Source organism: Marihabitans asiaticum, assembly GCF_007828725.1.
Lineage (GTDB): Bacteria > Actinomycetota > Actinomycetes > Actinomycetales > Dermatophilaceae > Marihabitans > Marihabitans asiaticum.
The window spans coordinates 114776-229755 of the sequence record NZ_VIUW01000002.1 but is presented as its reverse complement, the minus strand read 5'-3'; the positions used below and the strand labels follow the sequence as shown (position 1 = coordinate 229755).

Genomic DNA, 114980 nt, shown 5'->3' with positions numbered 1-114980 from the left:
GTCCGCGCTGCCGGCCGACCTCACCGGCACGGTCGTGGTCACCATGGGTGACGTCCCGCTGCTCACCGCCGAGACGGTGAGCGAGCTGACCGCACGCCACGAGCACGCCGGCGCGGCGGTCACCGTCATCACCTCGGTCCTGGAGAACCCGAAGTCCTACGGCCGGGTCATCCGCGATGCCGACGGTGACGTCGAGCGCATCGTCGAGGTCAAGGACGCGACCGAGAGCGAGCGCGCGGTCCGCGAGATCAACTCCGGCATCTACGCCTTCGATGCCGCCGTGCTGCGCCGCGAGCTGGCCAACGTCGGCACCGACAACGCCCAGGGCGAGAAGTACCTCACCGACGTGCTCGCCCTCGCCCGCGCCGCCGGCGGCCGGGTGTCCGCGCACGTCCTCGACGACCTCTGGCAGACCGAGGGGGTCAACGACCGCGCGCAGCTCGCCGACCTCGGCCGCGAGCTCAACGCCCGGACCTGCCGCCGCCACATGCAGGCCGGGGTGACCATCGTCGACCCCGCCACCACCTGGATCGACGTCGACGTGAGCATCGGCGCCGACACGACGATCCTGCCCGGCACCCAGCTGCTCGGCGCGACGAGCATCGGCGAGGACGCGGTCATCGGCCCCGAGGTCACCCTCACCGACTGCGAGGTCGGCGACGGGGCGAGTATCAAGCGGGCCGAGGCCCACCTCGCCGTCATCGGCGCGGGCGCGACCGTGGGCCCCTACTCCTACCTGCGCCCGGGCACCGAGCTGGGGGCGAAGGGGAAGATCGGCGGCTTCGTCGAGACCAAGAACGCCCGGATCGGCGAGGGCGCCAAGGTCCCGCACCTCACCTACTGCGGGGACGCGGTGATCGGTGAGGGCGCGAACATCGGCGCCGGGACGATCTTCGCCAACTACGACGGGGTGACCAAGGGCCGCACGAACGTCGGCAGGCACTCCTTCGTCGGCTCCAACTCCGTCCTCGTCGCCCCGGTCGACATCGCCGACGGCGCCTACGTCGCCGCCGGATCGGCCATCACCTCGGCGGTCGATCCGGGACAGATCGCCATCGCCCGCGGGCAGCAGCGCAATGTCGACGGCTGGGTCGACCGGCGCCGCGCGGGTACCGCGACCGCCGACGCGGCTCACGCCGCAGCGCAGACCGCCCGGGCCGACCGGTCCGCCGACCAGACCGGGCCCGCCTCCACCCCTTCGCCGAACACTCCCAGCTGACCCAGACCGGACCCGAGCAGAAGGACACCATGGCCGACAAGGGCGCCCGCACGAGCATCTCGAAGAAGACGAAGAAGAACCTCATGGTCTTCTCCGGGCGAGCGCACCCCGCACTCGCTGAGGAGGTCGCCGAGCAGCTCGGCACCCAGCTCGTCCCCACGAGCGCGTACGACTTCGCCAACGGTGAGATCTACGTGCGCTACGAGGAGTCGGTGCGTGGCTCGGACGCCTTCGTCATGCAGAGCCACACCGCGCCGATCAACGAGGCGATCGTCGAGCACCTCATCATGATCGACGCGCTCAAGCGGGCCTCGGCCAAGCGGATCACCGTGGTCATGCCGTTCTACGGCTACGCCCGGCAGGACAAGAAGCACCGCGGCCGCGAGCCGATCTCGGCCCGGCTCATCGCCGACCTCTTCCGCACCGCGGGCGCCGACCGGCTCATCACCGTCGACCTGCACACCGACCAGATCCAGGGCTTCTTCGACGGCCCGGTCGACCACCTCATGGCCCGCCCCCTGCTTGCCGACTACGTCCGGGAGAAGTACGGCGACCGCGAGCTCGCGGTGGTCTCGCCCGACGCCGGGCGGATCAAGGTCGCCGAGCAGTGGTCGGCGCACCTCGGCGGTGTGCCGCTGGCCTTCATCCACAAGACCCGCGACATCAACCGGCCCAACGAGACTGCGGCCAACCGGGTCGTCGGCGAGGTCGAGGGCCGGATGTGCGTGCTCGTCGACGACATGATCGACACCGCGGGCACGATCACCAAGGCCGCCGACGCGATCATGGCCGAGGGCGCGGCCGGGGTGATCATCGCCGCGACGCACGCGATCTTCTCCGGTCCCGCGATCGAGCGGATGGAGGCCTGCGCGGCCGAGGAGATCATCGTGACCAACACCCTCCCGCTCGGGCCGGAGCACGACTTCGAGGGCCTGACCGTGCTCTCGATCGCACCGCTGGTCTCCGCGGCGATCAAGGAGGTCTTCGAGGACGGCTCGGTCACCTCCCTCTTCGGCGGCCGCGCCTGAGCGCAGGCCACCCGGAGAGACGGAGTGGGGCGAAGGGGGAGTCAGTCGCCCTGCCGGGCGCGGTACGCCGCAGCCGCCAGACGGTTGCCGCAACCGGAGTCGCAGTAGCGGCGGGACCGGTTGCGGGAGAGGTCGACGACCACCCCTTCGCAGTCATCCGCAGCGCAGATCCGGATGCGGTCGAGCTCGTCGCTGCGCACCACGTCGACGAAGGCCATCGCCGCCTCGACCTGCATCCGCTGGGCGATCGGGGCGTCGCGCTCGGTGGCGTGGATGTGCCAGCCGTAGTCGCCGTGAGTGACGAGCTGGGGTGCGGCGTCCCCCGAGCGCAGCAGCTCGTTGACCAGGGCCGCGACCCTCGCGGCGTCGGGAGCGGCGAGCCAGAGCTCGCGCAGCCGCGGGCGCAGTGCGCGGACCTCGGTCAGCTCGGCCTCGTCGCTGTCGACCCGTCCCGTCCACATCCAGGAGGCGACGTAGTCGGCGAGGGCAGGCACGGAGGTCAGGTCGTCCTCCCCGCCGGGGGAGCACTGCGGCAGGGTGTTGACCAGCGCCGCCGCGCCCTGGAGGGCATCGTTGGTGTCATGGGCAAAGGTCATGTTGACTCCTGACGCCGGGTCGCTCTATCGTCATCGGTGTCATTGTAGTTCACTGATGACGACCCTTTCCCGAACGCATCTGTGAGGAGGCGCCATGACTCAGCGCAGCTCGACCCCCTTCGCCCTCGGCCTGCTCGTGGCCCTGCTCTCCGCGGCATCCTTCGGGTCCTCGGGCACCTTCGGCGCCGCCCTCCTCGCGACCGGCTGGAGCCCAGGCGCGATCGTCACCGCCCGGATCACCGGCGGCGCCCTGCTCATGCTGCTCCCGGCCCTGTATGCCCTGCGCGGGCGGTGGTACCTCCTGCGGCGCAATGCCCGGACGGTCGTGTTCTACGGGCTGCTGGCCGTGGCCGGCTGCCAGCTCGCCTACTTCTCCGCGGTGCAGCACCTCTCCGTCGGCGTCGCGCTGCTGCTGGAGTACCTCGCCCCGGTGCTGCTCGTCGGCTGGATGTGGGCCCGCCACGGTCGGCGCCCGACCGCGCTGACGCTCGGCGGTGTGCTCGCGGCACTCGTCGGTCTCGGCCTCGTGCTCGACGTCACCTCCGGTGCCCGGATCGCCCCGGCCGGGCTGTTCTTCGGCCTGCTCAGCGCCATCGGGCTGATGTCCTACTTCCTGCTCTCCGCCGACGGTGAGGACGCCCTGCCCCCGATCGCCTACGCCGGGTTCGGGCTGGCGGTCGGTGCCGTGACGCTCGTCGTGTCCGGGCTCGTCGGGGTGCTGCCGATGACCGCGAACGCCGCCGACGTCGTCCTGGCCGGCTGGCAGGCGCCCTGGTGGGTGGCGATCGTCGAGCTGGCCGTGGTCGCTGCCGCCGCCGCGTACGCGCTGGGCGTCGCCTCGGTGCGGATGCTCGGCGTGACCCTGTCCTCCTTCGTCGGGCTGAGCGAGGTCCTCTTCGCGGTGATCTTCGCCTGGGTGCTCGTCGGCCAGGCGCTCGCCCCGGTCCAGGTCCTCGGCGGCCTGGCGATCCTGCTCGGCGTGATCCTCGTCAAGGTGGGTGAGTCCCGGCTGGTCACCGCTGCCGCAGGCGCTCAGCCGGCTGAGCTGGTGCCGGACGCCCCCGCAGCCCCGGCGGGCGCCCCCCTCGAGGACGGTTTGGGCAAGGCGACGACGGTCCACTAGCATCGTCGGGTTGCCTCGGCGAGGGGCGGCCGCCACGGCCGTCCGTGATCGACGCGGTGGACCTCACGTCAGCTGATGCGTTGTGGCCCATGCGTCCGCACGCCCACGCCCGAGGCCACCGCACACGAAGCCCCTGATATCGCCGGCCCGGATCGGGTCGCGCAGACCGAGGAGAGAGTCATGGCTGACGCCATCCGCATCGAGGCCGAGCGCCGCACCGAGTTCGGCAAGGGCGCCGCGCGCCGCATCCGTCGCGCCGACAAGATCCCCGCCGTGATGTACGGCCACGGCGGCGACCCGCAGCACATCACCCTGCCGGGCCACGACACGATGATGGCGCTCAAGCACGTCAACGCCTTCCTCGCGATCGTCATCGACGGCAAGGAGGAGTTCGCCCTCGCCAAGGACGTCCAGCGCGCGATCCTCAAGCCGTGGATCGAGCACGTCGACCTCGTCGTCGTGAAGAAGGGCGAGAAGGTCACGGTCGACGTCCCCGTCCACGTCGAGGGCGAGGCCGGTCCGGAGACGATCGTCACCGTCGACAACCAGACCCTCGAGGTCGAGGCCGACGTCATCAACATCCCCGAGTCGCTCGTCGTCTCCGTCGAGGGCATGGAGGCCGGCACCCAGATCCACGCCTCCGACGTCGAGATGCCCGAGGGATCGAGCCTGGTCAGCGACCCCGAGCTGCTCGTGGTCAACATCACCGAGCAGATCTCCGAGGAGGCCCTGGAGGCCGAGCTCGCCGAGGCCGAGGCCGAGGTCGGCATCGAGCAGGACGAGTCCGAGGACGCCGAGAGCGGCGAGGCCGAGGGCGACGCCGAGTCCGGCGAGGCTGCCGAGGGCGACTCGGAGGAGAAGTCCGAGGACGTGTGAGTCACGCGGCCGGCTGGCCGCGATGCACAGACGCTCTAGCGAAGGCGGGGTCGACCAGGCGGTCGGCCCCGCCTTCGTCGGGTGCGGTGGCGACGTGAGAATCTGTCCGGCGTGAGTGAGGACACCTGGCTGGTCGTCGGCCTGGGCAACCCGGGCCCGCGGTACGAGGGCAACCGGCACAACGTCGGCGCGATGGTCGCCCTGGAGCTGGCGCGCCGGGCCGGGGTGAGCCTGCGGGCGCACAAGGCGGGCGCGCGCGCCGAGTCGCTTCGTCTCGGCGGCGCTCAGGGGACGCCGGGGGCCCGAGCGGTCGTGGCGGTCCCGACGTCGTACATGAACGTCTCCGGGGGCCCGGTCAAGGCGCTCGCCTCGTTCTTCTCCGTCTCGACCGAGCAGCTCGTCGTCGTCCACGACGAGCTGGACATTCCCTTCGGTGAGGTCCGGCTCAAGCGCGGAGGTGGCGAAGGGGGCCACAACGGCCTGCGCTCGATCAGCAGCTCCTTCGGGACGAAGGACTACCTCCGGGTGCGGGTGGGGATCGGACGCCCGCCGGGGCGGATGGACCCGGCCGACTTCGTGCTGCGGGACTTCGCAAAGACCGAGCGGGAGGAGCTGCCTTTCCTGCTCGACACGGCGGCCGACGCGGTCGAGCTCGTCGTCGAGCGCGGCCTCACCGACGCCCAGCAGGTCGTGCACGCCCCCCGCGGCTGAAGGCGGTCAACGGTGAGCACTTCCTTATCCGTGCAGCACATGCACCTGCTGCACGGACAAGGAAGTGCTGCATGCAGCAGCTTGGTCAGGCGCCACCCTTGAGCTGCTGCAGGCGTGCCTCGATCTCGGCGTCGTGGCTGTGGTCCTCGAGCTCGGCGAACTGGTCCTCCAGCGTCGTCGCCTGTGCCTCCGCGCGGCCCTTGGCCATCGCCTCCTGGCGCTTGATCTTGTCCTCGAAACGGCCTAGCTCACTGGTCGGGTCCATGACGTCGATCGAGCTCATCGCGCCCTGCACGGTCTCCTGCGCCTCGGCGGCGCGGGCCCGGGCGACGAGCTGGTCGCGGCGGGACTTCAGGTCCTCGAGCTTGGTGCGCATCTGGGTCAGGCCGCTCTTGAGCGTCTCGACGGTCTCGTTCTGCGAGGCGATCCGCGGCTCCGCGGCCTGGACGTCCTGCTCGAACTGGATCTGACGCTGCAGCGCCACCCGGGCGAGGTTGTCGAACTTCTCCGCACCCGCGGTGTCTCCACCGGAGCGCATCTCGTCGGCCTTGCGGGAGGCGGCCTCGGCCTTGCGCCCCCACTCGGTCGCAGCCTGGCGGTCCTCCTGGAGGTCGGCCTCGGCGAGGCGGGTGTTGGCGATGGTCTGGGCCACCGCCTCCTCGGCCTCGGCGATCGAGTTGGTGTAGTCCCGGACGAGCTGGTCGAGCATCTTCTCGGGGTCCTCGGCACGGTCGAGGAGGGAGTTGATGTTGGCCTTGGCGAGCTGGGCCACGCGGCCGAGGAGGGTCTGCTTCTGGGTCATCGTCGTGCCTTTCGGTTCGATGGTGCGAAGGGAGGTGAGCTACCGGGTACCTGCCGTGGCAGGTGCGAAGGGAGCGGGGGTGCGGTTGGGTACCTGTCTTGGCAGGTGCGTAGCGGGCGGGAGCGGCGAGCGGGTCAGAAGCGACCACCCCCACCGAAGCCGCCGCCACCGAAACCGCCCCCGCCGAAGCCTCCACCGAAGCCACCGGAGCTGCCGCCCCAGCCGCCTCCGCGGCCGCCTCCGCCGAAGCCGCCGCTGAGGATGCCGCCGAGGATGATCGAGGCGGGGTCCAGGCCGTGGCTGGCGCTGCGCCTGCCGTAGCTGCGCCCGGTCCAGTCGTCGATGTCGTTCTGGCTGCGGCGCAGCGCCTGCTCGCCGAGCCGCTCGGCCTCGGCGAGCTCGGCCTCTGCCTGCTCGCTGGCGCCGCTCGCGGCGGCCTGCTCGGCGCGGGAGAAGTGCTCCCACGCCTGGGCCATGTCCATCCGCGCCTCACGGGTCACCGCGCCCCGGTGGCGGCTGATCGTGCTGTCGATCGACTGCAGCCGGGTCCGCACCATCGTCGTCCGCTGGCCGATCCGCTCCTGCACCCGCCGGCGCTGCTCATCGGCCTCTCGGTGCGGGTCCAGCGCGGTGTCGAGGTCGTGCTCGGCTCGCTGCAGAGCCGAGAGCGCCGCCAGCGGGTCGCCGCCCGAGCGTGCCGAGGTGCCCTGCTCGATCGCTGCACGCGCGGCGGTCAAGGCGCTCGTGGTGAGCTGGTCGGTGGCCCCGAGACGCTCGGCGTCGGCGATGTCGGAGCTGATCGAGGCCAGCGCACGGTCGAGCAGAGGCCCGGCCTGGGCCAAGGTGTCCTTGGCCGTCGTGACCTCGTCCAGAGCCCGACTGGCCTGGCCGATCGCGTCCTCGGCGGCACGGGCGGCGGCGACGGCGGCGGGGCGGTTGTCGCCGTCGGCGAGATGAGCCCGGCCGCGATCGATCAGCTCACGGGCAGAGGCGGTGAGGTTGCGAGCCTCGTCGACGTTGCGCGAGACCGTCGTGAGGGCCTCGGGGGAGTGCATGGCACTCAGCCCGGAGAGCTCCTGCTCGGCCACCGGGATGCGCTGCTCGACCTCGCCGGCGCGGGTCTGGAGCTCGGCGAGGAGCTGCGGGACCCGTGACTGCAGGTCCCGCATGCGGGCGAACTCGGCCTCCTGCGCGTCCAGCTCGTCGTCGGCCTGGGTGGCCAGCGCGAGGATCTGCTCGAGGTGGGCCCTCTGTGCGCTCTCGTCGAGCGAGCCGCCACGGACGCCGTCGTCCAGCTGGCGCTGGATGCCGAACGCCTGGGACGCCTTCGCGCGGGCCGCCGTCAGCGTCTCCTGGAACCGCAGCGTCGCCTGCGTGCCGAACTGCGCCTGGGCGAAGGTCAGTTCCTCCTCCGACGCCCGGATGGCGTTGTCCAGGTCGACCAGCGCGGTGCTCGCGCGGGTCCGCAGGGCCTCGAGCGGCTCCCGCTGCCCGGGACCGTCGCCACCGGCGTGCGCCTCGCGCGAGCCCTTCCGCGAGCGGCGGGCCAGGAGCATCCCCCCGCCGGCCAGGGCGCCGACCCCGACCAGGCCGGCGACCGGTAGCCAACCCGGGACCTCGGCCCCACCCACCTCGAGCCCGCTGCCGGTCAGCGCGTCGGAGTATCCCTGTGCCGCCCCGGATACCGCGCCGGCCCAGTCGTCATCGGCCAGCGCCGGCTCGATGTAGTCGCTGCGCACGCTGGCGTCGTCGTCGGCGCTCAGCCCCGACTCCTCCGTCGCCCAGGTGCCGTAGCGGCGGTCCTGCACAGCCACGGCGAGGAGGACGTCGTCGCCGCCCATGCCGGACCTCTCGAAGGTCTCCTGCGCCCACGTCTCACCGTCCGCGCCGTCGAAGCTGTCGACGTAGACGACGAAGAGCTGCACCCCGGCCTCGCGGGCCGCCGAGAGGTCGTCCCGGAGGCTTCCCGTGTCACCGAGCACACCGGCCTCGTCGGTGATCTGGTCGGCGACGTTCATCGGCTCGGCGGCCGGTGCTCCGCGCAACGATGGCGACGACGCCGACCATGCCGCTGCCGGCGAGGCAGCAGCCGCAGGCACGGACAGGCCGCTGACGGCCAGGACGGCTGCCACCGCCCCGCCACGGATCACCCGCTCAGCTCGACCAGGCACCGGTGTCGCCCCCTTCGCCGTCACGGCCGCAGGTCTGCAGCCTCCCCAGGTGACCTTGCCACACCCGCGCCGCGGCGGGGGCACAGGCAGCTGATCGACCTCGTCACGAGCTCGGTCAGCCGGCCGCAGCCGGGGCGTAGAGGTGGGGCGCCTGCTCGCGCAGCTCGGCGTCGAGAGCCGGGGCCAGGCTGCGCACGTAGGTCGCAGAGAGGTGGTCGTCGTCGCGATAGGTGACGATGTTGCCGATGACCGCCGGACAGACCTGGTCCGGGCAGTAGTAGCCGCTCAGGTCGATGTGCCCGACACCCTCGGGCGGTTCGGCCAGCTCGCCCCAGGGGTTGGTCTCGGCCAGGACCAGCCGGCCGGGCTCGTGCCGCGCGATGTCGCAGTCGGACGGGTGGCCCGCCGCGGCGAGGCAGTCGCCCATGTGCTCCGGGCGGCGGGGGTTGTCCCGCAGGGTCACCACCGGGATGTCTCGCTCGCGCAGCGCGGCGATCTGGTCGAGGAAGCCGAGCGGGGTGCTCTCCGGGCTCACCCGCGTCGTCGTCCCGATGGTGACCACCAGGTCGGGGTCGAGGCCGTCCAGGACGTCGATGATCTCGTCGTTCCAGGCCACGCAGGTTGCGCTCACGTTGGCCGGGTCACGCGGCGGCGGGTACTGACCATCGTTCGTCGTGAGCTGGCACCCGGCCTTCTCGACGACGAGGAGCCGCCAGCCGTGCTCGCCTGCCAGCGAGCGCAGGGCGGGTGCCCACTGGGCCCCGTGCGAGCCGCCGGTCGCGACGACCACGGGCAGGTCCGACGCTCCGGGCGAGCCGGCGGGGTGCTCCGGGTCGTCGCAGACCAGCACCTCCTCGGTGCCCGACCCTTTGGCGCGCTGCCGGCAGGGCATCGGGTCGTGCTCTGGCAGGTCCTCGGCGAGCAGCTCCACGCTCGGGAGCGGGTCGACGTCGGATGGTGCCTGGACCGGCTGCGCCGGGCCGAGCACACGGCCCCCTGGGTAGCGCGTGGGATCGAGGTGTCCCAGCTCCGCGAGCTCTGCGACGCGGCGCTCCTCGCGCTCTGCCACCAGGGCGTGGGCCGTGCCCGCGCCGACGGCGATCACGCTCACGCCGGCCACGACGGCGAGGGTGGGGCGGGGAGTGAGCCATGAGGTCACCGGGCGCTCGAGCAGCCGGTTGGTCAGCCACGCCAGCACGGTCGAGACGAGCAGCAGCGCGACGGCCGCCGGCAACGAGATCCGGTCGCGGCCGGTCCCGACCAGCCAGAGCACGAGGAGCGGCCAGTGCCAGAGGTAGAGGGAGTAGGAGACGTCCCCGATCCACTGCAGCGCGCGGGTCTGCAGCAGCTCCGTAACACCCCAGCGCGCCGGGTGCTCCGCAAGCATCACGAGGACGAAGCCGAGGACCGGCCACCATGCCCACGGTCCGGGGAAGAGTGCGCCGCCGTCCAGGACGAAGCCGCAGCTGACGATCAGACCGAGGCCGAGCCACCCGGCGACCGGCCGCACCGCTCGGGGCAGCAGGGCAGGTGAGACGAGGGCCAGGAGCGCGCCGGCCCCGAGCTCCCACAGGCGGGTGCCGGTGTGGAGGTAGGCGCGGGCCTGGTCGCTGCCGTGCATCTGGACCGCGAGGAGGGAGGACGCCGCGATGACCGCGGCGGTGACGAGGACCATCGCCGCGCGCGGCTGGACCCTGAGTGCGCGCGCCGCAGCGACGGTGAGCATCGTGAGCAGCGGCCACAGCAGGTAGAACTGGCCCTGGACCGACAGCGACCAGATGTGCTGGAACGGGCTGGTCGCCGGGCCCGCCGCGGCGTACTCGAGCTGGTTGGTGATGAGCTCCCAGTTCTCCTGGTAGAGCAGCGAGGCGGCCGCCTCGCGCAGCAGGGCGACGTGGCGACCTGGGGGAAGCAGCGCCAGGCCGGCGGCGGTGACGGTGGCCACGACGAGCGCCAGCGGCGGCAGCAACCGGCGGGCGAGCCGTCCGAGGTAGCGCACCGGGTCGATCAGCCCGTCGTTCTCTGCAGCCTCGCGCAGCAGCATGCCGGTGAAGAGGAATCCCGACACGGCGAGGAAGACATCGATCCCGCCGGACACCCGGCCGCCACCGAAGAGGTGGAACAGGACGACGAGGGCGATCGCCAACCCGCGCAGGCCGTGCAGCTCGGGGCGATAGCGGCGCTCGGGCACGCCCTTCGCCATACCTGCACCTTTCGCTCGCCTGCAGCCATCACCTCCGCACCGGGTGCAGAGCTCTGGGGGCAGCTCTCGGGCCTCCGTCGAGCGGGGCTGCGCACCGGGCGGCTGGGCCCGAGGTGAGAGACTGCACCTCGGCATGAACGAGACCCTGGAACCCTTGCGCACCGCTGTCGCCGAGATGGACGTCGTCCGTCGACTCGGTGAACACCTCGTGACGACGGACGAGCTGGACATCAGCCTGCCCCCGGGATTGCGCGCGCCGGTGATCTCGCTCCTGCGTCGCCCCGCCGACCCGGCGGCGAAGGGGGTGAGCCCCCTCCTTGTCGTGACCTCGACCGCGCGGGAGGCCGACGACGTCGCCACCGCCCTGCGCTGCCTCCTCTCGGAGAGCGAGGTCGTCACCTTCCCGAGCTGGGAGACCCTGCCGCACGAGCGGCTCAGCCCCCGCAGCGACACCGTCGGTCGGCGGCTCGCCGTGCTGCGCCGCCTGGCCCATCCCGACCCGACCGATCCCGAGCACGGCGAGATCGGGGTCGTCGTCGCCTCCGTGCGCGCCGTGCTGCAGCCGCTCGTCGCCGGCCTGGGTGACCTGGCTCCGGTCAGCCTCTCGGCGGGGGAGGAGCGCGAGCTCACCGAGGTGGCCGAGGCGCTCGCGGCCGCGGCGTACGTGCGCACCGACCTCGTGCAGCGGCGGGGGGAGTTCGCCGTGCGCGGTGGCATCCTCGACGTCTTCCCGCCGACGGAGGAGCACCCGCTGCGGGTGGACTTCTTCGGCGACACCGTCGAGTCGGTGCGCCACTTCGCCGTCGCCGACCAGCGCAGCCTCGGCGAGGCCCACTCCGTCTGGGCCCCACCCTGCCGCGAGGTGCTGCTCACCGACTCCGTGCGCCGCCGCGCCGCCGAGCTGGCCGAGCAGCTGCCCGGGGTCTCGGACATGCTGCACAAGGTCGCCGAGGGCATCGCTGTCGAGGGCATGGAGTCCCTCGCGCCGGCCCTCGTGGACGGGATGGAGTCGCTGCTCGACGTCCTGCCCGACGGGAGCCGGGTCACGGTCGTCGACCCCGAGCGGGTGCGCTCGCGGGCGCACGACCTCGTCTCGACGAGCGAGGAGTTCCTCCAGGCCAGCTGGGCCAATGCCGCTGCCGGCAACGCGGTGCCCGTCGACCTCGAGTCGGTGCTCGGCACCGCCTCGCACTGGACCCTCGCCCACGCACGGGACCACGCGCTCGAGCTCGGCCACGGCTGGTGGACGCTCACCCCCTTCGCCGTGGACCCGGACCTCGCCACCGAGGAGGGCCGGCTCGACGACGCCGCGGACCACGACCACGTCGCCCTGCACGTCCCCGCGGTCGAGCCGCCGCGCTTCCGCGGCAGCACCGAGCAGGCCGTCGCCCAGGTCAAGGAGTGGCACGAGGCCGGGTGGCGGGTGCTCATCGCGACCGACGGCGCCGGTCTCGCCGACCGGGTCAGCGAGGTGCTCGCCGACCACGACGTGCCGAGCCGTCACTCCGGCGAGCTGACCCCGGACGCGGTCTCGGTCGTCGTCGCCCCCCTCGGCACCGGCTTCGTCGCCGAGGAGGACCGTCTGGTCGCCCTCGCCGAGGCCGATCTGCTCGGCACGAGCAGCACCGTCGGCTCCACCCGGGACATGCGGCGGATGCCGTCGCGACGCCGCAACCAGGTCGACCCGCTCCAGCTCAGCCCTGGCGACTTCGTCGTGCACGAGCAGCATGGCGTTGGCGCCTTCGTCGAGATGATCCAGCGCACCGTCTCCGGCGCCACCCGTGAGTACCTCGTGCTCGAGTACGCCCCGAGCAAGCGAGGCCAGCCCGGCGACCGGCTCTTCGTGCCCACCGACCAGCTCGACCAGGTCACCCGCTACGTCGGCGGAGAGACCCCGACCCTGAGCCGGATGGGTGGGAGCGACTGGGCGAAGACGAAGTCGCGGGCGCGCAAGTTCGTCAAGCAGATCGCCGCCGAGCTGATCCGCCTCTACAGCGCCCGGATGGCGACCAAGGGCCACGCCTTCGCCCCCGACACCCCCTGGCAGCGCGAGCTCGAGGACGCCTTCGCCCACATCGAGACCCCCGACCAGCTGAGCAGCATCGACGAGGTCAAGGCCGACATGGAGCGAGCGGTGCCGATGGACCGGCTCGTCTGCGGTGACGTCGGCTACGGCAAGACCGAGATCGCGGTGCGGGCGGCCTTCAAGGCGATCCAGGACGGCAAGCAGGTCGCCGTGCTCGTCCCGACGACCCTCCTCGTCCAGCAGCACCTCAGCACCTTCTCCGAGCGCTACGCCGGCTTCCCGGTCACCGTCCGCGCGCTCAGCAGGTTCCAGACCGAGAAGGAGGCCAAGGAGGTCGTCGCCGGCCTCGCCGACGGCAGCATCGACCTCGTCATCGGCACCCACCGCCTGCTCGGGTCGGAGGTGAAGTTCAAGGACCTCGGGCTGGTCGTCATCGACGAGGAGCAGCGCTTCGGTGTCGAGCACAAGGAGCAGCTCAAGGCGATGCGCACCGCTGTCGACGTCCTCGCGATGTCGGCCACCCCGATCCCGCGCACCCTGGAGATGGCGGTCACCGGCATCCGCGAGATGTCCACGCTCGCGACCCCGCCGGAGGAGCGTCACCCGGTGCTCACCTTCGTCGGGCCGGCCGAGGACAAGCAGGTCGCCGCCGCCCTCCGGCGCGAGCTGATGCGCGAGGGGCAGGTCTTCTACATCCACAACAACGTCTCGACCATCGAGCGGACCGCCGCGCACCTGCGCGAGCTCGTGCCCGAGGCACGCATCGAGACCGCCCACGGCAAGATGGGCGAGCACCGCCTCGAGCAGGTCGTGCTCGACTTCTGGGAGCGCCGCGTCGACGTGCTCGTGTGCACCACCATCGTCGAGACGGGGCTGGACATCTCCAACGCCAACACCCTCATCCTCGACCGCGCCGACAAGCTCGGCCTCTCCCAGCTGCACCAGCTGCGCGGCCGGGTCGGGCGCGGTCGAGAGCGGGCCTACGCGTACTTCCTCTACCCGCCGGACAAGCCGCTCACCGAGACCGCGCACGACCGGCTGCAGACCATCGCGGCCAACACCGACCTTGGCTCCGGCATGCAGGTCGCGATGAAGGACCTCGAGATCCGCGGCGCGGGCAACCTCCTCGGCGGCGAGCAGTCCGGTCACATCGCGGGTGTCGGGTTCGACCTCTACGTCCGGATGGTCGGCGACGCCGTCGCCGACTTCAAGGGCGAAGGGGACTCGGCGCCGGCCGAGGTGAAGATCGAGCTGCCGGTCGACGCCCACCTGCCGCACGACTACATCCCCGGCGAGCGGCTCCGGCTCGAGGCCTACACCAAGCTGGCCGCAGCGGCGTCCGACACCGACGTCGACGAGGTCGTCGCCGAGCTCACCGACCGCTACGGGCCGCCCCCCGAGACAGTGCTGGGCCTGGTCTCGGTCGCTCGCCTGCGCATCGTCGTGCGGCGCGCCGGGCTGAGCGAGGTCGTCGCGCAGGGCCAGCAGGTGCGCTTCGCCCCGGTCACGCTGCGCGAGTCCCAGCAGCTGCGCCTCTCTCGCGTCTACCCGCGCTCGCTTTACAAGGAAGGCACCCAGACCGTGCTCGTCCCCAAGCCCACCACTGCTCGGATCGGCGGGGCCCCCCTTCGCGACCAGGCGGTCCTGGACTGGGCCGCCGAGCTGATCCGTTCGGTGATCCTGGACGAGGTGGGGGACACTGGGGGAGCGGCCCTCACCTCTGCTACCGGAAGGACACCCTCGTGACCGGACGCAACCGTCTCGCCACCATCTCCTTGGCGCTCGCCACCGGCCTCGGCCTCGCGGGGTGCGCCGGCGCCGGCGGCGATCGCCCCGAGTCCCTCGGGCAGACCTCACCGCGCGAGCCCGCGGCGACCGTCGACGACTTCACCGTGAGCGTGGGTGACGTGCAGTCGGCGACGAAGGCGTCGAACGAGTTCATCGCCAAGCAGGGCGGTCAGTCCACCCTGACCACCTCCGACGTGCTCGGCACCCTGATGTTCGCCCCGCAGATCCTCGAGACGGCCCAGGACGCCGGGCTCTCGGTGCCGTCGGCGAAGACGGTGCAGCAGGCCCTGGGCCAGCTCGAGATCGACAGCTCGGTCGGTGCCGTGGAGTTCATCCGCGCCCAGTCGGTGCGCGAGCAGATGTCGCCCGAGCAGCTGGCGAGCGTCTCGGAGGAGCTCGACGACGCCGACATCTCGGTCAACCCCCGGTACGGCTCCTTCGACCCGGCGAAGGGGTTGCAGGACTCCCAGCCCGACTGGCTCGCCCCCGTCGAGCAGGACGACGCCCCCGGGTCGTGACCGGCGAGGTCCACCTCCTCACCGCCAGCCCGCGGGTCGCAGCGGGACTGCTCAGCGCGACCGCCTGGCGGCGCCTCGCCACCGCCCGCACCCGCCTCGCCCGGCTCGCGGACGAGCCCCTCGCCGCGGCGGTGCAGGCCGCGGGTCACCCGGTTGTCGAGGTCGGTGACCTCAGCGACGCGGAGGTGGTCCAGCGCCTTCGCGCGGCCGCCGCCGAGGGCGACGTCGTCTGGCTCTGCGACGGCGATGCGACCCTGGTGAGCCAGGCCTGCCGCGATGCGCTGCTGCCCGTCGCCCCCCTCGCCGGCAGCTGGGACCTGCCCGGCGCCCACCTCCTCGACGCGGTCGCCGTGATGGACCGCCTGCGCAGCCCCGGCGGCTGCCCCTGGGACGCCGAGCAGACCCACGAGACCCTCGCCCCGTACGCGGTCGAGGAGGCGGGCGAGGTCGCCGAGGCGATCGCGGGCCTCGCGGACGGGTCGCATCGCTACGAGGACCTCAAGGAAGAGCTGGGAGACCTGCTGCTCCAGGTGCTCTTCAACGCTCGGGTCGCCGCCGAGGGCAGCCACCCGGCTGCCCACGGGCGGACCGAGGCCGACACCCCCTTCGCCATCGACGACGTCGCCGACACCCTCGTGGCCAAGCTGGTCCGCCGGCACCCGCACGTCTACAGCGGGTCGAGCGCCTCGACCCCGGAGGAGGTCGAGGCGCAGTGGGCGGCGATCAAGGCGGACGAACGCACTGACCGAGCCCATCGGCGGCGTGCTGCGAATAGCGGTCACGCGCGGTCGTCAACTAACGAGTGATCAAGGAGTTCAGTGTGCGAGTCGTAGTCATCGGTGACGTCAGCAAGTCCGGGAACTACCACCTCGGAGATGAGGCCATGACAGAGGTGGCGATCACCCAGCTGAAGCAACGCGGCGCAGATGTCACCCTCGTCTCCGGCGACCCTCAGCTGTCGGCGGAGCACTACGCAACCGCGACCGTGCCACGGCTGGGCCTGCGGGGTGTTCCCCGGCCGAAGAAGCTGAGGTTGATGAAGGCGCTCGAGAATGGACTGCGGGGAGAGGGCGAGGTCCCAGAGTCGATGCGATCGGCAGTAGACGCTGTAAGTAGCGCCGACGCCGTGGTTATCGCTGGGGGTGGCAACCTGAACTCGTCGGGTGAGCACCACCTTTTCGATCGCCTGGCGCTATCGCGCATCGCGGCCTTCCATGAGGTCCCGCTGTACGTCTCCAGCCAGTCGGTCGGGCCACACCTGTCGACGCAGGATCGAGAGATTGTCAAGGAGATCGCCGACCGAGCTGTGGTCTTCGGAGTTCGTGAACGCACATCCGCCCAGCTGATGAGAACACTTGTTGCGCGTCCCGAGGCGGTCGTGCTCACCTACGACGACGCGGTCCTCATCCCGCAAACCGATTCGACGGTACCGGAGGTGGATGTCTCCTTGCCGTCCAGGTTCGTCATAGGCAGTTTCACAGTCCACCCCGGTGCGACTCTGATGCGTCCGCAGGAGTACTACAGGACGATCGCCACGGCTCTGGACCACATCGTGGCCAGCTGTGATGTCGACATCGTCCTGGCGCCCCATACAGGGGCCCTTGGTGCCCGTGACCGCCAGGATCAGGACTGCCAAGGTCACGCGCACATTAGTAATCTCATGACGAGCTCCCGGGTTCACGAACTTCCGGTCCTCTCGGCAGCGCAGGTGGCGCGGGTGACCTCTGCGGCCGAGTTCACAGTGTCCACCCGATACCACCCGCTCGTCTTCGGCCCAGCGGTCGGCGTTCCCGCCATCGGTCTGGTGACCAGCCATTACTCGATGATCCGGATGCGCGGCGCTCTTGAGCACTTCGGCATGAGCACGTTCGCAGTCCCCTTCGAGGGCTGGAACGGAGTGTTCGGTCAGAAGCTCGTGGACGAGTTGATGGATGATCGCGCCCAGCTCAGCGCACATCTGAAGGAGGCTGGTCAGGCGGCGGGGCGTCACCAGGTGCAGTGGTGGGACGGCATCGTCGCCAGCATCCACGGCACCGGAGATGTCATGACCGAGGACGTTCCGATCACGACGCAGCCCTACCGGTGGGGGACGGCTCAAGATCAGGAGGCATTAGCGGTCTTCACCGGCGTCCACGACGCCTTGAACCGAACCCGGCAGAACTTGACGCTGGAGGTGAAGGAGCGGCGACGCGATCATAAGGCCATGGCGCAGACAGTTCTTCAGCTGAGCCGCAAGGGCGAACAGTTGGAGGACAGGTGCGACCGGCTCCAGCGGGAACTCGAGAAGAGCAAGAAGGACGCGTCAAGCGCGCAGCGTTCGTTGCAACGGCAGATCGAGGAGATCCGGAAGAAGCAGCGCCTCCCCGGAGCCGCGATGAGAGACCAGGCGCGGCTCAGGATTCGCAGCTGGCGCGACAAGAGAGCGTAGGACACGAGTGGCAGGCCGGGCGGTGGGCGCCGCCAGGTGCCGGATGCGATGGACTGCGCTACCCGCGAGTAAGGTCGTGCTCGGGACAGGAGGGCAGGCATGACCCAGCACGTGAGCGAGTGGGCAGGTACTCGGACCTCGGCGGCGGACCCCGCACCTGCCCTTCGGTGGGAGCGACCAGTCCGGGGTGGGGAGGTACAAGGGCGTCGCCGGTCTTCGGTCCTTCACCAACGCCACGTCGGTCGTCCTCGACAAGGACAGCGCCAGCATCGAGGCCAGCTGGTTTCCCTACACGCGCACGAAGTACGACCTCTTCATCAGGAAGATGGAGGCCTGGTTCTCCGACGGCCCTATCCGCCTACCCCGGTTCGGGGTCCTGGTGCCCTCCCCCTTCGCACCTGCCAAGGCTCGTACCCATTCCCTCCCGGGCGGTGACCCGATCAGGTCCTCGCCACCGCCGCGCGTCGGTCGGCGGAACCGGCCTGCACCCCGGATAGCCTCGGCTCTAGGCTCGAGGGGAGGCATCGACCTTCGCCTCCCCCTTCGTCCACCCGACAGGAGTGACACCACGTGGCCACCATCGAAGCCATCGGCGCCCGCGAGATCCTGGACTCGCGCGGCAACCCCACGATCGAGGTCGAGGTCGCGCTCGACGACGGCACGATCGCCCGCGCGGCGGTCCCCTCAGGAGCCTCCACCGGCGCCTTCGAGGCGGTAGAGCGCCGCGACGGCGACAAGAAGCGCTACCTCGGCAAGGGCGTGCAGGACGCGGTCCGGGCGGTCGAGGACGACCTTACGCCGCAGCTCGTCGGGTTCGAGGCGAGCGATCAGCGCCTCGTCGACGGCGAGATGTTGAGCATCGACGGCACCGACAACAAGGGCACGATCGGCGCCAACGCCATCCTCGGCGTCTCCCTCGCCGTCGCCAAGGCCGCCGCCGACTCCGCCGGTCTGCCCCTCTTCCGCTACGTCGGTGGCCCCAACGCGCACCTGCTGCCCGTGCCGATGATGAACATCCTCAACGGCGGCAGCCACGCCGACTCCAACGTCGACATCCAGGAGTTCATGATCGCCCCGATCGGCGCCGACTCCTTCCGGGAGGCGCTGCGCTGGGGCACCGAGGTCTACCACTCGCTCAAGGCGGTGCTCAAGGACAAGGGCCTGTCCACCGGCCTCGGCGACGAGGGCGGCTTCGCGCCCAACCTCGGCTCCAACCGCGAGGCGCTCGACCTCATCATCGAGGCGATCAAGAAGGCCGGCTACCAGCCCGGCTCCGAGATCGCCCTGGCCCTCGACGTCGCCGCCAGCGAGTTCTGCGACAAGGGCAAGTACACCTTCGAGGGCAAGAAGAAGTCGGCCAAGCAGATGGTCGACTACTACGCCGAGCTCGTCGCGGACTACCCGCTCGTCTCGATCGAGGACCCGCTCGACGAGGACGACTGGAAGGGCTGGGCGCAGATCACCGAGCAGCTCGGCGAGCAGGTCCAGCTCGTCGGCGACGACCTCTTCGTCACCAACCCGCAGCGACTGCAGCGCGGTATCGACGAGGGGTGCGGCAACGCCCTGCTCGTCAAGGTCAACCAGATCGGCTCGCTCACCGAGACCCTCGACGCCGTCGCGCTCGCCCAGACCAACGGCTTCCGCTGCATGATGAGCCACCGCTCCGGCGAGACCGAGGACGTGACGATCGCCGACCTGGCCGTCGCGACGAGCTGCGGTCAGATCAAGACCGGCGCGCCGGCCCGCTCCGAGCGCGTCGCGAAGTACAACCAGCTCCTGCGGATCGAGGAGGAGCTCGACGATGCCGCGACCTACGCGGGGGCGGGCGCCTTCCCGAGGTTCTCGGCGCGCTGATGACCCCTCCGACGCAGCGACGCCCCGCCACCCGGCGAGCCCCCGGCTCGCGACCGCCCGGCCGCAAGGCCACGGCGGGGCGGTCGCGTGCGTCGGGTCGCCCCCTTCGCCCGTCCACGACGAAGGGGGCCGCCACCCGGCCGCGGATGACCCCGCAGCGGTGGATCGGGCTGTGCTGCGTCGTCGTGCTGCTGGGGATGATGCTCGTGCCGGCGTCGATGAGCTATCTCGAGCAGCGCTCCCGGATCGCAGCGCTGCGCGAGGACGTCGCCACCCAGGAGCAGGCGGTCGCCGACCTCAAGCGCGAGAAGGAGCTGTGGGCCACCGACGAGTACGTCGAGGCCCAGGCCCGGGAGCGGCTGAAGTTCGTCAAGGTCGGTGACAAGGCGTACACGGTCATCGACGCCGATCCCGGTGAGGACGACGCGATCGACCCGCAGACCGGGGCCGCGACCGGTGAGCCCGCCGGGCCGTGGTACGAGCGCCTGAGTGCCTCGCTCGAGGCCGCCGACGCCCGTCCGGCCCAGCCCTGATGCCCCCGCTCGACGAGCACGGCAACGACCTGGCCCGGATCACGCCCGACGACGTCGCCTGGGTCAGTCGTCAGCTCGGCCGCCCTGCACGCGCCGCCGTCGAGGTGGCGGCGCGGTGTCCCTGCGGCTGCCCCGCCGTCGTGCGCACCATGCCCCGCCTGCCCGGAGGGACGCCCTTCCCGACGAGCTTCTACGCCACCTGCCCGCGGCTCACCGGTGCCATCTCGACCCTGGAGAGCGAAGGGGTGATGGCCCGGATGAGCGAGCGGCTCGCCACCGACGAGGAGTGGGCGGCCGCCTACCGCTCGGCGCACGAGGACTACCTGAGGCGGCGGGCCGAGCTGGGCGAGGTTCCCGAGATCGAGGGCATCTCCGCCGGGGGGATGCCGACCCGGGTCAAGTGCCTGCACGTCCTCGTCGCCCACTCCCTCGCCGTGGGCCCGGGGGTGAACCTGCCAGGTGACGAGGCTCTGGCCATGCTGCCGCGGTGGTGGCAGGACGGCTGCTGCGAGGCGACGGAGGAAGGACAACGATGAGGGTCGGAGCGATCGACTGCGGGACCAACTCGATCCGTCTGCTCGTCGCAGACGTGCCGGAAGACGCGGCCGAGGTCGGCTCGTTGGCCGACGTCGTGCGGCGCACCGAGGTGGTGCGGCTCGGGCAGGGGGTGGACCAGACCGGGCGGCTGGACCCCGAGGCGCTGGAGCGCACGCTGCGGGTGGCCGCCGAGTACGCGCAGACCTGCCAGGCCGAAGGGGTGAGCGCGGTCCGCTTCGTCGCGACGTCGGCGAGCCGTGACGCGTCGAACGCCGACGAGTTCTTCGACGGGGTGCGCTCGGCCTTCGCCGAGCACGGTCTCGAGGTGGCCCCCGAGGTGATCTCTGGCGACGAGGAGGCCGATCTGGCCTTCGCGGGAGCGACGAGCGGGCTGGGTGAGCTGGGCATCGACGGGCCGGTGCTCGTCGTCGACATCGGCGGGGGGTCCACCGAGCTGGTCCGCGGCACGGACGCGGTGGCCGAGCGGGTCTCGCTCGACATCGGGTCGGTCCGGCTCACCGAACGGCACCTGCGCTCGGACCCGCCGACCACCGAGGAGGTCGAGGGGGCGCGCTGGGACATCGCCACCGCGCTGGACCACGCCGAGACCCGGGTCGGGCTGGGCTCGGTCTCCGCGGTGGTCGGTCTCGCCGGCTCGGTCGCGACGGTGACCGCCCACGCCTTCGGGCTGCGCAGCTACGACCACGACCAGATCCATCTCGCCCGGATGACCCCCGCCGACGTGCTCCACTGGGCGGCGGACCTGCTCGTGACCGACCGGGACGCCCGGGCGGCGCTGCCGTACATGCACCCCGGGCGCGTCGACGTCATCGGCGCGGGGGCGCTCATCTGGCACGAAACCATTGCCCGGGTCGCCGAGGTCAACGGACCCGACCTGCCGGTCATCACCAGCGAGAAGGACATCCTCGACGGCATCGCCTTCTCCGCCGCCGCCCACGCCGTGGCCGGCGACTGACCCCCTTCGCCCGGCCGTTCCGCGCAAAGCGTCGCGGCTCCACAAGACCCAGCTGGCTGGGTTTCGTGGCCGGCCAGGGCTGTGAATAACCCAGGAGGGCGAAGGGGGGAGAGCCGCCACAGTGGTCCCATGGAGGAGTTCCGCGACGCCTTGGCGGCTCGAGCGATCAACAGCGTGCTCATGACCAGCGACGCCGAGGAGGTAGGTCTGAGCAGGTTCGACCTCGGTCCGCACGCCAACGAGCTGGGCATCCGGCGTGTGGTTCGTGGAGCGTGGACGACCACCACCGAGGCGAACCCCGAGACCTGGCACCTCATCCGTGCGATAGCGCTCATGCGCCGTCAGGTCGGTGAAATCGGTGCGCACGGGCACACTGCCCTCCTGGTCCACGGGCTTCCTGTGGTGCGGGCAGGGCTCGACCGGGTTCATCTCTACAGTCCCCGCGCCTCCGCGACTCGACGGCGGGCGGATTACTCGGTGTGGGCCGGTTCGCACCCGCTTGAGCAGGTCATGAGGCACGACCTGCTCACCACTGCCGAGTCGACCGTCGGGGTCGCCGCCGCCATCGTGTGGTCCGGGGTGACGGGTAACCCATCGACGGCTCTGGTCGCAGCCGACGCGGCGCTTCGCCGGCGACTGGTCACCGAGGCTGATCTCGCCGTCGCCGCCAAAGCCCTGCCGCGCGGCGTCCGCGGAGTATCCGCAGTACGCGCGGCCGTGGCGCAGGCGGACAGTCGGCGTGAGTCACCGGGTGAGTCCCTGACAGCCCTGGTGTGCCAGCAGCTGGGCTTCGCCCTTCGTCCTCAGGTGGAAATCGGACCGTACCGGGTCGACTTCCTCATCGAGGGGACCAATGTGATCGTCGAATTCGACGGAGCGCTCAAGTACGACGACCGCGCGGCGCTTGTCCGGGAGAAGCGGCGGGAGGACGACCTCCGAGCCCGGGGGTATGTGGTCGTCCGCCTGATGTGGGACGACCTGCGCCAGCCGGCGGTCGTGGCGGAAAAGCTCCGCCGGGCCCTCATGGTCGCTGCCTGACCCCCTTCGCCCTAGGTCTGGTTGCGGCCCTGTTGCTCCACAACGCCCAGCTGGCTGGGTCTTGTGGACCTGGCTGGGTCTCGAAGGCCAGCCAGGTCCACGAAACCCAGCCGGCTGGGTTTCGTGGGTCGAGGCCTACGCTGGTCGGGCCCCCGTAGCCCAACTGGAAGAGGCCGGCGACTTAAACTCGCCAACGGTGCGGGTTCGACTCCCGTCGGGGGCACCGCCGAGGTCGTGCCACGATGGGCGCTATGCAGATGGCCAACCACATCACCGAGCTCATCGGGGACACCCCGCTCGTGCGGCTCAGCCGAGTCGTCCCGGAGGGCGCTGGTCTCGTCGCCGCCAAGGTCGAGTACCTCAACCCCGGGGGGTCGGTGAAGGACCGGATCGCGGTGAAGATGATCGACGCCGCCGAGGCTTCTGGGGAGCTGCAGCCCGGCGGCACCATCGTCGAGCCGACGTCGGGCAACACCGGGGTGGGACTGGCCCTGGTGGCCCAGCAGCGTGGCTACCGCTGCGTCTTCGTCTGCCCCGACAAGGTCGGCCAGGACAAGATCGACGTGCTGCGCGCCTACGGGGCCGAGGTCGTCGTGACCCCCACGTCCGTCCCGCCGGACCACCCGGACAGCTACTACTCGGTCTCGGACCGCATCGCCGCGCAGACCCCGGGCGGCTGGAAGCCGAACCAGTACGAGAACCAGAACGGCCCGGCCAGCCACTACGAGAGCACCGGCCCGGAGATCTGGGAGCAGAGCGAAGGGGAGATCACTCACCTCGTCGCCGGCGTCGGTACCGGCGGGACGATCACCGGGACCGGTCGCTACCTCAAGGAGGTCTCGCAGGGTCGGGTCAGGGTGGTCGGAGTCGACCCGGAGGGCAGCGTGTACTCCGGTGGCACCGGCCGCCCGTACCTCGTCGAGGGCGTCGGTGAGGACATGTGGCCCGGCGCGTATGACCCGAGCGTGCCCGACGAGGTGATCGCGGTGAGCGACGCCGAAGCCTTCGCGATGACGCGTCGGCTCGCGCTCGAGGAGGGCCTGCTCGTCGGCGGCTCCTGCGGCATGGCGGTCGTCGGGGCGCTGCGGGTGGCCCAGCGCGAGCCCGACGCGAAGATCGTCGTCATCCTCCCCGACGGAGGCCGGGGCTACCTCGGCAAGATCTTCGACGACACCTGGATGGCGTCCTACGGCTTCACCACCGGCGACGGCGACTCGACCACCGTCGCGGATGTCCTCCGGGCGAAGGGGGGAGAGATGCCCACCCTGGTGCACACCCACCCGAGCGAGACCATCCGCGACGCCATCGAGATCCTGCGCGAGTACGGCGTCTCCCAGATGCCGGTCGTCGGTGCCGAGCCGCCGGTGATGCTCGGCGAGGTGGCGGGCGCGGTCACGGAGCGGGACCTGCTCGCGAAGGTCTTCTCGGGGCAGGCCTCCCTGGCCGACCCGGTGAGCAAGCACATGAGCGACCCGCTGCCGCAGATCGGCGTCGGGGAGGCGTCGGCCGACGCGGTGAGCGCGCTGGAGGAGCACGACGCCCTGCTCGCCGTCGACGGCGGCAAGCCGGTCGGCGTGCTGACCCGGGCAGACCTGCTCGGGCACGTCTTCGACCGTGCCCAGACCACCGGAGCGAAGGGCTGAGACATGGGTGAGCGCAAGAACGCCGCCGACGCGCGCGCGAGCCAGGGCTTCTCCACCAGGGCGATCCACGCCGGCTACGAGCCGGACCCCCTGACCGGCGCGGTCAACGTGCCGATCTACGCCAGCTCCACCTTCGCCCAGGACGGCGTCGGCGGGCTGCGGGGCGGCTTCGAGTACGCCCGGACCGGCAACCCGACCCGGCAGGCCCTCGAGGGCAACGCCGCCTCCATCGAAGGGGGGACCTACGGCCGCGCCTTCGCCTCCGGCATGGCCGCGACCGACGCGCTGCTGCGGGCCTCCCTTCGCCCCGGGGACCACCTCGTCATCCCCGACGATGCCTATGGAGGCACCTTCCGGCTCATCGACAAGGTGTTCTCCCAGTGGGGGATCGAGCACACGCCGGCGCCGGTGGACGACCCCGAGGCGATCCGTGCGGCGATGCGGCCGCAGACCCGGCTGGTGTGGCTGGAGACCCCGACCAACCCGCTGCTGAACATCGGTGACATCGAGGCCGTGGCCGAGGTCGCCCACGCGGGAGGGGCGCGGCTGGTCGTCGACAACACCTTCGCCAGCCCGTACCTGCAGCAGCCGCTCAGCCTGGGCGCCGACGTCGTGCTGCACTCGGCGACGAAGTACCTCGGCGGGCACAGCGACGTCGTAGGCGGCCTGCTCGTCACCGACGACGAGGAGCTCGACGCCGACGTCGCCTTCTTGCAGAACGGGTCCGGCGGCGTGCCCGGGCCCTTCGACGCCTATCTCGTGATGCGCGGGATCAAGACCCTCGGCGTGCGGATGGAGCGGCACTGCGACAACGCCGAGGCCGTGGTAGACCTGCTCGCCGGGCGGCCCGAGGTGGCCACCGTGATCTACCCGGGCCTGCCCGAGCACCCGGGGCACGAGGTCGCGGCGCGCCAGATGCGCCGCTTCGGCGGGATGATCTCGATCCGGATGGCCGGTGGCCGGGCCGCAGCGGAGCGGCTGTGTGCCCGCACCGAGATCTTCACCCTGGCCGAGTCGCTGGGCGGCATCGAGGCGCTCATCGAGCACCCGGGCGCGATGACCCATGCCTCGACCGCCGGCTCGATGCTCGAGGTGCCCGACGACCTCGTGCGCCTCTCGGTGGGGATCGAGGACGCCGCCGACCTCATCGCCGACCTCGAGCAGGCGCTCGACGGCATCTAGGCGACCTCGGCCCCCGGCATACATCGGTATGGCGGGGCGTTGACGTGTGCGAACCCTAGAATGGGCTCGACCTACCCCGGACCCCAAGAAAGAGGCCCGAGATGACCAACCCGATCCTCAGCCGTGTCGAGGACGACGCCCGCAACGGCTACGTCGGCTTCCGTGACACCGCGTCCACCCCCCAGGGCGGGTTCCAGCAGACCCAGACCCAGGGCTACGGGCAGGCGCAGGGCTACGGCCAGACCGCCCCGCAGCCGGGCTACGGGCACCCCCAGCCCGGCTTCCCGCAGCAGGGCGGGCCGGTCGGCGGCTTCGGCGGTGACGGGGGTGGGGGCGGTCGCAGCGTCACCCTCGACGACGTCCTCATGAAGACGGGAGCGCTCTTCGCGCTGCTTCTCGCCGTCGCCGTGCCGAGCTGGCTGCTCACGCCGGCCATCGGCCCGGTGCTGTGGGGCGTCGGTCTCGTCGGGACCCTCGGCATCATGCTCTTCCTGATGTTCAAGAAGACGGTGAGCGTCCCGCTGATCATCGCCTTCACCGTCTTCGAGGGCATGTTCGTCGGCGCGATCAGCGCGACGTACTCCAACATCTTCGACAGCGCGGCGGGCGGCCAGACCGGCAGCATCTTCGAGGGCATCGTCGTCCAGGCGGTGCTGGCGACCGTGTGCGTCTTCGGCGCGATGCTCTTCCTCTACCGCAGCGGCCTGGTCAAGGTGACCCAGAAGTTCCGGGCCGTCGTCGGCATGATGACCCTCGGGTACTTCGTCTTCGCGCTGATCAACCTCGGCTACATGGTCTTCTTCGACGGCAGCCCCTTCGGCTTCGGCGGCACCGGCATCGTCGGCATCGGCATCTCGGTCTTCGCCACCGGCCTGGCCGCGGTCAACCTCATGCTCGACTTCGACTCGATCGACATGGCGATCCGCACCGGTGCGCCGGAGAAGTACTCCTGGCAGCTCGCCTTCGGCCTCATGGTCACCGTGGTGTGGCTCTACCTCGAGATCCTGCGACTGCTCGCCCGGCTGCGCAGCGAGTAACCCTCGACGTGCGCCCCTCGCCGGTCCCGCAGGACGTGGCGACCGAGCTCGACCGCGCGACCCGGCGGTGGCAGCAGCTGCCGCTGGATCGCGCGGTCGCTGCGTGTCCGGGGGTCCACGCCCTGCTGGCCGACCTCGTCGGCGAGCCGGTTCCCGACCTCGGCCCCGCGGTCGTCATCGACCAGCTGCGGGCGATCGTCTTCGAGATCTACGACGACCCAGGCGAAGGGAGGGTGCCGGACCTCGCCAACCGGCTCACCTCCCTTCGCCTCTCCTGGTCCCAATTATCGGGTTGAGGGGGTTCTTGCACCTTTACCCGACGACCAACCTCGGGTGAAGGTGATACAAGTCCCTGGACCCGATGACTGAGTCGTCAGGCGGAGGGTTCGGCGCTGCGGCGGCGCAGCATCGCCCAGCGGCCCCGCGGGCCGGTGTTGCGTCCCTCGACGGTCGCGCCGCTGACCTCGGTGCCGGGGGTGGCCACGGCGCGCCCGGCGGCGTCGGCGACCGATCCCACCCCTTCGCCGCGGGCCGCCTCCGGCTCGGTATCGGCCACCGCCCCGTCCGGCCAGGCGTCCAGCGCCGCCGCGACCGACGGCAGCAGGGCGCTGGCCACCCGGGCATACCCGGCCGCCGAGGGGTGGAAGCGGTCCTTGCTGAACATCTCGGCCGGGCTCGCCTCGAACTCCGGACCGAGCAGGTCACCCATCGACACGCTGCGTCCACCCGCCTCGACGACCGCGACGGTCTGCGCGGCGGCGAGCTCACGGCTCCACCGGCGCAGCAGCACGTTGAGGGGGAAGGGGATCGGCTCGACCGTCCCGAGGTCCGGGCAGGTCGCGACGACGACCGGGATGTCGAGGGTGCGCAGGTAGCGCACGGTGCGCTCGAGGTGCTTCACCGCGGTGGACCGGTCGATGCGGTGAGTCACGTCGTTGCCGCCGATGAGGATCACTGCGACATCGGCGTCGTCCACCCGGGCCAGCGCCCGCGAGAGCTGCGCGGGCAGGTCGCTGGACTCGGCGCCGATGACCGCCTCGTTGGTCAGCTGGACCGGGCGGCCCATGATCGCCGCCAGGCCGGTCGAGAGGATCGCCCCGATCGTCTGGTAGCGGGTCTCGGCCCCCAGGCCGGCAGCCGTGGAGTCCCCGAGGACCATGAGCTGGACCGGGGTACCGGGGGCTGCCCCGTACTGGCCGTCATCGTCCGGCGCCCCCTCGAAGGGATCTCCGACGAGCCACCGGGCGATCCGCCCTTCGGCCTGGATCAGGCCGTAGCCGAGCCCCGCGAGCGCACCGGCGGTGAGCCCGGCGGCTCCGGTCACCGTCGCCGTGCGCGCGGCAAGACGGGGGATGCGGCTCATCGTGCTCCTCGAGGTCGCGGTCGACGTAGGTCTGCTCCGATCGTGCCGCACGAGACCGGCTCCCGTGCGCACTACCTGGTCGGGCATGATCGTGATCATCATCTCGGCAGGACGACAGAAGGCATCATGACTGACTTCCCCCACCTCCTCGAGCCCCTCGACCTGGGCTTCACCACGCTGCGCAACCGCACGATCATGGGGTCGATGCACACCGGTCTGGAGGACCGGGCGCGCGACTTCGACCGGCTGGCAGCGTTCTTCGCGGAGCGGGCGAAGGGGGGAGCGGGCCTGATCGTCACCGGCGGCTTCTCGCCGAACATCGAGGGCAGCTTCTACCCGGGCGCCTCGAAGATGACGACCCGCCGGGAGGCCCGCCAGCACCGCCAGATCACCGAGGCGGTGCACGCCGAGGACGGCAAGATCGCCCTGCAGCTGCTGCACGCCGGGCGCTACTCCTACAGCCCGATCAAGGTGGCGCCGTCGAAGATCAAGAGCCCGATCACCCCCTTCGTCCCGCGGGCCCTCTCCGAGCGCGGGGTGCGTCGGCAGATCCGGGCCTACGGGCGCGGCGCCGAGCTGGCGCGCGAGGCCGGCTACGACGGCATCGAGATCATGGGCTCCGAGGGCTACTTCATCAACCAGTTCCTCGCGCCGCGCACCAACAAGCGCACCGACGGGTGGGGCGGCACGCCGGAGAACCGGCGCCGGATCGCCACCGAGATCGTGCGGACCGCGCGCGCGGCGGTCGGGGAGGACTTCATCATCCTCTACCGGCTCTCGATCCTCGACCTCGTCGAGGACGGGCAGACCTGGGAGGAGGTCGTCGCGCTGGCGAAGGAGATCGAGGCGGCCGGCGCCACGATCATCTCCACCGGCATCGGCTGGCACGAGGCGCGGGTGCCGACGATCGTCACCTCCGTGCCGCGCGGAGCCTTCGTCGACCAGGCGGCGCGGCTGCGCGAGCACGTGTCGGTGCCGGTGGTCACCTCGAACCGGATCAACATGCCGGCCCTGGCCGAGGAGATCCTGCGCGACGGCAAGGCCGACCTGATCCAGATGGCCCGCCCCTTCCTCGCCGACGCCGACTGGGTGGTCAAGGCCCAGGAGGGACGGGTCGAGGAGATCAACACCTGCATCGGCTGCAACCAGGCCTGCCTGGACCACACCTTCTCCCGCAAGACCGCCAGCTGCCTGGTCAACCCGCGCGCGGTGCACGAGACGAAGCTGACGATCGGCCCCACCCGCACGGTCAAGCATGTCGCGGTCGTCGGCGCCGGCCCGGCAGGCCTCGCGGCGGCGGTCACGGCGGCCGAGCGGGGCCACCGGGTCGAGCTCTTCGAGGCCGAGGCGGACATCGGCGGGCAGTTCTCGCTGGCGATGCGGATCCCGGGCAAGGAGGAGTTCGCCGAGACGATCCGCTACTTCCGCGGGCAGCTCGACCGGTGCGGGGTCAAGCTCCACCTCGGGGTGCGCGCCGATGTCGAGACGCTGGCCGACTTCGACGAGGTGGTGCTCGCCACCGGCGTCGAGCCACGGGTCCCGCAGATCGAGGGCATCGACCACCGAAGCGTGCTGACCTACCCGCAGGTGGTCCGGGGCGAGGTCGAGGTAGGCCGCCGGGTGGCGGTCATCGGTGCCGGCGGGATCGGGGTCGACGTCAGCGAGTTCCTCACGACGGGGGAGTCGCCGACCCTGGACCTCGAGCTGTGGGAGCGTGAGTGGGGCGTCGACGGTGAGGCCGACACCCGCGGCGGGCTGGTCCAGCGTGAGGTCGACCCGTCGCCGCGTCAGGTCACCCTGGTGCAGCGCAAGACGAGCAAGATCGGTGCCGGCCTGGGCAAGACGACCGGCTGGGTGCACCGCGCCGCGCTCAAGTCGAAGGGGGTCGAGCAGGTCACCGGAGCGACCTACGACCGGATCGACGACGCGGGTCTGCACGTGACCGTCGACGGGGAGTCCCGGGTGATCGAGGTCGACCACGTCGTCCTGTGCGCGGGTCAGGAGTCGGTGCGCGAGCTCGTCGAGCCGTTGGAGGCGAAGGGGGTGACCGTCACCGTGATCGGCGGTGCCGACGTCGCCGCCGAGCTCGACGCGAAGCGGGCGATCAAGCAGGGCACCGAGGTGGCTGCGGCGTTGTGAGCCCCGAGCGGCGCCAGCCGAGGTATGAGTCCTGGGTCGAGCGGCAGATCCGGGAGGCGGCCGAGCGCGGGGAGTTCGACGACCTGCCCGGTGCCGGCAAGCCATTGCGTGGCCTGGACGACCCGGATCCGGACTGGTGGGTGCGCCGCAAGATGGCTGCTGAGGGCATCGACGCCGCCGACGCCCTGCCCCCCGCGCTCGCGCTGCGACGGGAGCGTGCGGGCTACCCGGAGTCGTTGGTCGAGGTGACCCGCGAGGAGTCGGTCCGAGAGATCCTGCGCGACTACAACGCCCGGGTCCTCGAGGAGCGCCGCCGACCCACCTTCGGGCGTGCGTCGCCGATCCTTGCCCCGACGGTCGACGTGGCGGAGGTCGTCGAGCAGTGGCGGGCCCTGCGCGCAGCGCGGGCGGTGGAGGACCATCTTCCACCGGACCCGGCTGAGGGCTCGCCGGCACCCCGCTGCCGGTGGTGGCAGAGGTGGCGCTAGCCGACCTCGGTGGTGCCCTCGTAGAGACCGACGTGGTTGCCGTCGGGGTCGGCGAAGATCGCCCACCAGCTCGTGTCGGTGATCGGTGACTTCTCCATGATCACCGAGCCGCCGGACTCGGTGACCTTCGCCAGGATCTCCTCGATCGAGTCGACCTCGACGTAGCTGCGGGGCTGGGTGAATCCCTCACTGCGCGGCGCCAGGCCGCCACCGCTGACCTGGTTCGGTGCCTGCCACATCGGGTAGTCCTCGAAGCCGGGCGGGGCGGAGATCTGCCAGCCGAAGAGGCCGGAGTAGAAGCTCTTGGCGGCCTCGAGGTCGCTCACGGGGATGTCGATGTGGGTGATGTCGCCGTGCGGCATGCCGCGCTCCTGGGGTCCGATGGGTGTCGCACTCCCGACGTAGACCTGAACCGGCGGCCCTGACGTGGGAAAGCGTCGGCTAGCGGCTCAGCGCTGGCTGTCTGCGGGGAGGACCGGCCGCACCTGCAGCCGGTCGATGCCCGTGAAGTCCTTGGGATTCGCGGTGTAGAGGGGGAGGTCGTGGGCGAGCGCGACGGCCGCGATGAGGGCGTCGTAGGCACGGGCAGCGGGCTTGCGACCCGAGCCCCGTAGCGAGGCCGCCATGTGGCCGAACGCTCGAGCGGCGGCGGCGTCGAACGGGATGGGGTCGAAGTCTGCTTCGGCCTGCTGGAGGTGAGCCTGCCGGGCGGCGCGGGTCGGCTCGTCCCCCGCGACGAGCGGTCCGACCGACAGCTCGGCCAGGGTGATGGTGCAGATCGATGGATGGCTGGGAAGGGTGGCGGCGTCGAGGCGGGTCAGCTGGATGAGGGTAGAGGTGTCGAGCAGACCGGTCTGAGTCGGATGTGCGGTCACAGCGTCGAGTCGAGAACGTCGTCGAGGTCGGCGCGCAGTCGGACCGGGTCTACTTGCGGCAGGGAGCCGCGCCGCTCCACGAGCTCCTCGACCCGGGCAGGTGGTCTGCGGAGGGGGGTGATGGAGGCGACCGGCTCTCCATCACGGGTCACGGTCAGCGTCTCCCCCCGCGCCACGCGCTGCAGCACGGCCGCGCTGCGGTTGCGCAGGTCGCGCACCGGCACCTCGCTCATGGCCTAGGAGTGTATCACCGGTGATACAGGTCAGTCGGGGGCTCGACGTCGGTCTGAGCCGGCACCTCGTCCTGACGCACCAGGCCGACCTGGCAGGTGAGGCCGTTGGGCCCGTGGTTGCAGTAGCCGCCGGGGTTCGCGTCGAGGTACTGCTGGTGGTACGGCTCGGCGTAGTAGAAGCCGCCCACCGACGCCGCCGGCTTGAGCTCGGTCGTGATCGTGCCGTGCCCGTGCCGGGTCAGCTCGTCCTGGAAGGCGGCGGTGGTCGCCTCGACGGCCCGCTCCTGCTCCGGAGTGGTCCAGTAGACGGCCGAGCGGTACTGCGTGCCGACGTCGTTGCCTTGCCGGTTCGGGGTCGTCGGGTCGTGGTTCTCCCAGAACGCCTTGAGGATCTGCTCCGGCCCGGTCTGCGCCGGGTCGTAGGCGACGAGCACCGCCTCGGTGTGCCCGGTCTGGCCGGTGCAGGTCTCCTCGTACGTCGGGTGCGGGGTAAACCCACCCATGTAGCCCGCCGCCGTGCTCACCACGCCAGGCAGCTGCCACATGATCCGCTCGGCGCCCCAGAAGCAGCCCATCGCCACGTAGATCACCTCGGTGCCGTCGGGCCACGGGCCGTCCAGCGGAGTACCGAGGACGCGGTGGCGCTCAGGCAGGGCGAAGGGGGATTCAGCCCGGCCTGGGAGGGCCGAGTCGGCGTCGGGCATCGAGGGCATCGGTCGGAATCCGAACATGCTCGGGTCAACCCCGTGGGGCCCCCGAGGATTCCCCCGGCGCGGGCTGGCAGGCTCGAGCCCCTGGGGGGCTCTCGCACCTCAGCCGGAGTACGGCTTCGCCGAGACGATCTCGACCGTGATGTCCTTACCGTTCGGAGCCCCGTAGGTGGCGGTGTCGCCGGCCTTCTTGCCGTTGATGGCGCCGCCGAGGGGGGACTGCTCGGAGTACACGTCGAGGTCGGAGTCTCCGGCGATCTCACGGCTTCCGAGGAGGAAGGTCTCCTCCTCGCCGAACATCTTCACGGTGACGACCATGCCGGGCTCGACGACGCCGTCGTCCGGCGGCGCGTCGCCGACCGATGCCGTGTCGAGGATCTGGGTGAGCTGGCGGATCCGGGCCTCCATCTTGCCCTGCTCCTCCTTGGCCGCGTGGTAACCACCGTTCTCCTTGAGGTCTCCCTCTTCGCGGGCAGCCTCGATGCGCTTGGCGATCTCGACCCTGCCCGGACCGGAGAGCTGCTTCAGCTCGGCGGTGAGGCGGTCGTACGCCTCCTGGGTCAGGTACGAGGTCTGCGTGGCGGTCTCGCTCATCGGTGCTCCTCACGTGCGGCTGGGGTTGATCCTGCCGCGTCTTGTCGGTCCTCGCGTCGGTCGTCCTGGGGCATCGCTCGGCCCGGCCAAATGAAGAAGGCCCGGACCAAGTGGCCCAGACCAACGCGCTCGGTATTCACCCACCATAACGCGAAAGATGCGCGGCTGCCCAGCCTCGGCTGCTCCGGCCGCGCCTCCCCCTTCGCCCGCTCTACCCACCTATGGCGCGCGCTACCACGCAGTACTGGTCGTGATCACAGCCACTACTGCGTGGTAGCGGGCGAGTCCGGGGTTACTGCTCGCGGCAGCGTTCCACCGTGGCCGTCACGGCCTGCGTCGTGGTCCGGACCGTCACCCGCTGCCGGTCCGAGCGCTGCTCGCTCGCGGGGATCTCGACGTCACGCGAGCCGACGGTGGCGTACTGGCCGTCCAGCGCCTTGACATGGCAGGTGATCACGCTGCCGACCGGGCGATCGACGTCGAAGACCATCGTCACCTGCCGCTCCTCGAGCTCGAAGCCGATGTCGGTCGAGGAGACCGCGCCGCGGGTCATGGAGATGCCGAACCACACCGTCATCGCGACCGCGGCGAGCACTAGCACGCCCCCGACGACCCACCAGCGCGAGCGCGTGTCGCGCGGCGTGGTGCCGTCCTGCCCCTCGACGGCGGTGCTCATGGGCTGTCCTTCCTGGGTGAGACAATCAGAGTCCATCGTCCTACACCCGAGGAAGTGCCTGTGGAACCCCTTCGTCTGATGGCCGTGCACGCTCACCCCGACGACGAGTCGAGCAAGGGCGCGGCCACGACCGCGAAGTACGTCGCCGACGGCCACGAGGTCCTCGTCGTCTCGTGCACCGGCGGGGAGCGCGGCGACGTGCTCAACCCCGCGCTCAAGGACGACCCGCACATCCTGCGTGATCTCGCCCAGGTCCGCCGCGACGAGATGGCCGCGGCGCAGGCGATCCTCGGCGTCGAGCACACGTGGCTCGGTTTCGTCGACTCCGGCCTGCCCGAGGGTGACCCGCGCCCCCCGCTGCCGCCGGGCTGCTTCGCGCTCGAGGACGTCGACATCGCCGCCGAGGCGCTCGTCCGGGAGATCCGCCGCTTCCGCCCGCACGTGGTGACCACGTACGACGAGAACGGCGGCTACCCCCATCCGGACCACATCATGACCAACCGGGTCTCGGTCGCCGCCTTCGTGGCCGCCGGCGACCCGGAGCGCTACCCGCACGCAGGCGAGCCGTGGCAACCGCTCAAGCTCTACTACAACGCCGGCTTCCACCGGGAGCGGCTCGAGACGATGCACCGGGCGCTGACCGACCGGGGGCTGGACTCTCCCTTCGCCCAGTGGTTGGAGCGACGCAAGGACACCCCGGACCGACGCATCACCACCCGGGTCAGCTGCGCCGAGCACTTCGACAAGCGGGACGCCGCGCTGAAGGCGCACGCCACCCAGGTCGACCCGAACGGGCACTTCTTCGCGGTGCCCAACCAGGTGCAGGCCGAGGTGTGGCCGACCGAGGAGTACGAGCTGGCGATGTCCTACGTCCCCACGACCGACGACGAGGACGACCTCTTCGCCGGCATCGACCCGGCCACCGCCGACGAGCTCGCCACGAGCAGTCCCGAGCTGCTCAGGGACGACCGGATCGAGTCGACCCTGGGGGAGTGGCGATGACCGGCCCCAGCTCGGAGACCGGGCCCGGCTTCTGGGCCTTCGTCGCCTTCTTCTTCATGGCGATCATGCTCTGGATCATCCTGCGCAGCATGCTCGCCCGGCTGCGCCGGATCCGGCTCGCTGAGCAGGCCGAGCGGGATCGGACCCGCGCTGCCACGGTCGAGCAGGCTCGCCGCAGCGTCTCAGCTCCCCTGCGCGATCGGCCCGAAGAGCGCCAGCGCCGCCGCGACGAAGTGGGTCGCGAAGGCGAGGATGGTGAAGGCGTGGAAGATCTCGTGGAACCCGAACCACCGCGGTGACGGGTTGGGCCGCTTGAGGCCGTAGACGAGCGCCCCGATGGAGTAGAAGAGCCCGCCGAGGACGACGAGGCTCATGATGAGCAAGCCACCGTGGGTGAGCAACGGCCGGATGTAGAAGACGGCGACCCACCCGAGGGCGACATACACCGGCACGTACAGCCACCGCGGCGCGCCGATCCAGAACACGCGGAAGAGCACCCCGACGATCGCCCCGGACCAGACGATGGTCAGCAGGGTGATCGCCTGCTCGCGTGGGAGGAGGAGGGCGAAGGGGGTGTAGCTGCCGGCGATGATGAGGAAGATGTTCGCGTGGTCCCAGCGTCGTAGGACGGCGCTGAGCCGGTCGCCCCACCGCCCGCGGTGGTACACCGCCGAGGTGGTGAAGAGCAGACCGGCGGTGAGGGTGAAGACGAAGGCGGCGATCCGCCCTTCGCGCGTCGGCGCGGTGCTCATGAGGAGCATGCCTCCGACGAGGGCGAGGGGCGCCATGACAAGGTGCAGCCACCCGCGGAGGTGCGGCTTGACCGCGTCGACCAGCTCGTCGACCTGGTTCTGGACGTCGCTCGCGACGTCGTGCGCGCGTTCGCGCGCGTCGGTGGCGCGCTCGCGCACTGCGCGCGCGCGACCGCCACGTCGACGACCCTCGGCCTCCATGACCACGACGGTAGCCGACCGCAGGGGATCGAAGAAGCGCGGCGAAGCCCAGATCACAGCTCGTGCCCGCGGCCCGGCACCGCATGGCGTGCCGCGTGCGGCGCCGGCTCGGCGGTAGGTTTGACCCGGTCAATCCCTGGGCGAGGTGAGGAGACGTCGGTGCGCAACCCGCTGTATGCCGCCTACGAGTCGCTCCTGACCCGTGAGGTCGCCAAGGTCGGTGTCCCGCGGCACGTCGGGATGATCGTCGACGGCAACCGACGCTTCGCCAAGGCGCGAGGGGCGAAGGCGCATGACGGTCACCGCGCGGGTGCGGCCAACATCGGCAAGTTCCTCCGTTGGTGCGAGGAGGCGGGGGTCGAGGTGGTCACGCTGTGGCTGCTCTCGACGGACAACCTCCGGCGCTCGCAGGACGAGCTCCAACCGTTGCTGCGGATCATCGAGGGCGTGGTGAGCGACATCGCCGGCACCGGCCGATGGCGGGTGCACCCCACGGGCGCCCTCGAGCTGCTCCCGGTCGAGACCGCGGTCGCGCTGCGCCGCGCCGCCGAGGAGACCGCCGACGCCGAGGGGCTGCACGTCAACGTCGCCGTCGGCTACGGAGGGCGCCAGGAGATCGCCGACGCGGTCCGCTCCCTGCTTCGCCGGGCCGCAGAGGAGGGGGCCAGCCTCGAAGACGTGGCCCGGTCGGTGACGACCGAGAGCATCGCCGACCACCTCTACACCGCTGGTCAGCCCGACCCCGACCTCGTGATCCGCACGAGCGGTGAGCAGCGCCTCTCCGGCTTCCTCATGTGGCAGAGCGCGCACAGCGAGTTCTACTTCTGCGAGGCGTACTGGCCGGACTTTCGCAAGGTCGACCTGCTGCGGGCGCTTCGGGCCTACGGGGAGCGGCAGCGGCGCTACGGCGCCTGACTCTTGCGCCGACGTGAACATCGCACCGGCTGCCGGTGAACGTATCCGCGACACGCGCGCGGTGAGAGGTGGGCCACGGTCGGTCAGCACCTACTGTCCTGATCAGACGGGTCACCCGACGTGACTCGTCCGGGAGGCCCAAGGCATGGAGCTGATGCTTCGCACGACGGGCCGGTCCCGGCCCCGGTGGCAGCCGCCGGCCCGGTCCCGGCACCTCACCCGATACTGACGGCGCGTTCGCGCCGGGCGGCGCGGGCGCGCGGAGGAGACACCAGTGGCCACGATGACCCACCTCGCCCCGTCCGAGCGCCTCGCGACCGATCCGGTCCAGCTCCCCGAGCAGCACGAGGCCACCCGGACCTATGTGCTCGACACCTCCGTCCTCCTCTCCGACCCGCGCGCCCTCCTGCGCTTCAAGGAGAACGAGGTCGTCCTGCCGGTCGTCGTCATCACCGAGCTCGAGGCCAAGCGCCACCACCCCGAGCTGGGGTACTTCGCCCGCAGCGCGTTGCGGATGCTCGACGACCTGCGGGTCGAGGCCGGCCGGCTGGACGCGCCGATCGAGGTGGGAGACGACGGTGGCACGCTGCGCGTGGAGCTGAACAACACCGACCCGGACGTGCTGCCCGCCGGCTTCCGCCTCGGTGACAACGACACCCGGATCCTCGCCGTCGCCAAGCACCTCGCCGACGAGGGCAACCCCGTGACCATCGTCAGCAAGGACCTGCCGATGCGGGTCAAGGCCTCGGCGGTCGGTCTCGACGCGCAGGAGTATCGCGCCGAGCAGTCCAGCATCGACAGCGGGTGGACCGGGGTCACCGACCTGGACCTCTCGGCCGAGGAGGTCGACGAGCTCTACTCGCACGGGCGGATCACGCATGACGCCGCCCGCGACCTGCCCTGCCACACGGGGTGCAAGATCATCTCCTCCAGAGGTGGTGCCCTCGGGCGGGTGACGCCGGACCACCAGATCCGCCTCGTCCGCGGCGACCGCGACGCCTTCGGCCTGCACGGCCGCAGCGCGGAGCAGCGCATCGCCCTGGACCTGCTGCTCGACCCCGACGTCGGCATCGTCAGCCTGGGGGGCCGGGCCGGCACGGGCAAGAGCGCGCTGGCGCTGTGCGCCGGTCTGGAGGCGGTGATGGAGCGTCGTCAGCACCGCAAGGTCGTCGTCTTCCGCCCGCTCTACGCGGTGGGCGGTCAGGAGCTCGGCTACCTGCCGGGTACGGAGAACGAGAAGATGGGCCCGTGGGCGCAGGCGGTGCACGACACGCTCGGTGCGCTGGTCTCCTCCGAGGTGGTCGACGAGGTGATGGACCGCGACATGCTCGAGGTGCTCCCGCTGACCCACATCCGGGGCCGCTCGCTGCACGACGCCTTCGTCATCGTCGACGAGGCCCAGAGCCTGGAGCGCAACGTCCTGCTCACGGTGATGTCGCGGATCGGGCAGAACAGCAAGATCGTCCTCACCCATGACGTCGCGCAGCGAGACAACCTGCGCGTGGGTCGGCACGACGGGGTCGCCGCGGTGATCGACAAGCTCAAGGGTCACCCCCTCTTCGCTCACGTCACGCTCAACCGCAGCGAGCGCAGCCCGATCGCGGCCCTGGTGACCGATCTGCTCGAGGGTGCCGAGCTCTAGCCGGGACGTGACTCGCGGGTACGACGACACGAGTGGCCGCGCCGGCGCGAGGGCGACGGCGGGTCGGGCGGCGGGACGCCCCCCGGACAGTGACTTCTGTCGTTCGGCCAGCGGCGAAGGGGGGAGCGCGGCACCTCCCGCCAGCGGCGAAAGGGGCGGCAGCACCTCCGGTGAGCGGCGAAGGGGTGAGGGTGAGCTCGCAAAGGGGGGCCCGGCGCGAGTCGGTGAGGGGCAGCGCGGGTCGGTGAGGTCAGCGCGAGTTGGCGCGCCGGTCTCCCTTCGCTAAGATCTCGATTCGGTAACGGCGCCCGCTCTGCCGCGGCAGGGTGGGCGTCATCATGCCCGTGACCATCGCGCCCGGCGACCATCACCCCTTCGCGATCGGGCGGGCGCGACGAGGAGACCGAGTTGACCTACGTACCCCGGCACGGCGCCGCCCGCCGAGGCCGCGCCCGCGCGACCCTCTCCGCTGCCCGCAAGCCGCTCGTCGGCACCGGTGTGGCCGCCGCCCTCATCGCCTCCGTCGGAGCGGCGGTGACGACGAGCACCGAGCCCGCTACGGCCGCCCAGACGGCGACCGGCCGAGGCGTCCCTGCGGGCGATGCCCTCGCCGCGCTCGACCTGCGTGGCGCCGACGAGGAGACGAGCCGAGAGGCGAGCGCAGAGACCGACCGCCTCTCCGAGCAGCGCCGCGATGCCGCCGCCAGCCGGGCGGCCAGCCGTGAGCGGGAGCGGCGGGACGAGGCGGCCAGCGCGAAGGCGGCGCAGGAGCGCAAGGAGCGCGAGGCCAAGGAGCGCAAGGCCAAGGAGGCCCGCGAGAAGAAGGCGCGGGAGAAGAAGCAGGACCTGGCCGCCGCCCAGCGTGACCCGCAGGGTGTGGCCCGCTCGGTCATGGGCGAGTACGGCTTCGGCGCCGACCAGTGGCAGTGCCTGCAGACCCTGTGGATGGGCGAGAGCGACTGGCGCTGGGACGCGCGCAACCCGAGCTCGGGCGCCTACGGGATCCCGCAGTCGCTGCCCGCGTCCAAGATGGCCAGCGCCGGGTCGGACTGGGAGACCAACCCCGAGACCCAGATCCGCTGGGGTCTGAACTACATCAAGCTGTCCTACGGCTCACCGTGCTCGGCACTGAGCTTCTGGAACAGCAACAACCCGCACTGGTACTGACCGGCTCACAGCTTGCGCAGCCGGATCCGGCGCACCTCGTGGTCGCGGTCCTTGGAGAGCACGAGGCTGGCCCGCCCCCGGGTGGGCAGGACGTTGTCGACGAGGTTCGGCTCGTTGATCGAGGACCAGATGTCCAGGGCCGTCTCCCGCGCCTCGTCGTCGGAGAGCCCCGCGTAGCGGTGGAAGTAGCTGTCCGGGTCGGCGAACGAGGTCTGGCGCAGCCGGAGGAATCGCTCGACGTACCACCGTCGGATGTCCTCGAGGTGGGCGTCGACGTAGACCGAGAAGTCGAAGAAGTCCGCCACTGCGAGGCCGCTGCGACCGTCGCCGCGGGTCATCGACGGCTGCAGCACGTTGAGCCCCTCGACGATGAGCACGTCGGGCTGGCGCACGGCCACGTGCTCGCCGGGGACGATGTCGTAGGTGTGGTGGGAGTAGACCGGGGCGTGCACCTCCGGGTGCCCTGACTTCACCGCGGTCATGAAGCGCAGCAGCCCGCGCCGGTCGTAGGACTCGGGGAACCCCTTGCGCTGGAGCAGCCCCCGCTCGCGCAGCACCGCGTTGGGCAGGAGGAACCCGTCTGTGGTGACCAGGTCGACCCGCGGGGTGTCCGGCCAGCGGCACATCAGCTCGCGCAGGATGCGCGCGGTCGTGGACTTGCCGACGGCGACCGACCCGGCGACGCCGATGACGAAGGGGGACTTGGGCGGGTTCTCGCCGAGGAACTCCGAGGTGACCCGGTGCAGCGAGGTGGTCCCCGCGACGTAGAAGGTGAGCAGCCGGGAGAGGGGGAGATAGACCTCCTCGACCTCGTCGAGGTCGATCGGGTCACCCAGACCGCGCAGCCGCCCCAGGTCCTCCGCGTCGAGGCTCAGCGGATGGTTCTCGCGCAGGCGAGCCCAGTCCGAGCGGTCGAGCTCGACGTACGGCGACGGTGCAGACACGCCAGACATCCTGCCCCAGGGCGCGAAGGGGGGAGAGGCTCCCCCTTCGCGTCGGTCGGCTCAGGTCAACCGAGGTGCGCCGACCGGTGGCCGGCGCCGGATACTCTCTACGCCATGTGTGGAATCGTCGGATACGTCGGGTCGCAGCCCTCCTCGAGGGCGCTTGATGTCGTGATGGAGGGGCTCTCCCGCCTGGAGTATCGGGGCTATGACTCGGCCGGGGTTGCGCTGGTCGACGGCGACTCGGTCTTCACCGAGAAGCGCGCCGGCAAGCTGGCCAACCTCGTCAGCGCGCTCGGGTCCGGGAGCGCCCCCGAGGCCAAGACCGCGATCGGTCACACCCGGTGGGCGACCCACGGCGGCCCGACCGACGCCAACGCGCACCCGCACCGCGGCGGTGCCGACGGCAAGCTGGCCGTGGTCCACAACGGGATCATCGAGAACTTCCACGCGCTGAAGAACGAGCTCGTCCAGCAGGGGGTCTCCTTCACCTCCGAGACCGACACCGAGGTCTCCGCGCACCTGCTCTCCGAGGCCTTCGCCGAGGCGCGGAACCTCACCGAGGCGATGCGTCTCGTCGTCAACAGGCTCGAGGGGGCCTTCACCCTCCTCGCCGTGCACGCCGACGACCCGGACACCGTCGTCGCCGCTCGCCGCAACAGCCCGCTCGTCGTCGGCCTCGGCGAGGGCGAGAACTTCCTCGGCTCGGACGTCGCCGCCTTCATCGGGCACACCAAGCACGCCGTCGAGCTCGAGCAGGACCAGATCGTGACGATCACGCCCGAGCGCTACTCGATCATCGGCTTCGACGGGACGCCCGCCCAGGGCAAGGACTACGAGGTCACCTGGGACGCAGCCGCCGCGGAGAAGGGCGGCTACGAGACCTTCATGGAGAAGGAGATCCACGAGCAGCCGCACGCCGTGCGCGACACCCTCCTCGGGCGCACCGACGAGGATGGGCAGCTCATCCTCGACGACATGCGGATCAGCGAGGAGGAGCTGGCCGCGGTCGACCGCATCTACGTCGTCGCCTGCGGCACCGCCTCCTACGCCGGAATGACCGCGAAGTACGCGATCGAGCACTGGACCCGGATCCCGGTCGAGGTCTCCCTCGCCCACGAGTTCCGCTACTGCGACCCGATCGTCGACGAGCGCACCCTCGTCGTCTCGATCAGCCAGTCCGGCGAGACGATGGACACCCTCATGGCGGTCAAGCACGCCCGCGAGCTCGGCGCGCGGACCCTGTCGATCTGCAACACCCACGGCAGCACCATCCCGCGCGAGTCCGACGCCGTGCTCTACACCCACGCCGGCCCCGAGATCGCGGTCGCCTCGACCAAGGCCTTCGTCGCCCAGATCACGGCGTGCTTCGTCCTGGGTCTCTACCTCGCCCAGCTGCGGGGCGAGACCTACGCCGACGACGCCAAGCAGGTCATGGCCGAGCTGCACGGCGTCCCGGACAAGCTCGAGAGCCTGCTCGGCACCATGGACCGGGTCGAGGAGATCGCGCGCTTCATGGCCGACTCGCGCGCGGTGCTCTTCCTCGGCCGGCACGTCGGCTACCCGATCGCGATGGAGGGTGCGCTGAAGCTCAAGGAGCTCGCGTACATCCACGCCGAAGGCTTCGCCGCGGGCGAGCTCAAGCACGGCCCGATCGCGCTCATCGAGCCGGGCCAGCCGGTCTTCGTCGTCGTGCCCGGCCCGGACACCCCGCACGAGCTGCACAAGAAGGTCGTCTCGAACATCCAGGAGATCCGCGCTCGCGGTGCCCGCACCCTGGTCATCGCCGAGGAGGGAGACGAGGACGTCGTGCCCTTCGCCGACGAGGTGATCCGGGTGCCGCACACCTCGCCGCTGCTCCAGCCGCTGCTCACCGTCGTCCCGCTCCAGGTCTTCGCCCTGCACCTCTCGACGGCGAAGGGGTTGGACGTGGACCAGCCGCGCAACCTGGCCAAGTCGGTCACGGTCGAGTAGTCACCCTGGCGGGGCCGGTACCGTCGAGATGTGATCGCGGGATACAGCGCAGACCAGATCAGGGACGCCGAGGCCAGCGAGCCCGACCTCCTCGAGAGCGGCGAGCTGATGCAGCGGGCGGCGAAGGGGGTGGCGAAGGTCGCGCGGGCCCGGCTGTGGGAGCGGGGCGCGAGCAGGGTCGTCGCGCTCGTCGGCCCAGGCAACAACGGAGCCGACGCGCTGTGGGCGATCAGCCGGCTGGCCAAGAAGGGCTTCGTCGCGAGCGCCGTCGTCCACGACACGAGCGTCAACGAGGGCCAGCGCGCGGCCGAGGCCGCGGCGCTCGCGCGGGGAGCGCGGGTCATCGACGGTACGAGCCCTGACGCGCTCGACGCCATCGCCGGTGCCGAGGTCGTGCTCGACGGGATCACCGGCCTCGGCGGTCGCCCTGGCCTGCCCCCCTTCGCCGAGCACTGGGTGGACGCGATCTACGCCGGCGCCTACGTCATCGCCGTCGACACCCCCTCCGGCCAGCCGGTCGGAGGGGGTGAGGTGCGCGGCGACGCGGTCTTCGCCGACGAGACGGTCACCTTCATCGCGCCCAAGCCGGTGCACCTGCTCCCGCCGACCGCGGCCGCGGCTGGGTTGCTCACGGTCGTCGACATCGGGGTGGCGCCGACCGGCACGCCCGACCTGGCCTCGCTCACCCCCGACGACGTGCCCGATCTCTGGCCCGTGCCGGGTCCGGGCGACGACAAGTACCGCCGCGGGGTGCTGGGTGTGGTCGCCGGCGGTGAGCAGTACACCGGTGCCGCGCTGCTCTCGACGACCGCCGCGGTGAGCGCAGGCGCGGGGATGGTTCGCTACGTCGGCACCCCGACGCCGGAGTCGCTCGTGCGGTCGAGCGTGCCCGAGGTCGTGCACGGCCCCGGGCGGGTGCAGGCCTGGGTGATCGGGCCGGGCCTGGATCCGTCGAGCCGGGCGAAGGGGGCCAAGGCGCAGCTCGACGTCGCCCGGGACGCCCTCGCGTCGGACCTGCCGGTCCTGCTCGACGCCGGCGGGCTGGACCTGCTCCGGGACCGCCGGGAGGCCCCTACCCTCCTGACCCCCCACGCGGGAGAGGCCGCGCGGATGCTCGGGCGGCTGACCGGGCGGGAGGTGCCCCGCGAGGAGGTCGAGCGGGACCCGGCGGGTGCGGCCCGTGAGCTGGCGGGTGAGACCGGTGCGACGGTGCTGCTCAAGGGCGCGAGCACGGTGCTCGTCCCACCCGAGGGGCAGGTCCTCGTGCAGTCGACCGCGCCGAGCTGGCTGGCCACGGCGGGCACCGGCGACGTGCTCGCCGGTGTCGTCGGCGTCCTGCTGGCCTCCGGCCTCGAACCATCGCTTGCCGGTGCTCTCGGGACGCTCGTCCACGGCGAAGCCGCCCGCGACGCCAACCCCGGCGGCCCGGTCCGGGCGCTCGCCGTCGCCGAGGAAGTCGGTCCCGCCGTCGCCCGGCTGCTGGCAGCATCGCCCCGGTGACCGACACCCCTTCGCCCCACCCCGTCGCTCCCGCCCCGGCGACCGCCGATGAGCTGCTCGAGGTCTACGACACCCACCTGCGCGAAGGCGAGATGCTCTCCGCCGATAGCGTGGCGCAGGTCGGGCCGGTGCTCGTCGGTCGCTACGGCAGGTCCCGCGGCTTCATCAGCTACCGCGACCTCGGGGGGCTGGACGCCTCGGGCATCGCCGACCTCGTCGCAGAGGTCGTGGCTCCGCTGCAGGCCGACCCGGACATCCACGTGGTCGAGTGGAAGACGCGTGGCCACGACCACGCGCCGGGCCTGGAGGACGCGCTGCGTCGCCACGGGCTGGAACCGCAGCCGGTCGAGTCGGTGATGCTCGGCGAGGCGTCCGGTCTGATCGGTCCTCTCCCACCCGAGGGGGTCACGGTGCGTCGCGTCGAGGACGAAGGGGGCGTACGCGCCGCCGAGGCGTGCGCGCACTCGGTCTTCGGCGGGCCGGAGGAGGACGCCCGGCGGATCGCCGACGAGCTCGTCCGCCGGATCGTCTCCGGCCGGGGAGACATGCAGATGTGGGTCGCCGAGGCCGGTGGCGAGGTGATCTGCGCCGGTCGGCTCGAGGTCGTCGCCGACAGCGGCGTCGCGGGGATCTGGGGCGGGGCGACCAGGCCGGCGTGGCGGCGCCGTGGTGTCTACCGGGCGCTCACCGCGGCCCGGGCGGCCTCGGCGATCGACCAGGGTGTGCGCTACATCCACTCCGACTCCACCGAGGGCTCCCGGCCGATCCTCGAGCGGTCCGGGCTGGTCTGCGTGACGACCACCACGCCACATGAGTGGCGCCGCCCCTGAGCGGCATGAGCGATGTCGCGAGGCGCCCGTCCTAGGATGGAGGCACCATGACGAGCCCCCCTCACGACCCCCCTTCGCCCGGGGTCACTCCCTGGTACGGGACGAGCCGGGCGAGCATCGACCTCGACGCCATCAGCGACAACGTCCGCGAGCTCGACCGGCGGGCCGGCGACGCGTCGGTCATGGCCGTCATCAAGGCGGACGCCTACGGTCACGGGCTCGTCCCCTCCGCCCGTGCGGCGCTCGCCGGCGGTGCTCGCTACCTCGCCGTCGCCCAGCTCGCGGAGGCGGTCTCGCTCCGGCGGGCCGGGGTCGACGCCCCGTTGCTCACCTGGCTCTTCGCCCCCGGTGACGACCTCACCGAGGCGGTCGAGCGAGACATCACCCTCTCTGCTGGTGCGTCGTGGGCGATCGAGGCCATCGGCGCCGCCGCCTCGGCGACCGGGCGGACCGTGCGCGTCCACCTCAAGGTCGACACCGGGCTCGGGCGGGGTGGCTCCTGGGGCGACGGGCTCGACCAGGTGCTCCGCCGTGCCGCGGCTCTCCAGGCAGAGGGAGCGGTGGAGGTCGAGGGCATCTGGTCCCACTTCGCCTGGGCCGACGCGCCCGCGCACCCCACGGTACGGGCCCAGCAGGAGACCTTCGAGGAGATCTGCGAGCAGGCCCGCCGGATCGGGCTGGCTCCCCCCCTTCGCCACCTGGCCAACTCCGCGGCCACCCTGACCAACCCCTCGGCCGCCTACGACATGGTCCGCCCCGGCCTCTCGGTCTTCGGCCTGTCCCCGGTGCCCGACCTCGGCAGCCCGGAGGACTTCGGGCTGCGCGAGGCGATGCGGCTCACCGCGCGGCTGGTCAACGTCAAACCCGCGCCCGCCGGGCAGGGCGTCAGCTACGGGCACGAGTACGTCACCGAGACCGACACGACCCTCGGCCTGGTCCCGCTCGGGTACTCCGACGGCGTGCCCCGGCACGCCGGCAACGCCGGCCCGATCAGCGTCAACGGGACGTGGCACACCGTCGCAGGGAGGGTGTGCATGGACCAGCTCGTCCTCGATCTCGGGGCATCGAGCACCGCTGCTGCCGGTGACGAGGTGGTGCTCTTCGGCAGGGGGGTCGACGGTGAGCCCACCGCCCAGGACTGGGCCGAGGCGGCCGGGACGATCAGCTACGAGATCGTCACCCGGCTCGGGGCCCGGGTACCCCGCGAGTACGTCGGGGGTGAGGCGTGATGCCGTCGCGGCGCACGACCATCGCCACCGGGATCGCCGGTGCCGGCGCTGCGGCCGGTGCCGGGGCGCTCTTCGCCCAGGCCCGCAAGCGCGACGACGGCGAGGACCTCGCACATCCTGACGGGACGCACCCCTGGGGGTACAGCCCGGACCAGGTCTCCTCGGCCATCGCCGATGACGGCACCGTGCTTCACGTCGAGATCGACGAGCCGAAGGGGTCGACCCGCAAGGGCAGACCGACCGTCGTCCTCAGCCACGGCTTCACCCTCGACCTCACCGCCTGGACCGCGCTGCGGCGGGCCCTCGTGCTCGCCGGGTACCGAGTCGTCACCTACGACCAGCGCAACCACGGGCTCTCGAGCCACGGCGCGCTCGAGCACTGCACGATCGAGCAGCTGGGGCGTGACCTGCGCAGCGTCATCGACGCCCACGTCCCGGAGGGGCCGCTCGTGCTCGTCGGGCACTCGATGGGTGGGATGACGATCATGAGCTTCACCGGTCATTACCCCGAGCTCGTCGCCGACCGCGTCCGCGCCGTCGCCCTCGTCTCGACCAGCGCCGGGGGGATGGGGGTCGTGAGCGTCGGGCTGGGCAAGGTGGTCGACGCGCTCATCGTGCGGCTCGGGCCAGGTCTGCTGCGTCAGATCGGCAGCCGGCGCGGTGCGTGGGGGGCCCTGCGACGGGTGGGCCGGGACGCCGAGCGTGCCTCGGTCCAGCGCTACGGGTTCGGTCGTAAGGCCGACCCAGAGACCCTCGACTACTTCTCCGACGTCATCTTCTCCACCCCGCTGGAGACCATCGCCGCGCTCCTGCCGCATCTCGACGACCTCGACGTGCGGGACGCCCTGCCCGGGTTGGCTCAGACCGAGGTGCTCGTCCTCGGCGGCAGCAGAGACCAGCTCACCCCGCCCTCGCACAGCGACAAGATCGTCGAGCTCGTCCCGCACAGCGTCCACGTCGTCGTGCCTCGGGCGGGACACCTCCTGCCGATGGAGCGACCCGACGTCGTCGAGAGCGCGGTCCTCGCCCTGATCGAGCGGGGTGTCGCCGCCACCGGGTCTGCGGGCTCAGCGGGCCAGCGCCGGGCACGCGGTGACGCGGTGGACGAGGAGGCCAAGGCGTGAGACCGCTGCTCGCGACCGCAGAAGACACGCGCGCGCTCGGACACCGGATCGGGCGGCTGCTCGCGGCCGGGGACCTCGTCGTCCTCACCGGCGGACTGGGCGCCGGCAAGACGACGCTCACCCAGGGGATCGGTGAAGGACTGGGTGTCCGCGGTCCGGTGACCTCGCCCACCTTCGTCATCGCCCGCGTCCACCCCAGCCTCGTCGGCGGCCCCGCTCTGGTGCACGTCGACGCCTACCGTCTCGGCGGCAGCGCCGAGCTCGACGACCTCGACCTCGACACCGACCTCGCTGAGAGCGTGACCGTCGTCGAGTGGGGTGCGGGACTGGCCGAGGACCTCGCCGAGGACCGGCTGGAGATCACGCTCGAGGCAGACCCGGCCGACGAGACCCGTCGGCTGAGCGTGGTGGGGTACGGGTCGTTCACCGGCGCACGGATGGCTCAGCTGCACGCGGCGCTGGCGCTCACGGAACGGACCGACCAGGAGGCGACTCGCTGATGCTGCTCGCGCTGGACACCTCGACCTCGGCGATCACCGTGGCCGTCCTCGGGCTCGACGGGGGACTGCTTGCCGAGCAGACGGTGATCGACCCGCGCGCCACCACCGAGCAGCTCGCCCCGCTCATCGAGCGCGCGCTGCGCGAGGCCGATGCCACTCCTGGGGACATCACGCTCGTCGCCGTCGGCACCGGACCGGGTCCCTTCACCGGGCTGCGCGTCGGCATCGTCACCGGACGGTCCTTCGCCCATGCCCGGTCCATCCCGGTGCTCGGCGTCCCCTCGCACGACGCGATGGCGCAGCAGTGGTTCTTCGGCGGGGCAGAGGGCACGGTGCTGGTCGCCACCGACGCTCGCCGCAAGGAGGTCTACACCAGCGTCTACGACCGGGTGGCACCCGAGGACGAGGACCACCTCATCTGGGCGCGCACCGCCGGGCCGGAGGTGCGCCGACCCCAGGACCTGCCCGAGCACTGGCGCGGGCTCCCGACGCTCGGCCGCGGCCCCCACCTCTACCCCGACCACCTGCCGCAGTCCGTCGGCCCGCTCGACGTCTCCGCGGCCGCGCTCGGCGGCGTCGCCCTCGCCCGCTACCACGTCGGCGAGGACCAGCCGACCGAGCCGCTCTACCTGCGCCGCCCGGACGCCGCCGACCCGGGCCGCCCCGCGTCGACCCTGCGGGGCGAGGGTGGCCCTCCGGCGCCGAAGGGCCGGCCATGACCCCTTCGCCTCCGACCCTCCGCTGGCGGCCGGTGTCCTGGCGTGACGTCCCGCGCCTGGTCCGGCTCGAGCGGGAGATCTACCCCGACGACGCGTGGAGCGCGGCCTCGTGGTGGGGCGAGCTCGCCGCCCGCCCGCGGCGCGAGTACCTCCTCGTCGAGGACGAGCACGACGTCGTCGGCTATGCGGGGATGGATCACGCCGGCGAGGTGAGCGACGTCATGACGATCGCGGTGTCGCCGCAGCTTCGAGGGTGCGGCCTGGGCCGGCGGCTGCTCGACGAGCTCGTCCGGCGCAGCGCGGCGGCGGGCGCGCAGCGGATGCTGCTCGAGGTCCGCGCCGACAACGACGCGGCCCGCGCTCTGTATGCACGGGCAGGCTTCGAGCTGCTGCAGACACGACGCGGGTACTACCCGGGTGGGGTCGATGCGCTGGTGCTCGGGCTGGATCTGGGGGACCCTTCGAGGCTCGGGTCGCAGGCGGTGCTCGCACCTCAGGGGACGTCGGGCCGGTCGGGGAGCGGCGAGGAGGGGGCCGGGTGAGCGAGTCCACGCCCCTGGTCCTCGGCATCGAGACCTCCTGCGACGAGACCGGTGTCGGGATCGTCCACGGAACCGAGCTGCTCGTCGACGCCGTCGCCAGCTCGGTCGAGGAGCATGCCCGCTTCGGCGGGGTGGTGCCCGAGGTCGCGAGCCGCGCCCACCTCGAGGCGATGGTGCCGACGATCGAGCGAGCCTGTCGCGAGGCGGGGGTGGCGTTGGCCGACCTCGACGGCATCGCGGTCACGTCCGGACCCGGGCTCGCCGGCGCGCTCATGGTCGGTGTCGCCTCGGCCAAGGCGCTCTCCCTCGCGCTCGGCGTACCCCTCTACGGGGTCAACCACCTCGCCAGCCACGTCGCCGTCGACATCGTCGAGCACGGCCCGCTGCCCGAGCCGACCATGGCGCTGCTCGTCTCCGGCGGGCACTCCTCGCTGCTGCTCGTCCCCGACGTCACCCACGACATCCGCAGCCTCGGCGCGAGCATCGACGACGCCGCGGGCGAAGCCTTCGACAAGGTGGCGCGGGTGCTCGGCCTGCCCTTCCCCGGTGGGCCGCACATCGACCGGGCTGCCCAGGTCGGGCAGATCACCATCGACTTCCCCCGCGGCCTGACCAGCGGACGGGACATGGAGCGGCACCGCTTCGACTTCTCCTTCAGCGGCCTGAAGACCGCCGTCTCGCGGTGGGTGGAGCAGCAGCAGCGGGACGGCCGTGACCTGCCGGTCGCCGATGTCGCCGCGTCCTTCCAGGAGGCGGTGGTCGACGTGCTCACCCGCAAGGCCGTCCTCGCCTGCACCGAGCACGACGTCGCGGCGCTCCAGGTCGGCGGGGGAGTGGCGGCCAACTCGCGCTTGAGGGCCATGGCCCAGGAGCGCTGCGAGGCGGCCGGGATCGCCCTGCGGGTGCCCCGGCCAGGGTTGTGCACCGACAACGGCGCGATGGTCGCCAGCCTTGGCGCCCAGATGATGCTCAAGGCACGCCCGGTGAGCGCTCTCGACCTGCCGGCCGACTCCTCCATGCCGGTCACCGACGTCCAGTCGGGGCTGCCGGTCACGGTGGACCACGACCACCCGCACTGACCGCCGGCCCCACCCCCTTCGCCCGCCAGAGCCCGCCCACCGAGGTCTCGGCGAGGTCACGATCTTGACCAATTCTTGAAGGTCGCGGTGCCCGCATGGTGTGGTGGGGGGATCTGCCACCCGTCGCGCACGAGGACGTGCTGCGGGTCAGCTGCCTGATCGTTCGTCACCTCGCGCTGGCCAGGACCGCGGTGGCCCACCGTCCCGAGACATCCCAGGAGACCCGTGAGCGCGATCAGCGTCAGTCATCTCTACAAGGTCTTCGGCCGACGCCCCGAGCGAGGCGTCACCGCCCTGCAGCAGGGGCGCAGCCGAGCCGAGATCAAGGAAGAGCTTGGGCTGACCGCTGCCGTCGTCGACGTCGACTTCGAGATCGAGCCGGGCGAGATCTTCGTCGTGATGGGCCTGTCCGGGTCGGGCAAGTCGACCCTGATCCGGATGGTCAACGGCCTGCTCACCCCGACCGACGGAGACGTCACGCTCGGTGACGTCAACGTGACCCGCGCGAAGGGGGAGGAGCTGCGCCGGGTCCGGCGCGAGAAGGTCAGCATGGTCTTCCAGCACTTCGCGCTGCTGCCGCACCGCACCGTGGGGGAGAACGCCGCGTACGCCCTCGAGGTCCAGGGGGTGAACCGGGCGGACCGGCACCGCAAGGCCGAGGAGGCCCTCGAGATGGTCGACCTCGGCGGCTGGGGCGGGTACCGGCCCGACGAGCTGTCTGGCGGGATGCGCCAGCGCGTCGGCCTGGCACGGGCCCTCGCGGCGGGCAGCGACATCCTGCTCATGGACGAGGCGTTCAGCGCCCTCGACCCGCTCATCCGGCGGGGCATGCAGGACCAGCTCGTCGATCTGCAGAACCGGCTGGACAAGACGATCCTCTTCATCACCCACGACCTCAACGAGGCGATGCGCCTGGGCGACCGGATCGCGATGATGCGCGACGGTCGGATCGAGCAGATCGGGACCGCCCAGGAGATCCTCAACGACCCCGTCAACAACTACGTCGCGTCCTTCGTCCAGGACGTCGACCGCAGTCGGGTGCTCACCGCCGCGGACGTGCTCGAGTCACCGCCGGCCGTGATCGGGCGCGACTCCGGGCCGCTGGCCGCGCAGAAGCTGATGCGCGAGGGCCAGATGCGTTGGCTCGTCGTCCAGGGCCGGGACCGCCGACTCGTCGGGATGGTCGAGGAGGGCGCGGTGGCACAGGCGGTGAGCGAGCGCTCCGAGAGCCTGCCGATCATCGGCCCGGACCAGCTGGCCGTCGCCGCGCCGGACACCCTACTCGCTGACATGTACACCAGCGCCTCGCAGAACCAGGGGCCGGTCGTCGTCCTCGACGAGCAGGAGCGGGTGCTCGGGACGGTGCCGCTCGTCACCCTTCTCGCCGCCGGAGGCAACCCGGAGGTCGAGCCGCCCGCCGAGGACTCGCCCACGACCGACGGCGGGGGCGACACCGACCCGCACGAGATCTACCGACCAGCTCAGAGCGAGACCGAGGAGGCCCGATGAACGAGGAGAGCTTCCCCCGGATCGAGATCGGCGAGTGGGCCAGCCAGGTGCTGGACTGGCTCACCGACAACGCCGAGGCCGTCTTCGACGCGCTGAGCGCCGCGATGGGCTGGGTCATCCAGCTGCTCGTCGACATCTTGCTCGCCCCGCCGGTGCTGGTGATGATCCTCATCTTCGCCCTCATCGCCTGGTTCGTCCGGTCCTGGCAGCTGGCCCTGGGCACGCTGGTCTCCTTCGCCCTGATCGCCTCGATGCGCCAGTGGGAGAACGCCATGCTCACCCTGGCCCTCGTGCTCGTCGCGACCATCGTCGCGGTCGGGATCGCCGTCCCGATCGGCATCGCTGCCGCCCGTAACGACCGGGTCAGCGCCGTCGTCAAGCCGCTGCTGGACTTCATGCAGACGATGCCGGCCTTCGTCTACCTCATCCCGGCGATCATCTTCTTCAGCGTCGGCGTGGTGCCCGGGCTCTTCGCCACGGTGATCTTCGCCCTGCCACCGGGTGTGCGCTTCACCGAGCTCGGCATCCGCCAGGTCGACTCCGAGACGGTCGAGGCCGGTCAGGCCTTCGGCGCGACGCCCCGGCAGATCCTCCGCGGCATCCAGATCCCGCTGGCGACCCCGACGATCATGGCGGGCGTCAACCAGGTGATCATGCTCGCCCTGTCGATGGCGGTCATCGCCGGGTTCGTCGGCGCCGACGGCCTGGGCAAGGAGGTTGTCGCCTCGATCGCCAGCCTGAACATCCCGCAGGGTGTCGAGGCCGGTCTCGGCGTGGTGGTCCTCGCGATCTTCCTCGATCGGCTCACCGGCGCCCTCGGCGACCCCGGGCGCTACCCCCACTCCCTGTACCGGCTGGTGCGTGACCGCTTCGCCAGCTCCTAAGACCCCCGATGCACGACGGGCACCGACCGATAGGTGCCGACACCGAAAGGATGGAGAGCACATGACCTCTCGACGATTCCGCACGACGACCGCCGCGGCCAGCGCCGCGCTCCTCGGGCTCACCCTCGCTGCCTGCGGCAGCGACGACGGTGGCTCGGACTCCGGCTCCGGCGAGGGCGCCGGTGACAGCGGTGACAAGGGCACCATCACCATGGGCTTCATCCCGAGCTGGACCGACGGCCTGAGCACGGCCTACCTGCTCGAGGACCAGCTCGGCAAGCTCGGCTACGAGGTCGAGATGCAGACCCTCACCGAGGCCGCCCCGCTCTACACCGCGCTCTCGCAGGGCGATGTGGACATGTACCCCTCGGCCTGGCCCGAGGTCACCCACAAGTCCTACATGGACGAGTACGGCGACGACATCGAGGACGTCGGCACCTACTACGACAACGCCAAGCTGACCTTCGCGGTCCCGGAGTACAGCGAGATCACCTCGATCGAGGACCTCCCGGACTTCAAGGACGAGCTGGACGGCAAGATCATCGGCATCGAGCCGGGCGCCGGCCTGACCAAGGCGACCAAGGAGCAGGTCATCCCGCAGTACGGGCTGGACGGCGACTTCGAGCTGATCACCTCCTCGACCGCCGGGATGCTCGGTGAGCTGAAGAAGGCCACCGGCGACGAGGACGAGATCGTCGTGACCCTGTGGCGCCCCTTCTGGGCCAACAGCGAGTTCGGCATGCGCGACCTCGAGGACCCCAAGGGTGCGCTCGGCGACAGCGAGGGCCTGCACTTCCTCGGCACCAAGGGCTTCGCCGAGGAGTACCCCGAGGCCGCCGAGCTGATCAAGGGCATCCAGCTCGATGACGAGCAGTACGGCTCCCTCGAGGACAAGGTCGTCAACGAGTTCGACGAGGGCAAGGAAGCCGAGGCGATCGACTCCTGGATCGAGGAGAACGGCGACGCCTTCGACACCCTCCTGACCGAGGAGAAGAAGTAGGACTTCCCCTCAAGGACGCAGAAGAGCCCCGCACGTCGCGACGTGCGGGGCTCTTCGCTGCGACGCGAGGGGGTCAGCCGCAGCGCAGCAGGCCCATCGACTCCTTGAGGGTGAGCACCCTGGTGAGCGAGTCCTCGACCTTCCCCGCGAACTCCTCGTCCCCCTTCGCCCGGTCGACGATCGCCCCCTGCATCGTGGCGGTCTGCGTGGCGTCTGCGGTGAGCACGATGTCGCCCCCGGCCGCGAGGAACCGCGTGGCCCGCTCCGCCACCGGGACGTCCGCGACCGCCTTGGCGACGCCGACGTCGTCGGTGATCACCACGCCGTCGAAGCCCAGCTGCTCGCGGAGCAGGTCGGTGACGATGGCCTCGCTGAAGGGGGCCTGGTTCGCCTCGTCGATCTGGGGATAGCGGGCCGAGCCGACCATCACCAGGGTCGGCGCGGCCTTGATCACCGTGGCGAAGGGGGCGAGGTGGGGGTCGTCGGTGCTCGCCTCCTCGTCGGTGATCCCCTCGGCGGTCGCGTCGGTGTTGCCGGTGATCCGGCCGATGCCGGGGAAGTGCTTCGCGGTCGGCATGACGCCCGCGGCGTGCATCCCGGCCGCGAACGAGGCGGCGCCCTGGCCGGCTGCCGCCGGGGTCGAGCCGTACTGACGGCCGTACTGGCCGATCGGCGCGTTGCTCTTGCCGATCTCCTCGGGGACGGTGTCGGCCGTCGGGGCGAGGTTGACGTTGACGCCGGCGGCCCCCAGCTCATTGCCCCAGGTGAGGGCCGAGGCGATGAGCTCCTCGCTGCCCAGCCCGCCCTGCTCCACCCCGGAGGGGATGGTCGAGAAGCCCTCGCCGGTGAGCTGCTGGACCTCGCCGCCCTCCTGGTCGGCGGCGATGAGCATGCCGATGGTGGTGCCGTCGACGGTAGGAGCGCCCTCCTGGAGGTGTGCGCTGGCCTCGGCGACGCGTGAGCGGCCCTCCCACCCGCCGAGGTAGAGCATGTTGCCCAGCCCGTCTGCGAGCTGGGCATCGAGCCCGTCCTGACCCATCTGCGGGGTGAGGGCGACCATGAGCAGCTGGCCCGCCCGCTGCTCGGGGGTCATCGCCTCGCTCACCGACGAGACGCACTCGGACGGCCCCTGGGCCTGTGTGCTGGTGCTCGACTCCGCCGCGCTCGGGCTGGGCGCTGAGCTGCTGGACGGGGTCTCGGCGGCGGGGGTCGAGCCGGAGCAGGCGGCGAGTGCCAGGACGGCTCCGAGCGGCAGGGAGCGAAGGGGGGAGGTCACGGCGTCCACGGTACGGGAGCGGGGTGGCCGCCCGACCGACCGTGGCTCACCACGGGTCGCCGCCGCGGACCTCGTCGCCGTGCTCGTCCAGGTCAGGTGGCAGGGTCGGCCGGCGGGTGCTGCTGCGTGAGTAGCTGGCGGGGTGCCGGATCTGCTCGCCGGGCCCGACCTGCCAGGTCGGGTCCAGCCCGAGCGAGCGGGCCAGCTCGATCCCGGTGGCGATGTCGCCGACGGCTCCCGCAGGCACACCGGCGGCGCCGAGTACCTTCGCCCAGTGCTCGACCCCACCCGTGGCCAGCCGTGCCTCGAGCGCTGCGACGAGCTCGTCGCGGTGACCGACCCGGGCGGGGTTGCTCGCGAAGCGTTCGTCGTCGGCGAGGCCGGGCTGACCGATCGCCGCGGCCAGAGCGGCGAACTGCCGGTCGTTGCCGCACGCGACGGCGAGCTCGCCGTCGGCGCAGCGCAGCGTCTCGTACGGCGCGATCGAGGGATGGCGGTTGCCCAGGAGACCGGGGGAGGTACCGGTGGTCAGCGCAGCTGCGGACTGGTTGACCAGCGCCGCGAGGAGCGAGGAGAGCAGCGCGACCTCGACGCGCTGCCCGCGCCCGCTACAGGAGCGCTCGGCGAGCGCCGCGAGGATGGCGATCGTCGCGTCCTTGCTCGTGAGCACGTCGACGAGAGCGACGCCCGCCTTCGTCGGGCCCGACGACTCGTCGCCGGTGATGCTCATCAGCCCGCCGACCGCCTGCACGACGAAGTCGTAGCCGGGCATGCGCGCCCCACCCTCGCGGCCGAAGCCGGTGACGGAGCAGTAGATCAGGCCGGGGTTGTCCTCCGCGAGGTCGTCGTAGCCCAGCCCGAACCGCCCCAGGGTGCCGTCGAGGAAGTTCTCGACGAGCACGTCCGCGTCGAGCGCGATCCGTCGCGCCACCTCGCGGTCCACCGGGTCGGTGAGGTCGAGCGCGATGCTTCGCTTGGAGCGGTTGACGCAGTCGAAGTACGACGACGAGCGGTCGGTCCACGGCGGCCCCCAGGCGCGGGTGTCGTCGCCGAGGCCGGGCCGCTCGATCTTGATGACGTCCGCGCCGAGGTCGGCCAGCGTCATCGTGGTCAGCGGCCCGGCGAGGACCCGCGAGAAGTCGGCCACCCGCAGCCCGTCCAGCGGGGTCGCCGGCTGCGCCTGCTCTGCCGAGCTGACCCCCTTCGCCTCGTCGTCGCTCACCGGGACCGAACGCGGACCAGACGGTGGTTGCAGAACTCCTCGATGCCGTACTTGCCCAGCTCGCGGCCGAAGCCGGAGCGCTTCACCCCGCCGAAGGGGGTCTCGGCGCTGGTCCCGGACGGCTCGTTGATCGCGAGCATGCCGGACTCGAGGCGCGAGCCCACCTCGAGAGCTCGGTCGACGTCGCCGGAGTGCACCGACGCCCCGAGACCGTAGGCGCTGGAGTTGGCCAGCTCGACGGCCTCGTCGTCGGAGGACACCTTGTAGACGACGGCGACGGGCCCGAAGAGCTCCTCGGACCAGGCGCGAGCGCTTTGCGGCACGTCGACGAGCACCGTCGGATCGAAGTAGAAGCCGTCGCCCTCTCGGCGGGACCCGCCGACGAGGACCCGGGCGCCGTGCTCGACGGCGTCGTCGACCTGCTCCTGCAGGTCCGCCGCGGCCTGCTCGGAGGACATCGGCCCGACGAAGGTCCCCTCCGCGCTCGGGTCGCCGACGCTCAGCCCGTCGGTCGAGGTGGTCAGCGCCTCGACGAAGTCGTCGTAGAGGCTGTCGTGGACGATGAGCCGCTTGGCAGCGTTGCAGGCCTGTCCGGCGTTGCCGAACCGCCCGGACACGGCGTTCTTCACCGCGGCCGCGACGTCGGCGTCCTCGAGGACGATGAACGGGTCGGACCCGCCGAGCTCGAGGACGACCTTCTTGAGGTTGCGCCCGGCGATCTCGGCGACGGCGGCACCGGCTCGCTCGGAGCCGGTAAGTGAGACGCCCTGCACCCGAGGGTCGGCGATGATGTCGGCGGCCTGGTCGTTCGTCGCGTAGACGTTGACGTACGCGCCATCTGGCACGCCGGCCTCGTGGAAGATCTCGGCGATGATCCGGGCGGAAGACGGGCACTGCGGCGCGTGCTTGAGGATGATCGTGTTGCCGAGGACGAGGTTCGGCGCCGCGAAGCGGGCGACCTGGTAGTAGGGGTAGTTCCACGGCATGATCCCGAGCAGCGGACCGACGGGCTCCTTGCGCACGACGGCCGTGGAGCTGCCGCCGACGGTGCCGAGCTCCTCCTCCTCGAGCAGGTCGGCGGCGTTGTCGGCGTAGTAGGTGTAGATCGAGCTGCAGATCGCGACCTCGCCGAGGCCCTGGGCGACCGGCTTGCCCATCTCGGTGGCGATGATCGCGGCGAGCTCGTCCTTGCGCCGGTCGTAGCTGGCGGCGACCTCACGCAGGATCTCCTGGCGCCGCTCGAGCGGCACCTCGCGCCACTCCTCGTAGCCGCGCTGGGCAGCGTCTAGCGCGGCCTGGATCTGCTCGTCGGTCGCGGTGGGGAAGGTCTCGAGCACCTCACCGGTGGCGGGGTTGGTCACGGCGTACTGGGTCATCTGCGACTCCTGTCTCGTGGATCTCGACGGATCTCGATAGGTCTCGATAGATCTCGATGTGTCGGGCGCGGTGGTGGCCAGCTGCTCGCTCCCAGCGTCGCACGCCTCGCCCTGCGTCGTGGGGCTGGGGCCGGGCCCCTCATGAGAAGGCTTCGACGACCAGCACGCTCTGCTCGCCGGCCACCCGGGTGAGCACGATCACCGCCTGGTCGCCACGCCCCGCGCCGCGACCGATCTTCAGCTGCCGGCGCAGCTGGTCGTCGTCGACCCGGATCCCGCGCTTCTTGATGGTCAGCCCGGTGATCGAGCGCTCCCGCAGCCAGGCGCGCAGCGCCTTGACGTCGTACGGCATCGCCTCGAGCACCCGGTAGCGACGGGCGAAGGGGAGGTCCTCGGCCTGGTCGGAGGAGACCAGGCCGAGACCCGGCTCCACCTCGGCGCCGCCCGTGGCGGCGGTGACGGCGCCGACGAGCCCGGCCTGGACGACCGCGCGGTCGACCTCGTAGAGATACGGACCCAGCCCGCCGAGGGTGCGCAGCGACGGCGGCGACTCCTCGGACTGGTCCTGGTCCACCCGGGCCGCCGGAGCGCCGCGGCGCATCACGAGGGCCGAGCGCCCGGCCGTGCGTACGAGGGGTCCCCACCAGACTGCGCACTCGAGCACGGTGCCGTCGTAGGACGTCCACTGCGCCTCGGTGCCCAGCGGCGGCACGTCGTGGGGGAGCGACGGCGCCATCTTGACCCCGGTGGCTGGGACCGCGGTCGCCATGTCGAGGACGAGCTCCCACCGTGGCGAGATCTGGTCCAGCCGGAACACCCGTCGGGTCCGCCCGGTTGCGTCGGTGCGTCCGGGGGTGCGGCGGGCCGGGTCGAGCCAGACCCCGACCCGGGAGCGAAGGGGGTCCGCCGGCAGCTCGACGTGCTCGGCCTGGCCGGGGCGGGCGCGGCTGTCCGGCCAGGGGCGCAGGTTCGCATCGGCGACGGCGGCCGTGAGGGGGTCCTGGTCGACGCCGTGGACGGTCACCCCGAGCGAGCTGAGAGCCATGGCGTCCGAGCCGATGCCGCAGCCGAGGTCGTGCACCGTCGCCAGCGATGCGGCGGCGTAACGGGAGGCGTGCGCGGCGGCGACCTCGATCCGGGTTGCCTGCTCCAGGCCGTCGGGGGTGAAGAGCATCCCGGAGGCGAACTCGCCGAACTTAGCCTCGGCCCGGCGTCGGAGCCGGTGCTGGGTCAGCGCGGCCGCCACGAGGTCCGGGCTGTGGCCGCGGGCCCGCAGCTCGGCCTGAAGGGGGAGCACGGTGGCCTCGTCGTAGGGCGGGAGGCTGCTCAGCAGCTCGTGCCCTTCCGGGCTCGCCAGAGCCCGCACCGTCGAGACGTCCACGACGGCCACTGTCTCACCCCCTTCGCCCCGTCGCGCGGCGGCGCACCCGCCGCTGGCACTCAGGTTGACCGAGTGCTAACCGAGGCATAGATTCTGTGTTGGCACTCACCGCCGGTGAGTGCCAGGACGGGCACCGTTCGACCCCCGCGACGGCGACCGGTACCGGCCACCTGAAGACCCACTCCACCGAGACATCCCACGAAGGAGCCAACGTGTCGGTTTCGCTCAAGCCGCTCGAGGACCGCATCATCGTCAAGTCGGTCGAGGCCGAGCAGACCACGGCCTCGGGCCTGGTCATCCCGGACACCGCCAAGGAGAAGCCGCAGGAGGGCGAGGTCGTCGCCGTCGGCCCCGGCCGCTTCAACGAGGACGGCGACGAGCGCGTCCCGATGGACATCTCCGTCGGCGACCGCGTCATCTACTCCAAGTACGGCGGCACCGAGGTCAAGCACGGCGGCGAGGAGTACCTCATCCTCTCCGCCCGCGACGTCCTCGCGATCGTCGGCTGACCGATCTGCTGCAACTGCTCGACGCCCCGGGTGCGAGCCCGCCCGGGCTCCCCGGGGCGTCGTGCTGCCCACTCCGTGACACCTCACGCGTGACACTTTCGCCGCGTGACACCCAACTGCGAGAAGGACTGACATGGCCAAGGAACTGGAGTTCAACGACTCCGCCCGCGACGCCCTGCTGCGCGGCGTCGACGCGCTCGCCAACGCCGTCAAGGTGACGCTCGGCCCCAAGGGCCGCAACGTCGTCATCAGCAAGGCGTGGGGCGCTCCCACCATCACCAACGACGGCGTGACCATCGCCCGCGAGATCGAGCTCGAGGACCCCTACGAGAACCTCGGCGCCCAGCTCGCCAAGGAGGTCGCGACCAAGACCAACGACATCGCCGGTGACGGCACGACGACGGCGACCGTGCTCGCCCAGGCCATGGTCCGCGAGGGCCTGCGCAACGTCGCGGCCGGCGCGGCGCCGTCGGGTCTCAAGCGCGGCATCGACCAGGCCGTCGAGGCCGTCTCGAAGCGCCTGCTCGAGAACGCCCGCGAGGTCGAGGGCAAGGACGAGATCGCCCAGGTCGCGGCGCTCTCCGCCCAGGACACCGTGATCGGCGAGACCATCGCCGAGGCCTTCGACAAGGTCGGCAAGGACGGGGTCATCACCGTCGAGGAGTCCTCGACGGCCGAGACCGCCCTGGACTTCACCGAGGGCATGCAGTTCGACAAGGGCTACATCAGCCCGTACTTCATCAGCGACGCCGAGCGCATGGAGGCCGTTCTCGAGGACGCCTACGTGCTCATCCACCAGGGCAAGATCTCGGCCATCGCCGACGTGCTGCCGCTGCTGGAGAAGGTCGTCCAGGCGAGCAAGCCGCTGCTCATCATCGCCGAGGACATCGAGGGCGAGGCCCTCTCGACCCTCGTGGTCAACAAGATGCGCGGCACCTTCAACGTCGCCGCGGTCAAGGCCCCCGGGTTCGGCGACCGCCGCAAGGCGATGCTCCAGGACATGGCCGTCCTCACCGGTGGCCAGGTCATCGCCGAGGAGGTCGGCCTCAAGCTCGACCAGGTCGGCCTCGAGGACCTCGGGCAGGCCCGCCGGGTCGTCGTCACCAAGGACAGCACGACGATCATCGACGGGCAGGGCGAGCACAGCGAGGTCGAGGGCCGCGTGGCCCAGATCAAGGCCGAGATCGAGCGGACCGACTCCGACTGGGACCGCGAGAAGCTCCAGGAGCGCCTCGCCAAGCTGGCCGGTGGCGTCTGCGTCATCCAGGTCGGCGCCCACACCGAGGTCGAGCTCAAGGAGAAGAAGCACCGCATCGAGGACGCGATCTCGGCGACCCGCGCCGCGATCGAGGAGGGCATCGTCGCCGGCGGCGGCACGGCCCTCGTGCACGCCATGAGCGCGCTGGACGACCTCTCCCTCGAGGGGGACGAGGCGACCGGAGCCGCCATCGTGCGCAAGGCCGCGGTCGAGCCGCTGCGCTGGATCGCCGACAACGCCGGGATCCAGGGCTATGTCGCGGTCTCCAAGGTCCAGGAGATGGCCCCGGGCGAGGGGCTGAACGCCGCGACCGGCGAGTACGGCGACCTCGTCGGCGCCGGTGTCATCGACCCGGTCAAGGTGACCCGCTCCGCGCTGGTCAACGCCGCGTCGATCGCCTCCATGGTGCTCACCACCGACACCCTCGTCGTGGAGAAGCCCGAGGAGGAGGAGCCGGCCGCCGCTGGTGGTCACGGACACCACCACTGAGGCTGAGGAATCACCCCGTCCAAGGGGGCGTGCCGCGACCGTGCGGCGCGCCCCCTTCGGCGTTCCCGGACGGTGAGCTCCGCGGGCCTGGAAGCGCCCGGATGCGGTGCAGGACAGCCGATTTGGACGATGCGCCAAGGCCCTGCTAACTTTCTACTCGCAACGCCGACGAGGCAGCTACGAAGGCCACGAGCCGGACAGGTCACCGAGTTGGAGCAGGCGAAAGAGTCTGGTAACGTTGCACCTCGTCGCTGAGATCCAAGCGTGTGAGGCCGGTCGCTCCAAGAGCGGGTCACGGACTCATCACCCAAGCATGGCAGTGACTGATGATCAGACGCCCTGATGGTGTGGCCCGGTTGGGTTGTGCTTGTTGGTGTGTGTGTGATTCTTGAGAACTCAACAGCGTGTCATTTTTTTAGTGATCGATGCCAATTTTTTTGGGCTGTCACTGGCGTGTGCCTGCATCGTTGTGGTGTGGGTGTGTGTTGGTGGTGGTCTTTTCCTTTGGTTGGGATTGTGATGACTAGGTTTTGCTAGTTGTTGCGTCTCGGCTGGGATGTTTGACACTTCGGTGTTTTGGATTGGCTCTTGCCTCTTGCTTTTGTGGGGGGTGGGGGTTTTGTTCATCAACGGAGAGTTTGATCCTGGCTCAGGACGAACGCTGGCGGCGTGCTTAACACATGCAAGTCGAACGATGAAGCCCGTGCTTGCACGGGTGGATTAGTGGCGAACGGGTGAGTAACACGTGAGTAACCTGCCCCGGACTCTGGAATAAGCGCTGGAAACGGCGTCTAATACTGGATATGACATCGCCTCGCATGGGGTGGTGTGGAAAGTTTTTCGGTTTGGGATGGACTCGCGGCCTATCAGCTTGTTGGTGAGGTAGTGGCTTACCAAGGCGACGACGGGTAGCCGGCCTGAGAGGGCGACCGGCCACACTGGGACTGAGACACGGCCCAGACTCCTACGGGAGGCAGCAGTGGGGAATATTGCACAATGGGCGCAAGCCTGATGCAGCGACGCCGCGTGAGGGATGACGGCCTTCGGGTTGTAAACCTCTTTCAGCAGGGAAGAAGCCTTTGGGTGACGGTACCTGCAGAAGAAGCACCGGCTAACTACGTGCCAGCAGCCGCGGTAATACGTAGGGTGCGAGCGTTGTCCGGAATTATTGGGCGTAAAGAGCTTGTAGGCGGTTTGTCGCGTCTGCTGTGAAAATCCAAGGCTTAACTTTGGACGTGCAGTGGGTACGGGCAGGCTAGAGTGTGGTAGGGGAGACTGGAATTCCTGGTGTAGCGGTGAAATGCGCAGATATCAGGAGGAACACCGATGGCGAAGGCAGGTCTCTGGGCCACTACTGACGCTGAGAAGCGAAAGCATGGGGAGCGAACAGGATTAGATACCCTGGTAGTCCATGCCGTAAACGTTGGGCGCTAGGTGTGGGCCTCATTCCACGAGGTCTGTGCCGCAGCTAACGCATTAAGCGCCCCGCCTGGGGAGTACGGCCGCAAGGCTAAAACTCAAAGGAATTGACGGGGGCCCGCACAAGCGGCGGAGCATGCGGATTAATTCGATGCAACGCGAAGAACCTTACCAAGGCTTGACATATACCGGACGCACTCAGAGATGGGTGTTCCCTTTGTGGCTGGTATACAGGTGGTGCATGGTTGTCGTCAGCTCGTGTCGTGAGATGTTGGGTTAAGTCCCGCAACGAGCGCAACCCTCGTTCTATGTTGCCAGCACGTGATGGTGGGGACTCATAGGAGACTGCCGGGGTCAACTCGGAGGAAGGTGGGGATGACGTCAAATCATCATGCCCCTTATGTCTTGGGCTTCACGCATGCTACAATGGCCGGTACAAAGGGCTGCGAAACTGTAAGGTGGAGCGAATCCCAAAAAACCGGTCTCAGTTCGGATTGGGGTCTGCAACTCGACCCCATGAAGTCGGAGTCGCTAGTAATCGCAGATCAGCAACGCTGCGGTGAATACGTTCCCGGGCCTTGTACACACCGCCCGTCAAGTCACGAAAGTCGGTAACACCCGAAGCCGGTGGCCCAACCCTTGTGGGGGGAGCCGTCGAAGGTGGGACTGGTGATTGGGACTAAGTCGTAACAAGGTAGCCGTACCGGAAGGTGCGGCTGGATCACCTCCTTTCTAAGGAGCTCACTCAACCGGCCCCACGTGGTGGGGTTGGTGGTGGCCTGTTTCGTCCCCGTGTGTGGGGCGGCAGGTTGCTCTGGGTGGAACATCGGTTGCGAGGCGCTCACTGCTGTGGGCCCTGTTGGCGTGAGTACGACCACCACGCGTCCCCTTCTCTCTTTTTCGAGGGTGGGGGTGCTTGGTGGTGGGGAAAGCTGCCTGATGGGGTCTGGTGTGGTGGGTGTCGGCACAGAAGAAGATGGCACGTTGTTGGGTCCTGAGGGATCATGCGCCGCCCGTGGGGTGGTGTGTGGTGGTCTCTGTGGCTGGGGCTGGCCGTGGCCGGTATACCCGTCGCCTGCAGAAGGAGTTCGCGCTTCTTTTGTTGGTGGTGTGTGGTGCTGGTGGTTTCGGTTGGTGGCTGGTCGTGTGTTGAGAACTGAACAGTGGACGCGAGCATCTTATCTTTGTGTATCTTTTGTGGCTCAAGTTTTTAAGGGCGCACGGTGGATGCCTTGGTACCAGGAACCGAAGAAGGACGTAGGAATCTGCGATAAGCCTCGGGGAGTCGATAACCAGACTGTGATCCGAGGATTTCCGAATGGGGAAACCCGGCTGGAGGTTAAGTCCAGTCACTCCCTGCTGAATATATAGGCAGGGTTGAGGGAACGTGGGGAAGTGAAACATCTCAGTACCCACAGGAAGAGAAAGCAACCGCGATTCCGTGAGTAGTGGCGAGCGAAAGCGGATCAGGCTAAACCGTGCCTGTGTGATAGCTGTCAGGCGTTGCAGGTGCGGGGTTGTGGGAGCTTGCCGGCGGAGCTGATGATCCGTCAGGGAGTGAGAAATGCGTGGCATAGTCGAATAGTCTTGAATGGCTGGGCGTAGAGGGTGCGACCCCCGTAGACGAAATGTTGTGCACTCCCGTGAGTTATCCCAAGTAGCACGGGGCCCGAGAAATCTCGTGTGAATCTGGCGGGACCACCCGCTAAGCCTAAATATTCCCTGGTGACCGATAGCGGACAAGTACCGTGAGGGAAAGGTGAAAAGTACCCCGGGAGGGGAGTGAAATAGATCCTGAAACCGTGTGCTTACAATCCGTCGGAGCAAGCGTTAAGTCTTGTGACGGCGTGCCTTTTGAAGAATGAGCCTGCGAGTTAGTGCTCAGTGGCGAGGTTAACCCGTGTGGGGAAGCCGTAGCGAAAGCGAGTCTTAAATGAGGCGTTTTAGTCGCTGGGTCTAGACCCGAAGCGGAGTGATCTACCCATGGCCAGGTTGAAGCGACGGTAAGACGTCGTGGAGGACCGAACCCACTTAGGTTGAAAACTGAGGGGATGAGCTGTGGGTAGGGGTGAAAGGCCAATCAAACTCCGTGATAGCTGGTTCTCCCCGAAATGCATTTAGGTGCAGCGTCACGTGTTTCTTACCGGAGGTAGAGCTACTGGATAGCCGATGGGCCTCACCAGGTTACTGACGTTAGCCAAACTCCGAATGCCGGTAAGTTGTAAGCGTGGCAGTGAGACCGCGGGGGATAAGCTCCGTGGTCGAGAGGGAAACAGCCCAGATCACCAGCTAAGGTCCCTAAGCGTGTGCTAAGTGGGAAAGGATGTGGAGTTGCCGTGACAACCAGGAGGTTGGCTTAGAAGCAGCCACCCTTGAAAGAGTGCGTAATAGCTCACTGGTCAAGTGATTCCGCGCCGACAATGTAGCGGGGCTCAAGCACACCACCGAAGCTGTGGCATCGACATCTTTGCTTGACATGACTCCTTGTGGGTGGTGTCCAGGCGTGTCGTTGGGTAGGGGAGCGTCGTGCGGCGAGTGAAGCGGCGGAGTGATCCAGTCGTGGATGCCGCACGAGTGAGAATGCAGGCATGAGTAGCGAAAGACGGGTGAGAAACCCGTCCGCCGAATATCCAAGGGTTCCAGGGTCAAGCTAATCTGCCCTGGGTAAGTCGGGACCTAAGGCGAGGCCGACAGGCGTAGTCGATGGACATCCGGTTGATATTCCGGAACCGGCGTGCAACCGCCCCTGGCGAACCGAGTGATGCTAAGAGTCTGAAACCCGCGACAGCTGGCCTTCGGGTCAGCATCTGCGGGTGGAACGCTCGACCCGATCTCGTAGTAGCCAAGCGATGGGGAGACGCAGGAAGGTAGCCTCCGCGTGGCGATGGTAGTCCACGTCCAAGGGTGCAGGGAGTCAGGTAGGCAAATCCGCCTGACATTTATCCTCAGGCCTGATGGTGACCACACTTGTGGGAAGCAGGGTGATCCTATGCTGTCGAGAAAATCCTCTAGCGAGGGTGCATGCCGCCCGTACCCCAAACCGACTCAGGTGGATAGGTAGAGAATACTAAGGCGATCGAGTGAATCGTGGTTAAGGAATTCGGCAAAATGCCCCCGTAACTTCGGGAGAAGGGGGGCCCAAACCCTGAAGTGGCTTGCCCACTAGGGGTGAGGGCCGCAGAGACCAGGGAGAAGCGACTGTTTACTAAAAACACAGGTCCGTGCGAAGTCGCAAGACGATGTATACGGACTGACGCCTGCCCGGTGCTGGAAGGTTAAGAGGACCTGTTAGCCACTTTTGGTGGCGAAGCGGAGAATTTAAGCCCCAGTAAACGGCGGTGGTAACTATAACCATCCTAAGGTAGCGAAATTCCTTGTCGGGTAAGTTCCGACCTGCACGAATGGCGTAACGACTTCTCCACTGTCTCAACCGCGAGCTCGGCGAAATTGCACTACGAGTAAAGATGCTCGTTACGCGCAGAAGGACGGAAAGACCCCGGGACCTTCACTACAGCTTGGTATTGGTGATCGGGACGGCTTGTGTAGGATAGGTGGGAGACTGTGAAACACCCGCGCCAGCGGGTGTGGAGTCATCGTTGAAATACCACTCTGGTCGTTCTGGTTGTCTAACCTCGGTCCGTGATCCGGATCAGGGACAGTGCCTGGTGGGTAGTTTAACTGGGGCGGTTGCCTCCCAAAATGTAACGGAGGCGCTCAAAGGTTCCCTCAGCCTGGTTGGCAATCAGGTGGCGAGTGCAAGTGTACAAGGGAGCTTGACTGCGAGACAGACATGTCAAGCAGGGACGAAAGTCGGAACTAGTGACCCGACGGTGGCTTGTGGAAGCGCCGTCGCTCAACGGATAAAAGGTACCCCGGGGATAACAGGCTGATCTTCCCCAAGAGTCCATATCGACGGGATGGTTTGGCACCTCGATGTCGGCTCGTCGCATCCTGGGGGTGGAGTTGCTCCCAAGGGTTGGGCTGTTCGCCCATTAAAGCGGCACGCGAGCTGGGTTTAGAACGTCGTGAGACAGTTCGGTCCCTATCCTCTGCGCGCGTAGGAAACTTGAGAGAGGCTGACCCTAGTACGAGAGGACCGGGTTGGACGAACCACTGGTGTGTCAGTTGTCCCGCCAGGGGCACCGCTGATTAGCTACGTTCGGGAGTGATAACCGCTGAAAGCATCTAAGCGGGAAGCACGTCTCAAGATGAGGTTTCCACACACCCATGGTGTGAGAGGCTCCCAGCAGACTACTGGGTTGATAGGCCAGACGTGGAAGTGCAGCAATGCACGCAGCTGACTGGTACTAATAAGCCGACAACTTGACCAACAAACCATAAGAAACACCAACAGGTAAGAACTTACTGCTCGCGTCCACTGCTCGGTTCCCGAGACACGAACACCCACACCCCAACCGGGTAGTGGTTGAACACGTGAATATCTCGACAGAGTTACGGCTGTCACAGCGAAGGGGAAACGCCCGGCTCCATTCCGAACCCGGAAGCTAAGCCCTTCAGCGCCGATGGTACTGCACCGGAGACAGTGTGGGAGAGTAGGACGCAGCCGGACACCACTTCGAATACCCCCGATCGGGTGAGCACACGCTCCCTGGTCGGGGGTATTTGCATGTCTACGGAGGTGTCTCCCGCGGGCGCTGATCGGGGCGAGAACCGCGGATCAGGTGGTAATGACCCGCACCTCGACCGTCTCCTCGAGCTCGCGCAGCCGACGCTCGGTGTCCTGGGGGAGCGCGCCGGCGAGGTCGGTCACCGCGTAGCCGAGCTCGCCGCGGGTCGAGAGCTGCTGGCTGTCGATGTTGGCCCCACCCTCGGAGAGGATGGTGTTGACCCGGGCGAGGACCCCAGGGACGTTGCGGTGGAGGTGCAGGATCCTCGTGTCACCCGGGCTCTGGCTGAGCGCGACGGCGGGCACGTTGACCGACATGGTCGTCGCCCCGGTGTGCGCATACTCGCGCAGCTTCCCCGAGACGTAGCGGCCGATGTCCTGCTGCGCTTCCTCGGTGGACCCCCCGACGTGCGGGGTGAGGATGACGTTCGGCAGACCCTGCAGGCTGGAGGTGAACGGATCACCGGCCACCTTGGGCTCCTCCGGGAAGACGTCCACTGCCGCGCCGGCGAGATGCCCGCTCGCCAGGCTGTCCCGGAGCGCCTCGAGGTCGACGACGAAGCCGCGGGAGAGGTTGAGGAAGAGGGTGCGGGGGCGCATCAGCGCGAACTGCTCCGCCCCGAAGTGGCCCGCGTTACCGGCCCGTCCGTCGACGTGCAGCGTCACCGTCTCGCAGGTGGTGAGCAGCTCCTCGATCGTCTCGCAGCGGCGGGCGTTGCCGAGGGGCAGCTTGTCGTCGAGGTCGTAGTAGTAGACCTGCATGCCGAAGGCCTCGGCGATGACGGAGAGCTGGCTGCCGATGTTCCCGTAGCCGATGATGCCGAGGGTCCGCCCGCGGACCTCGTGCGATCCCTTCGCCGACTTGTCCCAGACCCCGGCGTGCAGCGCGGAGTTCTTGTCGGTCAGGTGACGGGCCATCGCGATGATCTCGGCCATCGCGAGCTCGACGACCGAGCGGGTGTTGGAGAAGGGAGCGTTGAAGACGACCGTGCCGGCTTGCGCCGCCGCGTCGAGGTCGATCTGGTTCGTCCCGATGCAGAAGGCGCCGATCGCCTTAAGCTCGGGCCGAGCGCGCAGGACCGCGGCGCTGACCTCTGTCTTGCTGCGGATGCCGAGCAGGGAGACCCCCTCGAGCGCCTCGACCAGCTCGGCCTCGTCGAGAGCGCCGGACCGGGTCTCGACCTCGAAGCCGGCCTCGGCCAGGGTCCGGACGGCGATCTCATGGACGTTCTCGAGCAGCAGCACCTTCACGGCACGCGAGCCTAGAGCGCGTTCGGGATCGGTGCAGCGTGTGCACACCAGGCGGACTAGGGTTGCCAGGCATGAGGCTTCTTGGGGTCATCGGCGGGATGGGCTGGTCGGCGAGCGCGGAGTACTACCGGCTGCTCAACGAGGGGGTCGAGGCGCGCCTGGGTGGGCTGCACAGCGCACGGGTCCTCATGCACAGCGTCGACTTCGCCCCCGTGACGGACCGGGAGAACGCCGGGGACTGGGACGGGATGGCCCAGATCCTCGTCGCCGCCGCGCACTCGCTGGAGCGAGGAGGGGCAGACGGCCTGCTGCTCGCGGCCAACACCATGCACGCCGTGGCCGACCAGATCGCCGGGGCGGTCGACATCCCGTTCATCCACATCGCGGGGTCCGCCGCCCGCAGGGTCGAGGCGGCGCGCCAGCGTCGTGTCGGCCTGCTCGCGACGGCCACGACGATGAGCGCAGACTTCTACACCGGCCCGCTGCAAGCCCGTGGCCTCGAGGTGATCCTCCCGACGGAGGAGGAGCGAGACGAGGTCGACTCGATGATCTACGAGGAGCTCGTCCACGGGGTCATCAACGACGACTCCCGCAAGCGATTCCGCCGGGTGATGGACGGCATGGTCGACCGAGGGGCCGAAGGGGTGGTCCTCGCCGGGACCGAGCTCGGGCTGCTGCTCGACCAGGAGGACTGTCAGGTGCCGCTGCACGACACGACGGCGATCCACGTCGCCGAGGCCCTGGACTGGATGCTCGAGGGCTGAGAGCCTGCCGGCTCACCAGGGGACGTCGATCTCCCCTTCGCCCTGGACCACCTCGACCAACGCCCCACCGAGGCCGACCACCTGACCGGGGCGGATCTGGGCGCCGCGCCGGGTCTCGACCGCCCCATCGACGGTGACCTCACCAGCAGCGATCACCTCGCGGGCGGTCGCGCCGTCCTCGACCAGCCCGGCGAGCTTGAGCAGCTGCCCGAGCCGGATCGTCTCGTCGCGGATGTGAGCGGTGTCCATCGCCCCAGCGTAGGGGGCAGGACGACGGGGGCCCGCCGCCCCTGAATCGGCAGGCCCCCGTCGCCTGGTCTGTGCTGGCCGCCTCAGCCGGCCAGCTGCGCGGCGCCCGAGCCCAGCTGCTCGGCGCGCTCCTCCTCGGAGAGCCCGCCCCACACGCCGTACGTCTCTCGGGTCGCGAGCGACTGCTCGCGACAGGTGAGCAGCACCGGGCAGGTCGCGCACACCGCCTTGGCGGCCGCGACCCGGGTGCGACGGGCGGCGCCGCGCTCACCCTCGGGGTGGAAGAACATCTCGGAGTCGGAGCCGCGGCACGCGCCCTGGAACTGCCACTCCCACAGCTGCGCCGTCGGACCGGGCAGGTGAGCAATGTCGGCCATGGGATCCCCCTTCGTCATCTCACGTCGACGCCCGACCGGGGCAGTCGGTCGGGCGGGCCTAAGACCGAGCGTATGGACGGGTCGATCAAGACAGGGACGGCGAATGGTCAGGATTGGGCAAAGGAGGTCTGGAGATGGTCAAGACGCCACCCGAGGGGGTTCGGGAGGAGTCGGCGGGTGACCCTACGATGGGCCAATGGCTCCCGCTCCCGACCGGCACGACGACCAGGGTGAGGGTGACCCCTTCGCCAAGGTCGGACTCACCTACGACGACGTCCTCCTCCTGCCCGGGTACAGCGAGCTCAACCCCGACGAGCTCGACACCTCGACCCGGCTGACCCGCGAGCTGCGCCTGCAGATCCCGCTGATCTCCGCCGCGATGGACACCGTCACCGAGTCGCGGATGGCCATCGCCATGGCCCGCCAGGGTGGGCTCGGGGTCCTGCACCGCAACCTCTCGATCGCCGACCAGGCCTACCAGGTCGACCTCGTCAAGCGGACCCAGACCGGGATGATCTCCAACCCGGTCACCATCGGACCCGACGCGACCCTGGAGGAGCTGGACCAGCGGTGCGGGGCGTACCGCGTCTCCGGGCTGCCGGTCATCGACGCCGACGAGCGGCTCATCGGGATCTGCACCAACCGTGACCTGCGCTTCACCCCGGTCGCCGAGTGGGGTACCACCCGGGTGCGCGACGTCATGACCCCGATGCCGCTCATCACCGCACCCGTCGGCATCTCCCACGAGGACGCCACCCTGCTGCTGCGCAAGCACAAGCGCGAGCGGCTGCCGATCGTCGACGACGAGGGGCGTCTCGCGGGGCTGATCACGGTCAAGGACTTCGTCAAGAGCGAGCAGTTCCCCAACGCGAGCAAGGATGCCGACGGGCGGCTGCTCGTCGGTGCCGCGATCGGGTACTTCGGTGACGCGTGGGAGCGGGCGACCACCCTCATCGAGGCCGGCGTCGACGTGCTCGTCGCCGACACCGCCCACGGGCACGTCAAGCTGCTGCTCGAGATGGTCGCCCGGCTCAAGAGCGACCCGGCCACCGCACACATCCAGGTCATCGGCGGCAACGTCGCCACCCGTGAGGGGGCGCAGGCCTTCGTCGACGCCGGCTGCGACGCGGTCAAGGTCGGGGTGGGTCCCGGCTCGATCTGCACCACCCGGATCGTCACCGGCGTCGGAGCGCCGCAGATCACCGCCGTGCACGACGCCGCCAAGGCGTGCCGGCCGGCTGGGGTACCGGTCATCGCCGACGGGGGGCTGCAGCACAGCGGCGAGATCGCCAAAGCGATCGTCGCCGGCGCCGAGTCGGTCATGGTCGGCTCGCTGCTCGCCGGCACCGAGGAGAGTCCGGGTGAGCTGATCTTCGTCAATGGCAAGCAGTACAAGGCCTACCGCGGCATGGGCAGCCTCGGCGCGATGAGCAGCCGCGGCAAGAAGTCCTACTCCAAGGACCGCTACTTCCAGGCCGAGGTCACCAGCGACGACCAGCTCATCCCCGAGGGTGTCGAGGGCCGGGTCACCTACCGCGGCGCCGTCTCTGCCGTGACCCACCAGATGGTCGGCGGCCTGCGCCAGTCGATGTTCTACGTCGGGGCCCATGACGTCCCCGACCTGCAGGCGAAGGGGAAGTTCGTCCGGATCACCTCGGCCTCGCTCAAGGAGAGCCACCCGCACAGCCTCCAGGCGATCGTCGAGGCTCCGAACTACTCCGTTGACTCCTGACCGTGCCCGGTCCTGAACCGGTGACGCCGCCGTTCTGGGGCGAGCAGGTCCGGGTCCTCGACGGGCACAACGACCTGCCCTGGCACCACCGCGAGCTCGCCGGCTACGACCTCGACGCCGTCGACATCGCTCGCCCGCAGCCGCGGCTGCACACCGACCTGCCGCGGATGCGCGCGGGCGGCCTGGCCGCCCAGCTGTGGTCGGTGTGGGTGCCGTGCGAGCACCAAGGCGAGGCGGCCGTCGCGGCCACTCACGAGCAGATCGACTTCGTCGAGGCGATGTGCGCGCGCTACGACGAGATGGCGCTCGCCCGCAGCGTCGCCGACGTCGAGGCGGCCTGGGCCCACGGCCGGCATGCGGCACTCCTGGGGATGGAGGGCGGGCACAGCATCGACTGCTCGCTGGAGCACCTGGCTGACTTCGCCGGCCGCGGCGTGCGGTACCTGACGCTCACCCACAACGACAACACCCCGTGGGCGGACTCCGCCACCGACGAGCCGGTCCACGGCGGCCTCACCGACTTCGGACGCGAGGTCGTCCAGGAGATGAACCGGCTCGGCCTGGTCGTCGACCTCTCCCACGTCGCCGCCACGACGATGCGCGACGCGCTGGACGTGAGCACGCGCCCGGTGATGTTCAGCCACTCCAACGCGCTCGACCTGTGCAGCCACCCCCGCAACGTGCCGGGTGACGTGCTCGAGCAGATCCCCGGCAACGGCGGAGTGGTGATGGCCAACTTCGTGCCGTACTTCCTGCGTGAGGACTGGGCGCAGTGGCGCCTGCGCGGCTACCGCGAGGAGGAGCGGCCGACGGTGCCGGCGGGCGTCGACGACGTCGTCGCCCACCTCGAGCACCTGCGTGAGGTCGTCGGCGTCGACCACGTCGGCATCGGAGCCGACTTCGACGGCGTCGACCTTCTCCCCGACGGCCTGGGCGACGTGAGCACCTACCCGCGGCTCTTCACGGCGCTGCGGGCGAAGGGGTGGTCGGCCGCCGACATCGACGCCCTGGCGCACCGCAACGGGCTGCGGGTCCTCGCCGACTCGCAAGTCTGAGCCGGCGAGGACTTTTCGGCCCAGCTCAGCCGGCCGCGTTGCCCTGGCCCGGCGGCGGGGGCGCCGGGGTGCTCGTCTGAGCGGGTGTCCCGGCAGTGTCGGCGGTGTTCGCGGTGCCGGCGGGGGCAGCCCCCTTCGTCACCGCGTCCTTGGCCTTGGCCGAGGCGCCGTCGACCTGCTTGGCGTACTTGCCCTTCGTCCGGTCGTTGACGACCCGGCTGGCCTTGTCGATGTAGCCCTTGGCCTTGTCCGGGTTGTTCTTCGCCCACTGCCGCGCCGCCTCTGCCGCGCTGGCCAGGACGGTGATCTTGCCGAGCTTGCCCATGTCTGCTCCCTCTCAAAGGTCGTGCACCGGTGCGGTGCGTCGTCACCGACCAGGATCGCAGGATCGGGAGGCGAAGGGGGAGTGAGCGGGGGGATGGACGGCTCGGGCTGGGGATCGGTGTCGGTCAGACTCGGCGCGGCTCAGGAAGAACCGGCTCACGTACGCTGGCCCGGTGAACGAGATCGAGATCGGCCGGGGCAAGCGAGGCCGACGGGCCTACTCCTTCGACGACATCGCGGTATCGCCCTCCCGGCGCACCCGCGACCCTCAGGAGGTCTCGCTGGACTGGCAGATCGACGCCTACCACTTCGAGATGCCGGTCATCGCCGCCCCGATGGACTCGGTCATGTCACCGGCGAGCGCGATCGCCTTCGGCCAGCTCGGCGGCCTGCCGGTGCTCGACCTCGAGGGGCTGTGGACCCGCTACGAGGACCCCGAGCCGCTGCTCGCCGAGATCGCCGCGCTCGACCCGGGCTCGGCCACCGCGCGGATGCAGGAGATCTACGCCCAGGACATCGTGCCCGAGCTGATCAGCGAGCGGCTGCGAGAGATCCGTGAGGCTGGCGTGACCGTGGCGGGCGCGCTCAGCCCGCAACGCACCCAGCGACACTGGAAGACCGTCGTCGACGCGGGGGTCGACCTCTTCGTCATCCGCGGCACGACCGTCTCGGCCGAGCACGTCAGCGGGCAGAGCGAGCCGCTGAACCTCAAGCGGTTCATCTACGAGCTCGACGTCCCGGTCGTCGTCGGCGGCGCCGCGAGCTACACCGCCGCCCTGCACCTCATGCGCACCGGCGCGGCCGGCGTGCTCGTCGGCTTCGGTGGCGGAGCCGCCCACACCACCCGCCAGACCCTGGGCATCCACGTGCCGATGGCGTCGGCGATCGCCGACGTCGCGGCGGCCCGGCGCGACTACCTCGACGAGTCCGGCGGCCGGTACGTGCACGTCATCGCCGACGGTGGTCTCGGCACGAGCGGTGACATCGTCAAGGCCATCGCGGTCGGTGCGGACGCGGTGATGCTCGGGGCGGCCCTCGCCCGCGCCACCGACGCGCCCGGCCGCGGATTCCACTGGGGGGCCGAGGCGCACCACGCCGAGCTGCCCCGCGGACGGCGGATGGAGGTCGGGTCGGTCGGCTCGCTCGAGGAGGTGCTCTTCGGCCCGAGCCGCCACAGCGCCGGCACGACCAACCTCCTCGGCGCGCTACGCCGCGCGATGGCGACGACGGGCTACACCGACGTCAAGGAGCTGCAACGCATCGACGTCGTCGTGGCGCCCCACCAACCCAGCTGACCTCCCTTCGCCCTGGTCCTCGGCCCCGTCGCTCGGTAGGTTGCGACGATGACGTCCGAGACGATCGCCGACCCCGAGCTCGACCCCGCCGCGACCTTCGCGGTCGATCCGGGCCGGGCCCGCCGGCTGGCGGCGCAGGTCGTCGCCTCGCCGAAGGCGCAGACCCACACCGCCACCTCGCCGCTGAACGGTGCACCGATCGCGACCCTGCCGACCTCCTCCGAGGCCGACGTCGAGCGCGCCTTCGCCAGCGCTCGTGCCGCCCAGCGTCGGTGGGCCGCTACCTCGCACGCCGAGCGCAGGCGGATCTTCCTGCGCTTCCACGACCTCGTGCTCAGCCACCAGGTCGAGCTGCTCGACCTGGTCCAGATCGAGGCCGGCAAGACCCGGCTGAACGCCTTCGAGGAGGTGCTGGACTGCGCGATCGCGGCCCGCCACTACGCCCAGAAGGCGCAGTCCTACCTGCGCACCTCGCGCCACCTCGGCGCGCTGCCGGTGCTCTCCCAGGCCCGGACCGACCACCACCCCAAGGGCGTCGTCGGCATCGTCTCGCCGTGGAACTACCCGCTCAGCCTCGCGATCACCGACGCGATCCCCGCCCTGCTCGCCGGCAACGCCGTCGTCCTGCGACCCGACCAGCAGGGAGCCCTCAGCGCACTCGCCGGGGTCGAGCTGCTCCGCCAGGCCGGGCTGCCCGACGGGGCGCTGCAGGTCGTCCTCGGGCCGGGTAGCGAGGCCGGGCAGGCGGTCGTCGACCGGGGTGACTACGTCTGCTTCACCGGGTCGACGGCGACCGGCCGGCGCGTCGCCGAGTCCGCCTCGACCCGCCTTGTCGGCTACAGCCTCGAGCTGGGCGGAAAGAACTCGGTCTACATCGCCGACGACGCCGACCTGGCCCGGGCCGTGCCCGGGGCGGTCCGCGCTTGCTTCAGCTCCGCTGGCCAGCTGTGCATCTCGACCGAACGGGTCCTCGTCCACGAGGCCGTGGCCGAGGAGTTCATCCCCGCCTTCGTCGATGCCGTCCGGGCGATGCGCGTCGGCACCTCGCTTGAGTACGGCTACGACATGGGCAGCCTGGTCTCGGCGGACCAGCTCGAGAGGGTCACCGAGCACGTGCAGGATGCGGTGGCGAAGGGGGCGCACCTCCTGACCGGCGGTCGGCCCCTGCCCGAGGTCGGCCCATACTGCTTCGAACCGACCGTGCTCGAGGGCGTGACGCCGCAGATGCGCTGCAGGGACGAGGAGACCTTCGGGCCCGTCGTCTCGATCTACCGGGTCGCAGGCGACGACGAGGCGGTCGAGCTGGCCAACGACACCGAGTACGGGCTGAACGCCTCGGTGTGGACCCGCGACATCTCCCGTGGCCGCAGGGTCGCCGCTCGGATCAGGACCGGCACGGTGAACATCAACGAGGCCTACGCCGCGACCTGGGCGTCGATGGGCGCCCCGATGGGTGGGATGAAGGCCTCCGGGGTCGGGCGACGGCACGGCGCGGAGGGGATCTTGAAGTACACCGAGGCCCAGAACGTCACTGCCCAGCACGTCCTGCCGATCGCTCCCTTCATGGGGCTCTCCCAGGAGAGGTTCGCGACGGTGATGTCGACCGGGCTGAGGGCGTTGAAGACCCTGGGGGTGTCGTGAGCGTCGCTCGCCGACCCGAGGTCGACGCCGACGTCGTCGTCATCGGGTCCGGCTTCGGCGGCTCGGTCGCCGCGCTGCGCCTCGCCGAGAAGGGCTACACCGTGGTCGTCCTCGAGGCCGGGCGACGCTTCGCCGACGAGGACTTCGCCCAGACCAGCTGGGACCTGAAGAACTTCCTCTGGGCCCCCTCGCTCGGGTGCTACGGGGTGCAGCGGATCCACCTGCTCAAGGACGTGATGATCCTCGCCGGGTCGGGCGTCGGCGGCGGCTCGCTCAACTACGCCAACACCCTCTACGTGCCCCCGCGGCCCTTCTTCGCCGACCGTCAGTGGGGTCACATCACCGACTGGGAGAGCGAGCTGAAGGCGCACTACGACACCGCACAGTCGATGCTCGGGGTCGTGACCAACCCCTGCGACGGCCCGGTCGAGCGCGCGATGCGCGACGCCGCCGAGGACATGGGGGTGGCGCACACCTACCGCAAGACCCCTGTCGGGGTCCTCTTCGCCGACCCCGACGGGCCGGTGGGGCAGGGGGAGCAGGTGCCCGACCCGTACTTCGGTGGGGCCGGCCCCGAGCGCACGACGTGCACCGAGTGCGGCAACTGCATGGTCGGCTGCCGGGTCGGCGCGAAGAACACCCTCGTGAAGAACTACCTGGCCCTGGCCGAGACGCTCGGCGCGCGGATCGAGCCGATGCGCATGGTGACCCGGCTCGGTCTCGTCCCTGGCAGCGAGGAGGACGGGCGGCCGCGCTACCGGGTACGCCATGAGGCGACCGACCGGATTGGGGAGGACAGCGCGCTGGTCACGACCGCGACGCACGTCGTCGTCGCCGCCGGCACGTGGGGCACCCAGCACCTGCTGCACGCGATGAAGGACGACGGCGAGCTGCCCGCCATCAGCGACCGGCTCGGCGAGCTGACCCGCACCAACTCCGAGGCCCTCCTCGGCGCGCTCGCGAGCACCCCACCGACCGGCGACGACGACCTCACCCGAGGCGTCGCGATCACCTCCTCCTTCCACCCCGACCACGACACCCACATCGAGAACTGTCGCTACGGCAAGGGCTCGGACGCGATGGGTCTGCTCACCACCCTGCTCGCGCCGCCGCGCACCGGCTCCACCCCACGCTGGCTCACCCTCCTCGCCGCGCTGCCCCGCAACCTGCCCGCACTGCGGGCGTGGTTCCCGCCGGGCACCCACTTCGCGGACAGCACCGTCATCGGGCTCGTGATGCAGTCCCTCGACAACTCGCTGACGACCTCCCTTCGCCGCACCTGGACCGGCCGGCGCCGACTCACCTCCCGGCAGGGGCACGGCGAGCCCAACCCGACGTACATCGCTGCCGGGCACGACGGCATCCGGGCCCTCGCCCGCCGCCTCACCGAGCGGATCGGGGTCACCTTCCACCCCGGCGGCACCTGGAGCGAAGCCTTCGACATCCCGCTCACTGCGCACTTCCTCGGCGGCTGCCCGATCGGTGACTCGCCGACGAGCGGGGTGATCGACCCCTACCAGCGGCTGTACGGCTACCCGGGTATCAGCGTGGTCGACGGGTCGGCGATCAGCGCCAACCTCGGGGTGAACCCGTCGCTGACGATCACCGCGCAGGCCGAGCGGGCGCTCTCCTTCTGGCCCGTCCTCGGGGAGGTCGACCCGCGGCCCGTCCAGGGCGAGCCGTACCGCCCCATCGACGCGGTGCCGGCCACCCGCCCTGCCGTCCGGGAGTTCACCCACCCGCAGTCCCGGCTGGTCGACCTGGGCATCCCGACGGCCGTGTGACCACCCCTTCGCCCTCGCTGATCCTGCTCTCAGGCGGGGTCCGTAACCTGGCCGGGTGCGTCGGACCGTGATCACCCCCCGCTGGCTGGGGCTGCTCGCGCTCGCCGTCGCCCTGGCGGTGGGCGCCGTCCTCCTCGGCCGCTGGCAGTGGTCGGTCGCCCACGACCGGGCTCGCGCCGAGGCGGTGCAGGAGATCCAGTCCCGCCCGGTCCAGCCGATCGCCGACGTGCTCGCGCCGCACCAGTCCTTCCCCGACGACGGGTCCGGCCAGCGGGTCACGGTGGCGGGGGAGTACGCGGCCGGTGACGGCTTCGTCGTCGTCGACCGCCTCCTCGACGGGCGGACGGGGGTGTGGCTCGTCGAGCGTCTCGTCGTCGCCGAGACCGGAGCCAACCTCGCGGTCGTGCGGGGGTGGCTGCCGGCGGGGAGCGAGGCGCCGCCGGCGCCGAAGGGGGAGGTGCGGCTCGTCGTCTCTCTCGCGCCGGGCGAGTCGCCCGGACAGCCCGACCTGCCGAAGGGGGAGGCCTCCTCGATCCACCTCGGCACCCTGGTCAACGAGTGGCCCGGCGACCTCTACACCGGGTTCGGTTTCGTCATGGAGGAGACCCGTGGCGTCGGTGACGCGGGGGAGCCGGTCACGGCAAGCGGTGGGCTGGAACGGGTACCGCCGCCGCTGCCGGACACCAGCCTGGACTGGCGCAACGCCAGCTACGCGGCGCAGTGGTTCGCCATCGCCGCCTTCGTGATCTGGATGTGGTGGCGGATGATGCGGCAGGAGTCGCGCGCCGTGACCGAAGACGAGTCGGAAGAGAAGGAAGCAGCACACTCATGAGCTCAGCGCCCACCGCGGACCCGCAGCAGATCCGGACCGCGCTCACGGCATTCCGTGTCACCGCGATCATCGCCGGTCTGGCGATGTTCGTCCTCATCGTCGAGATGGTGCTCAAGTACGCCCTCGACAACGACGCGCTCGCGTGGTGGAGCCCGGTGCACGGACTGATCTTCATGGCCTTCGCCGCGGCGACGGCCAACCTCGGCTTCAAGGTCGGCTGGTCGATCGGGCGAATGGCGACAATCCTGCTCATCGCCTGCGTGCCCTTCCTCGCCTTCGTCGAGGAGCGCAAGGTCGCCGCCGAGGTCGAGCCGCTCGCCCGCTGAGCACGCCGGTAGCCTGCTGTTCGTGACGGAATCGTTGAAGGAGCACCCGGTCCTCGTCGTGGACTTCGGGGCCCAGTACGCCCAGCTCATCGCCCGGCGCGTCCGCGAGGCGAACGTGTACAGCGAGGTCGTGCCGCACGACCTGAGCACCGAGGAGATCCTCGCCAAGGAGCCGGCCGCGCTCGTGCTCTCGGGCGGGCCGAGCTCGGTCTACGAGGACGGCGCGCCGCGGCTGGACCCGGCCCTGCTCGAGGCCGGGGTGCCGGTGCTCGGGCTGTGCTACGGGTTCCAGGCCATGGCCAGCGCGCTGGACGGGACCGTCGAGAAGACCGGGCTGCGCGAGTACGGCAGCACCCGGGCCCAGATCAGCGACCGTGACTCGACCCTCTTCAACGGCCAGCCCGAGGAGCAGTCGGTCTGGATGAGCCACGGCGACTCGGTGACCGAGGCCCCGTCAGGCATGCGGGTCAGCGCCTCGACCTCGGGCGCGCCGGTCGCCGCCTTCGAGGACGACGAGCGCCGCCTCTACGGCGTGCAGTGGCACCCCGAGGTCATGCACTCCACCTTCGGTCAGCGGGTCATCGAGAACTTCCTCCTCCGCGGCGCCGAGCTGCCCGGCGACTGGACCGCCGGCAACGTCGTCGAGGACCAGGTCGCCGCGATCCGCGAGGCGGTCGGCGAGGACCAGGTGCTCTGCGGGCTTTCCGGCGGGGTCGACTCCTCGGTCGCCGCAGCGCTGGTGCAGCGGGCGGTCGGTGACCAGCTGACCTGCGTCTTCGTCGACCACGGCCTGCTGCGCGAAGGGGAGGCCGAGCAGGTCGAGGAGGACTTCGTCGCTGCGACCGGGGTCCGGCTCGTCGTCGTCGACGCCAAGGAGCAGTTCCTCGGCGCGCTCGCCGGGGTGAGCGACCCCGAGGAGAAGCGCAAGATCATCGGCCGGGAGTTCATCCGGACCTTCGAGCAGGCCGCGCGAGACGTCGTCCAGGACGCCGACGACGAGCACCCGGTGAAGTACCTCGTCCAGGGCACCCTCTACCCCGACGTCGTCGAGTCCGGCGGCGGCACCGGCGCGGCGAACATCAAGAGCCACCACAACGTCGGCGGCCTGCCCGAGGACCTCCAGTTCACCCTCGTCGAGCCGCTGCGGGCGCTCTTCAAGGACGAGGTGCGCATGGTCGGGCGCGAGCTCGGCGTGCCCGACGCGATCGTGGACCGCCAGCCCTTCCCCGGGCCGGGGCTCGGCATCCGGATCATCGGTGAGGTCACCGAGCACAACCTCGACATCCTCCGCCGGGCCGACGCGATCGCCCGTCACGAGCTGACCGAGGCCGGCCTGGACGGCGAGATCTGGCAGTGCCCGGTGGTCCTCCTCGCCGACGTGCGCTCGGTCGGGGTCCAGGGCGACGGCCGCACCTACGGGCACCCGGTCGTGCTGCGTCCGGTCTCCTCCGAGGACGCGATGACCGCCGACTGGACCCGCGTCCCGTACGACGTCCTCGCCGAGATCTCGACCCGGATCACCAACGAGGTCGAAGAGGTCAACCGGGTCGTCCTCGACGTCACGAGCAAGCCCCCGGGCACCATCGAGTGGGAGTGAGCCGGTGAGCGCGCCCGGGACCCGTGTCGCCGAGTGGCTCCTTCGCCGGGTCCTCGTCGGGCCCCCCCTTCGCGCCTGGCTCCGTCTCGAGGTGCGCGGGCGCGAGCATGTGCCGCAGACCGGGCCGGTGATCATCGCCAGCAACCACCTCAGCTTCGTCGACTCGATGGTCATCCCGCTCGCGGCCGGTCGCAGGGTCGGCTTCCTCGGCAAGGCCGAGTACCTCTCCGGGAGCGGGGCGAAGGGGTGGGCCAAGCGGCTCTGGTTCGGCGAGTTCGGCGGGATGATCCCCGTCGACCGGGACGACGCGCGGGCCGCGGCCCGCTCCCTCGAGCTCGCCGAGGGACACCTGCGCGGCGGCGGGGCCTTCGGGATCTACCCGGAGGGCACGCGATCGCGCGACGGGCGGCTGTACCGGGGCAAGCCGGGCGTGGGCCGGCTGGCCGCGGCGACGGGGGCGCCGGTGATCCCCTGCACCCTCATCGGCACCGACCGCGTGCAGCCGGTCGGTGCGCGCGGCCTGCGGCCGCGGAAGGTGACCGTGGTCTTCAGCCCACCCGTCGACGTGCCGGGGCTCTCGCAGCAGCACGTCAAGAGCCGGCTGCACCGCGCCGTCACCGATGCCGTCATGGACGCGATCGCCGCGCACTCGCCGCAGGAGCGTGCCGACACCACCGCCGAGCGTGCCGCCTAGACTGACGCGGTGCTGAGAACGACCGCCGCCGTCATCGCCGGCAAGGCCGCCCGGACCGCTGCCCGTGTGCGCGGCGGGGGCACCGGAGGATCGGCCCTCCCCGGGCTCGTCGCGGAGAAGGTCGATCCCGGATTCCTCGCTCACGCCCTGCGCGACGTGCCCCAGGTCGTCGTCGTCAGCGGGACGAACGGCAAGACGACGACGACGAAGATGCTCGTCGCCCTGCTTCGCGCCCACGGGCGCACCGTCTTCACCAACCCGACCGGGTCGAACTTCACCCGTGGGGTGATCTCCGCGATGCTCGCCGAGCTGCCGCTGCGGGGTCGTCTGCACGCCGACCTCGCCGTCCTCGAGCTCGACGAGGCCCACGCCCTGCACTTCGCCCGCGCGGTCGCGCCCACCCACGCCCTGCTGCTCAACGTCGCCCGCGACCAGCTCGACCGCTTCGCCGAGATCGACCACACCGCGGGCCTGCTCACCGAGCTCGCCGGGATGACCACCGACGGGGTCGTGCTCAACCGGGACGACCCCTACGTCAACCGGATCGCCGGCGGGCTGCGTGACGGCGTGGCGGTCCGGTGGTTCGGGCTGGACGCCGCGATCCACGACCGCCTCGGTGAGCTCGCCGAGCACGACGCCCGCGAGCAGGACGACTTCGAGGCACCCCCTGCCGGCGCCGAGGACGGACTGCTGGAGCCGGTGGACGAGAGCGCGATGGGCATCCGCTGGGGCGCCGCCGACGATGCCGAGCGGCTCGGCCCGGTCACCCTGCGCCAGCGCGGCCTGGCCGCGATGATCAACGCGACGGCCGCGACGACGACCGCCCGGATGCTCCTCGGCGCTGCCTTCGAGGACGCCGCCGCCGAGCGGGCGCTGCGCACGGTCGCTCCCCCCTTCGGCCGCGGTGAGGTGATCGACGCCGACGGCCAGCCGCTGGAGCTCGTGCTGGTCAAGAACCCCGCCGGGTTCACCGTGGCCCTCGGCACCTACGGCTCGACCCCGGTCGCGTCGATGATCGCGATCAACGACGACTACGCCGACGGGCGGGACGTCTCGTGGCTCTATGACGTCGACTTCTCCGAGCTGCGGGCGAAGGGGGTGGCCCTCACCTCCGGCGTGCGGGGCTGGGACATGGCGTTGCGGCTGCAGTACGACGACGTGCCCGTCGGGGGGACCGAGACCGACCTGGGGGCCGCGCTGGGGCAGTTCCTCGCCGAGCACGCCGAGGAGCCGAAGCGGATCTTCTGCACCTACACCGCGATGCTCGCGCTGCGGCGGATGCTCGCCGAGCGGTACGACGTGCCCGAGATGGGCACCGAGGTGGAGGAGGGGGCGCCATGAGCACCCGAGACGTGACGATCCTCGGCGAGCCGGCGGGCTCGGACCGGCCGGCCGACCCCGGCGGCGAGGGCAAGGGCGAGATCCACCTCGTGCACCTCTACCCGCGCGAGATGAGCATCTACGGCGACCTCGGCAACACCCGCTGTCTGGCCGCGCGGATCCGCCGCCACGGCTACGTGCCGGTCGTCCACCAGCACCACCCCGGCGCCGAGCTGCCGGCGCAGGTCGACCTCGTCGTCGGCGGTGGCGGGCAGGACTCCGGGCAGGTCACCGTCGAGGACGACCTCGAGCGGATCGGCGACCGCCTCCGCGAGCTGGCGGCCGCCGGCACGCCGATGCTCATGATCTGCGGGATGTACCAGCTCTTCGGCAACGCCTTCGTCACCGTCGAGGGCAAGAGCCTGCCCGGGCTGGGGATCCTCGACGTCACCACCCACGGCAACGAGAAGCGGATGATCGGCCCCGTCGTGCTCTCGACCGACGTCGGCGACGTGGTCGGCTACGAGAACCACTCCGGCTCGACGACGCTCGGGGCCGGGCAGGCCCCCTTCGGCCGGGTGCGCCACGGGCTGGGCAACAACGGGACCGACGGCACCGAGGGTGCCCGGAGCGGGCACGTCATCGGCTCCTACCTGCACGGTCCGATCCTCCCGGCCAACCCGGCGCTCGCCGACACCCTCATCGGGTGGGCGGCGGAGCAGGCGACGGGTCACCCCTTCGCCCCCGAGACGCTCGACGACGAGGTGGCCCGGCAGGCCCAGCAGCGCCAGGTCCGCCGCCTCCTCGCCTGACGGTCCTAGGACTGCCTCTGGGTGACCTTGGGCGTGAGCGACCAGGCCAGCCAGCCGATCGCGCCCAGCGGCACCTCCATGAGGTGGGTGAAGACCGAGAAGAGCACCACCCCAGCCATCGCCGCGGCCGGGTCCGCGCCCCATGCGACGAGCGCGGCGGCGGTCCCGGTCTCGGTCACGCCCAGCCCACCGGGGGTGACGCCGACCGCGGTGAGCAGCCGCCCGATGGCGTACGCCGCGAAGAGCTGGCCGAAGGGGAGCTCGGTGCCCGTCGCGCTCGTGCACAGCACGAAGAGGACGTAGTAGAGCCCGAAGAAGCCGACCATCCCGAGCGTCATCGACAGCCACCCGGTGCTGACCGTCTCGGCGATCCGGCCCCGCAGGTCCACCAGCGCCCGCTCGACCTTGTCGTCGTGCCCGCGGCGCACCAGCCTCACGCCCCGGTCGATGACTCGTCCGGCGACGGCGGCGCCGCGGTCGGTCGCGACGGCGAGCACGAAGGCGGCGAGGACCAAGCCGCCGGTGATGATCGCCGCCCAGGCCGCCTCCCGCATCCGCGGCGGCAGGTCGGTCGCCCCCCAGCTCAGCCCGACGATCGCGATGATCGGCAGGGCGGCCCGGGCGAGGACGTTCCACACCCCGGTCACCACCGCCATCGTCGTCACCCGGGCGGCGCCGAAGCCCCAGGACTTCGCGATGGTGTACGTCGCCGCCAGGCCCACCGCGCCGCCGCCGGGCAGCAGGTTCGAGACCGACGAGCCGCAGAGGTTGAGGATCAGCGCGCGCGGGTGACTCAGCCCGGGCATCGCCCCGGTCATGACGAAGGTGTAGCAGTACAGCCCGGCGAGGACCATCGCGAGGTACAGCAGCGCCGTCGCGGGATGCACCCCGCGCAGCACCTCCCACACCTCGCCCCAGGTCGTCTGGGCGAAGTGCGGTAGCCCCCACCACAGCAGCGCCGCGGCCGCCGCAAGCCCGAGCGTCGCCTGGACCACCCGCCGGGCGCGGATCCGAGGTCTGGCCTGCGGCCGCTCCTGCACGGTGCTCACCGCGCTGCCTCGAAGACATCGGTCAGCCGGGACCCGCCGGCGCTCCCGGCCTCGCGGTACCACTCCCACCCGAAGACGAGGTCGAAGAGCGGCCGGGGGATGCGCAGCAGCATCGCCAGGGTGCGCACGTCACCGCCGCTGGCCTGGCTCGCGTGGGCCCGCATCGAGGTCCGCTTGGCGCGGATCTGGCGGTGCACCGGGATGCGATGGGTGATCTCGCCGCCCGCGCTGAACGCCCGGTCGAAGGAGGACCGGTGGAACTCCGGAGGGAAGCGGTAGACCCGAGCCACGAGGTCGAGCGCGCGGCAGATGAGGTCGCGCGGCACCGTCGCCTCGAGGACGCGAAGGGGGCGACCGCTCGCCGCCCGCACCCGGTCGGCTGCGGCGGCACCGACCTCGTGCACGCGGACGTGGTCGCGGTGGCCGTACCCGCCGTTGCGGTCGTAGGTGAGCAGGAGGTCGGCACGCTCGGCCAGGAGGATCTCGGCCAGGCGAGCGGCCGCCTCGTCGAGATCCGCGCGGGCGAACCGCACCCGACCGGGCGGGTCGGGGCTCAGCTCGGGTCCGGACCCGGAGTCGGCGTAGCCGAGACTCTCGACCCGGGCGACGCCGAGCGCGCGAGCGCTCGCCTCGACCTCGGCCGACCTCGTCAGGGCGAGCTCGCCCCCCTTCGCCCCGAAGTCCTCGCCGGCCAGCCCGAGGGACCCGTCGGTCGCGACGACGAGGACGACCCGGTGCCCCTGGGCGGCCACCGTGGCCATCGTGCCGGCGGTCAGCAGAGCCTCGTCGTCCGGGTGGGCGTGGAAGGCGACGACAGTGCGCCGTGGACCACGGTCGGGCTGCGGGCTCATCGCGGTAACGATCCCACAGGGCCGACCTGGCATCGAACTGATAGTCCCTGCGTGGCCGCGGTCACGAATCCATGAGGACGGGCCGCGGGGCAGTCTTCGTCCCGCCGGAAGGAACATCGCGCCCCAAAGGTTCGCCAGGGAGAAACAGCGCCACCGCCCAGAGCCGCCTCGGGCCTAACTTCACTTCAACAGCCCGTTCAACGTCGCACGGAGGAGACTATGGCGAGCATCGCAGAGGTGAGGGAGCCCGTCCTCACCGGGGAGCGCATCACACTCCATCGGGTGCATAAGACTTACTCGGCAGGTGAGCAGCCCGTTCTGAAGGACATCAACCTCGAGATCGAGCCGGGAGAGCTCGTCTCCTTGGTCGGCCCATCGGGCTGCGGCAAGTCCACCATGCTGAAGATCCTCGCTGGTCTCATTGACTTCGAGGCTGGCGAGGTGGCGATTGGTGATCAGCAGCCTCAGGAAGGTCGCCGCGATGTCGGCTTCATGCTGCAGCAGGCCGTGCTGATGCCGTGGCGCTCGGTGCGGGAGAACGTCAAGCTTCCTTTCGACATCGCAGGCCTCAAGGGACAGGACGTGGAGGACCGGGTCGACCAGCTGATCGAGCTGGTGGGTCTAGATCACGCCGTCGAGAAGAGCCCCTGGGAGCTCTCCGGAGGGATGCAGCAGCGCGTCTCGCTCGCCCGGGCACTCGCGCTCGACCCGAAGGTCATGCTCCTTGACGAGCCCTTCTCGGCCCTCGACGAGTTCAAGCGCGAGCATCTCGGCCTGGAGTTCACCCATATGCACGAATACATGGGCAAGACGACGATCCTCGTCACCCACTCGATCCCAGAGGCCGTGATGATGTCTGATCGAATCATCGCCCTGGGGGCTCACCCCGGCCGGGTGGTGGCGGACGTCAAGGTGGACCTCCCACGCCCGCGCACAGCCGGGCTCGTCGGCACCTCGCGGTTCCAGGAGATTGCCCAGGAGGTCCGTGAGGCTCTCGTTGGTGAGGACGGTTCGATCGCATGACCACCATCGACACAAGCGCACAGACCCGCGCCGACGAGGTCCTCGTTCCGGCGCCTCGACCCCAGAAGCGTTCCTTCCTCGACTCGACCCCCGCCAAAGTTCTGCTTCCTGCGATCGTCCTCGCGACGGCGATCGGCTTGTGGGAGATCTCGGTGCAGGCCGGCCTGGTCAACCCCATCACGGTGCCCGCCGCCTCCGACACCTTCATCGCACTCTTCGAAATGATGCAGACCGAGTACTTCTGGGCAGCCACCTGGCTAACCCTGCAGGAGACGTTGCTGGGCTTCGCCGTCGGGTCCTCCCTAGGGTTGGTCATCGGTGCGCTCACCGGCACGTTCAAGGTTTTCCGAACTGCGATCTGGCCGTTCGTCGTCGCCTTCCAGAACACTCCTCGGGTGGCGCTCGCGCCAGTTTTCCTGACATGGTTCGGCTTTGGGATGACCTCGAAGGTCGTCATGGCCGCCGTCATCTGCTTCTTCCCCGTGGTGATCAACACCGTCGCGGGCCTGGCCTCGGTCGACGACAACGCTCGCGTGCTTTTCCGGACCTATGGGGCGTCGACGCCACAAACCTTCTTCAAGCTGACGCTGCCTACTGCAGCACCGATCTCCTTCGCTGGCATCAAGACCGCGCTGACTCTGGCGCTTCTCGGTGCCATTGTCGGCGAGTTCGTCGGTGCCGCTGAGGGTCTAGGTGTTCTGGTCAAGGAATTCAATTTCCAACTCGAGGTGGCGAGTGGATTCGCCGTGGTGGTCTTCCTCGCGGTCATCGGCCTGGTTCTCTACGGGCTCATCGAGCTCCTCGAACGTCGCCTCATCACCTGGCAGCACTGAGACCTTTCGGGGAGACCTTCCGCGATACCTGACGTGCCCTATCGCTCAGCACAACCGCATCAACCACATCCGCTCAACTACCGACCCGCTGCTGTTGCGGGAAATCACGGACAAGGAAGTCTTATGAATCGCACCATCGCCCTGCTCGGAGCAACCGCTGTCGCCGTCTCCCTAGCCGCCTGCGGGTCCGACTCCGGCGGAGACGCCGGAGGAGGATCGGGATCGACGCCCTCAGAGGTCGAGATCCTGCTGCCGTTCCCCGAAGGTCTGCCCATGGCTCCGGCCACGGTGGCCAAGGAAGAGGGCTATTTCCAGGAGTTCGGGCTGGAGGAGGTCAAGATCTCAGTCGCCGACGGCTCGGGCTACCTCAGCCAACAGTTGGTTGCTGGCAACGTCAACTTCGCCCTGATGGGCTCCTCTGATGCCGCCGTTGCCGCCTCCAAGCGGGAGGACGTCCGCGTGCTTTTCTGCCATCAGGCGACGAACGTTTACCGGATCGGTGCGGTTGCAGAGAGCGGGGTGAACGACCTCGCCGGACTCAAGGGAAAGACCCTCGGTATCACCGAGCCGGGGGGTGGCGAGAACACCCTCGTAAAGGCGGCGCTGGAAGAGGCCGGCCTGAGCGAGGACGTGACCACCCTTCCGATAGGCGGCTCGGGGCCGCAATCGCTCTCGGCTATTGAGAGCGGCAAGGTCCAGGCATACGCCTCATCATTCCCCGACTTCGCCTCCTTCAAGTCCGAGGGCATAGAGTTCACCGACATCACCCCCGAAAAGTACGCCCAGATCCCGGGCACCTGCATGACCACTACTCAGGAGTTCCTCGACTCCGAGGGGGGTAAGGACCAGGCGACCGCGGTCGCCGCTGCCTGGATCAAGGCGGAGGAGTACACGATCAATGACCCGGAGGCGACGCTCGAGATTATCTGCTCCGCAGTCGCCTCGGCCTGCAAAAACAGGGAGGCCGCCGAGATTCTCTTCGACGAGGCCATTGAGGTCATGAAGCCCCACGGGGACGGCCGGGTCGGCGACACCACGGCCGAGGTCTGGGCAACGCTTACCGACACGCTTGCCGAGGCAGACGTCGTGCCTGCCGAACTCGACATGTCGGACAAGGTCGCGGGCGGTACCGTCGGCGAGGTTCGTGAGGCCGCGTACGAGAAGGTGGGTGCCTGATCAGACCCGCATTCGGGCGGGGTCGGTGCACGATGACCCCTCCGAGCGGTCAGGCCGAGGTCTAGAGGATGAGAACTCAATCCGGAGCAGGCCGTTCGGATCCCATCGAACAGGCATCGAGGGCTGTCGGCCCTCGAGTGCCGCGCGTCGCGAGCACCCCCCGACGCTCTGCGCCGCAGACTGACGCCCTGCGGTCTGTGCGCATCGCGCTCGACGTGCTCGAGTGCTTCGCCACTGACGAGCAGTTAGGCGTGACAGACGTCGCCACGAAGATCGGGGTGGCTAAGAGCACTGCCCATCGCATGCTTTCGGTTCTCGTAGACCGGGGTTATACCGAGCACGTCGAGGGATCGAGCCAGTACCGGTTGGGTATGCATATCTACGAGCTCGGACAGCTGGCTCAAGGACGCCATCAGCTGCGCTACTCAGCACTGCCCCTCATGTACGCGGTGCAGGCGGCCACCGGGCTGATTGTGAACCTCTCGGTGCCGGAGGGTGGCGACGTCGTCTTTGTCGAGCGTCTGGAGCAGCCTGGCCTCGGGCACCTCGTCGAGCACCTAGGTCGACGATTGCCAGCACACACGACGAGCTCAGGGAAGGCTATCGCGGCGTTCAACCCCTGCTTTGGCGAGGCCCGTCGAGTCGCCGGGTTTCCCCCCCGCGTCAGCCGAACGGTGCGGTCGTCCGCAGACTGGGAGCGTGAGCTTACCTTCGTGCGACGCAACGGCTTCGCCAGGTCGGTGAGCGAGTCCGTCGACGACCTGGCCACTGTTGCAGTGCCGATCCTCAACATCGCTGGGATGGCGGTGGCGGCGATGTCGGTGATGGGACCGACTGAGCGAGTCACCACGGACATTGAGAGGCTTGCCCAGGTACTGCGCCTGGAGTCCAGGCGTCTGCAGCCGCAGCTCTAGACCGGCGTGGCACCCTGGCACCCGTGAAGATCGCCCTGGTGTCCGACTGCTACCCGCCGCGGGTCGGCGGCATCGAGTCGCAGGTGGCCGACCTCGCGGGGCAGCTCGTCGGCGCAGGTCACCAGGTCGAGGTCCTCACCGCAACCACGGGGCCGAAGGGGGAGTCCCGCGGCGACGTCGAGCGGCTCGGGCAGGTCGTGGTGCACCGGCTCGCCGAGCCCTTGCTGCGGCTGCCGGTCAACCCCTTCGCCGTCCCTGAGGTGCGCCGACGGCTCCAGGCGGGTGGCTTCGACGTCGTGCACGTGCACCTGGGCGTGGTCAGCCCGTTCGCCTGGGACGCGGCGCGGATCGCGACCGGGCTCGGCCTGCCGACCGCGCTGACCTGGCACTGCGTGCTCGACCGGGCCGGCGTCGGGTATCGGGTCAGCGGTGCGCTGCGCCGCTGGGTGCAGCGGGGTGCGGTGCTGTCCGCGGTGTCGCGGATGGCGGCGGCGCAGGTGCGTCGGGCGGCCCCGCCAGGCACCGAGGTCGCCGTGCTGCCCAATGCGATCGACCTCGATGCGTGGCGTCCTCGTAACCCCCACCTACCACGCAGTAGTGGTCGTGATCACGACCACTACTGCGCCGTAGCCGGCGATGAAGGAGTCGGGGCGAAGGGGGAGGGGGAGGGGGTGCGGCTGGTGTCGACGATGCGGCTGGCGCGGCGCAAGCGGCCGGTCGAGCTCGTCGAGGCCTTCGCCGAGGCGGGGGTGGCCGGGCGCGCAGAGCTGGTGATCATCGGTGACGGGCCGCAGCGGGCCCAGCTCCATCGGCGAGTCGACGAGCTCGGCCTCGGCGGGTCGGTGCGCCTCCTGGGTCGGGTCGACCGCTCGCGCCTGCTCGACGAGTACGCGCAGGCCGACGGCTTCGTCGCCCCGACCGTCCTCGAGGCGTTCGGCATCGCCGTGCTCGAGGCGCGGGCCGCCGGGCTGCCGGTCGTCGCGATGGCCGGCTCGGGGGTCGCCGACATCGTCGAGGACGGCGTGTCCGGTCTGCTGTGCGTCGACGACCGCGACCTGGCGCTCGGCATCCGCCGGTTGGTCGACGACGCCAGGCTCCGGGCCACGCTTGCCACCCACAACCGTGCCGTGCCGCCAGCCCAGACCTGGCCACGAGTCCTCGAGCAGGTGCTGGCGGAGTACCGGAGGGCGGGCGCGTGAGCGTACGGGTCGAGATCGTGCGGTCGGGCGAGGTCGTGGCGGCGCAGGCGCTACCGCATGGCGCCGACCCGCAGCTGCTGTGCGCCCATCTCGGTCACCCGGGCGCGCGGCCGCTCGCCGCCCGGCTGGTCGGTTCGGACCTCGTCCTGGACTACGAGTCGTCAGGCGAAGGGGTGGCCGGCACCACCCCCTTCGCCGTCACGGAGCCGAGGGTCGAGGACCAGACTCCCGGCGCCGCCCGGCGGGTGCAGCGCCCGGCGGCGTACGCCGTCGTCGTCGCCGACGATCAGGTGCTGCTCACCCGGCTCTCCGAGCGGGTGCGGAGCGCGGCGGGACGCTGGATGCTGCCCGGCGGCGGGATCGATGCCGGCGAGTCACCGGTCGAGGCCGTGCTGCGGGAGGTCGAGGAGGAGACCGCTCAGCACGTCGAGGTCGCCGAGCTGGCGATGGTGCAGAGCGACCACTGGGTGGGGGAGTCGCCGCGCGGGGAGGTCGAGGACTTCCACGCGCTGCGGCTGATCTACCGGGCGAGCTGTCCCGAGCCGACGCCGGCCAGGGTGCTCGAGTCCAAGGGGTCGACCGGGTCGGCGCAGTGGGTGACGATCTCGCCGCGAGCGCCGGAGCCCTCGACCTGGATGCTCAGGCAGGCCTGGCCGATCGTCCTCGGGTGACGCCACGTACCCTGGGGCACTATGTCCGCCCTGCACACGGTCCTCTACATCCTGCACATGATCGCGATGATCGCCATCGTCGCCGGTGCAGTCATCCCGCAGCCCACCGGGCGGCAGGTGCTGGCCTGGGCCGCCCGGGTCCAGCTGCTCGTCGGGCTCGGCCTCGTGGCGGTGCTCGAGATGGACGGCGCGAGCCTCAACCACGGCAAGATCGCGGTCAAGCTGCTCGTCGCGCTCGGGGTGGTCGCGCTGGCCGAGATCAGCAACGCCCGGTACAAGCGGGGGCAGGACGGCAGCGCGCTGGCGTACGCAGCGGCCGGCCTGACGGTCGTCAACGCCGCCATCGCCTTCCTCTGGTGACCGGGCCGGTGCCGACGGGCCGAGCCTGACTCGGCCCTGCGGAGCCGGTCGCCGCTAGCCTCGACCCGGTGAGCGCCTCTTACGTCTACGCCGCCGCCCGCACCCCCTTCGCCCGGTTCGGTGGTGCCCTCGCGGGTGTCCGTCCCGACGACCTGGCCGCGACCGCCCTGCGGGGCGTGCTCGCCAAGGCGCCGACTCTCGACCCGGCACGGGTCGACGACGTCCTGTGGGGCTGCGCCAACCAGGCCGGCGAGGACAACCGCAACGTCGCGCGCATGGCCGTGCTGCTCGCCGGGCTGCCGACCTCGGTCCCGGCCAGCACGGTCAACCGCCTGTGCGGCTCCTCGCTCGACGCGGCGATCGGCGCCTCCCGCGCCGTCGAGACCGGTGACGCCCAGGTGGTCCTCGCCGGCGGCGTCGAGTCGATGACCCGCGCGCCGTGGGTGCTGCCCAAGCCCTCCCGCGCCTACCCGGCCGGCGACGTCGCCGCGGTCTCGACCACGCTGGGGTGGCGGCTGGACAACCCGCAGATGCCCGAGCAGTGGACCGTCTCGCTCGGCGAGGCCAACGAGATGCTCGCCGAGGCGCGTGGGATCTCCCGGGAGCGGCAGGACGAGTTCGCGGCCAGCTCCCACCAGCGCGCCGAGGCCGCATGGGCGGAGGGCTTCTACGACGGGCTCGTGGTCGGGGTCGACGGGGTTGACCTGACCCGCGACGAGGGGATCCGACCCGGCTCGACGGCGGCGACCCTCGCCGGGCTCGCCCCCGCCTTCCGCCCGGACGGGACGATCACGGCGGGCAACGCGTCTCCGCTGAGCGATGGTGCCTCGGCGGTCATCATCGGCAGCGAGTCGGCGGGGGATGAGCTCGAGCTGGCGCCCATGGCGCGTATCGCGGGCCGGGGGGTGCACGCCCTCGATCCCCAGGACTTCGCGCTCGGGCCGGTCGAGGCGGCCAACGCTGCCTTGGGGCGCGCGGGGATCGGGTGGTCAGAGGTGGGCGCCGTCGAGCTGAACGAGGCCTTCGCCGTCCAGTCCCTCGCCTGCGTCGACGAGTGGGGCATCGATCCGGAGATCGTCAACGCGTGCGGCGGTGCGATCGCCGTCGGGCATCCGCTGGGCGCCTCCGGCGCTCGCGTCCTGGGCACGCTGGCCCAGCGGCTCGCCGACTCCGGCGACCGGTGGGGAGTCGCGGCGATCTGCATCGGGGTCGGGCAGGGGCTCGCCGTCGTCCTCGAGAACGTGGCCTGACACCCGGGCTGCCGGGGGAGTCAGGGCACGAGCACGAGCTTGCCCGTCGTGCGCCGACCCTCGAGGTCCGCGTACGCGTCGGCAGCCTCGGACCACGGGTACCGCCCACCGACGTGGACCGTCAGGGTGCCGTCGGCGACCCAGCCCAGGACGTCGTTGGCGCGGCCGTGCAGCTCCTCGGTCGTGGCGATGTGGTGCCCGAGCGAGGGGCGGGTCAGGTAGAGAGAGCCGCCGGAGTTGAGGCGCTGGATGTCGAAGGGGTCGACCTGCCCGCTCGCACCCCCGAAGAGGACCATGAGCCCGCGGGGGCGGAGCGAGGCCAACGAGGCGTCGAAGGTGGCCCGGCCCACCCCGTCGTAGACGACGTCGACGCCGGCGTCGTGGCCCAGCCGGTGCGCCGCGGCACGGACCCGGGAGCTCAGCTCCTCGCTGCCCAGGTTCGTGTAATCGATCGTCTCGACGGCGCCGAGGTCGGTGGCGATCCGGCACTTCTCCTGCGAGCCGGCCGTCGCGATGACGCGGCCGCCGTGGTGGGTGATGAGCTGCACGAGCAGGCGGCCAACACCGCCGGCGGCAGCGTGCACCAGCGCCACGGTGCCGTCCTGGACCGGGTGGGTCGACCGGGTCAGGAAGTGCGCCGTCAGGCCCTGCAGCATGATCGCCGCCGCGGTCTCGAGGTCGACCTTGTCCGGCACGCGCACGGCCTGGTCGGCGGGGATCAGCGCCACCTCGGCGGCGGATCCCAGGGTAAAGGCCCAGGCGACCCGGTCGCCGGGGGCGTACCCGGACACCCCCTCGCCGACCGACCGCACGACGCCCGCGCCCTCGTTGCCGAGGACGAAGGGAGGCTCGGTGGGGTACACCCCTTCGCGCTGGTAGACGTCGATGAAGTTCACCCCGACCGCGGCCACCTCGACCGCCAGCTCGCCGGGACCGGGCGTGGGCTCGGGCCGGGACTCCAGGGCGAGGACCTCGCCCCCGCCGTGGGAGCGGGCGACCAGTGCGGTGATGTCAGCCATGACCTCACCCTTCCAGAGAGGCGATGACGTCGTCGAGCATGGCCTGGGTCAGCCGGCCGGTGAAGGTGTTCTGCTGGCTGACGTGATAGCTGCCGACGAGGGTGACCTCGCGGCCGGTGGCGGTGTTCAGGGTGGCGCGGGCGCCGTGGCCGAAGCGTGGCTTGGGCCGCGGGATCTGCCAGCCGGCCGCGCGGGCACCGGCGATCGTGGCGTCCCACCCGATCGAGCCGAGGGTGAGGATCGCGGTGACGTGCGGCTCGGAGATCGCCAGGTCGGCGCTGAACCACGGCGCGCAGGTCGCCTTCTCCTCGGTGGTTGGCTGGTTCTGCGGGGGAGCGCAGCGCACGGGGGCGACGATCCGGGCGCCGTGCAGCGTCAGGCCGTCGCCGGCGTGGGTCGAGTCGGGCTGGCTGGCGTAGCCGGCGCGGTGCAGAGCGGCGTAGAGCCAGTCTCCGCTCCGGTCGCCGGTGAAGTTGCGGCCCGTGCGGTTGGCGCCGTGGGCGGCGGGGGCGAGCCCGACGATCAGCACCGGTGCGTCTGGTGGCCCGAGCGCCGGCACCGGGCGGCCCCAGTACGGCTGGTCGGCGTAGGCGGCGCGCTTGGTCGCGGCGACCTCCTCACGCCAGGCGACCAGGCGGGGGCAGGCGTGGCACACCGAGATCCGTGCGGCGAGGGTGGCCGGGTCGTCCGTCGCGGCGAGTCGGCGCACGCCGGCGGCGGTCCGGGCGACCCGGGTGGTAGCGGTAGCCGGGTCGTCGGGCCAACCTTCTCCGGGCGGGACCGGAGAGGCGAAGGGGTGACCCGTCACCGGGTGGGGCAGCAGCGTCATCGAGCGCGTCGGGGACGTCAGGCCCGGCCGGTCCGCTTCCGGTGGCTGCACCCGGGCCAGCAGCACGGCCGGCGCTTGCCCTCCTCGCCGAGCTCCTCGACGGTGCGCCGGATGCGGCGGGCGCGGGTCTGGTCCTGCTTGGCGTCCTCGACCCAGCAGATGAACTCATTGCGCGCCAGCGGCGTGATGTCCTCCCACGCGGCGCGGGCGGCGTCGTGGTCGCGCAGGGCGGTGGCGAGGTCGTCGGGCAGCTCGTGGACGACGCCGGTGGACAGCTCGGCGGTGCTCATGGCCCCATCATCGCTGAGCCGGGATGGCCGTGGTACGCCCGATCGTGCCGACGAGCTCCTCGGCGGTCACCGTCGACCCGAGACCGGCGAGCACCTGGGCAGAGGCCTCCAGACGCTGCGCGTACCACTCGCTGCCCAGGACCGCCTGCCGGGTGAACGTGTCACGGAACTCTGGATCCGAGAGCGTCCATCCCTCCCGGGAGCGCCCGTCGGCCATGATCTCGAGCAGAGCGCGGACCGGCGGGCAAGCGCTGTCGATCGTCCCGTCGGCCCGATACCCCTGGGCCACCCGCTGGTGCGTCGTGGTCATCACCTCGATCGAGTCGGCGAAGACCTGCTCGTCCTGCATCTCGGGGCGCAGCATCTCGGCGGTGAAGACGGTCTGCGGGTGCATGAAGATCCGGCCGAGGAAGGTGCGCGCGAAGCTCTCGGTGATCCGGTAGCCCAGTCGGCTGCCGTGCACGGTGCGCCCGGCCGCGGTCAGGTCCGGCACCGGCTCGAGGTGCCCTGCCTCGAGCAGCGCCTCGGCGTCGCGCTCAGCGGGTGTCATCCGCGCGAAGACCTCGGGCACAAGCAGGCTGATGTCGTGCGCGACCTCGACCCGGGGCCCGACGTGCCCGGCGCCGGACACCCAGCCGTCGTGCTCGCACAGGGCGTAGGAGAGGAAGGCCGCGTCGAGGTCGTAGGTCTTCGGCAGCGCGTTGAAGGGGCCCTTGGTCATCGCGCCCTCGCTGCCGGCACCGGTCGTCGACGGGGACTTGCCGGTCATGGAGGAGATGTACTCCATGAGCAGCTCGGGCAGGGGCAGGTGGTGCAGCGGGCTGTAGGCGCACAGCGCAGGCACCCCGTCACCGGGCGGGTTGTTCCGCCGTCCGGCGACGACGGCGTCGACGACCATCGGTAGCGGCTGGTCAAGAGGCATCCCCGAGGCCAACCGGGCAGCCGTGAGCGAGTCAGCCGTGCTTCGCGGGTCGGCGAGGTCTGGGCGCAGCTGGAGGTAGCGGGGGTTCTTCGACCGGCGACCATCGACGATCCGGGGGTGGGACGAGCAGACGGCGTAGTCTGCGCCGCTCTCGCCGGCGGCGAAGCGCTGCATCAGCTCGCGCATCGGCGCGGTGTACTCGCTCAGACCAACCGCGTCCTCGACCAGGGAGGCGACGTCCTTGCGCCGCAGCGGCTCGAAGTTGGACAAGAAGCTGCCCGGGCGGGCTATGTCGGACTCGGCGAGGGTGTCGTAGCCGGGGACCACCGCGTCGTCCGGGCGTTGGAAGAGCAACCCCTCGCAGTTGCGCACCACCTTGACCGAGCGTTCACCACGCGGCACGACCACCGAGGCGGTGATGTCGTCCTCGGTCTGCAGCTTCACCGACGGCTCGAAGTCGGGTCGTAGGCTGAAGAGGCGGGGCGCGCCGTCGGTCTCGAAACCGATGCGCAGCAGGTCGGTGAGCACCGGCTCGCCGTCGATGCGCAGCCGGTGGCCCGGACGGCCGTCGACCCGGGTGACGGACACGTGTGAGCGCCAGTCGTCGCCCCACTCGGGACGGTAGGCCCGCTTGACCGCGACGACCAGCTCGAGGATGTGCGCGGGGACGGAGCGGGCCAGGTCGTTGTGCTCCTCGGTGAAGGAGGGCGAGGGGGTGAGCAGCTTGATCACCGACCCGACGCTGCGCTCGGGACTCAGCAGCGGACGGTCGTCGCTCTCGGTGGGGTCGAGGAACCGCCCGGAGTAGTCGCGGCCGATGAGGTCCGCGGCCGCGTCGAGGTCGGCGTCGATGTCCGAGACGTAGGCGTAGCCGCGGCTGATGGCGTCGGCGATCGACTTCGAGATCTCGGACTTGCCGCCGCCGGAGACGGTGGCCGGCTTGTGGCACACCGTGGATGTCCCGGAGGTGCCGACGATGGTCCACTGCACCGGGTCCTCGCGCACCTGGCGCAGGCGGACCCGGAAACCCGTCGGGTCCAGGTAGACCTCGCCGGCCCGAAGGGGGATGCCCGGGTTCCCCCCTTCGCCCTCCCAGGTGATTGAGCGGTCCTCGATGCGGTAGCGGGACCCGGCCGGGACGAGGACGAGGTGGTCGTGCTCGAGCGAGCGGGCCCACCCGTCGCCAGCCCACCACAGCTGCGGGTCGCGGGCCACGACGTCGGCGACGCTCGCGGTCGACCCACCGCTCGGCGCGGTGTAGGCGTTGACGAACTCGCGACCTTCGTCCCAGCTCGGGAAGACCATCGCGCCCCCGGCGTGCTCCTCCTCGGCGAGGCCGAAGAGGTTGGCGGAGTAGGAGATCTGGGTCTTGACCTCCTTCTTGCAGTAGCCGAAGTAGTTGTCCGCGATGACGGTGACGACGACCCCGCGCTCGTCCCGGGCGCAGACCTTGAAGGCAGACCCGTCGTTGTAACGCTCGTCGGGGTCCTGCCAGCACATGCCGTCACGCAGCTGTCGCTCGCTGGCGTCGTCGCGGTGGGGCAGCCCGAGCTCGCGCTTGGTGACCTCGAGCAGGTGCGGGGCGAGGACGACCAGGCCGGTGGTCCCGGTCCAGCCGTCGGGGTCGGTCGCGGCATCACCGTCGGGCAGCAGCGGGTCGCCGCCGTTGCCGAAGATGCCCTCGACGAAGTCGAGGTTTGCCACGAGCCCGCCGGGGACGATGAAGCGGGTCTCCATCCGGCGTTCCTGGACCTGGCCCGGTACTCCGACGACGACCAGCGGGCGCAGGAGCAGGGACACGAAGCACTCGGCCTGCTCCTCCTGGGTCGAGGTGATCGGCAGGCGCATCAGCGCCGGCGGCGCCTCGAAGGCGCGGCGTAGCAGCCCGGCGAAGGCCTCTCGGGGGACGGCCTTCTTGTCCTCGGGGATCGGCAAGCCACCCTCGACGACGTGGAACACCCCGGCGGTGGTGCGACGGTCGTTGCGGGGGTTGTGCAGCACGCCGTTGGCGACCCGGTAGCTCTCGACCTGGTCGGAGACGTACTCGTCGCGGTCGGCGGGCAGGGACAGCACCCGGGCCAGGCCGGGCTGGTCCAGGCCGAGGGTACGGGTGGGTAGCTGGGGGATCTCGTCGATCTCCTCGAGGTAGGCCTCGAGGAAGTCCTGGATCCGCCGGTCGACGGGCGCCAGCGGGTCCTGCACATGCCGGCTGACCTCCCGGTGGCGCTCCAGCAGCGGGCCGAGGAGCTCGCGGTCGAGATCGGGGGCCGCGTCCGCCTGCACCGTAGGCAGGCCGAGCAGGGCCAGGCGCAGGTTGACGGCGGACAGCTGGGCTGGGGTTGGGTCCACGTGATCACCCTGGCACGGATGGGTCGCCGTGTGGAGGGAGTCCGTCGCGCCGGCGAAGGGGATTCACTGCATGTCTGCCGACCGGCCACCCGCCCCACCTCGCCCGCTACCACGCAGTACTGGTCGTGATCGCAGCCACTACTGCGTGGTAGCAGGCGCGTCGTCACGGTCGGCCCACTCCAGCAGGGGGGCGAGGTCGTGGGCGACGTCGTCGATGCTCGCGTGCAGGTCACCGAGCTCGGCGAAGCGGGCCGGCACGGTCGCGATGGTGCAGTCCTGCGGCTCGACCTCGGCGATCTCGTCCCACGTGATCGGCGTCGAGACGGTGGCGCGGGGGTTCCCGCGCACCGAGTAGGCGGCGGCGATGGTGTGGTCGCGCGCGTTCTGGTTGTAGTCGACGAAGACCGCGGCCGGGTCGCGGTCCTTGCGCCACCACTCCGTAGTGGCCAGGTCCGGCGCCCGCCGCTCGACCTCGCGTGCGAAGGCGAGCGCCCCCCTTCGCACGTCGGCGAACTCGTGGTCGGGACGAATCCGGACGTACACGTGCAGCCCGTCACCTCCGGAGGTCTTGGGGTAGCCGGTGATGCCCAGCTCGTCGAGCACCTCGTGGCAGACCGCCGCAACCTGGCGCACCCGGTCCAGGCCGGCCTCGGGCATCGGGTCGAGGTCGATGCGCCACTCGTCGGGCCGGTCGACGTCGGCGCGGCGCACGTTCCACGGGTGCAGCTCGACGGTGGACATCTGCACCGCCCAGAGGATCTCGGCGATCTCGGTCGGGCATAGCTCGTCGGCGGTCAGGTCGTAGCGCGGGAAGTGCAGCCGCACCGTCCCCACCCAGTCCGGCGCTCCCTTCGGCAGCCGCTTCTGGTGCACCTTGGGGCCGGCCACCCCCTTCGGGAAGCGGTGCAGCATCGTCGGCCGCTCCCGCAGGGCCCGCAGGATGCCGTCACCGACGGCGAGGTAGTACTGCGCGAGGTCGAGCTTGGTCGCCCCGGTCTCGGGGAAGTACACGCGCTCGGGGGAGGAGATCCGCACCTCGCGCCCGCCGACCTCGAGGTGGACGTCCTCGCCGTGCTCGCTCTCGGCCGGTGACATGGTGCGAGCCTAGGGCGAAGGGGGTGTCGGCCGGCCGACGTAGGCTGGTCGGTGAGATGAGCAGCCTCTTCGACGACCTCCCCGACATGCCCGACGACTGGAAGAACGCGGTGGACTCCGCGGGAGTCCCGACCTGGGCGATGACGCAAGAGGGCCCGGCCGACGGGGGAGGCTCCCGTCCCCCTTCGGCCGCAGCGACGGACCCCGAGGAGCTGCTCGCGGGGCTCAACCCGGAGCAGCGCGAGGCGGTGCTGCACGAGGGGAGCCCGCTGCTCATCGTCGCCGGTGCCGGCTCGGGCAAGACCCGGGTGCTCACCCACCGGATCGCCTACCTGCTCGGGGCGCGGGGAGCCCAGCCGGGGCAGATCCTGGCGATCACCTTCACCAACAAGGCCGCCGCCGAGATGCGCGAGCGGGTGGAGTCCCTCGTCGGCCCCCGGGCGCGGGCGATGTGGGTGATGACCTTCCACTCGGCGTGCGTGCGGATCCTGCGTCGCGAGGCGACGAAGGTGGGGATGAAGAGCAGCTTCTCCATCTACGACGCGGCGGACAGCCAGCGCCTCATCGCGATGGTGATGCGCGACCTCGACCTGGACCCCAAGCGCTACCCGCCGCGCTCCTTCGCCCACCAGATCAGCAACCTCAAGAACGAGCTCGTCGACGAGGAGGACTACGCCCGGAGGGTCGGCAGCGAGCACGACGAGGCTCCCGGCGGCGGTCACCAGGAGCAGGTGCTGGCCCAGGTCTACAGCGCCTACCAGCGGCGGCTGCGCCAGGCCAACGCCCTCGACTTCGACGACATCATCATGACCACGGTGTCGATCCTCCAGGCCTTCCCCGATGTGGCCGAGCACTACCGGCGCCGATTCCGGCACGTCATGGTCGACGAGTACCAGGACACCAACCACGCCCAGTACATGCTCGTCCGCACCCTCGTCGGTGGCTACGGGGACGACGCCGTCGCCGACCCGCACGCGGTGGCGCCGAGCGAGCTCGTCGTCGTCGGCGACGCCGACCAGTCGATCTACGCCTTCCGCGGGGCGACGATCCGCAACATCGCCGAGTTCGAGAGCGACTACCCCGACGCCCGAACCATCCTCCTCGAGCAGAACTACCGCTCCACCGAGACGATCCTGCGCGCGGCCAACGCGGTTATCGAGCGCAACGAGTCGCGCCGGCCGAAGAGGCTGTGGACCGAGTCCGGCTCCGGCGCGCCGATCGTCGGGTACGTCGCCGACAACGAGCACGACGAGGCGAGCTTCGTCGCGACGACGATCGACGACCTGTCCGACGAGCACGGCGTGCGCCCCGGCGATGTCGCCGTCTTCTACCGGACCAACGCGCAGTCCCGCGCGATCGAGGAGGTCTTCGTCCGGGTCGGCCTGCCGTACAAGGTCGTCGGCGGCACCCGCTTCTACGAGCGGCGCGAGATCAAGGACGCCCTGGCCTACCTGCGGGTCATCGCCAACCCGACCGACACGGTCAACCTCCGGCGGATCCTCAACACGCCCAAGCGCGGCATCGGGGACCGGGCGGAGGCGGCGGTGGCCCAGCTCGCGGACCGCGAGCAGATCCCCTTCGTCGCCGCCCTGGGCCGGGCCGAGGATGCGCCCGGGCTGGCCACCCGGTCGCTCAACGCGATTCGTTCCTTCACCGCGATGCTCGAGGGGCTGCAGCGCGCTCGGGAGGAGGGCGAAGGCATCGGCGACCTCCTCACCACGACGCTCGAGGACTCCGGCTACCTGCGCGAGCTGCGCGAGAGCAAGGACCCGCAGGACGAGACCCGCCTGGAGAACCTCGCCGAGCTCGTCGCGGTGGCGCGCGAGTTCGACGCGACCCGGATCGCGACCGGCGAGGAGATCGCGCTCGACGATTTCCTCGAGCAGGTCAGCCTCGTCGCCGACGCCGACGACATCCCCGACCAGCCAGAGGGGGACGGGGCCGGGCAGGAGCAGGGGGTGGTCACCCTGATGACACTGCACACGGCGAAGGGCTTGGAGTTCCCCGTCGTCTTCCTCACGGGGATGGAGGACGGGACCTTCCCGCACATGCGCAGTCTGGGCAAGACCAGCGAGCTCGAGGAGGAGCGGCGGCTGGCCTATGTCGGGATCACCCGGGCACGGGAGCGGCTGCACGTCTCCCGGGCGAGCGTGCGCTCCGCCTTCGGCTCACCGTCGTACAACCCCGAGTCCCGCTTCCTCGGGGAGATCCCTGCCGAGCTGGTGGACTGGAAGCGCACCGGTGGATCGACCCCGGTCGCCCGCCGCGGTGAGCCTGCGGTGGCTCGGCTGGCCGCGAAGCCGGGGGTGCGCTCGCCGGGGAACCGGCCGATCATCGCCCTGTCCTCGGGTGAGAAGGTCACCCACGACTCCTTCGGCCTGGGCACGGTGATCCGGGTGGAGGGGCAGGACGACAAGGCGGTCGCCCATGTCGACTTCGGCGGCGAGACCGGGGTCAAGCGCCTGCTGCTGCGCTACGCGCCCCTGGAGAAGCTCTGAGACCGGCTCAGTAGCCGAGGCCCTTGGCCGCCAGCCACGACCTCGGGTCGACCGCGCCGCCACCACCGGGGTGGATCTCGAGGTGCAGGTGCGGCCCGGTCGAGCGTCCGGTGTTGCCGGAGAGGCCGACCTGCTGCCCGGCGGCTACCGACTGGCCGACCGACACCGAGATCGAGCTCATGTGGCCGTAGCGCGAGACGGTCCCGTCCGCGTAGCGGATGTCGACCATCGTGCCGTAGCCGCTCATCTGACCCGCGTAGACGACGGTGCCGTTGCTCATGGCGCGTAGGGGGGTGCCGACGGCCGCGGCGAAGTCGTTGCCTGCGTGCAGCCGGCCCCAGCGCATGCCGTAGCCCGAGGTGTAGACGGGGTTGGCCAGCGGCATGACCCAGCCGCTGGTGGACGGCGCCGCCGCCTGGGTCGTGCTGGCAGAGCCGCCGCCGGAGGCCGGGGCGCTCGACGGCGCGGCCTCCGCCTTCGCCTGCTTGGTCTTCTCCGCGGCGGCCTTCTTGGCCTTTCGCTCCTTGTCGCGGGCGACCCGCTCGCGCTCCTGGACCCGCCCCTGGTCCAGGGCCACCTCGTGGTTGCCCTGCTGCCGGCGCTGGGCGAGGTCGCTGTAGCCGGCGACGGTCGTGGCGACCTGCTCCTGGGCCTTCGCGTCGAGGGCGGGGTCGGCAAGAGCGGGGCTGACCGTGGCCTGGGGCGCTGCGGCGGCCGGCGAGCCCTGACTCAGGGCGTTGCTCTGCGCGGCGGTCGCGCCGCCGGCGGTGAGCACGAGGGTCGCCGCGGCCGCGGTCGGGAGGGCGTGACCGGCGGTGAGCGCCTTGGGCAGGCGGCGGCGCGGCTCGAGGGCGCGGCGCTCGGCCCGGGTCGGCGGACGGTGCCGCCCGACGTAGTCAGACATCGAAGAAGTCCTCGCAGGGGGTCGCGGACAAACTTCCGAGACCCTAGCGTGACCCGTTCGTTATACAAAATCTGGCTGGACAGACGCAGCACAATCCATCGACCGCAGCGTCCTGTGTGGTCGCGCTCAAGAGTGGCGTGGCGCGCTTGGGTGATGACGGCGCACCGGTCAGAGTCGGCGGTGACCTGCCGGTCAGCCCACCGGGATCTGGGTCACCGATGCGGTTGGGTCCCCGTCGCTGTCGAGGTGGGTCAGGCTCGCGCTGATCTGGTGGACGACGGAGGGGAGGATCGGCAGCGACAGGTGCCCGACCCCGGTGAGCGCGACATTGGTCGCGGTGAGGTCGGGGTGCTCGAGCCGGGCGTTGCTCGCGGGCAGGATCGCAGCGTCGGTGTCGGACCAGAAGCAGATGAACCGCGTGGCGCAGCCGGGGGACGGGCGCTCGAGCTCGTCGAGCAGCCTGCTCCCGGGGCGAAGCTGCCGGGTGATGGGCGTGGGCGCGAGCCGCGCGATGTGGGTGCCCTGATGGGGCGAGCCGAGGGTGACGACCGTGTGCACCCGCTCATCACCGGCCAGCCGGGTGACGTAGTAGCGAGCGATGAGCCCACCGAGGCTGTGGGCGACGACGTGGATCCGCTCGTACCCCGTCTCCTCGCAGATCAGCTCGACCTCCTCGGCGAGCTGGGCGGCTGCGGTGCGCACGTCGGAGGTGCGCACCGAGTAGTTCATCGAGTAGAGGCGGGTGAAGCCGCGCCGCTGCAGACCCCGCCGCAGCAGGGTGAAGATCGAGTGGTTGTCGACCATCCCGTGCAGCAGGAGGATCGGGGTACCGCTCTCGGCGACGGCGGCGACGATCCGGCTGCGCTGCAGGGGCGGCAGGTGCTCGACGCGGTAGCCGTGGTCCGTGGTCCCCACCCGCGGCTGGAGGGCGCCGAGCGGGTAGAGCAGGAGGTGGGTCGCGGTCCACACCGTCTCCACGAGAGATCCGAGGGCCGCGTGCGGGCTGGACAACGCGCGGGCCCGCTCGGCGAGCATCGGCCGCATGGCGCCGACACCGCCGGCATCACGGGCCGTCGGCGCCTTCGCCGACGGCGCGGTGCTGCTCGCGCGCTGTCCCATGGTGACTCGACAGTAGCCCGACATCGGTCACGGCGTGGCCGGAACGCCCCCTTCGCGTTGCGTTGCGTCGACTCCCGTCCCGCCGCCACCGTCGCCGACCGGCCGCCGACGACTCCGCCCGCCTGCCGCCGGAGCGCTTCAGGGTGGGGCGGGAGTGTGACCTGGATCGCGGCGGCGTCTAGGCTCGCGGTACACCCGTGGACGCGCCGAGCCAGGGCGCGTCTCGTGACTAGAGCAGAGGATGGAACAACCTCGTGGATCTCTTCGAGTACCAAGCACGTGATGTGTTCGAGAAGCACGCAGTGCCGGTCCTGGCCGGCGCAGTCGCCACCACGCCGCAGGAGGCGCGCCAGGCGGCCGAGACGATCGGCGCCAAGAGCGGCGGCGTCACCGTGGTCAAGGCCCAGGTCAAGACCGGCGGGCGCGGCAAGGCCGGGGGAGTGAAGGTCGCCAAGTCCGCCGACGAGGCGGAGCAGTACGCGCAGGACATCCTCGGCATGGACATCAAGGGCCACACCGTGCACAAGGTGATGATCGCCCAGGGCGCCAAGATCGCCGAGGAGTACTACTTCTCCATCCTCCTGGACCGCACCAACCGCGCGATCCTCGCGATGTGCTCCAAGGAGGGCGGGGTCGACATCGAGACCCTCGCCGAGGAGCGTCCCGAGGCGCTCGCCAGGGTCGCGGTCGACCCCAACGTCGGCATCGACGACGCCAAGGCCCGCGAGATCGTCGAGGAGGCCGGGTTCGACGCCGGCACCGGCGAGAAGGTCGCCCCGGTGCTGAAGACGCTGTGGACGGTCTACAGCGAGGAGGACGCGACGCTCGTCGAGGTCAACCCGCTCGTCATGACCGAGGACGGCGACGTCCTCGCCCTCGACGGCAAGGTGACCCTCGACGCCAACGCCGACTTCCGCCAGCCCGACCACGCCGACTTCGAGGACGAGGCGTCCACCGACCCGCTGGAGGCCAAGGCCAAGAAGCTGGGGCTGAACTACGTCAAGCTCGACGGCAACGTCGGCATCATCGGTAACGGCGCCGGGCTCGTGATGAGCACCCTCGATGTCGTCGCCTACGCCGGCGAGGAGCACACCGGTGGCACCGCGAAGCCGGCGAACTTCCTCGACATCGGTGGCGGTGCCTCCGCGGAGGTCATGGCCAACGGGCTCGACGTCATCCTCGGCGACGAGCAGGTCAAGGCCGTCTTCGTCAACGTCTTCGGCGGCATCACCGCCTGCGACGCGGTCGCCAACGGCATCAAGGGCGCGCTGGAGACCCTGGGCGACCAGGCGACCAAGCCGCTCGTCGTCCGCCTGGACGGCAACAACGTCGAGGCGGGGCGCCAGATCCTCGCCGACCTCGACCACCCGCTCGTGAGCATCGAAGAGACCATGGACGGCGCTGCCAAGAAGGCCGCCGAGCTGGCTGCGAAGTAAGGACGGACGACTAAGAGATGGCAATCTTCCTCAACGAGAACAGCAAGGTCATCGTCCAGGGCATGACCGGCTCCGAGGGCATGAAGCACACCACGCGCATGCTCGCCTCCGGCACGACGATCGTCGGCGGGGTCAACCCCAAGAAGGCAGGCCAGACCGTCGACTTCGAGGGTGGCCAGCAGATCCCCGTCTTCGGCTCGGTCGCCGAGGCGATGAAGGAGACCGGCGCCAACGTCTCGGTGCTCTTCGTGCCGCCGGCCTTCGCCAAGAGCGCGGTCGTCGAGGCGGTCGACGCAGGCATCGAGCTGGCGGTGGTCATCACCGAGGGCATCGCGGTCAAGGACACCGCGGAGTTCTACAACTACGCCAAGGACTCGAGCACCCGGATCGTCGGCCCCAACTGCCCCGGCGTGATCAGCCCCGGCAAGTCCAACGCCGGCATCATCCCGGCGGACATCGCCGAGGCGGGCCGGATCGGCCTGGTGAGCAAGTCGGGCACGCTGACCTACCAGATGATGTACGAGCTGCGGGACTTCGGCTTCTCCACCGCGGTCGGCATCGGCGGTGACCCGATCGTCGGCACCACCCACATCGACTGCCTCCAGGCCTTCGAGGACGACCCCGAGACTGACGCGATCGTCATGATCGGCGAGATCGGTGGCGACGCCGAGGAGCGGGCCGCCGAGTACATCAAGGCCAACGTCACCAAGCCGGTCGTCGGCTACGTCGCCGGCTTCACCGCTCCCGAGGGCAAGACGATGGGCCACGCCGGGGCGATCGTCTCGGGCAGCTCGGGCACGGCCGCGGCGAAGAAGGAGGCCCTCGAGGCCGCCGGCGTCAAGGTGGGCAAGACGCCCTCGGAGACCGCCGACTTCATGCGCGAGATCATGAAGGACCTGTCCTCCTGATCGAGGGCCGTTCCGGAGACGCGAGCGAAGGGGGACCCGGCCGGGTCCCCCTTCGTCGTCCCCCCGGGGGACGGGCGAGAGCTCGCACCCGGGCGCGGACGGGCGGCCACCGGCCCGCGCCATGTGACCTACCCATCAGTCACCAACCTGGCCGATCCGGCAGACGTCGTGGGGGCCGGGTGCGTATCGTGGGCCCCGCAGCGCCGACCCGGTCGACATCCCCTGCTCCCGGGTCGGCGTTGCTCGGTCCACCCGGTGCGAGCGGTCGAGTTCTTTCTCCGGTCATCGGCGTTGCACCTCGCCGCCTCCGCCTGGGGGAGCGACGATGAGCGCGATGACCGTCACCGATCTCCTGCGCGCGGCGACCACGGCCGAGTCCGGCGAACGACGCCCCGAGCTCGTCGCCGCGGCGCACGGCGCTGCCGTGGCGGCCGTGTCGTGGGTGGTGCTCAGCGCGCTCGTCCTCGGTGCCGTCCTGACCACCGGGACGGCGTCGTTCGGCTCCGCCCTGGGGGCGGGTTCCTCGATCTGGCTGGCACTCGGCGGTGCGCGCCTGGGTCTCGGTGGCGGCACGCTCGCCCTCACCCCGCTCCTCGGGGCAGCTGCCCTCGTCCTGCTCGCCCGCGCGGGCGCGCGGCGTGCTCTCGAGCCGGTTGAGGGAGGGACAGGCGAAGGGGGGTGGCGCGGCCTGCGACACGATCCGCCGGTCCGCGCGGCTGCCGCCTGGCTGGGTGGCTACGCCGCGGTGGCGGTGATCGCGTGGGCCCTCAGCGTGCTCGGGCCGTTGCACCCGCGGCCGCTCTCGATGCTCCTGCCCGCGCTCGGGGTGCCCCTGCTCGCGCTCGCCCTGAGTCAGGTGCTGCCCACCGCCGACCTCGCCGCGCGGCTTCCCGCCGGTCTGCGGCGCGGCGTCGCGCCGGGGCTGCAGGCGGCCGGTGTCCTGCTGGCGGCGGGCGCGGTGCTCCTGCTCGTGCTCGTCGCGGTCCACCACGACCGCGTCATCCACGTCCACAACCAGCTCGCGCCGGGTGTCCTCGGCGGGCTGCTGCTCACCGCCACCCAGGTGCTCGCTCTGCCGAATCTCGCACTGTGGGCGGTGTCCTGGATGGCCGGCCCGGGCTACTCGGTATCCCTCGGCGCGCAGACCACGTGGACCGAGGCGCAGTCCTCGCTGCTGCCGATGATCCCGGCGCTCGCGGCCTCGCCCGAGCCGGGCCCGCTGCCCTGGGCGGCGCGCCTCGCGGTGCTCGTCCCCGTGCTCGTCGGGGCCTGGCTGGCGCGTCGCACCCTGAGCCGGCTCTCGCGGCTGGCCTCCACCCGCTCGAAGGTGTCGGCCACGGCGTGGGCGGTGCTCGTCGCGGCGCTCGCGGTGACGCTGCTCGACTGGGTCGGCGGAGGAGCGCTGGGCGGTGACCGGCTCGCCGACGTCGGCGCCCCCGCCCTGCCGCTCCTCGGCGCCCTGGTCCTCGAGCTGGGGGCCGGTGCGCTGCTCGTCCTCGCCCGCGACTGGTGGCGGCTGCGCCGCTGAGACCCCGCAGGGTAGGTTCGGGCACCGTGCGGCTCGTCGTCCTCGTCTCCGGCTCCGGGACCACCCTCCAGGCGCTCCTTGACGCCGAGGACGCCCCCTTCGAGGTCGTCGCCGTCGGTGCGGACCGGCCGGGGATCGAGGGACTGGCCAGGGCCGAGCGACGGGGGGTCCCCACCTTCGTCGAGCGGGTCGGCGACCACGCCGACCGGGCGGACTGGGACGCGGCCCTGGCCGCCGCGACCGCAGCCCATCGCCCGGACATCGTCGTGAGCGCCGGCTTCATGAAGGTCCTCGGACCGACCTTCCTGGACCGCTTCGGTGGGCGGGCGATCAACACCCACCCCGCGCTGCTGCCGAGCTTCCCCGGGGCGCACGGGGTGCGCGACGCCCTCGCCCACGGGGTCAAGATCACCGGCGCGACCTGCCACTTCGTCGACGCCGGGGTCGACACCGGCCCGATCCTTGCCCAGCGCGCGGTCGAGGTGCGTGAGGGCGACACCGAGGACTCGCTGCACGAGCGGATCAAGGTCGTCGAGCGGACCATGCTCGTCGACGTGGTCACCACCCTCGCCAGATCCGAATTTCCCTAGGGACATCACCAGGCGCCGAGGAAATTTCCCGGGCGTCTGACAGGAACCTAGGGAGATTCGGAACTGGGGGACGGGGGCGAAGGGGGTGGGAGACCCGCGATAGCCTGGGACCAGACACGACTGGCGCAGGTGGGGCACCACCGGGGAGTGAGTCCGTAGCGCATCGCCCGCCTGGGTGCGCTCTTGCACGCATTGCACCGATCGCAAGGAGTTCCCGTGCCCCAGCAGCCCGACGCCGCCCAGCCCGGCACTGCCACCAGCAGCGACCAGAGCGCCGCCTCGGCCCAGCGCCGACCGGTCCGTCGCGCCCTGATCTCCGTCTTCGACAAGACCGGCCTGGAGAGCCTGGTGCAGGGTCTGGCGGGCGAAGGGGTGGAGCTGGTCTCGACCGGCGGCTCGGCCGCCGCGATCGACGGGCTCGGCCTACCGGTCACCGCGGTCGAGGACCTCACCGGGTTCCCCGAGGCCCTCGACGGGCGGGTCAAGACCCTCCATCCGCGGGTGCACGCGGGCATCCTCGCCGACACCCGGCTCGAGGACCACGTCAGCCAGCTCGAGGAGCTGGACGTCGCCCCCTTCGACCTCGTCGTGGTCAACCTCTACCCCTTCGCCGACACCGTGGCCTCCGGCGCCGGGATCGAGGACTGCATCGAGAAGATCGACATCGGCGGGCCGACGATGGTGCGCGCGGCGGCGAAGAACCACGCGAGCGTCGCCATCGTCACCGACCCGGCGGCCTACGACGAGACCCTGGCCGCGGTCCGAGCCGGCGGCTTCACCCTCGAGCAGCGGGCCCGCCTGGCTGCCGAGGCCTTCGTGCACACCGCGAGCTACGACGTCGCGGTCGCCTCGTGGATGGGCTCGGTCGTCACCGACACCAGCGGCGGCAGCGGCTTCCCCGCCTGGATGGGCGCGACCTGGCGCCGCGGCGAGGTCCTGCGCTACGGCGAGAACCCCCACCAGGACGCGGCGCTCTACCGGATCGAAGGGGGCGGCTCGCCCGGGCTGGCGCAGGCCACCCAGCTGCATGGCAAGGCGATGTCGTACAACAACTACGTCGACGCCGATGCCGCGGTCCGGGCCGCCTACGACCAGGGCGACCAGCCGACGGTCGCGATCATCAAGCACGCCAACCCGTGCGGGATCGCCGTCGGTGACGACGTCGCCGACGCCCACCGCAAGGCCCACGCCTGCGACCCGGTGAGCGCCTTCGGCGGGATCATCGCGACCAACCAGCCGGTCACCGCCGCGATGGCGCAGACCGTGGCCGAGATCTTCACCGAGGTCGTCGTCGCGCCGGCCTACGAGGACGAGGCCGTCGAGATCCTCTCCGCCAAGAAGAACGTCCGCCTGCTCACCTGCCCCCCGCCCGCACCCGGCGGGGTCGAGATCCGCGCGATCAGCGGGGGGATGCTCGTCCAGCAGCGCGACGGCATCGACGCGATGCTCGAGCCGGGTGAGGACGACAAGCCGACGCAGGGGCACGGAGACGACCCGGCCCGGTGGACGCTGGTCTCCGGGGAGGCCGCCGACGAGGCGACGCTCGCGGACCTGCAACTGGCCTGGCGCGCGGTGCGCGCGGTGAAGTCCAACGCGATCCTCCTCGCCAAGGACGGCGCCTCGGTCGGCATCGGCATGGGTCAGGTCAACCGTGTCGACTCCTGCCACCTTGCGGTCACCCGGGCGGGGGAGGACCGGGCGAAGGGGGCGGTGGCCGCCTCCGATGCCTTCTTCCCCTTCGCCGACGGGCTGCAGGTGCTCATCGACGCCGGCGTGCGCGCCGTCGTGGCGCCTGGCGGGTCGATGCGTGACGCCGAGGTGATCGAGGCGGCGCAGAGCGCGGGCCTGACCCTGTACTTCACCGGGACCAGGCACTTTGCCCACTGACGATCACGGCGGGGGCCAGCACGCCCTCGCCCTCGGGCTCGCGTGCCTCGGGGGCATGCTCACGACTCTCCAGGCGCGGATGAACGGTGAGCTCTCGGCCGTCATCGAGGCACCCATCCAGGCGGCCGTCTACAGCTTCGGCTCCGGGCTGGCGCTCCTGGCGCTGCTCGCCCTCATCCCGCGCGTCCGGGCGGGGATCGGGCGGATCGCGGCGGCGCTGCGTGACGGTCGGCTGCGGTGGTGGCAGTGCCTCGGCGGGCTGGGCGGCGGGCTCTTCGTCGCGATCCAGACCTACGCGGTGCCGTTGGTCGGTGTCGCGATCTTCACCGTGGCGACCGTGGCCGGGCAGACCGGGAACGCGCTCATGGTCGACCGCTTCGGGATCGGCCCAGGTGGACGGCGCCCGGTGCAGCCGGTCCGCGTGCTGGCCGCGGCGGTCGCCGTGGGCGGGGTCGCGATCACGGTGAGCGGCTCCCTCGGTGCCGACGGGGTCTCCCCACTCCCGATCGTCCTGGCGCTGCTGGCTGGCGGCGGTGTGGCGCTGCAGCAGGGGGTCAACGGCCGGGTCAACGTGCAGAGCAAGCAGGTCCTTGCCACGACCGGGCAGAACTTCCTCGTCGGGACCACCTTCCTGGTCCTCCTGGCGCTCGCCCAGTACGCGAAGGGGGCGTACCGCCCCACGGACTTCGACGGCCTGCCGTGGTGGGCCTGGTGGGGTGGCCTCGTCGGGATCGGCTTCATTGCCATCGCCGCCTGGGCGGTCGCCCACGTCGGCGTGCTGCTCTTCGGCCTCGCCCTGCTCACCGGACAGCTCGGGTCGGCCCTCCTCATCGACTCGCTCTGGCCGACCGCGGGGCATGAGGTCACCCTGGTCATGGTGCTCGGGGTGCTCGTCACCTTCGCCGCCGCCGCCCTGGCGGGGTGGGCCGCTCGCCCGCGTCGCGGGCGGGAGCGTCGCCGACGGTACGCGCCGACCCAGGCCGGCTGATCTGCCATCGCCGGTGGTGCGAGGATGGAGCGCGTGAGTGCGACGATCCTCGACGGCAAGGCGGCACTGGCCGACATCAAGCATGAGCTGGCGGGGCGGGTCGCCGCCCTGAAGGAGCGGGGCATCACCCCCGGGCTCGGCACGGTGCTCGTCGGCGACGACCCGGGCAGCCAGTGGTATGTCGGCGCCAAGCACAAGGACTGCGCCGAGATCGGCATCACCAGCCTGCGCCGCGACCTGCCCGCCGGGTCGACCCTCGAGGAGGTCCTCGACGTGGTTCGTGAGCTCAACGAGGACCCAGCATGCACGGGCTTCATCGTGCAGCAGCCGACCGGGCTGGACGAGCACGCGATCCTCTCCGCGGTCGACCCGGTCAAGGATGTCGACGGGCTGCACCCCACCAACCTCGGCTGGCTCGTCCTCGGCAAGGAGGCCCCGCTGCCATGCACCCCGGTCGGTTGCGTCGAGCTGCTCCGCCGCTACGACGTGCCCATCGCCGGGGCCCACGTCGCGATCGTCGGGCGGGGGATCACCGTGGGGCGTCCGCTCTCGCTCATCCTCACCCGCCGCTCCGAGAACGCCACCACCGTCTCCTGCCACACCGGCACCCGCGACCTCGCGGCCGAGGTACGCCAGGCCGACATCGTCATCGCCGCCGCCGGCAAGCCGGGGATCATCACCGCAGACATGATCAAGCCGGGCGCAGCGGTCCTCGACGTCGGTGTCAGCCGGGTCGTGGCCGAGGACGGCCGCTCCACGGTCGCCGGCGACGTCGCGCCGGACGTCGCCGAGGTCGCGGGATGGGTCAGCCCCAACCCGGGCGGGGTCGGACCGATGACCCGGGCGATGCTGCTCAGCAACGTCGTCGCGGCCGCCGAGCGAGCACTCTGAGGACGACGTGGCCGCCGACGACCACCTTCAGCGCCCGAGGGTGCGGGTCGACGCCCGCCCCCGGGTCATCGAGGCCGAGCAGCGGCCGCCGACCACCCCCAGCCTGGCCGCGTGGTGGCTGGTCGTGGCCTTCGGCGCGATCGGGCTCGTCGTGCTCGCGCTCGGTCAGCTCCGGGCAGCGGTGGTCACTTTCGCGGTCACCCTCTTCGTCGCCGCTGCCCTGAGGCTGGTGCTGCCGGAGGAGCGCGCGGGTGGTCTCGTCGTGCGGGCGCGGACCGCGGATGTCCTCGTCCTCGCCGGGCTGGCTACCTCGATCCTCGTCGTGGGACTGGCGCTGCGGCGCACCTGAGCCCCGAGACCGGAGCGACGGCGAAGGGGGGTCCCGCCAGCCGGCGGGACCCCCCTTCGCTCTCTTGGATGTCGAGAGCTCAGATGAGCCCGAGACCCTTGACCGCCTCGCGCTCCTCCGCGAGCTCGGCCACGGTCGCCTCGATCTTGCCGCGGGAGAAGTCGTCGATCTCCAGACCCTGGACGATCGACCACTGCCCGTCCTTGACCGTCACCGGGAAGGAGCTGATCAGCCCCTCGGGCACGTCGTACGAGCCGTCCGACGGCACGGCCATGGACACCCAGTCGCCGTCCGGCGTGCCGAGGGTCCAGTCCCGGGCGTGGTCGATGGTCGCCGACGCAGCCGAGGCCGCTGACGATGCTCCTCGCGCCTCGATGATCGCCGCTCCGCGCTTGGCGACGGTGGGGATGAAGGTGTTCTCCAGCCAGTCCTGGTCGCCGACCGCCTCGGCGGCGTTCTTGCCGCCGACCTCGGCGTGGAAGAGGTCGGGGTACTGGGTGGCCGAGTGGTTGCCCCAGATCGTCATCTTGCGGATCTCGGTGACCGGGACGTCGAGCTTGGTCGAGAGCTGGCTGATCGCCCGGTTGTGGTCCAGACGGGTTAGCGCCGAGAAGCGCTCCTGCGGGATGTCCGGGGCGTTGCTCATCGCGATGAGGGCGTTGGTGTTGGCCGGGTTGCCGGTGACGGTGACCTTGATGTCGTCGGCGGCCACCTCGTTGAGCGCCTTGCCCTGGGGGGCGAAGATGCCGCCGTTGGCCTCGAGCAGGTCGCCGCGCTCCATGCCCGGGCCGCGCGGACGGGCGCCGACGAGCAGCGCATGGTTGGCGCCGGCGAAGACGACGTTCGGGTCGTCGCCGATCTCGACACCGGCGAGGGTCGGGAAGGCGCAGTCGTCGAGCTCCATGACGACGCCCTCGAGTGCCTTGAGCGCGGGGGTGATCTCCAGGAGCCGCAGCTCGACGGGGGTGTCCTTGCCGAAGAGCGCGCCGCTGGCGATGCGGAAGAGGAGGCTGTAGCCGATCTGACCGGCGGCGCCGGTCACGGCGACCTTGACGGGAGTGGTGCTCACTGGGACTTCTACCCCTTCGTCGGGTGTACGGGTGGTCGTCTCCGACTCTAGCCCGACGCCGGGGAACGGGGCCGGGCGAGGTCGCTGCTCGTCCTCGACGCCATCCTCGTCGCATGGGCAATGGGGTTCATCGGCGCCGAGCGCCCACCGGACGTCGGTGGCGCGGCGGCGCAGCCCGGCGCCGCGTCGTCCGGCTCGGCGGCGGAGCGCTCGGGTCCGGCCGAGGAGGAGACGCCGACCTCCGACCCCGACGTCTGCGGTGGGGGACGTGGCGGCCACCGGCTCGACGGCGTGGCGCGCCACCCGAGGGGAGTGCGACGGCGAGGCGCCACGCCTCGAGCGCTCTGACGGCGGCGGCAGCTGGAGCGAGGTGCAGATCGACGCGGCGGCCATCTATCGGCTGCCCTTCACCGAGCCGTCGGTCGGGTTCGTCGTCGGAGCGGGCGAGAGCTGCAAGCCCGTGGTCTTCACCACCGGCGACGGGGGTGAGAGCTGGCAGGAGGTCGCCGCCGACCAGACCTGGGCGCCGCTGCCGAAGGGGGAGGCGCTGGTGCCCGGCGGAGGTCGGGTGACGGTGTGCGAGGAGTCCGAGGTCGTGAGCCTCGCACCGGCCGGTGGCGCCGCGGCGTGGGCGGTCTGCGACGACGGTCGACTGCTGCGCGGCACGAGCGGAGACGCGCCCTGGGAGGAGGTGTCGGAGGTCTCGGCCGCTACTTCGGTCGCCGCCGAAGGGGGCCGCCTGCTCGTGACGAGCACGGGCGAGGACTGCGACGGCCTGCTGGTCGCCTCTGGGTCCACCGACGACGAGGCGCTCGGTGAGCCGGTGTGCGTTCAGGGCGCTCGCGGAGCCCTCGCCGCGATGACCGCCGAGGGCGGGGTCCTCGTCGCAGAGCGGCAGCGCTGGACGAGCACCGACCTCACGACGTGGGCCCCCGCGGCCTGAGGCGGTGGCCCGTCCTCAGGAGTGGTCGGCGACCCGCTCCTCGCCCTCGATGTCGACGCCCTCGAGGTGCTCGCCGGTGATCGCCGAGTAGGTGAGGCCGGCGATGACGGCCCCAACGATCGGGGCCAGCCAGAAGGCCCACAGCTGGCCGGCGGCGCCCTCCTGGAAGAAGGCGACGGCGGTGGAGCGGGCGGGGTTGACCGAGGTGTTGCTGATCGGGATCGAGACGAGGTGGATCAGCGTCAGGCCGAGGCCGATCGCGATCGGCGCGAAGCCGTCCTGCCCGCTGGCGATGGCGTAGAGGACCCCTCCTGCGACAAGACCGGCGACGACCTGGGTGGCGATGTAGGCCGGGACGTCCTTCCACTCGAAGCGCTTGGCGGCCGCGGCCCCGAGCGTGACGGCGGGGTTGAAGTGCGCGCCGGAGACGTGACCGACGGCGTAGGCCATGGTGAGCACGGTCAGGCCGAAGGCAAGCGAGACACCGACGAAGCCGATGCCGAACCCGGAGTCCTCACCGTCGACGAGGAACTGGGCGGCGAAGATCGCGCTGCCGCAACCTCCGAGGACGAGCCAGAAGGTGCCGAGGAACTCGGCGCCACGTCACATGCTGTCGATGATCTCGTTGAGCGTCGCGCTCGGCCGCATCGCCGCGGAGGCCTTCTCCGGATCGGGCCGGTAGTAGCCGCCGAGGTCGACCGGGTTGCCCTGGACGGCGATCAGCTCCTCGGTGATCGTGTCCTCGTTCTCTCGCAGCGCCTTCGCGACGGGGGTGAAGCGCTCCTTGAGGTCGGCGTCGTCGTCCTGGGCGGCGAGCTCCTCTGCCCAGTAGAGGGCGAGGTAGTAGTGGCTGCCGCGGTTGTCGATGCTGCCGAGCTTGCGGGCAGGAGACTTGTTCTCGTCGAGGAAGGTCGCGATCGCCGCGTCGAGGGTCTCGGCGAGAACCTGGGCCTTGTCGTTGTCCTGTTTCTCCGCGAGGTGCTCCAGGGAGGCGGCCAGGGCGGAGAACTCGCCGAGCGAGTCCCAGCGCAGGTAGTTCTCCTTGACGAACTGCTGGACGTGCTTGGGGGCGGAGCCCCCGGCCCCGGTCTCGAAGAGGCCACCGCCCTTCAGGAGCGGGACGATCGAGAGCATCTTCGCGCTCGTGCCGAGCTCAAGGATCGGGAAGAGGTCGGTGAGGTAGTCGCGCAGCACGTTGCCGGTGACCGAGATCGCGTCCTTGCCCGCACGGATGCGCTCGAGGCAGAAGGTGATCGCCTCCACCGGCGGGTCGATGTGGATCTCGACGCCGTCGGTGTCGTGGTCCTTGAGGTACCGCTTGACCTTGTCGATGACATAGCGGTCGTGAGCGCGGTGGTGGTCGAGGAAGAAGACCGCCGGCGCACCGGTGGCCTTGGCCCGGGTCACGGCCAGCTTGACCCAGTCCTGGATCGGGATGTCGCGCACCCTCGACATCCGCCAGATGTCCCCCTTCGCCACGGTGTGCTGCATGAGCACCTTGCCGGCGCTGTTCGTCACCTTGACGGTGCCGGCCTCGGGGATGACGAAGG

100 protein-coding genes, 1 tRNA gene, 3 rRNA genes, 1 pseudogene and 1 riboswitch (2 of these 106 running past the window's edge) are annotated in these 114980 nt (G+C 70.7%); of the genes and pseudogenes, 72 read left to right on the top strand and 33 right to left on the bottom strand.

Annotated features, from left to right (window positions below):
* Positions 1-1219, top strand: the 3' portion of a protein-coding gene (gene glmU / locus FB557_RS05590) for a bifunctional UDP-N-acetylglucosamine diphosphorylase/glucosamine-1-phosphate N-acetyltransferase GlmU (RefSeq protein ID WP_144856465.1). It extends 290 nt beyond the left edge of the window; only the last 1219 of its 1509 coding nucleotides appear in the window; the start codon falls outside the window, past its left edge; it ends in the stop codon at positions 1217-1219.
* A gap of 29 nt (positions 1220-1248) precedes the next feature.
* Positions 1249-2247, top strand: a complete 999-nt coding sequence (locus tag FB557_RS05585; protein ID WP_144856463.1) for a ribose-phosphate diphosphokinase — start codon at positions 1249-1251, stop codon at positions 2245-2247.
* 41 nt (positions 2248-2288) lie between these two features.
* Here the strand turns inward: FB557_RS05585 and FB557_RS05580 are convergent, their stop codons facing one another.
* Positions 2289-2843 carry a CGNR zinc finger domain-containing protein gene (locus tag FB557_RS05580; RefSeq protein ID WP_144856461.1) on the bottom strand — a complete coding sequence of 185 codons (555 nt, stop codon included), beginning with the start codon at positions 2841-2843 and terminating at the stop codon, positions 2289-2291.
* Positions 2844-2937: 94 nt separating this feature from the next.
* Here FB557_RS05580 and FB557_RS05575 point away from each other — a divergent pair, with 94 nt between their 5' ends.
* From FB557_RS05575 to pth, 3 genes are all read left to right on the top strand, one after another.
* Complete coding sequence (locus FB557_RS05575; protein WP_144856459.1) at positions 2938-3966, top strand: EamA family transporter; 1029 nt, start codon at positions 2938-2940, stop codon at positions 3964-3966.
* 180 nt (positions 3967-4146) lie between these two features.
* Positions 4147-4842, top strand: coding sequence for a 50S ribosomal protein L25/general stress protein Ctc (locus FB557_RS05570; RefSeq protein WP_144856457.1), 696 nt, complete (start codon positions 4147-4149; stop codon positions 4840-4842).
* Between the two features lie 111 nt (positions 4843-4953).
* Positions 4954-5553 (top strand): aminoacyl-tRNA hydrolase, encoded by a 600-nt coding sequence (gene pth, locus FB557_RS05565; RefSeq protein WP_144856455.1) that lies wholly within the window; start codon positions 4954-4956, stop codon positions 5551-5553.
* An 85-nt stretch (positions 5554-5638) separates the two neighbouring features.
* On the opposite strand, the gene FB557_RS05560 is transcribed toward pth, so the two are convergent.
* The 3 genes from FB557_RS05560 to FB557_RS05550 all read right to left on the bottom strand — a co-directional run bounded on the left by FB557_RS05560 (position 5639) and on the right by FB557_RS05550 (position 10729).
* Positions 5639-6355, bottom strand: coding sequence for a PspA/IM30 family protein (locus FB557_RS05560; protein ID WP_144856453.1), 717 nt, complete (start codon positions 6353-6355; stop codon positions 5639-5641).
* A gap of 134 nt (positions 6356-6489) precedes the next feature.
* Entirely contained in the window at positions 6490-8526 is a 2037-nt protein-coding gene (locus FB557_RS05555; RefSeq protein WP_144856451.1) for a TPM domain-containing protein, read from the bottom strand.
* A 115-nt stretch (positions 8527-8641) separates the two neighbouring features.
* Positions 8642-10729: an acyltransferase family protein gene (locus FB557_RS05550; protein ID WP_170236207.1), complete on the bottom strand. Its 2088-nt coding sequence runs from the start codon at positions 10727-10729 to the stop codon at positions 8642-8644.
* 133 nt (positions 10730-10862) lie between these two features.
* Between FB557_RS05550 and mfd the strand changes: the two genes are divergently transcribed.
* The 14 genes from mfd (at position 10863) to FB557_RS05480 (ending at position 26585) form a co-directional block, all read left to right on the top strand.
* Entirely contained in the window at positions 10863-14501 is a 3639-nt protein-coding gene (gene mfd / locus FB557_RS05545) for a transcription-repair coupling factor (protein ID WP_144856447.1), read from the top strand.
* Positions 14498-15061: a hypothetical protein gene (locus tag FB557_RS05540; RefSeq protein ID WP_144856445.1), complete on the top strand. Its 564-nt coding sequence runs from the start codon at positions 14498-14500 to the stop codon at positions 15059-15061. Before mfd ends, FB557_RS05540 begins: the two co-directional genes overlap by 4 nt.
* On the top strand, positions 15058-15867 hold the full coding sequence (locus FB557_RS14510; protein ID WP_144856443.1) for a MazG nucleotide pyrophosphohydrolase domain-containing protein: 810 nt from the start codon (positions 15058-15060) through the stop codon (positions 15865-15867). The genes FB557_RS05540 and FB557_RS14510 overlap by 4 nt, the downstream gene beginning before the upstream one ends.
* Before the next feature lie 14 nt (positions 15868-15881).
* Positions 15882-17489, top strand: coding sequence for a polysaccharide pyruvyl transferase family protein (locus tag FB557_RS05530; RefSeq protein WP_144856441.1), 1608 nt, complete (start codon positions 15882-15884; stop codon positions 17487-17489).
* Positions 17490-18059: 570 nt separating this feature from the next.
* Positions 18060-19343 carry a phosphopyruvate hydratase gene (eno, locus tag FB557_RS05525; RefSeq protein WP_144856439.1) on the top strand — a complete coding sequence of 428 codons (1284 nt, stop codon included), beginning with the start codon at positions 18060-18062 and terminating at the stop codon, positions 19341-19343.
* Positions 19344-19489: 146 nt separating this feature from the next.
* Positions 19490-19876 (top strand): FtsB family cell division protein, encoded by a 387-nt coding sequence (locus tag FB557_RS05520; RefSeq protein WP_170236206.1) that lies wholly within the window; start codon positions 19490-19492, stop codon positions 19874-19876.
* Entirely contained in the window at positions 19876-20412 is a 537-nt protein-coding gene (locus FB557_RS05515; protein WP_144856435.1) for a DUF501 domain-containing protein, read from the top strand. Before FB557_RS05520 ends, FB557_RS05515 begins: the two co-directional genes overlap by 1 nt.
* Entirely contained in the window at positions 20409-21389 is a 981-nt protein-coding gene (locus FB557_RS05510; RefSeq protein ID WP_144856433.1) for a Ppx/GppA phosphatase family protein, read from the top strand. Before FB557_RS05515 ends, FB557_RS05510 begins: the two co-directional genes overlap by 4 nt.
* 129 nt (positions 21390-21518) lie before the next feature.
* Entirely contained in the window at positions 21519-22427 is a 909-nt protein-coding gene (locus tag FB557_RS05505; RefSeq protein ID WP_144856431.1) for an endonuclease domain-containing protein, read from the top strand.
* A gap of 148 nt (positions 22428-22575) precedes the next feature.
* Positions 22576-22650, top strand: a tRNA-Leu gene (locus FB557_RS05500).
* 28 nt (positions 22651-22678) lie between these two features.
* On the top strand, positions 22679-24070 hold the full coding sequence (locus FB557_RS05495) for a cystathionine beta-synthase (RefSeq protein ID WP_144857102.1): 1392 nt from the start codon (positions 22679-22681) through the stop codon (positions 24068-24070).
* A 3-nt stretch (positions 24071-24073) separates the two neighbouring features.
* Positions 24074-25252, top strand: a complete 1179-nt coding sequence (locus tag FB557_RS05490; protein WP_144856429.1) for a cystathionine gamma-synthase — start codon at positions 24074-24076, stop codon at positions 25250-25252.
* A gap of 101 nt (positions 25253-25353) precedes the next feature.
* On the top strand, positions 25354-26289 hold the full coding sequence (locus FB557_RS05485) for a Bax inhibitor-1/YccA family protein (RefSeq protein ID WP_144856427.1): 936 nt from the start codon (positions 25354-25356) through the stop codon (positions 26287-26289).
* A gap of 8 nt (positions 26290-26297) precedes the next feature.
* The gene (locus tag FB557_RS05480) at positions 26298-26585 is read left to right on the top strand and encodes a hypothetical protein (protein ID WP_144856425.1); all 288 of its coding nucleotides are present in this window, start codon (positions 26298-26300) and stop codon (positions 26583-26585) included.
* A 77-nt stretch (positions 26586-26662) separates the two neighbouring features.
* Here FB557_RS05480 and FB557_RS05475 read toward each other — a convergent pair whose 3' ends face one another.
* Positions 26663-27652 carry an SGNH/GDSL hydrolase family protein gene (locus tag FB557_RS05475; RefSeq protein WP_144856423.1) on the bottom strand — a complete coding sequence of 330 codons (990 nt, stop codon included), beginning with the start codon at positions 27650-27652 and terminating at the stop codon, positions 26663-26665.
* A gap of 126 nt (positions 27653-27778) precedes the next feature.
* Between FB557_RS05475 and FB557_RS05470 the strand changes: the two genes are divergently transcribed.
* Together FB557_RS05470 and FB557_RS05465 are read left to right on the top strand one after the other, a co-directional pair.
* Complete coding sequence (locus FB557_RS05470) at positions 27779-29791, top strand: NADPH-dependent 2,4-dienoyl-CoA reductase (RefSeq protein ID WP_144856421.1); 2013 nt, start codon at positions 27779-27781, stop codon at positions 29789-29791.
* Entirely contained in the window at positions 29788-30279 is a 492-nt protein-coding gene (locus FB557_RS05465; RefSeq protein WP_144856419.1) for a DnaJ family domain-containing protein, read from the top strand. Before FB557_RS05470 ends, FB557_RS05465 begins: the two co-directional genes overlap by 4 nt.
* Here FB557_RS05465 and FB557_RS05460 read toward each other — a convergent pair.
* The 6 genes from FB557_RS05460 to FB557_RS05435 form a co-directional block, all read right to left on the bottom strand.
* Complete coding sequence (locus FB557_RS05460) at positions 30276-30641, bottom strand: VOC family protein (RefSeq protein WP_144856417.1); 366 nt, start codon at positions 30639-30641, stop codon at positions 30276-30278. The two genes, FB557_RS05465 and FB557_RS05460, sit on opposite strands and share 4 nt — an antisense overlap.
* An 87-nt stretch (positions 30642-30728) precedes the next feature.
* Complete coding sequence (locus FB557_RS05455; protein ID WP_144856415.1) at positions 30729-31154, bottom strand: type II toxin-antitoxin system VapC family toxin; 426 nt, start codon at positions 31152-31154, stop codon at positions 30729-30731.
* Entirely contained in the window at positions 31151-31387 is a 237-nt protein-coding gene (locus FB557_RS05450) for a type II toxin-antitoxin system Phd/YefM family antitoxin (protein WP_246074476.1), read from the bottom strand. Before FB557_RS05450 ends, FB557_RS05455 begins: the two co-directional genes overlap by 4 nt.
* Positions 31388-31401: 14 nt before the next feature.
* Positions 31402-32091 carry a peptide-methionine (S)-S-oxide reductase MsrA gene (gene msrA / locus FB557_RS05445; protein ID WP_246074577.1) on the bottom strand — a complete coding sequence of 230 codons (690 nt, stop codon included), beginning with the start codon at positions 32089-32091 and terminating at the stop codon, positions 31402-31404.
* 108 nt (positions 32092-32199) lie between these two features.
* Positions 32200-32691: a transcription elongation factor GreA gene (gene greA / locus FB557_RS05440; RefSeq protein WP_144856411.1), complete on the bottom strand. Its 492-nt coding sequence runs from the start codon at positions 32689-32691 to the stop codon at positions 32200-32202.
* Positions 32692-32983: 292 nt separating this feature from the next.
* Positions 32984-33367, bottom strand: a complete 384-nt coding sequence (locus FB557_RS05435; protein WP_170236205.1) for a DUF4307 domain-containing protein — start codon at positions 33365-33367, stop codon at positions 32984-32986.
* A 78-nt stretch (positions 33368-33445) separates the two neighbouring features.
* Here FB557_RS05435 and mca point away from each other — a divergent pair, with 78 nt between their 5' ends.
* A complete protein-coding gene (gene mca, locus FB557_RS05430; RefSeq protein WP_144857100.1) occupies positions 33446-34369 on the top strand; it encodes a mycothiol conjugate amidase Mca in 924 nt (307 codons plus the stop codon).
* A 182-nt stretch (positions 34370-34551) separates the two neighbouring features.
* Here mca and trhA read toward each other — a convergent pair whose 3' ends face one another.
* Positions 34552-35322 (bottom strand): PAQR family membrane homeostasis protein TrhA, encoded by a 771-nt coding sequence (gene trhA / locus FB557_RS05425; RefSeq protein WP_144856407.1) that lies wholly within the window; start codon positions 35320-35322, stop codon positions 34552-34554.
* 159 nt (positions 35323-35481) lie between these two features.
* Between trhA and FB557_RS05420 the strand changes: the two genes are divergently transcribed.
* The 3 genes from FB557_RS05420 to FB557_RS05410 all read left to right on the top strand — a co-directional run bounded on the left by FB557_RS05420 (position 35482) and on the right by FB557_RS05410 (position 39046).
* Positions 35482-36237 (top strand): isoprenyl transferase, encoded by a 756-nt coding sequence (locus tag FB557_RS05420; protein ID WP_144856405.1) that lies wholly within the window; start codon positions 35482-35484, stop codon positions 36235-36237.
* 283 nt (positions 36238-36520) lie between these two features.
* Positions 36521-37879 carry an RNA 5'-3' helicase PhoH2 gene (phoH2, locus tag FB557_RS05415; RefSeq protein WP_144857099.1) on the top strand — a complete coding sequence of 453 codons (1359 nt, stop codon included), beginning with the start codon at positions 36521-36523 and terminating at the stop codon, positions 37877-37879.
* Positions 37880-38287: 408 nt separating this feature from the next.
* On the top strand, positions 38288-39046 hold the full coding sequence (locus tag FB557_RS05410) for an aggregation-promoting factor C-terminal-like domain-containing protein (RefSeq protein ID WP_144856403.1): 759 nt from the start codon (positions 38288-38290) through the stop codon (positions 39044-39046).
* Positions 39047-39051: 5 nt separating this feature from the next.
* On the opposite strand, the gene coaA is transcribed toward FB557_RS05410, so the two are convergent.
* Complete coding sequence (gene coaA / locus FB557_RS05405) at positions 39052-39999, bottom strand: type I pantothenate kinase (protein ID WP_144856388.1); 948 nt, start codon at positions 39997-39999, stop codon at positions 39052-39054.
* Between the two features lie 105 nt (positions 40000-40104).
* Between coaA and glmS the strand changes: the two genes are divergently transcribed.
* The 12 genes from glmS to FB557_RS05345 all read left to right on the top strand — a co-directional run bounded on the left by glmS (position 40105) and on the right by FB557_RS05345 (position 52880).
* On the top strand, positions 40105-41964 hold the full coding sequence (gene glmS, locus FB557_RS05400; protein WP_144856386.1) for a glutamine--fructose-6-phosphate transaminase (isomerizing): 1860 nt from the start codon (positions 40105-40107) through the stop codon (positions 41962-41964).
* A 30-nt stretch (positions 41965-41994) separates the two neighbouring features.
* Positions 41995-43464 (top strand): NAD(P)H-hydrate dehydratase, encoded by a 1470-nt coding sequence (locus FB557_RS05395; protein ID WP_144856384.1) that lies wholly within the window; start codon positions 41995-41997, stop codon positions 43462-43464.
* Entirely contained in the window at positions 43461-44294 is an 834-nt protein-coding gene (locus FB557_RS05390; protein WP_246074475.1) for a GNAT family N-acetyltransferase, read from the top strand. Before FB557_RS05395 ends, FB557_RS05390 begins: the two co-directional genes overlap by 4 nt.
* 47 nt (positions 44295-44341) lie before the next feature.
* A complete protein-coding gene (alr, locus tag FB557_RS05385; protein ID WP_144856382.1) occupies positions 44342-45523 on the top strand; it encodes an alanine racemase in 1182 nt (393 codons plus the stop codon).
* Positions 45523-46647, top strand: coding sequence for an alpha/beta fold hydrolase (locus tag FB557_RS05380; RefSeq protein ID WP_144856380.1), 1125 nt, complete (start codon positions 45523-45525; stop codon positions 46645-46647). The genes alr and FB557_RS05380 overlap by 1 nt, the downstream gene beginning before the upstream one ends.
* Positions 46644-47147, top strand: coding sequence for a tRNA (adenosine(37)-N6)-threonylcarbamoyltransferase complex ATPase subunit type 1 TsaE (gene tsaE / locus FB557_RS05375; RefSeq protein WP_144856378.1), 504 nt, complete (start codon positions 46644-46646; stop codon positions 47145-47147). Before FB557_RS05380 ends, tsaE begins: the two co-directional genes overlap by 4 nt.
* Positions 47147-47866 carry a tRNA (adenosine(37)-N6)-threonylcarbamoyltransferase complex dimerization subunit type 1 TsaB gene (gene tsaB / locus FB557_RS05370; protein ID WP_342778923.1) on the top strand — a complete coding sequence of 240 codons (720 nt, stop codon included), beginning with the start codon at positions 47147-47149 and terminating at the stop codon, positions 47864-47866. Before tsaE ends, tsaB begins: the two co-directional genes overlap by 1 nt.
* Complete coding sequence (rimI, locus tag FB557_RS05365; RefSeq protein WP_144856376.1) at positions 47863-48408, top strand: ribosomal protein S18-alanine N-acetyltransferase; 546 nt, start codon at positions 47863-47865, stop codon at positions 48406-48408. The genes tsaB and rimI overlap by 4 nt, the downstream gene beginning before the upstream one ends.
* Positions 48405-49487 carry a tRNA (adenosine(37)-N6)-threonylcarbamoyltransferase complex transferase subunit TsaD gene (tsaD, locus tag FB557_RS05360; protein WP_144856374.1) on the top strand — a complete coding sequence of 361 codons (1083 nt, stop codon included), beginning with the start codon at positions 48405-48407 and terminating at the stop codon, positions 49485-49487. Before rimI ends, tsaD begins: the two co-directional genes overlap by 4 nt.
* 225 nt (positions 49488-49712) lie before the next feature.
* Complete coding sequence (locus FB557_RS05355; protein ID WP_144856372.1) at positions 49713-50996, top strand: quaternary amine ABC transporter ATP-binding protein; 1284 nt, start codon at positions 49713-49715, stop codon at positions 50994-50996.
* Positions 50993-51880: an ABC transporter permease gene (locus FB557_RS05350; RefSeq protein WP_144856370.1), complete on the top strand. Its 888-nt coding sequence runs from the start codon at positions 50993-50995 to the stop codon at positions 51878-51880. Before FB557_RS05355 ends, FB557_RS05350 begins: the two co-directional genes overlap by 4 nt.
* Positions 51881-51941: 61 nt before the next feature.
* Complete coding sequence (locus FB557_RS05345; RefSeq protein WP_144856368.1) at positions 51942-52880, top strand: glycine betaine ABC transporter substrate-binding protein; 939 nt, start codon at positions 51942-51944, stop codon at positions 52878-52880.
* A gap of 73 nt (positions 52881-52953) precedes the next feature.
* Here FB557_RS05345 and FB557_RS05340 read toward each other — a convergent pair whose 3' ends face one another.
* From FB557_RS05340 to FB557_RS05325, 4 genes are all read right to left on the bottom strand, one after another.
* Positions 52954-54156: a glycoside hydrolase family 3 N-terminal domain-containing protein gene (locus FB557_RS05340; protein ID WP_246074474.1), complete on the bottom strand. Its 1203-nt coding sequence runs from the start codon at positions 54154-54156 to the stop codon at positions 52954-52956.
* A 46-nt stretch (positions 54157-54202) separates the two neighbouring features.
* On the bottom strand, positions 54203-55378 hold the full coding sequence (locus tag FB557_RS05335; RefSeq protein WP_144856366.1) for a CaiB/BaiF CoA transferase family protein: 1176 nt from the start codon (positions 55376-55378) through the stop codon (positions 54203-54205).
* Positions 55375-56754: an NAD-dependent succinate-semialdehyde dehydrogenase gene (locus tag FB557_RS05330; RefSeq protein WP_144856364.1), complete on the bottom strand. Its 1380-nt coding sequence runs from the start codon at positions 56752-56754 to the stop codon at positions 55375-55377. Before FB557_RS05330 ends, FB557_RS05335 begins: the two co-directional genes overlap by 4 nt.
* 139 nt (positions 56755-56893) lie before the next feature.
* On the bottom strand, positions 56894-58135 hold the full coding sequence (locus tag FB557_RS05325) for a class I SAM-dependent methyltransferase (protein ID WP_144856362.1): 1242 nt from the start codon (positions 58133-58135) through the stop codon (positions 56894-56896).
* 212 nt (positions 58136-58347) lie between these two features.
* Between FB557_RS05325 and groES the strand changes: the two genes are divergently transcribed.
* The 5 genes from groES (at position 58348) to rrf (ending at position 66380) form a co-directional block, all read left to right on the top strand.
* Entirely contained in the window at positions 58348-58644 is a 297-nt protein-coding gene (gene groES / locus FB557_RS05320) for a co-chaperone GroES (protein WP_144856360.1), read from the top strand.
* A 133-nt stretch (positions 58645-58777) separates the two neighbouring features.
* Positions 58778-60391, top strand: coding sequence for a chaperonin GroEL (gene groL, locus FB557_RS05315; RefSeq protein WP_144856358.1), 1614 nt, complete (start codon positions 58778-58780; stop codon positions 60389-60391).
* 626 nt (positions 60392-61017) lie between these two features.
* Positions 61018-62542: ribosomal RNA gene (locus tag FB557_RS05310) — 16S ribosomal RNA — on the top strand.
* Positions 62543-63010: 468 nt separating this feature from the next.
* Positions 63011-66141, top strand: a 23S ribosomal RNA gene (locus tag FB557_RS05305).
* Between the two features lie 122 nt (positions 66142-66263).
* Positions 66264-66380 (top strand): 5S ribosomal RNA (rrf, locus tag FB557_RS05300).
* Together the 16S, 23S and 5S rRNA genes form the textbook arrangement of a ribosomal RNA operon.
* A 108-nt stretch (positions 66381-66488) precedes the next feature.
* On the opposite strand, the gene serA is transcribed toward rrf, so the two are convergent.
* On the bottom strand, positions 66489-67688 hold the full coding sequence (gene serA / locus FB557_RS05295) for a phosphoglycerate dehydrogenase (protein WP_144856356.1): 1200 nt from the start codon (positions 67686-67688) through the stop codon (positions 66489-66491).
* Between the two features lie 71 nt (positions 67689-67759).
* On the opposite strand from serA, the gene FB557_RS05290 reads away from it, so the two are divergent.
* Complete coding sequence (locus FB557_RS05290; RefSeq protein ID WP_144856354.1) at positions 67760-68452, top strand: aspartate/glutamate racemase family protein; 693 nt, start codon at positions 67760-67762, stop codon at positions 68450-68452.
* A gap of 12 nt (positions 68453-68464) precedes the next feature.
* Here the strand turns inward: FB557_RS05290 and FB557_RS05285 are convergent, their stop codons facing one another.
* The gene (locus tag FB557_RS05285; RefSeq protein ID WP_144856351.1) at positions 68465-68701 is read right to left on the bottom strand and encodes an RNA-binding S4 domain-containing protein; all 237 of its coding nucleotides are present in this window, start codon (positions 68699-68701) and stop codon (positions 68465-68467) included.
* A gap of 83 nt (positions 68702-68784) precedes the next feature.
* On the bottom strand, positions 68785-69078 hold the full coding sequence (locus tag FB557_RS05280) for a WhiB family transcriptional regulator (RefSeq protein WP_144856349.1): 294 nt from the start codon (positions 69076-69078) through the stop codon (positions 68785-68787).
* Positions 69079-69274: 196 nt separating this feature from the next.
* Here FB557_RS05280 and guaB point away from each other — a divergent pair, with 196 nt between their 5' ends.
* Positions 69275-70810, top strand: coding sequence for an IMP dehydrogenase (gene guaB, locus FB557_RS05275; RefSeq protein WP_144856347.1), 1536 nt, complete (start codon positions 69275-69277; stop codon positions 70808-70810).
* 2 nt (positions 70811-70812) lie between these two features.
* Positions 70813-71865, top strand: a complete 1053-nt coding sequence (locus FB557_RS05270; protein ID WP_246074472.1) for a dipeptidase — start codon at positions 70813-70815, stop codon at positions 71863-71865.
* A 25-nt stretch (positions 71866-71890) separates the two neighbouring features.
* Here the strand turns inward: FB557_RS05270 and FB557_RS05265 are convergent, their stop codons facing one another.
* Positions 71891-72190, bottom strand: a complete 300-nt coding sequence (locus FB557_RS05265; RefSeq protein WP_144856345.1) for an antitoxin — start codon at positions 72188-72190, stop codon at positions 71891-71893.
* A gap of 172 nt (positions 72191-72362) precedes the next feature.
* Between FB557_RS05265 and FB557_RS05260 the strand changes: the two genes are divergently transcribed.
* The 9 genes from FB557_RS05260 to FB557_RS05220 are packed head-to-tail and all read left to right on the top strand — an operon-like array spanning position 72363 to position 82490.
* Positions 72363-73484, top strand: coding sequence for a GuaB3 family IMP dehydrogenase-related protein (locus FB557_RS05260; RefSeq protein WP_144856343.1), 1122 nt, complete (start codon positions 72363-72365; stop codon positions 73482-73484).
* Between the two features lie 48 nt (positions 73485-73532).
* Positions 73533-75125 (top strand): succinic semialdehyde dehydrogenase, encoded by a 1593-nt coding sequence (locus tag FB557_RS05255; protein WP_144856342.1) that lies wholly within the window; start codon positions 73533-73535, stop codon positions 75123-75125.
* The gene (locus FB557_RS05250) at positions 75122-76909 is read left to right on the top strand and encodes an FAD-dependent oxidoreductase (protein ID WP_144856339.1); all 1788 of its coding nucleotides are present in this window, start codon (positions 75122-75124) and stop codon (positions 76907-76909) included. Before FB557_RS05255 ends, FB557_RS05250 begins: the two co-directional genes overlap by 4 nt.
* 55 nt (positions 76910-76964) lie before the next feature.
* Complete coding sequence (locus FB557_RS05245; protein ID WP_144856337.1) at positions 76965-77741, top strand: SURF1 family protein; 777 nt, start codon at positions 76965-76967, stop codon at positions 77739-77741.
* Positions 77738-78067 carry a DUF3817 domain-containing protein gene (locus tag FB557_RS05240; protein ID WP_144856335.1) on the top strand — a complete coding sequence of 110 codons (330 nt, stop codon included), beginning with the start codon at positions 77738-77740 and terminating at the stop codon, positions 78065-78067. The genes FB557_RS05245 and FB557_RS05240 overlap by 4 nt, the downstream gene beginning before the upstream one ends.
* Positions 78068-78089: 22 nt before the next feature.
* Entirely contained in the window at positions 78090-79664 is a 1575-nt protein-coding gene (gene guaA, locus FB557_RS05235) for a glutamine-hydrolyzing GMP synthase (RefSeq protein ID WP_144856333.1), read from the top strand.
* 4 nt (positions 79665-79668) lie between these two features.
* The gene (locus FB557_RS05230; protein WP_144856330.1) at positions 79669-80358 is read left to right on the top strand and encodes a lysophospholipid acyltransferase family protein; all 690 of its coding nucleotides are present in this window, start codon (positions 79669-79671) and stop codon (positions 80356-80358) included.
* A gap of 9 nt (positions 80359-80367) precedes the next feature.
* Positions 80368-81699 (top strand): Mur ligase family protein, encoded by a 1332-nt coding sequence (locus FB557_RS05225; protein ID WP_144856328.1) that lies wholly within the window; start codon positions 80368-80370, stop codon positions 81697-81699.
* Entirely contained in the window at positions 81696-82490 is a 795-nt protein-coding gene (locus tag FB557_RS05220) for a type 1 glutamine amidotransferase (protein WP_144856326.1), read from the top strand. The genes FB557_RS05225 and FB557_RS05220 overlap by 4 nt, the downstream gene beginning before the upstream one ends.
* A 5-nt stretch (positions 82491-82495) precedes the next feature.
* Here the strand turns inward: FB557_RS05220 and FB557_RS05215 are convergent, their stop codons facing one another.
* Both FB557_RS05215 and FB557_RS05210 read right to left on the bottom strand, forming a co-directional pair.
* Entirely contained in the window at positions 82496-83539 is a 1044-nt protein-coding gene (locus FB557_RS05215) for a lysylphosphatidylglycerol synthase transmembrane domain-containing protein (protein WP_246074471.1), read from the bottom strand.
* A complete protein-coding gene (locus tag FB557_RS05210) occupies positions 83536-84390 on the bottom strand; it encodes a PIG-L deacetylase family protein (protein ID WP_144856324.1) in 855 nt (284 codons plus the stop codon). Before FB557_RS05210 ends, FB557_RS05215 begins: the two co-directional genes overlap by 4 nt.
* 282 nt (positions 84391-84672) lie before the next feature.
* Between FB557_RS05210 and FB557_RS05205 the strand changes: the two genes are divergently transcribed.
* From FB557_RS05205 to FB557_RS05170, 8 genes are all read left to right on the top strand, one after another.
* Positions 84673-85413: an ABC transporter ATP-binding protein gene (locus FB557_RS05205; protein WP_170236204.1), complete on the top strand. Its 741-nt coding sequence runs from the start codon at positions 84673-84675 to the stop codon at positions 85411-85413.
* Positions 85410-86246 (top strand): ABC transporter permease, encoded by an 837-nt coding sequence (locus tag FB557_RS05200; RefSeq protein ID WP_144856320.1) that lies wholly within the window; start codon positions 85410-85412, stop codon positions 86244-86246. The genes FB557_RS05205 and FB557_RS05200 overlap by 4 nt, the downstream gene beginning before the upstream one ends.
* Before the next feature lie 123 nt (positions 86247-86369).
* Positions 86370-87422: an ABC transporter substrate-binding protein gene (locus tag FB557_RS05195; RefSeq protein WP_144856318.1), complete on the top strand. Its 1053-nt coding sequence runs from the start codon at positions 86370-86372 to the stop codon at positions 87420-87422.
* A gap of 197 nt (positions 87423-87619) precedes the next feature.
* Positions 87620-88336 (top strand): IclR family transcriptional regulator, encoded by a 717-nt coding sequence (locus FB557_RS05190; protein WP_170236203.1) that lies wholly within the window; start codon positions 87620-87622, stop codon positions 88334-88336.
* A gap of 23 nt (positions 88337-88359) precedes the next feature.
* Positions 88360-89535 (top strand): glycosyltransferase family 4 protein, encoded by a 1176-nt coding sequence (locus tag FB557_RS05185; RefSeq protein ID WP_144856313.1) that lies wholly within the window; start codon positions 88360-88362, stop codon positions 89533-89535.
* Positions 89532-90206 (top strand): NUDIX hydrolase, encoded by a 675-nt coding sequence (locus FB557_RS05180; RefSeq protein ID WP_170236202.1) that lies wholly within the window; start codon positions 89532-89534, stop codon positions 90204-90206. Before FB557_RS05185 ends, FB557_RS05180 begins: the two co-directional genes overlap by 4 nt.
* Positions 90207-90227: 21 nt before the next feature.
* A complete protein-coding gene (locus tag FB557_RS05175; protein ID WP_144856309.1) occupies positions 90228-90566 on the top strand; it encodes a hypothetical protein in 339 nt (112 codons plus the stop codon).
* Positions 90567-90634: 68 nt separating this feature from the next.
* Positions 90635-91816 carry a thiolase family protein gene (locus FB557_RS05170; protein ID WP_144856308.1) on the top strand — a complete coding sequence of 394 codons (1182 nt, stop codon included), beginning with the start codon at positions 90635-90637 and terminating at the stop codon, positions 91814-91816.
* Between the two features lie 20 nt (positions 91817-91836).
* On the opposite strand, the gene FB557_RS05165 is transcribed toward FB557_RS05170, so the two are convergent.
* The 5 genes from FB557_RS05165 to ligD all read right to left on the bottom strand — a co-directional run bounded on the left by FB557_RS05165 (position 91837) and on the right by ligD (position 98320).
* Positions 91837-92835 (bottom strand): quinone oxidoreductase family protein, encoded by a 999-nt coding sequence (locus tag FB557_RS05165; protein WP_211356496.1) that lies wholly within the window; start codon positions 92833-92835, stop codon positions 91837-91839.
* Positions 92836-92839: 4 nt separating this feature from the next.
* Complete coding sequence (locus tag FB557_RS05160) at positions 92840-93664, bottom strand: uracil-DNA glycosylase (RefSeq protein WP_144856306.1); 825 nt, start codon at positions 93662-93664, stop codon at positions 92840-92842.
* A 17-nt stretch (positions 93665-93681) separates the two neighbouring features.
* On the bottom strand, positions 93682-93954 hold the full coding sequence (locus FB557_RS05155; protein ID WP_170236201.1) for a YdeI/OmpD-associated family protein: 273 nt from the start codon (positions 93952-93954) through the stop codon (positions 93682-93684).
* Positions 93955-93961: 7 nt separating this feature from the next.
* On the bottom strand, positions 93962-97225 hold the full coding sequence (locus FB557_RS05150) for a PPi-type phosphoenolpyruvate carboxykinase family protein (protein WP_144856304.1): 3264 nt from the start codon (positions 97223-97225) through the stop codon (positions 93962-93964).
* 138 nt (positions 97226-97363) lie between these two features.
* Positions 97364-98320 carry a non-homologous end-joining DNA ligase gene (ligD, locus tag FB557_RS05145; protein ID WP_144856302.1) on the bottom strand — a complete coding sequence of 319 codons (957 nt, stop codon included), beginning with the start codon at positions 98318-98320 and terminating at the stop codon, positions 97364-97366.
* A gap of 56 nt (positions 98321-98376) precedes the next feature.
* Between ligD and pcrA the strand changes: the two genes are divergently transcribed.
* The gene (pcrA, locus tag FB557_RS05140) at positions 98377-100818 is read left to right on the top strand and encodes a DNA helicase PcrA (RefSeq protein ID WP_144856300.1); all 2442 of its coding nucleotides are present in this window, start codon (positions 98377-98379) and stop codon (positions 100816-100818) included.
* Positions 100819-100825: 7 nt separating this feature from the next.
* On the opposite strand, the gene FB557_RS05135 is transcribed toward pcrA, so the two are convergent.
* Positions 100826-101722 carry a M23 family metallopeptidase gene (locus tag FB557_RS05135; protein ID WP_144856298.1) on the bottom strand — a complete coding sequence of 299 codons (897 nt, stop codon included), beginning with the start codon at positions 101720-101722 and terminating at the stop codon, positions 100826-100828.
* A 192-nt stretch (positions 101723-101914) separates the two neighbouring features.
* Positions 101915-102841, bottom strand: a complete 927-nt coding sequence (locus FB557_RS05130; RefSeq protein WP_246074468.1) for an esterase/lipase family protein — start codon at positions 102839-102841, stop codon at positions 101915-101917.
* Positions 102842-103095: 254 nt separating this feature from the next.
* Here FB557_RS05130 and sucC point away from each other — a divergent pair, with 254 nt between their 5' ends.
* The 8 genes from sucC to FB557_RS05090 all read left to right on the top strand — a co-directional run bounded on the left by sucC (position 103096) and on the right by FB557_RS05090 (position 111418).
* A complete protein-coding gene (gene sucC / locus FB557_RS05125; RefSeq protein WP_144856296.1) occupies positions 103096-104277 on the top strand; it encodes an ADP-forming succinate--CoA ligase subunit beta in 1182 nt (393 codons plus the stop codon).
* A 17-nt stretch (positions 104278-104294) separates the two neighbouring features.
* On the top strand, positions 104295-105185 hold the full coding sequence (gene sucD / locus FB557_RS05120; protein ID WP_144856294.1) for a succinate--CoA ligase subunit alpha: 891 nt from the start codon (positions 104295-104297) through the stop codon (positions 105183-105185).
* Positions 105186-105510: 325 nt separating this feature from the next.
* The gene (locus tag FB557_RS05115) at positions 105511-106713 is read left to right on the top strand and encodes a cell division protein PerM (RefSeq protein WP_144856292.1); all 1203 of its coding nucleotides are present in this window, start codon (positions 105511-105513) and stop codon (positions 106711-106713) included.
* Positions 106714-106739: 26 nt separating this feature from the next.
* The gene (gene purN, locus FB557_RS05110) at positions 106740-107303 is read left to right on the top strand and encodes a phosphoribosylglycinamide formyltransferase (RefSeq protein WP_144856290.1); all 564 of its coding nucleotides are present in this window, start codon (positions 106740-106742) and stop codon (positions 107301-107303) included.
* Between the two features lie 106 nt (positions 107304-107409).
* A riboswitch (ZMP/ZTP riboswitch) is annotated at positions 107410-107487 on the top strand.
* A 32-nt stretch (positions 107488-107519) separates the two neighbouring features.
* Positions 107520-109190, top strand: a complete 1671-nt coding sequence (gene purH / locus FB557_RS05105; RefSeq protein WP_144856288.1) for a bifunctional phosphoribosylaminoimidazolecarboxamide formyltransferase/IMP cyclohydrolase — start codon at positions 107520-107522, stop codon at positions 109188-109190.
* On the top strand, positions 109180-110178 hold the full coding sequence (locus tag FB557_RS05100; RefSeq protein WP_281290044.1) for a DMT family transporter: 999 nt from the start codon (positions 109180-109182) through the stop codon (positions 110176-110178). The genes purH and FB557_RS05100 overlap by 11 nt, the downstream gene beginning before the upstream one ends.
* Positions 110179-110211: 33 nt before the next feature.
* Complete coding sequence (locus tag FB557_RS05095; protein ID WP_144856283.1) at positions 110212-111069, top strand: bifunctional methylenetetrahydrofolate dehydrogenase/methenyltetrahydrofolate cyclohydrolase; 858 nt, start codon at positions 110212-110214, stop codon at positions 111067-111069.
* Between the two features lie 7 nt (positions 111070-111076).
* Positions 111077-111418, top strand: coding sequence for a DUF3017 domain-containing protein (locus FB557_RS05090; RefSeq protein WP_144856281.1), 342 nt, complete (start codon positions 111077-111079; stop codon positions 111416-111418).
* 79 nt (positions 111419-111497) lie between these two features.
* Here the strand turns inward: FB557_RS05090 and FB557_RS05085 are convergent, their stop codons facing one another.
* Positions 111498-112487 (bottom strand): malate dehydrogenase, encoded by a 990-nt coding sequence (locus FB557_RS05085; RefSeq protein WP_144856279.1) that lies wholly within the window; start codon positions 112485-112487, stop codon positions 111498-111500.
* 268 nt (positions 112488-112755) lie between these two features.
* Between FB557_RS05085 and FB557_RS05080 the strand changes: the two genes are divergently transcribed.
* Positions 112756-113430, top strand: coding sequence for a beta propeller repeat protein (locus FB557_RS05080; RefSeq protein WP_144856277.1), 675 nt, complete (start codon positions 112756-112758; stop codon positions 113428-113430).
* 15 nt (positions 113431-113445) lie between these two features.
* Here FB557_RS05080 and FB557_RS05075 read toward each other — a convergent pair.
* Positions 113446-114027: pseudogene (locus FB557_RS05075) on the bottom strand (aquaporin); the annotation flags it as partial.
* Positions 114028-114033: 6 nt separating this feature from the next.
* Positions 114034-114980, bottom strand: partial view of an NADP-dependent isocitrate dehydrogenase gene (locus FB557_RS05070; protein ID WP_144856275.1) — the 3' portion only. 1270 nt of this gene lie beyond the right edge of the window; 947 of the gene's 2217 nt are visible here — the last part of the coding sequence; its start codon lies off the right edge, out of view — the gene reads right to left on this strand; it ends in the stop codon at positions 114034-114036.

Excerpts from the sequence above, each read along its gene's own strand:
- FB557_RS05510 (WP_144856433.1), top strand. The coding sequence starts at position 20,409 with ATGAGGGTCGGAGCGATCGACTGCGGGACCAACTCGATCCGTCTGCTC.
- phoH2 (WP_144857099.1), top strand. The coding sequence starts at position 36,521 with ATGACCCACCTCGCCCCGTCCGAGCGCCTCGCGACCGATCCGGTCCAG.
- mca (WP_144857100.1), top strand. The coding sequence starts at position 33,446 with ATGGCCGTGCACGCTCACCCCGACGACGAGTCGAGCAAGGGCGCGGCC.
- FB557_RS05520 (WP_170236206.1), top strand. The coding sequence starts at position 19,490 with ATGACCCCGCAGCGGTGGATCGGGCTGTGCTGCGTCGTCGTGCTGCTG.
- FB557_RS05580 (WP_144856461.1), bottom strand. The coding sequence starts at position 2,843 with ATGACCTTTGCCCATGACACCAACGATGCCCTCCAGGGCGCGGCGGCG.
- FB557_RS05330 (WP_144856364.1), bottom strand. The coding sequence starts at position 56,754 with ATGACCCAGTACGCCGTGACCAACCCCGCCACCGGTGAGGTGCTCGAG.
- FB557_RS05570 (WP_144856457.1), top strand. The coding sequence starts at position 4,147 with ATGGCTGACGCCATCCGCATCGAGGCCGAGCGCCGCACCGAGTTCGGC.
- trhA (WP_144856407.1), bottom strand. The coding sequence starts at position 35,322 with ATGGAGGCCGAGGGTCGTCGACGTGGCGGTCGCGCGCGCGCAGTGCGC.
- FB557_RS05475 (WP_144856423.1), bottom strand. The coding sequence starts at position 27,652 with ATGAGCCGCATCCCCCGTCTTGCCGCGCGCACGGCGACGGTGACCGGA.
- FB557_RS05290 (WP_144856354.1), top strand. The coding sequence starts at position 67,760 with ATGAGGCTTCTTGGGGTCATCGGCGGGATGGGCTGGTCGGCGAGCGCG.
- FB557_RS05210 (WP_144856324.1), bottom strand. The coding sequence starts at position 84,390 with ATGAGCCCGCAGCCCGACCGTGGTCCACGGCGCACTGTCGTCGCCTTC.
- FB557_RS05380 (WP_144856380.1), top strand. The coding sequence starts at position 45,523 with ATGCCGTCGCGGCGCACGACCATCGCCACCGGGATCGCCGGTGCCGGC.
- FB557_RS05130 (WP_246074468.1), bottom strand. The coding sequence starts at position 102,841 with ATGGGACAGCGCGCGAGCAGCACCGCGCCGTCGGCGAAGGCGCCGACG.
- FB557_RS05350 (WP_144856370.1), top strand. The coding sequence starts at position 50,993 with ATGAACGAGGAGAGCTTCCCCCGGATCGAGATCGGCGAGTGGGCCAGC.
- FB557_RS05155 (WP_170236201.1), bottom strand. The coding sequence starts at position 93,954 with ATGAGCACCGCCGAGCTGTCCACCGGCGTCGTCCACGAGCTGCCCGAC.
- FB557_RS05115 (WP_144856292.1), top strand. The coding sequence starts at position 105,511 with ATGAGCGCGATGACCGTCACCGATCTCCTGCGCGCGGCGACCACGGCC.
- FB557_RS05280 (WP_144856349.1), bottom strand. The coding sequence starts at position 69,078 with ATGGCCGACATTGCTCACCTGCCCGGTCCGACGGCGCAGCTGTGGGAG.
- FB557_RS05175 (WP_144856309.1), top strand. The coding sequence starts at position 90,228 with ATGTCCGCCCTGCACACGGTCCTCTACATCCTGCACATGATCGCGATG.
- FB557_RS05585 (WP_144856463.1), top strand. The coding sequence starts at position 1,249 with ATGGCCGACAAGGGCGCCCGCACGAGCATCTCGAAGAAGACGAAGAAG.
- FB557_RS05490 (WP_144856429.1), top strand. The coding sequence starts at position 24,074 with ATGGGTGAGCGCAAGAACGCCGCCGACGCGCGCGCGAGCCAGGGCTTC.
- FB557_RS05345 (WP_144856368.1), top strand. The coding sequence starts at position 51,942 with ATGACCTCTCGACGATTCCGCACGACGACCGCCGCGGCCAGCGCCGCG.
- FB557_RS05265 (WP_144856345.1), bottom strand. The coding sequence starts at position 72,190 with ATGGGCAAGCTCGGCAAGATCACCGTCCTGGCCAGCGCGGCAGAGGCG.
- FB557_RS05220 (WP_144856326.1), top strand. The coding sequence starts at position 81,696 with ATGAGCACCCGAGACGTGACGATCCTCGGCGAGCCGGCGGGCTCGGAC.
- coaA (WP_144856388.1), bottom strand. The coding sequence starts at position 39,999 with ATGTCTGGCGTGTCTGCACCGTCGCCGTACGTCGAGCTCGACCGCTCG.
- ligD (WP_144856302.1), bottom strand. The coding sequence starts at position 98,320 with ATGTCACCGGCCGAGAGCGAGCACGGCGAGGACGTCCACCTCGAGGTC.
- FB557_RS05285 (WP_144856351.1), bottom strand. The coding sequence starts at position 68,701 with ATGGACACCGCTCACATCCGCGACGAGACGATCCGGCTCGGGCAGCTG.
- FB557_RS05470 (WP_144856421.1), top strand. The coding sequence starts at position 27,779 with ATGACTGACTTCCCCCACCTCCTCGAGCCCCTCGACCTGGGCTTCACC.
- FB557_RS05240 (WP_144856335.1), top strand. The coding sequence starts at position 77,738 with ATGAGCTCAGCGCCCACCGCGGACCCGCAGCAGATCCGGACCGCGCTC.
- FB557_RS05485 (WP_144856427.1), top strand. The coding sequence starts at position 25,354 with ATGACCAACCCGATCCTCAGCCGTGTCGAGGACGACGCCCGCAACGGC.
- FB557_RS05195 (WP_144856318.1), top strand. The coding sequence starts at position 86,370 with ATGAATCGCACCATCGCCCTGCTCGGAGCAACCGCTGTCGCCGTCTCC.
- FB557_RS05160 (WP_144856306.1), bottom strand. The coding sequence starts at position 93,664 with ATGACGCTGCTGCCCCACCCGGTGACGGGTCACCCCTTCGCCTCTCCG.
- rimI (WP_144856376.1), top strand. The coding sequence starts at position 47,863 with ATGACCCCTTCGCCTCCGACCCTCCGCTGGCGGCCGGTGTCCTGGCGT.
- tsaB (WP_342778923.1), top strand. The coding sequence starts at position 47,147 with ATGCTGCTCGCGCTGGACACCTCGACCTCGGCGATCACCGTGGCCGTC.
- FB557_RS05560 (WP_144856453.1), bottom strand. The coding sequence starts at position 6,355 with ATGACCCAGAAGCAGACCCTCCTCGGCCGCGTGGCCCAGCTCGCCAAG.
- FB557_RS05435 (WP_170236205.1), bottom strand. The coding sequence starts at position 33,367 with ATGAGCACCGCCGTCGAGGGGCAGGACGGCACCACGCCGCGCGACACG.
- FB557_RS05505 (WP_144856431.1), top strand. The coding sequence starts at position 21,519 with ATGGAGGAGTTCCGCGACGCCTTGGCGGCTCGAGCGATCAACAGCGTG.
- sucD (WP_144856294.1), top strand. The coding sequence starts at position 104,295 with ATGGCAATCTTCCTCAACGAGAACAGCAAGGTCATCGTCCAGGGCATG.
- FB557_RS05495 (WP_144857102.1), top strand. The coding sequence starts at position 22,679 with ATGCAGATGGCCAACCACATCACCGAGCTCATCGGGGACACCCCGCTC.
- FB557_RS05575 (WP_144856459.1), top strand. The coding sequence starts at position 2,938 with ATGACTCAGCGCAGCTCGACCCCCTTCGCCCTCGGCCTGCTCGTGGCC.
- mfd (WP_144856447.1), top strand. The coding sequence starts at position 10,863 with ATGAACGAGACCCTGGAACCCTTGCGCACCGCTGTCGCCGAGATGGAC.
- msrA (WP_246074577.1), bottom strand. The coding sequence starts at position 32,091 with ATGCCCGACGCCGACTCGGCCCTCCCAGGCCGGGCTGAATCCCCCTTC.
- greA (WP_144856411.1), bottom strand. The coding sequence starts at position 32,691 with ATGAGCGAGACCGCCACGCAGACCTCGTACCTGACCCAGGAGGCGTAC.
- FB557_RS05135 (WP_144856298.1), bottom strand. The coding sequence starts at position 101,722 with ATGTCTGACTACGTCGGGCGGCACCGTCCGCCGACCCGGGCCGAGCGC.
- alr (WP_144856382.1), top strand. The coding sequence starts at position 44,342 with ATGACGAGCCCCCCTCACGACCCCCCTTCGCCCGGGGTCACTCCCTGG.
- glmS (WP_144856386.1), top strand. The coding sequence starts at position 40,105 with ATGTGTGGAATCGTCGGATACGTCGGGTCGCAGCCCTCCTCGAGGGCG.
- guaB (WP_144856347.1), top strand. The coding sequence starts at position 69,275 with ATGGCTCCCGCTCCCGACCGGCACGACGACCAGGGTGAGGGTGACCCC.
- FB557_RS05515 (WP_144856435.1), top strand. The coding sequence starts at position 19,876 with ATGCCCCCGCTCGACGAGCACGGCAACGACCTGGCCCGGATCACGCCC.
- FB557_RS05550 (WP_170236207.1), bottom strand. The coding sequence starts at position 10,729 with ATGGCGAAGGGCGTGCCCGAGCGCCGCTATCGCCCCGAGCTGCACGGC.
- groL (WP_144856358.1), top strand. The coding sequence starts at position 58,778 with ATGGCCAAGGAACTGGAGTTCAACGACTCCGCCCGCGACGCCCTGCTG.
- pcrA (WP_144856300.1), top strand. The coding sequence starts at position 98,377 with ATGAGCAGCCTCTTCGACGACCTCCCCGACATGCCCGACGACTGGAAG.
- FB557_RS05450 (WP_246074476.1), bottom strand. The coding sequence starts at position 31,387 with ATGAGCGAGGTGCCGGTGCGCGACCTGCGCAACCGCAGCGCGGCCGTG.
- FB557_RS05460 (WP_144856417.1), bottom strand. The coding sequence starts at position 30,641 with ATGCCGCACGGCGACATCACCCACATCGACATCCCCGTGAGCGACCTC.
- FB557_RS05200 (WP_144856320.1), top strand. The coding sequence starts at position 85,410 with ATGACCACCATCGACACAAGCGCACAGACCCGCGCCGACGAGGTCCTC.
- FB557_RS05255 (WP_144856342.1), top strand. The coding sequence starts at position 73,533 with ATGACGTCCGAGACGATCGCCGACCCCGAGCTCGACCCCGCCGCGACC.
- FB557_RS05165 (WP_211356496.1), bottom strand. The coding sequence starts at position 92,835 with ATGGCTGACATCACCGCACTGGTCGCCCGCTCCCACGGCGGGGGCGAG.